The following is a 115,343-nucleotide window of genomic DNA, read 5'->3' as shown; positions in this document are numbered from 1 at the left end:
CTTCTAAAAATGCTTGTTCACTTTCATGGGCTTGCGCTAGCTCGGTGAAATTTGAGTTTAGGCCACTCTGAATCTCAACCAATGTTTTTGCATTCGCCACAATAGAGAACGAGATAAAGGCAAAAAGAAACAGTGCCTTCATCACGTTAGGTAATCTACTCATTTACTCACCTCTGACTTCCATATCTAGTTATTCTCAGGATAGCGTTCCAATTCGGTATGCATCGCGACGTGCTTCCAAAAATTCGCTTTTTCTTCATCAACAAGTTGATATTTAGCTAAAGTGTACAATTCGACGAGCAATAATTGAGCTTCTAATAGGCCATGCTCTGCTGCATTCGTTAGCCAAAATTCCGCTTGAGCAATGTCTGTCACCGACATACTCATTTTTAAATGATGTTTTGCTAGGTCCAGTTGAGAAAGAGGATCTCCTCGCTCAGCTGCCACTCTTATCCAATTGGGCTCATCTTCATCTAACAACGAGTTTACCTGCTGATAATTAGCCAAATGCAAAATCGCTGGCATGTAACCACGATTTGCCGCTCTCTCTAGCCAATACAAGGCGATAGACGCGTCTTGCTGAACACTGACTCCATCAATATAGAACAAAGCAAGATTATATTCGCCTTGAGGGTGATCCTGATTTGCAGCTAAACGAAACCACATTTCGGCTTCATCAAAGCTTTTCTCAACGTGTTCCCCCTGCTCATACATCAGACCGAGCTTGACTTGCGCATGCGCCGATCCCGCTTCCGCAGCATTCATGATGGCATCATAAGTTGTTTCATGTGTTAGCTCAGCCCTACTGCTTGGTTGTTGGTTTGCATTGGTAACAAAAACCGCGAACAAAGAGAAAAATCCAATCAAAAGAGTTCGTTTATTCATATTCACTCCAAATTATTTGCGACTAGAATAGATTTCCTCTTACTGTACGATTTACCATTTCACGCCACCCAAAACACTCTGACCTATTACTTACTTTGTTAGCGTGAAGTTAACTCTCACTCCTTTTACGGATCAATATAGGATTAATGCTCTAACTTAAGTAAAAAGTCCTAATGACTAAATTGCTCAACCTCGCACCTTCTACTATCTTATGAAATAGAACACATAATAAAAATCAACTTCATTGAAATGGAATCCAATAAGGTTGGCGTGATATGAAAAACCCCTTTCGCTCGTTGCTTTCCAGGCGAGCTGATGTAACAGCCGCAGACACTCAGATCAAAAAGAGTGTTCTTGATGTCCTTCCTGAAGGCATCATCATTTGTGATGCACAGGCCGATTCCAACTCCATTTTCTACGCAAATCCCGCTTTTTTGGCCTTTCACAGCTGTGCGCACGGAGAGATTATTGGACAAAAGGTTTTTCGCTTTTTCAGCAATATCATCAACAGCAATGATGCACGAAACCTAAGCGTGGCACTTAAGGAACTTTCGTCGTCAAATCACACCTTTCACTTGAATCAACTCAGTGCCAATCGGTGGGTGAATCTACGTATTGAACCTATGCTACGTGATGACGGTAGCCTAAATTACTATGTCCTGACTCAATCGGACGTCACTGATATTCATAAAGCCAAGCTCGCGCTTAGAGAGAACAATCGTCAACTCAAGAAACTGGTTTCTACTCAGCATCAGAGAATCAATGAACATGAGCTTCAAATTGGTGTGATGTTCGATCAAGCAATGGATGCGATGATCTTACTCAACGAAAACAATCAAGTATTGGACGCAAATGACTCGGCACTCGCTCTATTTGATCAACCTCGTACAGAACTATTAGGGTTGGATATTGAAAATGTTCTTACCGATTTAAAGCCCAACCAGATTCAAAACCAGCTCGACAAAGTTCCTATGTATCAAGAGGTATCCTTAGAGGATGCCCTGTCTATACAGGTCAATGGATATGTCATTTTGTTATCAGGAGCGACTCGCTATATTTCAATTAAGAATCGTAAGTACATTGTGATCACCCTTCATGACCGCAGCTCAGAACATGTGGCAAAGATGGAGCTGCAACGAAACCGCAGTGAACTTGAAGAAGTCCTCAGGAACTTCAACTTAGCCACACAAGCTGGCGGTATTGGTATTTGGAGCTGGGACTTCGAATCCAATGAGTTATCTTGGGACGAACGTATGTACGAGATCTATGGCGTTGACCCCGGGGAGTCCGAAAATAACTACACAATGTGGCAAGAACGCGTTCACCCCCATGACGTGTCACACGCAGAAGAGGCTCTACTGCATGCCAAAGAGACCTTGTCCCAATTTATCGCTGAATTTCGTATCCAGATGCCTGACGGCGAAATACGTTGGATAAAAGCCGCCGCAGACGTCATTTTTGACCAAGATAACACTACCCCAATTGGCATGGGGGGAGTCAATATAGACATCACTAAAGAAAAGAATGCTCAAGCCTCACTTCGAGCAGAAAGCGAAATCGCACAAGCGGCGAACGAAGCAAAGTCAATGTTCTTGGCTAACATGAGCCACGAAATTCGTACCCCAATGAACGGGGTTGTGGGAATGCTAAGCCTACTGAGCGAAACCAGTTTAGAAACCGAGCAGCGAACAATGGTCGGCACCATCAAAGACTCGGCCCTAACACTTCTTCATATTATTAACGACATCCTTGATTTCTCCAAAATTGAAGCGGGTCAAATGTCATTAGAAAGTGTCCCTGTCGAACTGCAGACCTTACTAGAGCGTTCGTTAGATGTGCTGCACCTTCAGGCCAGCAACAAAGGCATAGAAATGTACTTAACCTATGACGCTGATTTGCCGAAAGTCATCATGAGCGACAGCGTAAGATTGAGTCAAATCATGCTCAACTTGATTGGTAATGCCGTCAAATTCACCGATAGCACAGACGAAATACAGGGCAAAATTTGGGTATCAGCCTCTTTAGGTACCAACGGCATCGCACCTTGTATTGACCTTATCGTCGAAGACAACGGCATCGGTATGACCAAAGAGCAGTTGAGCAAACTATTTAAAGCCTTTACTCAAGCTGATACAAGCACAACACGCCTTTACGGGGGAACAGGGCTTGGTCTTTCGATTACACAGTCCTTGCTCGAGCTTATGGGGGGGAGCATCCATGTAGAGAGCGAATTTGGCGTTAGCAGCCGATTTTCTCTTGAAATACCGTTTATAGAAGTAGAATCGACCCCTGAGGATGTTACGAAAGAGCACCTTTCTGGCACACGTATTTTAATGGTAACCAATAACCAAAATGTGAATACCTTTTGTGATATTAATCTGTCCAACTATGACTGTAAGCTCCATACCGTATCTAGCCTGCCTCGCGCGATAAAAGTGCTCAAACACGCTAAAGATTCCGATATACGAATCGACGTCCTTCTTATTGGCCCCGATCTCTATGACACGATGACACAAAACAGATTGTCAGACTCTGAGCATCGCTTTCTATCCAGTTTCAAGTGCATCCTGTTTTCATCTCTTGCTGGTGGAAAAACTGGATTCATCATGCCAAGCCTATATGTCATGAATTGTAGCCCATTCAAACCAAGCGAATTAACTCATGCTATCGCAGCGATTAAAGGGTTGATTAGCCCTGATATTTCACATCAACAAGTCGATACACCCGCTCTAAAAAGTCATGAGGAGAAAGAAGGACTCATACTGGTTGTTGACGACCAAGCTACAAACAGAGATGTACTACAACGGCAGCTCTCGTACTTAGGCTACCAGAGCGAGCTTGCATCTCACGGCCAAGAAGCGCTTCAAATAATTAAGAAACGTCACTTTGATTTGATTCTTACCGACTGCCATATGCCAATAATGGATGGATACGAGCTCACCAAACAAATACGCCAGTTAGAGCAACAAGACAGAAATCGTGGTCATATCCCTATCGTGGCCATAACGGCCAACGCAATGGTGGAAGCTTCGGAGCAATGTATGATCTCAGGGATGGATGATTACCTGACAAAACCTGTCGAACTTAAAACGCTGAACAGCACCATTGAAAAATGGATGACACTCGCCCCTTTGGTGAGTATCAACTCAAGTAAAGTCAGTGACGATTTTCAAGATATCTCGACTAGCGCAAGTAACAGTCCCATCTGCCTAAATAGTTTACGAGATATTTTAGGTACGACTGAACCCGAGGTTATTTCTCCTCTGTTAGAAGGTTATTGGGACTCGGTCACGGAAGATCTTCACCTTGCCGAAGAAGCGTTGATCCAAAAAGACGAGCTATCGCTTCAACAAGTCGCTCACGCAGCAAAAGGGGCGGCTCGTTCCGCAGGCGCGAATGATCTCGCAAAGACTTTTGAGTTCATCCAGAACACTGCGACGACCAAAGATTGGCGCTCTCTTACTGATAAACTTAATCAAAGCCGTAAGGAAGCGGAAAGAATAAAAGTGTATTTAGTTAAAAGCTCAATCATAGAAGACACGGAACTATCACTATGACTATGACTCAATTTTCCCCAAGTAAATATACAATTTTGGTCGTTGAAGACCACCAATTTTCCCGTAAAGCTCTACTGAACATGTTGGTCAGAGCTGGGTTTGAAAATATCCTATGTGCGAAAGATGGGCTTGAAGCCATCGAGAAGCTAAACCATCACTCAATTGATTTGGTCATTACTGACATCAACATGCCTATGGTCAATGGCTTAGAGCTCATAAAACAGATACGAGAAGGTCTAACCCAAACTACGAAATTGACCAGTATCATAGCCGTCACGACCCTGTCTGATACCGCTACGATTGCTGCATGTATGACGTTAGAAGTTGACGCTTTTCTGGTGAAACCCGTCACGGTTCAAAACACTAAGGTTCAGATAAAAAATGCTATTTTAGAACCCAAACAACTCTATCAAGAACATCTTTACCGAAAGGTTGATACGGAGGTTCACTTACCCTCTCAAGAAACACCAGTAGAGAGCAATGCTCCTCGTATCAAAGAAGTGTCATCGCATGTTGAGCAGATCACGAAACTCTCTGAACTCAGGGAGAACATGATCATTATCGACAGTATTCGAGCAAAAACCGGCGGATGCTTGTTGGAAGCGGGAACAAAAATAAATGAGAAGTTGCTTAGAAGACTGTACGAGCTCAGCGGGGTGATTGAGATTTGCCCAATGTCTGTTCGTATCGATGAAACTCAGATAGTGTGCTAATTACCTCTTGTGATTTGGATAGACTTAGCCCGTACACGCAGATAACTAGGCCCCCCCCTCATTTAAACAAACCTGCCGATACCGCTTCCTAGTTATAAAGGCTCCTAGACCTTATTCCTTTTCGACCTTTTCAAGCTCCTCTAACGCAAGTTCAAAGTCATATTTTTCTAAAGCAAGCGCCACATTGTTCAACATACCGATATAGGGTTGATTAGAGTTAAGGTCATTCACCACCTTAATTGCTTCTCCATCAAACGATTCAATCTTAACCTTGATACTCTCCCAGTCTGATTGAAGGATTGAACCTCCGCTAGGTGACGAATTAGTCTCTTCTTCGTTTAAGAGTGGCTTAACATGAGCAATCAGGTCATTCAAATGCACCTGCGCATCTTCAAGCTCTGATCTTTGAACGATCAGCTCTTTTGCTTGTTGTTCCAATTTCTTCATCACGTTTGCTAACTGCTCACCACCGATAGAACCAGAAATACCTTTTAAGGTGTGAAGAGTTCTTTCTAATGATGCAAAGTCATTTTCTTCGTGCTGTTGAAGGGCCTCTGTAAAGAGTGCTGGAGCTTGGTGGGTAAATTTACTCAACAATTTTTGCTGTAAATGAATGTCTCCCTGAGTAAACAGATCTAACGACGTTTGTGAAAAGACTGCCAGCGACTGATTTACCTCAGGAATCTGCTCTGCACCTTCCATTTTATTGCTACCGCTAAGCAAAGCGCTTGGCGGTTCACGTTGCGGCTCAATAAACTCAGATAACTTGATAACAAACTGCTCGAACAGTATCGGTTTTTCAATGAACCCATTCATACCCGCTTCAAATGTCTTTTGTTTGACTTCCGAGAATACATTGGCTGACATCGCAATAATTGGTGTTTCATTGCCGCTCGTCCTGATCTGTTTTGTTGCCTCAAATCCATCCAGATTAGGCATCTGTAGATCCATTAGAATAAGCGCATATTGATGTGCTTTTACTTGCTCCAATGCTTCGAGGCCATCATTAGCGATATCTGCGTTAAGATTAAGCTTGGAAAGTAACGCCAATGCCAAGTCTTGGTTGAGCTCATTATCTTCAACCAGTAGAACCTTCTCGCCTGCAAACATCACCTGCTCTTCTCGCGGTGCACTTTGCGCTTTAAGTGCCTTAACCTCTTGCGCGCTTGATCTGGGCAGCGTTAATTCAAACGAAAAACAGCTTCCGCGCTCTAACTCGCTGGTGACGGTAATGTGACCTCCCATCGCGGATACAAGCTTCTGGCTGATATTCAACCCCAACCCAGTTCCTCCAAACTTGCGCGTCGTGGTGCTATCGGCTTGGCTGAACGCTTCAAACAAAGCGTCAATGTTTTGTTTTGAGATTCCGATCCCTGAATCAGTCACAGCAATTAAAACTGACATTTCAGAGTCAGATTGGGAGATCAATTTAGCCTTTAACTCGACATAACCTTGAGGTGTAAATTTCACCGCATTACCGACCAAATTAAGCACTATTTGAAACAGTCTCAGCGAATCTCCGACAACGGGCGTACTCAGGCCAGAATCTAACACCACTTTGAGTTCCAAAGCCTTCTCATCGGCCTTTACCTGCATCAGTTCAATCACTTCAGCTAATGTCTCAGACATATCAAAAGGAATCGACTCTAATCCAAGCTGGCCCGCTTCAATCTTTGAGAAGTCGAGAATATCGTTGATGATATTGAGTAGAGACTGAGCAGAACGATGCACCTTTTCGACATAGTTCTTAGCTATCGGATTGGCTATCTCGCCAATAGCAAGGTGAGACAAACCAATAATCGCATTCATCGGTGTACGTATCTCGTGACTCATGTTAGCTAGGAATTCTGATTTGGCTTGGCTGGCAGCATCTGCCCTATCTTTTTCAAGCTCAAGTTGATCATTCAAAGACTTCATCTCTGAAATGTCGAACGCCCAAAACAGGGTAGCAGGCTTTCCTTCAACGACGAGCTTGTAGTAACTCACTAGAGCGGTAAAAGGCTCCCCTGTGGACTTCAATAGCTTCAATTCTTTGTTAACAACAAAATTCTGTTTAGTGAGCGTATTAAAGACCTCAGCACGATCGTCCAACGACACATAGATCCGAGTAACATCAAAACTCGACATATCTTCATCTTGAAGCACAAACAGAAGGCGCGCCGTATCATTGACGTACTCAACTCGGTCGTCGATCACAACACTCGCCGCAATCGGGGAAGTATTGAGAATATCGTAAAGCTCATTTCTTGCTTGAACAAGTTGCTCTGTAGCTTGATTAGCAATGGCGACTTGTCGTTTAAGTTGACGGTTCCAGACAAATATCAGCACCATAATTAACAAAGAGAAACCTGAGATCAGGTAAACCAACTTGTAATCGATGGTTTCAATATTCCTAGGCGTGGTCCATTTGGAGGCAATTTGTTGATGCTCTTCAGCTGAAATTGAATAGATTGCTTTGTTGAGGATAGACAGCAATAACGGCTCTGTTTTGATGACATGAAGGCTCGGAGTTACGGATTCAGTCAATCTGCCAACGATGCGAATATCGGAGTAACCAGCAGAGTTAATCAGGTAATTGACGACATGCACCGTATCAATCATGCCATCGAGATCGCCATCCTCGACTTGAATCAGCCCCTCCTTGGTCGAATTGATTTGAACCCAGTCTACATTAGGGTGGCGTCGAGTAATATCAGGGGTATTAGCACCATTTTTTAATATCCCTATTTTCCAACCTGTTGCATTTTCTAATACCAAACTCCGGACATCTCGTTTTGAGGCTACCGCTAACCGACTGGAGAACAATCCCCGAGCAACTCGATAGTTTTCACCCAACGTTTCATTCTCGATTGCGGCAGAAATAAGCTCAACGGTTCCATGATCAGCCAGTTTTATCGTCTCTTCCCAACTCTCTACACTAACCGCGGTAATGCTTAAGCCCGTCTTTTCCCGAATCAGATCCAAGTAATCTTCAACAATCCCGACATACTCACCCTTGTCGTTAATTGCTTCGTAAGGCATTGCATTGGGATCCACACCTACCCTCAGCCTTGGTTGCTGTTTGATCCACTGCCTCTCGGAGTTGCTTAAATTGAGAATTTCACCAGTCAGATTTTTATTCGTGTAAAGCTCTTCAACATACCGCCGAGCGTTCGGACCAAATATTGCGAACTGTTCTACAGACGGAAAGTAAGTATGCTTCTCGACTAAGTCCCTTACGTCGAAGTGGAAGTTGACCTCACCTACATACGTTCGCCCCCCTTTCGTTTCATAATACGCACTCTTAGTGACTGAAGCGTAGCGCGACTTATCCGAAAGCGTTTTTCGCCCTATCGATTTATCTAATAACCAAGTTAGTTGAGTTTCGCCCGCAGTGTCTGAGTCGAAATGGATCTGCTTAAATGAAGTTTGGCTATCAAACAGCTCAAGAACACTCTCAATATCGTCTGTTCGGTCATTGACAATAAAGTAAGCCATCACCTGAGCGACAATCTCCGCTTTGGTCAATGTCTTAGTGAGGTCTTGTTCGATGTAACGTTCAATTAAGCCGTCCATTTCATTGCCATTTGATCTAACACTGTCTAGCGCAGCGTTGAAATCATCTCTTAGCTGCTCAGTTTTAAACTCAGCTCGAATTGGTGACTTAATCGCATGCTCAGTATGGAGTTTGAGTTGAGAGCTCTCTATGTAACCGGTGTTACTTAAAAACCACTCTAAAACCCGATGCTCAATCAAAAGTACATCGATATCTAATGTTCGCAGCTGTGAAAACGCAGTTTCCAGTGTGTTGACATCGACTACCTCAGCAACATCAATCTTGGTGATAAGCTCTTCTAAAGCGCGCTTACTCGGTGACGTTTCATCGTAGAGAAGCGCGCCCAATTTGAGGTCGGTTTGACTATCAATATTTAGATTTCTGCCACTCAATGTAACTGGAACAAATTCGATATCAATAATCGGTTTTGTGAGAAAGCGCCTATTGTCTTCGACATCTGAAATACTTGATACAAAAGAGAATGAGTCATCCGCCTTTAGCGCTTTATTCGCTGCTGTTGGCGGCAGTGTGACAACGTCACCAAGCTGATACCCCATTCTGTTTACCAACAATTGGATGATCCCATGCTCTAGTCCAACTGATGGGCTATCAGGGTACATATAAGGTGGATTACCAAAACCAAACACCCCTTTTAACTTTGGCCTAAAAGGTGATTCACCTAACCAAACCGAACGTACATCATTTCTCCACTCACTTGAGAGGTGATCGAATTGATGGTTGTGCAGCTCAAGCAATTCTGGTTTCGAGCGTTCAATCAGCATCGAAGCTTGTAATTGTTCCCATACGGAAAGGAAATAGAGTGTCGTCAGGTCCTCAATGCCCGACTGTTGAGCAAGCTCTAACGTAGAAACAGGTTCAGACCAAATTGCGTCAACGTAGCCTTTTTCAAGAGCCCTTAACGCATCAATGACCGTTGGATAGGGATAGCCCTCTGCCACTTTCTTCTGAAAACCGTTTTGTGGTAGCTGCATACTTTGTTCAATGTATGCCACTTTTTTTGGTCTATCGCCTCTCACAGCGTGACTCAAGAAATTGTTTTCAGGAATAATCAAAGCGGCTTGATAAGGAAAATAAGGCTGAGTAACAAACCACTCGCTCCCTGAGTTCGGCATGGCATGTTGAAACGGAAACACATCCGCTTGTTTATCTTTCAATGCCTGCTTTGCCTGTGCATACGAAGTGACGATTTTGAATTGCACGTCTATGCCATAGCGCTCTGTGAAGTCATCGGTAAAACTTCGTACCACACCATCCACTTCGCCACTGTCATTGATAAAGGAATAGGGATAGTGATTTCGGAATACGACATAGGTAATGGTTGGATTTTGCTCAGCCCATTGCTGAGTGCGAGTAGACAAATCACTTAAATCAGCCGCACCCACTGCGCCAGGCAACGCTAGCCAAACCCAAACGAATACACCGAAAAACACTCGGATGAAGGCACTACTCATCTTTAAAACGCTCTTTAATCTCAAGGATTTGTTTTAGGTTAGCGAGAAACAGGTCAACTAAGTGAGGATCGAAGTGCTGCCCACTTTCCTCTTTTAACAACCCTAACGTTTTATCGATACTCCATGCTTGTTTATACGGTCGCTCCGAAGTCAGTGCATCAAACACATCTGCAATCGCCGCGATTCGGCCAACAAGCGGAATATCTTCACCTGCAATTCCATTCGGATAACCTGAGCCGTTCCACTTTTCGTGATGGTACTTTGCGACCTCAATGGCAACTTTCATCAACTTGGAGTCACCATAACTGCCTAATATCTCAACGCCATAGTCAACGTGCTTTTGCATCGTCGCCCATTCTTCTTTGTCGAGTTTACCTGGCTTCAAAAGCACACTGTCAGGAATACCTATCTTACCCACATCGTGCATCGGGGCGGCATCTCTTAACGTATCAGCATCTTGCTCAGTCATACCGGCTGCCAACGCCAACACATGACAATAGTGGCTCATGCGCATGACATGCATACCAGTTTCATTGTCCTTGAATTCCGCCGCTCGTCCCAAGCTGTGGATGGTTTCAAGCTTGCCCTGCGCTATCTCTTTGGTCTGCTCTTTTACTTTCTGATAAAGCGTTCTCTGATGATCGTAAAGCGCCAAGTGTGTCTTTACTCGCTGAAGCGCAATAGCAGGCGTAATCGGTTTGGTGATGTAGTCGACGGCGCCAAGCTCTAGGCCTTTGACTTCATCGCTTGGCTCAATCTTGGCTGTCACAAAGATGATAGGAATATGCGCCGTATTCGGTTGGGACTTTAAGATTTCACACACTTCGTAGCCATTTAGCTCTGGCATCATGATATCAAGCAGAATAATGTCGGGCTGAGGCACCATTTGTGCAATCTTGATCGCGAGTTTTCCATTAATCGCTAACTTAATTTGGTAACTATCCCCTAGAATGCCCGTCAGTACATCTAGGTTACTCGGGGTATCATCTACGATTAAAACAACTGGTTTTGAATCCATGCATTCCTCATTCAAACAAATGATATATCAGCTATTTTTAGTTTAGATGTGTTCTGACAAGTCTCCACTTTTCGGGCAATTTAACTCCAAAAGTGATAGCAAAGTCATTGTCTTATCCAATCTAAATACACGCTATTGGCGCTAAATGGTAAGCCCTGTTGATACATCTCCTCTATCTTTGCACGCCAGAACTTACCGATATGACGACGAGACTTACAATGACCTATTCTGAATTCAAACAATCTGATTTACATAAGTGCCTGTTAGTGACAGGGGAACTGCTCTCCGTTGCTGGCAAAATTGCTTTTCGCCTATCAACCACATTGATCAAAGCAGCAGGTTGGCTCGTTGTCCGAGCGTATAAATACGTCATGAAATGATTCTTTATCACCGTTCTCTTTATTGAAAACGCCGACTTATGTCGGCGTTTTTCGTTTGTACAATAATTCACCAGCACATTCTATCACTGGCGTAAAATGGTAAAAGTTAGATTTCGATAACACGCATACTGAACCTGTTCCGAAAAACAGACTTTTAAATAACACAGGTAATATGATGAAAAAGATTGCACTTAAAGTAGTAGGACTAACCGTTTTGGCAACTGCACTGACTGGTTGTATCGGCAGTAACGCCGTAACAGGGAAAGTGATGAAATTTAACGTTGAAGTTGTTGATAACCGTTATGCTCGTGCTGGTGTTAACTTCTTACTTGCCCCTGTGTATGGTATTACGACCGCCGCTGACTACGTGGTCTTCAACTCACTTGAGTTCTGGACAGGTAAAAACCCAATATCAGGTGCACCACACGTCTTCGATACGAAAACTGATACTCACTTCAAAGTGAATGATGAGCTGGATTCAAGCTTGAAAGAAGCTCCGGTTGCCCCTCTTTCAAACAACCGTACGATTGAAACGGGTGAGATGATAAAAATCGATGACAACACCGTTCAAATGGATATTGTGTACACTAATGGCGAGACTGCAACACTAACAGGTATCAAAGACGGCGAGAACGTCAGCTACTACATGGACGGCGAGCTTGTTTCTCAAACGACAATCTCTGAGCTAGAGAAACTAGAAAAAGGCCACGCATAACAGTAAAAAGCCCTGCTATATCGGCAGGGCTTTTTACATCATTCGCCTTGAGCTTGAGACAGTCGAATACTGACTAAACTTGCAACCATGATCGCCAAGTAGAAACTCCCAATTATCGACTCCATAAAGACGAAGAATTGAGCGACCGGTAATTGGGGTGATATGTCGCCATAGCCCACCGTTGTTAGCGTTATAAAACTGAAGTAAAGCGCATTAAATAGGTTGGTTAACCAAGGCTTAGCCTCTAACCCATTAAATGCCTCAGGTAACAGTTCTAAGATCAACAAATACAACGTCGCCCACGCTAAACCCAGTAGCAAATAAATACATATCGAGCCGATGATGTGGTTCTTTGTCACCGTTTTAGCAGACATGACTTGTTTTAGCGCCGAGTAAATATGGGAGAACAGAAACATTAACAGTGCCGCTAAAGTCACAATCGAAAGGTCGTAGTTTTCAAGAAACGAAAACGTCCCTGACACCGTAGCCGTTACCAGAAGCACACCATACCAAGATCGATACAACGAGCGATTTCGATTTATGCCCGCGATAGACACCGCCAAAGTGACAACAATTAAGCCTAAAATGCTTTTTTGTCCTTCAGGATAGAACTGCTGCATCACGGCACAACTAAAGAACAGCCCTAACAGCGCAAAAAACAGAAAGTAAAAATTGTCATCCCTTGAGACTGGCTTCATTTATTCGGCCTCACTTGGCTCTGTGTCTAACCACGCAACCAGCAACTGGTAAGTAAGGCTAAGGACAACAGCACCAACAAACAAGCCCACAATGCCTGACATCGCCATACCACCCAATGCTCCTAATAAAATGACCAACATTGGGATATCGGAACCTCGGCTTAACAAAACCGGTTTCAATATTGCGTCACTGCCGCTCACCAAAATACACCAAACCAAAAAGAGGCTTGCCGCAACCGTCGACTCGACACTGAACATGTAAATGATGGCTGGCAGTAGCGCTAAAATAGGCGGTAGCTGAATGATAGCCACCAGCAGAACCGCTAACGCCCAAAATGCCGCTGCAGGGACGCCTGCTACAACCAAACCAATGGCTGAAAGTACTGATTGAATTAAAGCCACACCAATCACGCCTTGAACGACACTTCGCACGGTAGATTTTGACAACTGAACCAGATCATCCCCTTTGTCATGCGTTAATCTTGCGACCAGTTTCGTCAAACCTTGCTGGCATTTATCGGCGTTACTCATAAACGCACCCGCAATGATCGTCGAGATAATAAACTGCACAAACCCACCACCTACAGATCCAAGCACTGACGCCGCTTTAGACGCAAATTGCTTGATCTCTTCAGCGTATTTTACGAATGCGCCTTCTAGGTTAGTCGATGCGTACATCATTGCTGCATAGACTTTCTCTCCTACAAGAGGAATATCTTGTAGAGATGACTTTGGCTTCGGTACAGAAAGTGAACCATCTTGAAGACCTGTGATCATTTCTGACGCACTGGTGTAGATTCCTGAAGAGAGCGCAATGAACGGGATCAAAAGCAAGAGTACGCCAATAAAACTTAAAAGGCCGCTCGCTTTACCTTTCGACAACCCAGTTCTGTTGGAAATCGCCATCGCAACTGGGTATAAAGCCGTTGCAATGATCGCCCCCCAAATGACGAGGAGAATAAAAGGTTTGAGTATTGAAAAACACCAATAGACGAGTATTGCGACGGCCGCTATTTTGATCGCTGCATCAATCGCTTGATTGGAATAGTGTTGATCTAACTTCATAAGACATCCTTGTTTAGCCCAAATCTAAGGCTGATTTTGTAAAAACTTCCAATTACGCGTCTCTAAGAACAGAGAAGCTAAAATCATGTAAACACCAATTAAAACCAGTTGGAAAATTCGAATGAATGTATTGGCGTCAATATCTCCAGAACTGAGCAGGGTGCTGCCAATAAGAACGAGTAAGGTACTGAATGCACCAGCATAAATCGGCGCCTTCTCTGGAATGGTATAAATCTTCGTTGCCATAAAGATAGCAATCAGACCGATGAATAAACTGTAAAACACAATGTTTGGCACAATGCCTAATATTGAAAATGCTCCAATTGCTAAGGCTCCACCAATACCATTGCTAATGAGCAGAAATGCACTGATCTTGACCGACTTCTCTGACGTGATCATCAAAGAGAGTATCGCAATGAACATCATAGTGAGTAAGGCATCAGAGATCTGAAAAAGAAAGAAGAAGCACACAACAGGAAACGAGATAATCATTGCTCGAAACGCAGAGTACCAACGTTGCTGTTTGTTAATTGGCGGCTCGGCAAACCCGGAAAACTGACTCTCTGGCTCAGGGAAGTAAATGTGAACTAAAGAAAAGATCAATATCGCCACCACACCTGATGAAGCCAAGCCAGTCGCTAGATAGACCGAGATCCCTGGATTGGAGATTGCCATAAAAGGCAACATCAAAACCGAAATCAACAAGATGGTTGCAAACAGGTTCCACTTAGGATCAGAAAACAGGTAGTAGCCCCATAGCATCATTAAGCCAACAAGAACTAGTAATGGGATTGGATACTGGGTAATTCCCCCCGCCAGCAGTAACCCTAATCCCATGGTCGCCACTAAAGCCAGCAATAATTCATAGACGGTTTCACGATACAAGTTAGGCTTATCGACCAAAAATTTAGCCGTAAAGACTGGAGCCACAAATGCCAATGGCCAATTGATCCAAGCCGCTAGAAATACGGCCAGAATCACTCCAACCGTAAAACGTAAAATTCGTCGTTGGACTAAAGGCTCAATAATCACATTATCGGACATAAGAGAGCACACTAACTACACGGATCCACACCTTGCCTATCATATTGAAAATAAAGTTATCTTCACTGTAGACAATCACGTCCGCCTGACCACCGATGCGCAACATACCACTTACTTCTTGACGCTCAAATTCAATCGTAATCGGCAGCATTTGTGTCTGTCTTAACCAGCCCGTTTGTTGACTTGCTTGAGCAAGCTTACCTGCTTGATCGTTCTGTCCCCAATCAACGCCCCAATCGATGCTTGTAACTCGCCCTTTCACCACTTTGCCAGGTACAAAATCGAGAGCGACTTCAACCTCATCGCCAACTTGAACATTACCCAAGCTGTTTTCTCGGTAGTAGGCTTCTACCCAGATATCTTCAGTTGAAACAAATGTCATTAGTGGTTGACCTGTTGATGCGTAGAACCCTTCTGATAGGCTAAAGTTCGACACCCCACCTTGAGTTGGCGCAGTAATAACGGTGCGCTCTAAGTTAAGCTGAGCCTGTTCAAGAGCAAGCAATGCAGCTTTCACTTGGCTGTTCTCTTCACCCTCTTTACCCATCTGCTGCTTGGCTCTTTCTAGATCTGCTTCCGCATTCACCACCGCTGCCCTTGCCGTTGCTAACGCTGCTCTTGCTTCATCGGCATCCGACTTAGACACCACACCTTTTTCTGCCATAGCAAGAATACGCTTAGCCTGTACTTGCGTATTCTGACGCTCGACCATTGCAGAAGTCAGTCTCGCTTGCGCCGAAGCGATGTTGGCCGTTTGAGCTCCAACATTTTGACCTGCGATCTCTAAATTTTGCTCAGCCTGCTGCACGGCAATTTTGTAGTCAGATTGGTCAAGCACTGCAAGCACATCTCCTTGTTCCACCAGTTGATTGGGTTGAACTCGAATGTCGATGACTTTGCCAGGCACTTCAGGTTTGATAGGAACGATGTAGCCTTTTACACGGGCATTATCGGTGATAGGAATGACACGATCGGCAACGATGCTAAACAACAAAGTGACTGCAACGAATGTGAGTAAGTAATTGGTTATCTTTCTCACCTTGTCCTGTTTGTTGGCTTCTTGTGCTTCAGGCTCTGTAGCTTGTTCCACATTTCCTTTGACTTCTGACATGGAAATCCCTTTTCAATAGCTAAAATTAAATAAAATTAATATCTTAAAAATAATCTGGCAGTTGGAAAACTCAAGCAAACAGAGTTAGATTTGTAAAACAAAAGACAACAAATGATATGCATGTCTAATAATTGCAACAACGTACAAGGAATGTAACGCAATGGCTTCAGAATCGTATCAAGTACCTGTGATCCAAACTAACTACGCTAAAATATTGGTGAGTGTCTTTTCAGACTATGGATTAGACGTACACAAACTTCTCGAAGACTCTGGTTTACCCCCTGATTTGTTTGAATCACAAAGCGATTTTGTCCCATCTGAGTCGATTAAACGATTGATCTTTCTGACCTCATCCCAGTTAGGTGTCACCAAGTTTTTCGATTTACTGGCTTTGGCTTTACGTCAACGCATCATTCCACATGTGCTTCACCAATTTTGCCAATACAAAACGATTGGCGATGCGATCACCCACATTAATAAAATCTTCGTTAACGACACACCAAGCAGCAACGTCCACTATGAGATTGAACACAACTTATCTTGGTTTTGCGTGTATGGAAAAGGCAAAGAAGGCCTACACTTTGATTGGTCTGAAGCCTTCGCCCTCTGCTACATCATTGAACTCATTCGATTGCTCTCCAAACAAGAACGTTGGGTTCCAACAAAAGTGAAGCTTCAAGGCACAGATGTCAGCCTAACCAAACAGCTTCTACCTAACTCTTGCCAACTGTACATTGAACAACCAAGGACGGCTGTCTATCTGCCAGAAGAGATACTCAACTGCGAAATCAACATCCCACAGAGCGCACTGAGCCCAAAACCTGCCGTCATCGAATGGCACACCAGTTTTACAGATAGTGTGTTTGAGTTACTCAAGCCTTATGTCAAAGAGCAAGACCTCTCGATTGAGCAAGCCGCTGAATTGCTCAACTTTTCAGTCCGAACTTTCCAGAGAAAGCTAAAAAATGAAAATACGTCGTTCAGGAAGATCAAAGAGAACCTGATGTTCTCCGTTGCCTGTGAGTTAATGGAGGAAGGCCATAGCTTAACGTACATCTCGAGTCAGCTTGGCTACACCAATATCTCGCACTTCTCAAGAGCCTTCAAACGAGTCTCTGGTCTCACTCCAAAGCTCTACCAAAAATCCATGTCTTAACAACAATCGTCGCTCATTAGGCATCGCTTAAAAATAGAGGTTTGTCCCCTCTAACTTAGGCGCACTTGAGACCTGATTACGCCCTGACCTTTTGGCCACATACAGCGCACTGTCCGCCTGACGAAACGCTTCATCGGCATTACCAACTTCCGCCACCCCACAGCTTAATGTAACGTTAAGTTGGGTACCGCGAGTAATCACTCCTTTTAATCGATACATGGCTTCAAATGCATCGTCTATATCGGTTTCTGGCATCAGAATGGCAAATTCTTCGCCGCCAATACGATAAACATGGTCAGTTTCACGCACGTTCATTTTTAGCAAGTGGGCCACCGCTTTTAAGCTCTCATCACCGACAGTATGCCCAAACCGATCATTGATTTGCTTAAAGTGGTCAATATCTAAGATAGCAAGACACGCCTTCGCTTGTTGGTGCCTTTTTGAAAGCTGCGCATAATGCACCAAGTCGCGGTCAAACCGTCGACGATTCCAACATGAGGTTAACGAATCGGTCTCAATCAGTTTTCTCAGCCTATCTTCTAAGCTTTTTCTTCGACTGATATCCGTGAACGTCACAACATACTTACTCGCTTGGCCCAACATATCGACCACTTTTTCTACATGCACAGTCACTGTAAAACGACCACCTAGCCGGTTTAAGCCACTAAACTCCCCTTTCCAGCGTATGTTTTCTGAAAGATGCTGGGTAACTTCATCGACAACTGACGAGCCGAACAAGAAAGGAAGGTCAATAATGGACTTTGATTCAAGATGACGAGCGGTGTAGGCGGTAATGGCAGTAAACTGGCGATTCACACGTTCAATCGTCAGGTCTTTGTTCACCACAACAAGACCAGCAACCCCATCAATGATCGCTTCAGACAGCTGAACCCGTTTTTGAGCAATCTCATGCTTGTAGATACGGACACCCAAAAAGAGCGTAGCCGCCGTTGCTAGGACGAGTAATAACTTAAATACAATATGAGTTGAATCCGTCATTAACCAAAGACTCAGCCCCCCATTCATAATAAACGGGGGGATGATATACAATGCAACGGAATACTCATTTAACGTGGGATTCATAGCATGCTCTCAACAACGAATGAACGGCTATATTGAGCGATTTTATGAAATAAAACTTACCATTTTACGCCACATGCAAAATTGCAATAGATGACTTTGTAAGCCTGAAAAACCAATAGGCACAAGCTCACTGTCTGCTTTGTCTTTGCTGATTATCTGCCAGATTTTCGATACTGACTCGGCGTCATCTTCATGGTTCTCTTAAACGCGCGAGTAAAGTGCGCTGAGTCTGAGTACCCCATCTTACTCGCCACCTCTGTGATAGATAACTCTGAATTAATCAAAAGTTGTTTGATTCTCTCCATGACAAGATCTTCGATGAAGTTTTGGTAAACCACTCCCTCAGCCTCAAGCTTTCTTTGCAATGTTCGGGTATTAATATTTAAGATTTCTGACGCCAATTTAATCGGTAAGCGTCCCATTGAAAGATAAGGCTCTATAGCGAGTTGAAAGCTAGATAAAAAGCTTGTTGGCAAAGGAGAATAAATCGTTTGGTCTTGAATGGAATGTGCGCTTATCGCTTCAACAGGCGTGAACATCAGCGCTTCTGGGATTGAGAACGCCGTCACTGGCCGCTCGGTATAAAATTGCGCGCTGCCTAACTGAGGCAAGTTTAAAAAGTCTTGCAAGTCATGGCTCTGCACGCCGACCTCTTTTGGCTTCCAACTCCCCAGAGTCAACGCTGATAGCAGCTCATTAATAAAGATAACCGAAAAAATCTCAGCATAGAGAAACCAATTATCATCGCTGTATGCCTTTTCTCTGACTAACCACCACTTCCCGCCAGAATACTTGGTGTAGACTTTGGCTCCGCTAGACTTGTGTTGCAGCTGCTCTGAAAACTCATCAAGTGCAGCTTTGAGCGTTGTTCCTTTAGTCAGGCTCTGGACATAAGTCGGAATATAGACCTGCTTGCAAAAACTCCAGACATTCAGCGCATACTCTTCTTTCGTGTTGCTATCTCCCAACATTTGAAGAATATTCTTCAGTGTTGTTTCTGGTAGGTATTGATAGGTTTCGACATCGTTATTGATATCGTTGGGGATATTCGCTGAACGCAGCAAACTATAGATGTTATCGTCGACATCTTTGAATAACTGTAAAAAGAGTGCCACGTCTTCTTTTTTAACAAGCTTGATGAAATTATCGTTGTTTGGCATCAGATCCCTGACAATTGGTGTCTTGTTGATTTTCAGACTCTAATCTTAGCCATTAAGTTAAAACCGTTCTAATCGTCCAAACTTGAATTTAGCGTTAAAACACAATAAATCCGTTACAATAAATCAGTAGTTGAGCACACTGAGCACATTGTCTAAAATGCGCAGCTCAATATCTATTTCAGGTTAGAACTATGAGCGATAACAAACCAGCTTTACCCGATCACCTAGCAGGCAACCCACGTAGCCCACATTACGTGGCTGAGTGTTTCGAGCACCCTATTGGTATTCGCCTAAACGGTAAAGAGCGTACTGATGTTGAAGAGTACTGCATCAGCGAAGGTTGGGTAAAAATCCCTTCACCAAAAGCAAAAGACCGTTGGGGTCAGCCAATGCTGATCAAACTTAAAGGTGAAGTAGAAGCGTTCTACAAGTAATAGCACTCGCTATTGAGTCACTTCAATACATAGAGCTTATTTAGGCTCTATGTATTTCTCTCCTACTCGCCCCTTTTTAAGCCCGATTTCCTGTCACAAGCTAAAAACAGCACACATTTGCCTGAGTGCATGCAACAGACCTACACCATCATCCGTAACACATAGTTTTTAGACACAAAATGGTGTTTTAGAGCCGCTGTAATATGAACGACGACCAAAAGACCTAAAAGCGCACAACTTACACGGTGAAGAATAAAAAAGAAGTCGTTGATTTCCGGGTGCTTCACCAAGTTTTCTATCGTAACCAGCCAAAAAAACGAGTAAGGCTCTTTAAGCATTAAGTAACCGGTACTGAACACCAAAAACATCAACAAATAGATAAGTGAATGCACGAGCTTTGCTACGCCCTTTTGTGTTTTTGGGATACTAGAGGGCATTTCAGGGGAATGACGAAAGTGGCTCCAAACGTACCTGAGTATAAGTAACGGTGTCACTACCGTTGCAAGTGACATGTTAAGTATCGATAGAAATGAAAATATTTCGGGTCGGTCCATAACCAAGTGCATCACATAACCTGCAACGGTGGCGTAGATGATAACCGTAGCCATGATCCAATGAAGTGAGCGGCTAACAAGGTCGTACTTTGGATGTTTCATTTCAACTCCTTTGATATCAAACAAAAACAAATATGCACCAAGTGGCTTAGTATTTATTTCTAGCATCAAAATTAGTCAGGTCAACACACCCAGCCGAAATTCCAGAGTTTTTGTGTGGTGATACGAAAAATGGAAGAAATTTTAGACAAAAAAAGAGCCGCTAAATGCGGCTCTTAATTATTCGTAATTTCCGAAGTATTGGATTACTTCTCTTTACCGAAGATGATGTTCTCTTGCTCTTGTACACGGATGAAAGTAGTACGCTTAGTCAGCTCTTTAAGCTTTGCTGCGCCTACGTATGTACAAGTTGAACGTACACCACCAAGGATGTCAGAGATAGTGCCGTGAACAGAGCCACGGAATGGTAGAAGTACGGTTTTACCTTCAGCAGCGCGGTACTTAGCAACACCACCGGAGTGCTTGTCCATTGCAGACTGAGAAGACATTCCATAAAACTTCATGAATTGCTCGCCGTCTTTCTCGATCACTTCGCCGCCTGACTCTTCGTGACCTGCTAGCATACCGCCTAGCATTACGAAGTCTGCGCCGCCGCCGAATGCTTTAGCAACGTCACCCGCACATGAACAGCCACCGTCACCGATGATCATGCCACCAAGGCCGTGCGCTGCGTCACCACACTCGATGATTGCAGAAAGTTGTGGGTAACCAACACCTGTCTTAACACGAGTCGTACATACTGAACCTGGGCCGATACCCACTTTAACGATGTCCGCACCTGCTAGGATTAGCTCTTCACACATGTCACCTGTTACAACGTTACCCGCAGAGATAACTTTGTTCGGGAACTCTGCGCGCACTTTTTCAACGTACTCTACTAGATGCTCAGAGTAGCCGTTCGCGATATCAATACAGATGAAGATAAGCTCTTCAGATAGCGCCATGATTTGCTTCGTTTTTTCAAACTCAGCGTCAGAAGTACCTGTTGATACGAAAACGTTGTTAAGTGTGTTCTTGTCTGCGTTTTTAACGAAGTCAGCCCACTGCTCTACTGTGTAGTGCTTGTGTACTGCTGTCATTACATTGTGCTCTGCTAGAGCCGCCGCCATTTCAAAGCTTGCAACCGAATCCATGTTCGCTGCAATTACAGGAGTGCCAGACCATTGACGACCGCTGTGCTTGAATGTAAACTCGCGGGTTAATTCAACTTGAGAACGACTTTTAAGAGTAGAACGCTTCGGGCGGAATAGTACATCTTTAAAGCCTAACTTAAGTTCTTGTTCGATACGCATGATAAATTTTCCTGTAATCAAATTTACGTGTCGTGCGTTTTCGGTAAACGTTGGCAGACGCTTTACTGAGTTTCGGACACAAAAAAACCGGAGCGTTGGCAGACGCTCCGGTTTTCAGCATTATAGGTCGCGATTAATTTCCCGCAAGACTGATAATTCAATTTTTTTTGTGATACAGTTTGGTTAAGTTGCATACCTAAGTAACTCTCCCGCATCAGAAAAACACCCAACACCCCTTAAAAACAATCACTTAGAGAACATTACGCAAAACGTTTGCGCAATCCTTTTCATCCTACTGGTAATAATTTCACCAACGATTTATCTCCATTTGTCTACCTTCTGGCCATTCAAACCACATAATCGCTAATTTGTGCTTACCAATTTTGTCTTAAAACAGTCAAAAATAGACAAATAAATCAATATTTTTCCTTCAGATGTGAAAAAGGCAGAAGACGCGAACGTTTTCTGCCTTTTAACTGTATTTAGCTAGATTATTACAGCTTAAAGAATGATAACTGTGCCTTTTGCTTTTCAGCTAATGATGACAGTTCATTACTTGCACTTGCGCTCTGACAGATACCAGATACGTTTTGGTTTACAAGCTCAGACATGTTCACCACGTTGCGATTAATGTCTTGTGTTACCTGAGACTGCTGCTCTGCTGCCGTAGCAACTTGGGTATTCGCGTCATTGATATTGGTCACTGACTCCGTAATGCCCTGAAGCGCACCATTTGCTTGTAGCGTGAGGTCGTTGTTCTTAGTCAGCATCTCTAAGCTCAGCTGCATGCTGTCATTCGCAAGACCAGACTGCTTTTGTAGCTCTTCAATGATGGTTTGAATCTCGCCTGTAGACTCTTGCGTTCGCGCTGCAAGCATACGTACTTCATCGGCAACTACCGCAAAGCCGCGACCTGACTCACCCGCTCGCGCAGCTTCAATCGCTGCATTCAATGCAAGAAGGTTAGTTTGTTCAGAAACACCACGAATCACTTCGATCACATCGTTGATCTGCTCAGACTGCTCTTTCAAGTTTTGAACAACCTGTGCTGCTTCATTCAATGCAGTGCCCATTTGCTCACTCGCTTGATTGCTCTCAGCAAAGATGTTCAAACCAGATTGAGCCAATTGATCCGCTTCACGTGCAGTAGAGTCGGCAAGCTGTGCATTATCACTTACATTGTCTGCTGTGCTTGAAAGCTCATTCACCGCCGACGCAACTTGCTCAATCTCTGCAAGCTCTTGCTGAGCGTTCGCTTGGGCTTGAGTCATTACCGCAGCAAGCTCGGTCGATGCAGATGCGACTTCTTCACTAATGCGAGTTAGCTGTTCAACCGTTGTGTGTAACTGCTCTGCCGTTTGGTTAACGTCTTCACCTAGATGCGAGACTTCGTTATCACCTTCTACTGTTGCGCGCACAGACAAATCACCTCCAGCGAGTTTACGCATCACTTCTTGAAGGTTCTTGATAGGTGTCACGATCATGCCGGACAGTATCCAAGCAACAGTAAGAGAAATCGCTAAAACAGACAGCACTAGCCACATCGCTAAGCTTTGCACCTTGGCATTTTGTTCAGCGCTCTGCTCCATTGCTGCTGAAGCAAACTTGTTCACCTTGGCAGATAACGCGTTAATACTAGCAATCATATCGTTGCCAGAAGTGCGATACTCAGCAATAAAGCGGTTGTATTCACTTTCACTTACTGTGCCTTGATCACGACGAGAGAATAGCTCAACGGCGCGATTCGAGTATTGAATGTAGTTTTCAATCGCTCGGCGAACACCATTCACGTCATCGCGAAATGTATTACGCTGCGCCATTTCGTCGAGGTCGTTTTGGATCTGATTAAGACCCGTTTTTAATTCCCCTAAGAACGCATTGCGGCGCGATGAATCGTAAATCGCATATACCGCACTGATTCGAAGTGGATAAACCTGATCATCAATGTCAGCCAGTTTATCTTTGTAGAATAAGAGGGAATCTGTATTTGAGTCGATGATCTTTTGTTCTGCTTCTAAATTGTTTTTGGTTACCCATAAAGCAATAAACAGCGCAAAAGTGGTAAAAAGAACAGGCAGTAGTACCTGCGTTCGAATAGACAAGTTTTTAAGGGATAATTGCATTATTTTTCTCGATCAAGTCGGTGAATTCATCCTTGATGTTGGGAATATTCCCAAGATATAAAAGGGACGGAGTTTAGCACAGTTATGTCATTGATTGCTAAGCGAACCTTTGCCATTTATAGATTTACAGTTGTTAACCGTTTGCTTTTAAAATTGTGACAACAACTATATGCAACCATTTTATAAATTTATCATTCTGACTTTTTGACTCAAAACAAAAAAAGGCCAAGCAATGCTTGGCCAATTGGGACAGAACTTTCTCAACCTAAGATTAATACCTATTTAAATCAGTATTCAGGCTGAAATCAGGCAGTTCGATTAAAAATCGTAGCGCGCACCTAGACGTAGCGTATCTTCACCCTGAGTCACTAAATCAGCGACTTTCACTTCATCAAGGCCATTCATGTAGTAAGAAACGTAAGTACGGAAGTTGCTGTTGAATTTGTAGTAACCCACAAGCTCAATACCGTCGGCTGCATCAGCTTTTGTGCCAGACAGTTCATTCTCTTGGTATGTGTACAGTGCAGCCGCTGAGAATTGTTTAGTGAACTTGTATTCCGCAACGAGTTCATAAGCCGTAAACTCGCTACCTTTACCTTCATCGATTTCATTGTCACCTTGAGAGTATGTACCTGCAAGGTATAGGCTATCTAGCGAAAAGCCTAGGCCGAATAGAACTTGTGAATCAGAAAGGTCACCGCTGTCTGCGCCAGAGAATGCAAGACCAACATCTAGACCAAATGGCGCTGAGTACATACCCGCTAGGCTGTAGCCATCTGAATCTTTTGCTGATTTCGCTTGATAAGTCGCTTCAAGCTGGATTGAGTCAAAGCCGCCACGGTAAGCAATAACGCTGTCTTCTTTGTCACTTGCAGAGTCAATCGTCTGCTGGATGCCTGAGAACTCTGTAATATCGGTCATGTCAGAGACGATAACTGAAGCCATATCTTGACGGCCCACAGAGATCGCATGGCCATCAAAGTCTAGACCCGCGTACATGTAACGGTTTTCAAAACCAGTGTCGCCGCCTGTGTCTTGCTCACCTTCGTAAACACCGAATGCAGACATGCCATCGGTAATTTCTGATTTACCCTTAAGGTTGAAACGAGCACGAGTGCTGTCATCCATCGTGCCTTCAATTTCAGCACCTTTTGAAGTACCGATGAAGTCACCGCGGAACTCTACGCGACCACCCACTTTCAACTCTGTGCCATCTGATTTGTAAACTGTCGCTGCTAGTGAAGAACCTGATACTAGTGCTGCAAATACTGCAGACGCTACCACTGCTTTTTTCATCTTATTTACCTTGCATTTATAATGAGCTTCTATGCTCGAACTATGTGTTGCGAGATAAATTAGAGGTCTGAGATGAAGGTTTAATTGCTAATCCATTACGATTAAGTGGCGATTATATTTATATAATATTACAGTAAGCTATTGTATTTGTTTGAGTTAGTATTAATACAACTGACACATACTTACTGTAAAGGCGATAGTTATGAAAGCTAGCGTTCATCCTTGGGTGAATCCATCACCACCATGGTTGTAATAGACTGAACATGCTCACACTCACCCAATACATCGGCGTGAAACTTCTTGTAGCTTGGTAGGTCTTTTGTTTCGACCCTCAACAAATACTCATTTGCTCCTGTAATGTTATGACATTCGACTACTTCATCTACAAAGCGAACATGGTCTTCAAACTCTTGTTGTGACTGTTTTCGGTGACTGGCCAATCCAATTGAGACATAAGCGATAAAACCAACCCCTAGTTGAGTATTATCTGTGATCACTCGATAGCCTTTAATCACACCTTGTTTTTCAAGCTCTTGAACCCGTCGTAAGGTCGCAGAGGCCGACAGTCCTATCCTTTCAGACAGCTCTACATTGGAGATTCTTCCGTCTAGTTTAAGCTCCTGCAAGATCCTTTCGTCAAACCTATCCATATAATCCCTTTATTGCGTTGCGTTGTCTTATCTGACGAATAAAAGCACATAATTGCTCAGTAATCCACCTACTATAGTCGTGACCGGTCAAAAATGTATTCTCTACGCAATATTGTTGCGTTCACTCTGATTTATGGACTTGATTATGGAATTTGAACAACTCAGCGCGTTAGTACTTTTTGCCGCAGTCTCTACCTTTACGCCCGGCCCGAACAACCTAATGCTCATGACCTCTGGTGCAAATGTCGGCTTTGCCCGTACTCTTCCTCACATGAGCGGTATTGCATTTGGCTTTGCATTTATGGTGCTGCTGGTTGGTCTTGGGTTGTCATCCGTGTTTCAAACCTACCCCGCCACTCATAGTGTTTTAAAATATCTGAGCTTGGCGTATTTAGCTTATCTGGCGATTAAAATTGCGATGAGTGGCCGAGCAAAAGATGTGGAAGATTTTAAACCGATGACATTCTTAGGAGCCGCCAGCTTTCAATGGGTCAACCCAAAAGGTTGGTCAATGGCATTAAGCTCTGTCACCTTATACAGCAATGGTGGAGGATGGTTTGAATTATTGATTATCTCTGCCATCTTTTTAGTGGTTAACTATCCGTCAGGCAGTTTCTGGATCTTAGCTGGTCGAGAGTTACAACGTTGGCTCACCAATGCCGTACGTGTCCGAGTATTCAATGTCACGATGGCAGTCTTACTTGTTGGTTCTACCCTGCCAATGATCTAACCGCGAATGTAAATAATGTTAAAGATACTATCTTAATAATTGATGTATTGTTAATCTAAATACGAACAAGAATAGTTATCGAGTAGAACATGAAAAAGCCATCGCCTAAGAAAGTTACCGTCCTATCCACTCTTTCAGTCACACCGAACATGCAACGTATTACGTTACAAAGTGAATCCCTGAAAGAGTTCCCAGCAAATTGCGAAGGTGGCTACATCAAGCTTCTGTTCTCGCCTTCAGGTCAGACAGAACTTGGTGAAATCACACCAGAAAACAAACCCGTTATGCGTACTTACACTATTCGTCGCTTTGACGCGGAGCAAGGAACGATTGAAGTCGACTTCGTTAAACACATTACCGAAGATCTACAATGTGGTTTTGCTGCTCGTTGGGCGATGAATGCATCCGCTGGCGATACAATCGCAATTGCAGGGCCCGGTGTGATTCAAGATATGAGTACCGATGCCGATTGGTTCTTTATGACGGCTGATATGACGGCGCTTCCTGCCCTATCGGCCAAGATCAAACGTCTGCCTAGTGATGCAAAAGGTTATGCCGTTATCAAGGTGATTTCTGAGCAAGATATTCAGCCGATCGACGTACCCGAAAACTTCGACGTAAAATGGGTATTTGAAGGGGATGATCTAGCTCAGGCTGCGCGCGACCTACCATGGCTTGAGGGTCGTGCATCAGTGTGGTGTGCGTGCGAGTTTGATTCAATGCGAGCGCTTCGCCAATACTTCCGCAATGAGAAAGAAGTCGAACGTGAAAACATCTACATCAGCAGTTACTGGAAACAGGGCGTCGCGGAAGATGGTCACAAAGTCATTAAGCAGCAAGACGCTCAAGAGCAAGGCGCTTAACCTTCTGACATAAACATCAAGGTTGGCATAGTGATTTGCTATGCCAACCTTATCCACCCGTTAAAATTACTATCAGCCTAACTTTTCTGACAAGAAATCAATCAGCAAGCGAACTTTTGGAGATAAATTTCGATTTTGCGGGTACAGCGCCCAAATCCCTTCTCGTTCATCACGATACTCAGTCAACACTTCAACGAGCTCGCCAGAATCTAGCGCCTCCTGCACATAGTGATCAGGCAATTGGACTAAACCCAAACCACGTTTCGCCGCATCTAACAGCGCATAACCCGAGTTACAATGAATTCGTCCCGACACTCGGACAGACTTCTCCCCTTTCAAGTCCTTAAATCGCCAATAATCCACCGAACCAACCAAACATTGATGATGAGTAAGTTCAGACAGAGTATGCGGCTCGCCAAATCGATCAAGATAGCTAGGGCTCGCGCACACGTAGAGTTGACGTGTCGATAAGCGTTTGGCTATCAAGCTAGAGTCTTGCAATCGGCCTAAACGGATTGCGACGTCTACTCCAAGCTCAATTAGGTCAAGCTTTTGGTTCGTGAGCATTAAATCCAAATCAACTTGAGGGTAGAGTTCTAGGAATTGATGAAGAAGCGGTGCAAGGTTTTGCTCGCCAAACGTAACGGGAGCTGTGACTTTGAGTAAACCTTTTGGCGTAGACTGCATTTGTGTCACGGCGAGCTCAGCAAGTTCTAAACCTTCCACAAGGTGTTTACATTGCTGATAGTAGAGTTGCCCCGCTTCCGTTAAAGAGACTTTACGAGTAGTACGGTTGAACAACTTCACCGCCAAACGCTCTTCAAGGGCAGAGACTCGGCGGCTGATCTGAGCGACTGAAGTATCTAGCTTGTTCGCCGCCGCAGTAAATGATTGAGTTTCTGCAACACCAACAAACTCACTCACTCCTTCCCAATTGGCCATATATCCCCATTGAGCACGCTTAAAGTGCAATAATTAAACTAAAATAATGATTTATTATTACAAATGGGTAATAGATAGGGCAATCTTAATTACGCCTACTTTCTTCACATCGACTTCATCGCTTGGCGAATCAGTTGTTCGATCTTATTCATGACTGGATGTTGGTAATTCACACGGTGGTAGTGGATACCGACGTCGTATTTGAGTTGCTCACCATTCAATAACAGTGGCACTTTAACCACATCAGAAGAGACCTCTGCACCTACATCAAAACAAACGAAGACGTAACCTGCCTTTGCTACACAGTCCATCGCACCGCCCAGTGATGCAACGGTTAGTCCCTGCTTTAACGCAATGCCCGCACTTTTTCGTACTCGTTCATAGTAAGCGCTGCTGTCAAACGCTCCCATCGACACTCGTACGTTTTTCTCTTCAACTAAATTGCTGAGTTCGATATGCTCTGCCTTGGCTAGCGAGCTTTGTTTACTCACGTACACATAGAGCCCTAAAGACCCAACTTTTCGCTCAAGAAGTTGATCGTTAAAGTCATTTGGGTAGCCCGCAATGCCAACCGATAGCGTATCAGGTTTAGGAAACTCAACCCCATCAAGAGACCAGTCCACAAAAGAGATTTTCGAGTTCGAGTTGGCAACCTGTAGGCCTTCTACCAAGGGGATTGTAACCAACCTACTCAGTGGATTCACAACATAAAAGAAAAACTCCAGTGATTTATCTGCGTGATCAAAGCCATAAGACGCTTGCTGCGTGTGCTCTAACACTTCGAGGGGAGATTGAATGTATTCGATCAGCTGCTTGGTAAACAATGTGGGGGTATAAACACCTTTGTTCACTACAAACAATTCATTGCCAAAGCAGTCTCGACATTCTGACAAATGACGATTAAACGTCGCTCGGCTTATCTTAAGTTCATGACAAACCTTAGATTGACTAGAGTGTCTCGATAACGAAGTTAAGAATCGGTAAAGGTTTAAGTCAAAACGGTGCTTCACGATAGCTCCATTATCACAGCAAGGAATCTGTTTAAGATACACGAGAGCTTTGCGGCTTGCCCCTACGTCGTCACTAATATTCCAACTGCACCACAAGAATCCGGTTCCGATTGATCAAGATTACGTTTGTCATTGATGGTTATGCTAAAATTCGATTTTAACTCCTTAGCTACCGCCCATTATGTCCAAATTTAAACTCACCATTGGTGCCGCCGTCATCGCCATTTCTCTCGTTCTTGCTTGGGTATTCATCCCAACTCATGTGCGTCTCAGTAGCGAAGTCCTCAATAAACCGGTTGGTGATGGCTTTAAAGTGTTAGGCTACAAAGCGATGTCTACCGAGCCTAAAGACGGCAAACTACTGCATTTCTTTTTGATTGACGAAGATAGCTCAATCAAAGACGTTGAACCTTTTCTCATCACCTCAGATCCCTTTATCAAGGTTGAAGCAACAGATGAAAACAAGCTTTCTCTGACGATTAATGGCCGTGTAAAGCATCTTGATAACGACTTGTGGGTTGAGCGCCCAGACGGCACTGTGATCCATTGGTTCATCAGCGCAGACGTAAAATACGTTCGTTAACCACTGTAGGCTAATACGTAAGACGCTAGTATTCATCGACCAAACAGGTAAAATCACGCTCAACTGATTTTACCTGTAATGAACACTCTGATGCATCAACCTGAAAACCTGTTTACGCGCTTCGAAAATTCAATCTCAGAATATTCGCTCCCAAGCAAGTTTACATTCCCGTTCTACTACACTCCTCACCCACTTTGTGTTCTTGCCGCAGAGCAGTTGCAGCAGCATTTGAGCACTCAGCAAGAGTGGCAACATGACTTTGGCGACGTAGATACCTTCTCGGGAACCGGAAAGATGTTCGGTGTTCTTCTGGTTAAATCCCCCGCAGGCGAGATAGGTTATCTCTCCGCTTTTTCAGGCAAAATCGCCGACCAAAACTTGCTGCCCGGTTTCGTTCCACCTGTTTTCGATATGTTAGCGGAGCAGAGTTTCTTTCGTAACGAATTGGCTGAAATTACGGCGCTCAATGAACAAGTCACAAGCATTGCAGCAAACTCTCAACATTTACAGCTTAAAGAGTCGTTAAAGATTTTAGAATCTCAGTACAATGAAGCTGAAGCAAAGCAACGCGAAGCCATTATTCAAGGCCGAGCGCAACGCAAAGCTGAGCGAGAAAAAGCTGAACTCACGTTGGCGAAGCCTGAACTTGATACACTACTGGAAGTTCTCGGCAAACAGAGTGTTGCCGACAAAAATAAGCTGAAATATTTGAAACTTGAGTGGGACGCAAAGATTGCCGAAGTCGCACAAGCTTTATCGGTGCATACTGACCAACTAGAGCAGCTTAAAGCGCAACGCAAAGAACTCTCAAATGCGCTGCAAAACAAGCTGTTTGAACAATACCAGTTCCTAAATGCCGATAATCAAGAGTCGTCATTAAGAGCGATCTTTGCACCAACGACTAGCCCGACACCACCAGCGGGCGCCGGTGAATGTGCCGCTCCTAAACTACTCCACTTTGCCTTTAAGCATGGCTTTAAGCCGCTAGCATTGGCAGAGTTCTGGTGGGGCAGCTCTCCGAAATCGGAAATTCGCCAACATGGGAAATTTTATCCATCCTGTAACAGTAAATGCCAACCGATCCTAGGCCACATGCTGCAAGGGCTAGACGTTGATGATAATCCACTGGAAGAGAATTGGGCTGAAGATAAAGAGCTGGAAATCTTGTTTGAAGATGATGCGATGGTCATCGTCAACAAACCATCTGGCTTGTTGTCTGTACCAGGTAAAACAATCAAAGATTCGGCTTATACCCGTTTGCAAGAACGCTACCCAGATGTTGAAGGACCTTTTGTCATCCACCGTTTGGATATGGCGACATCTGGCCTGTTAGTGTTTGCGTTAACAAAGCGAGCAAATAAGAGCTTACAGAAACAATTTATTTCCCGTGGTGTACAAAAACGCTACGTCGCTTTGCTTGATGGAGCGATCAAAGACATGACAGGCGAGATACAGCTTCCTATGCGGGGCGATCCGGTTGATAGGCCGCGTCAGTTAGTTTGCTATGAACATGGAAAACCAGCAGAAACCTATTGGGAAGCGATTTCAACGTTAAACGGAAAAACGAAATTATACCTATACCCTAAAACAGGACGTACGCACCAACTTCGCGTTCATTGTGCCCATCAACTAGGATTAAACACGCCAATGGTCGGTGATACTCTCTACGGCGAAAAAGCGGATAGGTTACATCTTCACGCAGAAAGGCTTGAACTCTCTCATCCATACAGTGGCGAGCGAATGACCTTCCAAGTCGAACCCGACTTTTAACCCAGTTAGAGGTAGAAAAGTGGTAGGCATTTATCGATTATTTCGATAGTAACAATAGATAAGTTTCATTAAGCCTAACTTACATTCCGATACTTCATTCTGTATAATAACTCCTCGACCGAGGAGTTATTATGTCCACAATTGCAGTTCAGAAAATTCAAGCGCTATTCGCACAAATCCAGCTCTACCACGGCATAGATGGTTTGCTGCGCCTTGAAGAATCCGTCAATGCAATCTGCGACAAGTATCAATGCCCTCTTCCTTTAGCGCAAAAACATTTTTTGGCGGGAATGAAGCACGATCGACTCGATCAGCTTGATGAAGCCATCGAGCAGTACAATCTCTGCTTAAGCCAGTGCTCCAACAGTGACATTATCTTGAATCTGCACGTACACATCGTGATGGGCTCAATCTACGCCGACCGCGAAGACTACAACGAAGCGTACCGAATTTATCAAGTTGTCCTCGACAAAGTTCACTTTCTTGATGATAACTATCTCGCATTCGCGTACACCAATATCAGCGACTTCTACCTGTGTTTAAAGGAATATCAGTCTGCCTACGAACTCGCCGCTCTTGGGGAAAAAAGTGGCCGAACCGTCGGTAACTACGTCAATCAATCAATCTGCTTACTAAACATGGGCTTTGCACTTGGTCACCTAAGACAACATGAAAAAGCGGTTAAGTATATTGAACAAGCCAAATCTATCGCTGCAACACTGACGAACACCCGAAATGAAGCCATCGCTTATGGTTACCTAGGGCAAGTTAAGTCATTGGCTAACTGTTACGAAAAGTCCGAAGTTATTGCTAATTTTGAGCAAGCCGAGACCCTTTTTAAGAAAGTCTTCGATGCCCACAATCAGACCGAGAATTTGATTTGCTTCGCCGCATACCTAGAGCAGCAAAATGATGACGCAAGAGCATTTGAGATCTGTCATCAACTTAAAGACAAAGTCGACGCCTCCTCAAACTATGGTTTTTTTGAAACGTTCTATAAAACTCAAATCAAGTTGGCAGAGAAGCGTCAAGATCACCGTAGTTTGCTACAACTGCAGCGCGAGTATATTGCCGCCGGAGAAAACGCTTTAAACCGTGCTCAACACCGTGAGTGCGTGGGAATATTAAACAGCGTTGCGCAAATAAATACCGAGCAAGATCGTTTGCTGCTAGCTAGAATGGAAGAACAAATTGGGTTGATCACAGAAGTGGGTCAGTACATTGCAACCAATGAAAATATCAAAGAAAATCTTCCATTCATCTACAACAAAGTGGGCTCTATCTTCCCAAGCGAAGAGTTTGGTATCGCATTGTACGATGAGGTATCTCAAATTCTTAGCTACGACTACTTCTATGATCAAGACGGCTTTGTAGAAAGTACGTCTATCGACTGTTCCAAAGAGCATTCCGTCGGCAGCTATGTGGTTAAAAACAAAGAGACGGTCCACCTCAACCGCATTGTTGAGGAGTCTTTTGATGTGATGGTGCCAAAGCAGTATCGTGAGACAAGCGATAAGGTGCAATATAAGAGTAAAGAAAAGCCCGTGCAATCGATCATGCTTACGCCAATTATGCTGGGTAACAAAGTCCTAGGTGTACTTTCAGTACAACACGCATTACCTGACCAATATCAGCAAGTTCACCGTAACCTGTTTGAAAAGCTCGCAAGCTTTATCGCGATTGCCTTAGAAAATTATGTCCAAAGACAAGAACTACGCCAAGCGAATATGATGTTGGATGAGCTTTCAAAAACCGATCCTCTCACCAAGCTCTATAATCGCTACCAGCTTGATAAGATTGGGCCCAAATTGGCAAAGGTTGCAGCACAAGAAAAGCATCACTTAGCGGTTATCATGATTGATATTGATTACTATAAAGGGTTCAATGATTTTCACGGTCACCAAATGGGTGATCACGCTTTGACCGAAGTTTCAGCCCAAATGAAGAAAGCATTCAGTTCACAAGGCGACTACCTGTTTCGCTATGGCGGTGATGAGTTTATGGTGCTTTGCTACAATCAATCGACTCATTCAATTGAACAAAAACTCTCTTCCCTACAAGAGTCAGTGAAAGGTCTTGGGCTTAGCAATCCGCTGTCTGAGTGTAGCCAATTTCTAACTCTCTCAATGGGTGCTGCAAATTACACCCAGATGGAAAGTCACTATATGAGTTTCGACCTACTTTGTAACCTAGCAGATAAAGAGCTCTACAAAGCCAAAAAGCTAGGAAAAAACACCTTTAGTATGGTCTCTAGAACGGCTGAGTTTACTTAAAAATTCAGACTCAAGCTGCTGATAATTTAGTAGTTAATGTATTAATCAAATGAAACAAAATGCAAAGATTCTCAAAAATGAGAAATACACTGTTCTGCATATACTTCACGAGTAATGGAACAGGATTCCATTTAAACTTCGTCTCGTTATTTTACTGTTCTTCATTCTATAAATTGAGGCAATATGAAAAGAAGTTTTCTCTCTCTCGTTCTGGCACTTTCTTTCCCTGTTATCGCAAATGCCAATTCAGATCTTCGCGCCAGCCAAGCTTTAGAACGTCTTAATAGTTACTCTGAAAGTGATCTATCTAAGCCTGTTTTTAATGTGACGTATCGAGAGTTCCTAGAGAAAGTTGTTTTCATTAACTCCATCCCGGAAGGCGGAAGGTTAGTAGCCATGTCTGATGGCTCAGAATGTAACGGTATCTACGACTTCGGTTATTGTATCGAGTTTGAAGCATCCGCTGCCGGTATCGAAGCTCTTATCGTCGACACTGTCGTTACATCCGTATTCACAGATCAAGACAACGACCGTCCGACTAGTCCAGTAACGGTACCTTTGCTTCCTTTACCAACACCACCTGTCGCTGATGAACCTGTTTTTGGTGTAAACCCAATCGACCCTGGCTATGGCGTAAACCCCATTGAGCCGGGTTACGGCGTAGACCCATTGCCACCGTATGACGAGAACGCGCCTATCGTAAGCCCTGTACTTTGGGGACATAACTTAGCGATCGTTAAAAGTTGGACAGGTGCTATCAACCCAGTGTCGATGCAAAGCTATAAAGCGATGATTGCTATGGCTAACTCACCAGAAGCCAAATTGGCAACGCTGAAAATGATGCTCGTTAATGAGATTTCTGTAGCAAACATTCTAAACGTACTCGAAAACAACGAGGAGTTTGTTAAGGCTTACCCAGAACTATTTGACGTTGATCGCTTCGGAAACCCTAAAGCGACACCTGCATTAGAAAAGCTAGTCGAGCAAAAAAGAAATTTACAATGGGGTGATCACGTAGATTCGTACTACGAAGGCATTAGTGAAATCTACGAAGGAATTGATAGCCTAGAGAACAAACTAAAGTTTGCCACAATGCTTGATAGTTTTATGATCGGCGGTACCAACAAGTCATTGTTAGAAGTAATGCAAGGCAACGGTTACTTGGTTGATGTTCCTACAGGAGAGCGCGATCGCGATTTAGCAAGCGACATCTTAGAAAAAGCCAAAGAACACTGGTTAGACAACACAGTACCTGGCGGAAGAGTTATCACGGATGCCGAGAAACAAGCCATCGCACTCCATAAAATCTTTGCAAAAGCAGGAATGGAGCACTTGGAAGTATCACTGGTTGATGGTGAAGTACAAGTGTTCAACCCAAACAACGGTAAGATCCTGAACGACAAGCAAGTCATGGCGAAGCTAACTAAAGCGGCGACAAAAAACGCTCAAGCTCGACGCGATAGCAGAGAGTACGGCCCGGGTGAACGTTTTGACGAAGTAAGAGACTACGAGACTTCAGATCAGATTGACGCGCTTAACGCTATGTTTACCAAAGCTGGGTTCAGTGCAGTCGCTATTCACAATGCCAAAGATGGTGACCTTGTAATCACACTTGCAGATGGAACTATCTATACCATTGTACCAAGCGGAGGCAATGGTACTAAGTCTGGAACGCTTGACGAATTTAAAGTTGCGGCCAAAAGCCACATTAAGTCTGACCAAGCGAAACAACGTCGAGAGGCACGCCGTCAAGATCGACACGATCGACATGATGCACGTACGCCTAATAGAAAGAGTTCATTTAACGGCGAGCGAGTAAAAGATATCGTGAAAGAACGTCGCAACAAATAGCCCTCTAAAGCCCTGAGTTCAGCTCGGGGCTTTTCACTGTTGAGACATATCTCTCTTTTTACCCAGACGGCTCTCGTTTTCAAGCACTTATATACGTAGCATATCAAGATAAACAAAAGGAACTTGGTATGACAACGTACACCGCATTAGTAAAGTGGCACCGCCAAAGCCACGAACCCTTTAATGACAACCAATACAGCCGTGGGCACACTTGGTCTTTTGATGGTGGTGTTGTTGTCCCAGCGTCATCCTCGCCTCATGTCGTCCCCTTACCACTCTCTGTCGAAGCGAACGTTGACCCTGAAGAAGCGTTTATTGCCGCAATTTCAAGCTGTCACATGCTGACGTTTTTGGGTATTGCCGCGAAGCGACGCTATGTTATCGATAGCTACACAGACCAAGCCGTTGGCTGTATGGAAGAAGACGAAAATGGCCGAACGTCAGTAACTCAAGTCGTTTTACGCCCGAAGATTGTCTTTATTGGTGACAAACAACCAAGCCTTGAGCAACTCGAAAAGTTACACCATTTAGCCCACCAGCACTGCTTCATCGCCAATTCGGTCAAAACCGATATCACCACTGAAGTTACCTTGTGAGGCCACAATGAAAAAACCAATTTTACTCACTACATTTGTCGGGTTTGGTCTGTTTATCCTCTTTGGCCAACAAAGTGGCCTGTTTGGAACAAGTAATCCTGAATCCTTTCCTAAGCTACCTGACTCAGCCGGGTTCAACGTCTCAACAAAATTCGATGGAAATTGGCTCGGAAGAAGAGTCGATGTAACAGGTAATAACATGTGTGAACGTACGACCATTACGGGCAACATTACCGATGGCTTAGCGACCTTTCATCTCACCTACAACGGGACACCACTCCAAGGTTGGATTAATCAAGACACGAACGAACTGCGCCTTTACGCGCGAAATCGGCAGTGGGACTATCGCTTTACAGGGTTAGCTAGCCCGACAAAAATTCAAGGAAAATGGCATTTAACTAATGGCCCTTGCAAGGGAACTTGGTATCTAGAAAAACAAAGCTGATCAACCTATTCGCCTTCATGCTACACTCTGCACCAAATCAGGCGGTCTGCCTAAACCTTTCGACAGTTAGAGTGTAGCTATGTCATTCTCAAAACTCGGCTTGAGCCAACCTATCACCACTGCAATTTCTGAACTTGGTTACGACAAACCAACCACCATTCAGCAAAAAGCGATCCCTGTAATCTTAAAAGGTGAAGACCTTATTGCAGCTGCGCAAACAGGTACGGGTAAAACAGCGAGCTTTGTTCTTCCTATCCTAGAAAAGCTTTCTCAAGGCGAGACTCAACGTAAAAAGCGCATTCGTGCTTTGATTTTAACTCCTACCCGTGAGCTGGCTGTTCAGGTTGAGCAAAAAATTCAAGACTACAGTAAGCATTTGGGGCTAACCTCGCTTGCAATGTACGGTGGTGTTGATGAGCAATCACAAAAACAAGCGCTCATTGAGGGTGTTGATATTCTTGTTGCCACGCCTGGCCGTCTTTTAGACATGTATGGCAGGCGAGCGGTGTACTTTGAAGAAGTAGAGATGCTCGTTCTCGACGAAGCGGACCGTATGTTGGATATGGGCTTTATCGAAGACATAAACAAGATCCTAGATCGACTGCCTACTGACATTCAAAACTTGCTGTTCTCAGCAACACTTTCAAACAAAGTTCGTGACCTTGCAAAAACAGCCGTTCATGACCCTTACGAGATTTCGATTGCCGCCAATCAAGCATCTAAGAAGAACATCGAACAGTGGTTAATCACCGTTGATAAAGATAAAAAATCAGCGCTCCTTAGCCACTTGATCAAAGAGAACGATTGGGACCAAGCACTGATCTTCATCGAAACGAAACATGGCGCGGCAAAATTGGCTTCTCAGCTAGAAAAGCGTGGCATCATGGCCGAGGCTTTCCATAGTGGCCGAAGCCAAGCGATACGCTCGAAGCTACTCGAAGACTTTAAAGCGGGTAAGATTCAATACATGATTGCTACTGGTGTTGGTGCTCGTGGTATTGATATTGAAGGCCTGTCACGCGTGATCAACTATGACTTACCCTTCCCTGCCGATGAATATGTACACCGTATTGGACGTACGGGTCGAGCGGACGCCGAGGGTGAAGCGATTTCATTTGTTTCGAAAGACAATTTCAAAAACCTATGCATGATTGAAAGCCGCTTAGGTCACCTGATTGAACGCCGCGAAATCGAAGGGTTTGAGCCACGTAAGCCAGTGCCTATCTCTATTTTGAACTATGTGCCTAAACACAAACGTCAACAAGAGGAGCAGTAAATGTCTGCACCAACCAAAATAACCTTTTTTGAGTTTTTAACGCCGTTAGTCGCCTCGGGTAAAAAGACCATCACCATTCGTGACGAGTCTGAATCACACTATGTGCCGGGCACCACAGTAGAAGTGTTTACATTAGAGACAAATGAAAAAGTGTGTGAAGTAAAGATTTTGTCAGTCAAACCTTTGCATTATAACGATATCAATGAGTTTCACGCCGAGCAGGAATACATCGAACTGCCAAAGCTAAAAAAGCTTATTCGAGAGATTTACCCTGATACGAATACCTTATTCGAGATCAGTTACGAACTCGTCTAATCTCCGCTATAGCAGGCTCTTAACGAGGGTCTGCTTTTCTCCATATATTGAGTTTCCTCCCAAATCTTTCATATTGCACTTGTTTCACTCCTCTCCCTATATTTTTATGGTATAACGTTACTATTAAACTAATAAGATCCTTGTGAAGTAGGGGATAAATATGTCTAGGTCATTGAGTCGCTTCCATTATATGCCGGTCATAGCACTCGCTATATCCATGTTGGTTGGGGGCTATTACTATCACAACACCTTAAATACTTGGACGACTAAAATCGTCAGTGGCTATATGACAAGCCTCCTTGACGATGTCGCTCACCAAATCAATGAGCAGAAACTGGATCTCTATGATATGGAGCAACCGGACATTGACTCATTTATCGATAACTTATCGCAATCAAGATTTGGACAACGGTTCACCATCATTCACAGTAGCGGATTGGTATTGGGCGATTCTCAGCTCTCTAACAGAGAAATACAAAATCTAGAAGACCATAGTATTCGCCCCGAAGTCTCCGCTGCTTTAACTGGTGATATTGGTATATACAAGCGTCACAGCGAAAGTCTTAACCAAGACTTGCTTTATGTCGCTCAAAAACTTCAGCTGCCACCCGATGAACATGGACACGACACCAATTACGTCATTCGACTAGCCATGCCCTTAACCGCGTTGTCTGCGATGACAAACGAACTTGAGATCATCTTCTTTGCCTTGATGGCTAGCTCATTTATCGTATTGATTAGCTCATTGTGGTTCAGCAATCGCAAAATCTTTGCCGTGGTTACAGACGAGCGTGAACAACAAGAACTTCGTATTGAGAAAAGCACGAGAGAAATTGAGCTTCTTCATCAACTCGCAAACATGCTTGCTGCGTGTAATAACATCAAGGAAGCGCAAGTTGTCGTCGCTGATATCATCCCTCGAGTGTTGGGTGACATCAACGGATCGGTCTCAATTATGCGCGAGTCCCGTAATCAGTTAGAAATTAAACTCGACTGGGGCGGAGAATGGCCTGCGACAAAAGTCTACGCACCCAATGACTGTTGGGCGCTAAGAAAAGGCAAATATCATCTTTCCCAAGAAAAGCATCACAATCTTTCCTGTAACCATATGGGGTCTTGTCATGATGATGGGCTAACCATGTGCATTCCTTTAACGGCACACGGCAATACTGTTGGTATGTTCCATTTACATTTTACTCGCCAACACCACCCGATCTGCGACGAAACTAAACAGCTCGCATTCACGATCGCTGAACATCTAGGGTTAGCACTGGCCAATCTCAGCCTGCAAGAGAAACTTCGCTCACAAGCAATGCGAGACCCATTAACTGGCCTTTACAACCGCCGATTCTTTGAAGAAGTGTTTGATCGAGAATGGTCGAAGTCAGGCCAAGATCAAGTACCACTATCACTCTTGATGCTCGATTTAGATCACTTCAAACGCTTCAACGATAATTTTGGTCATGACGCGGGAGATTATGTATTAAAAGAAGTGGCAAATACCATTACTCGACTGATTGGCGAAGATGATGTCGCATGCCGATTAGGGGGAGAAGAGCTTGCCGTTATCTCACCGCATAGTGATATCGAGCAGTCCTATGCTCTGGCTGAAGAGATCGTAGAAGCGATCAGAGAATTGCATCTCGATATGAAAGGACTCTCTTTAGGCCAACTTGGCGTATCGATTGGAGTAACAACTTACCCTGACAACAATATGACGACCGTAGAACTGGTTAAAGCCGCAGACACCGCACTTTACAAAGCAAAAGAAAACGGTCGCAGCCAAGCCATCCATACCCAGAATAGAGTCACTCGACTTGACCCTTCTCGGACAAAAGCCGAACACTCAGACATTCTTCCACTCAAGCAGTCCGATTAAAAAGGTCGAGATGAAACTTATAACGCGCACTAGACGACTGGTCTAGTGCGCGTTATAGTGCTCGCCATGAACGCAAAAACACAAGACACAAAGCAACACATTCTGGCTGTCGGTTACGAATTAGTCGTGACCAAGGGCTTTACCGCTGTTGGCTTATCTGAACTTTTAAAAACCGCCGATGTTCCCAAAGGCTCGTTTTATCACTACTTTAAGTCCAAAGAACAGTTTGGTGAAACGCTGATTGAAGAGTACTTCAAAAGCTACATTCAGCGCGTTGATGGACTATTTTCTGAGCCGGACCTCACTAGCTATGACAAGTTGATTGGGTACTTTTCTCGCTGGCTAGAAGTCGAAAATGGTGTGTGTAATGCCAATAAGTGTCTTGTTGTTAAACTCAGTGCCGAAGTCGCTGACTTATCCGAGACTATGCGCATTAAACTGGCTAACGGTGCCGAACGCATCATCGACCAACTTGCAAGCTGCATAGCCGCGGGTATTGAAGATAGCTCAATCCAAACTTCTGACGCTAATGCTTTGGCTCGTCAGCTCTACCAGCAATGGCTAGGCGCGAGTTTGCTCAACAAGTTACTTCAAGACCGTTCTAATTTAGAGCACTGTTTTGAAACCACAAAAAAGCTATTAACCGCATAGAAATACCCCGCCTGATTAATGGCGGGATTTTTTGAAACAAACACTAGACGACTGGTCTAGTAGCAATCAAAACAAATCGATGTGCAGATAATTGCGCAGGAAAAATCGCTTAGAGCAAGGCATAGATTGCAGCTAGCTAGTTGACCTACCTACAAAATCTATAACGAAGCTATCAGCGATTTTAACCAGCAAGAATGAACAGATATTTGTTTTGGTTGATACAAAAATAAAGGAATTACCATGACTGACTCTACAAACCGTCGCATTGTTTTGGCTTCTCGCCCAGTAGGCGCGCCAACTCCAGACAATTTCCGCTTAGAACAAAGTGACATTCCTACTCCGAAGCAAGGTGAAATGTTACTTCGCTCGGTTTATCTTTCCCTTGATCCCTACATGCGCGGACGAATGGGCGACGCAAAATCGTACGCCGATCCTGTTGCTTTGGATGAAGTGATGGTCGGTGGCACAGTGTGTCAGGTTGTACAATCCAACAATGCCGAGTTTGAAGAAGGCGAATGGGTACTTGCTTTCACTGGTTGGCAAGACTTTGGCATTTCTAACGGTGAAGGCCTAATCAAACTTGGTCAAAGCCCCGCTTACCCTTCTTATGCGCTCGGTGTAATGGGTATGCCCGGTTTCACCGCTTACATGGGCCTATTAGATATTGGCCAACCAAAGCAAGGTGATACGCTGGTTGTGGCAGCTGCGACAGGTGCAGTTGGTTCGATGGTAGGTCAAATTGGTAAATTAAAAGGTTGTCGTGTGATTGGCGTCGCGGGGGGCGAAGAAAAGTGTCAGTACGCAAAAGAGCAACTAGGCTTCGACGAGTGTATCGATCATAACGCAGACGACTTTGCGCAGCAGCTTGCAGCCGCGTGTCATGATGGTATCGATATCTACTTCGAAAACGTTGGCGGTAAAGTCTTTGATGCTGTCCTACCCCTGCTAAACACAGGCGCGCGTATCCCGTTGTGCGGTCTTATTTCTCAATACAACGCCACTGCATTGCCAGATGGCCCAGACCGCATGTCGATGTTAATGGCTCAGCTACTTATCAAGCGAATCAAAATGCAAGGCTTCATCATCTTCGACGACTACGGACATCGCTACGGAGAATTTGCCGCCGATATGTCTAAATGGCTAGCGGAAGGAAAAATCCATTACCGCGAGCATCTTGTTGAAGGGCTAGATCAAGCGCCTGAGTCGTTTATTGGTCTGCTAGAAGGAAAGAACTTCGGCAAACTTGTCATCAAAACAAACGAAGCACTGTAGGAGTTAGCTACCATGATTAAGTTGCATCACTTAAATCAGTCGCGTTCAAAACGCATTATTTGGCTTCTGGAAGAACTCGGCGTCGAATACTCAATCGTACCTTACCAGCGTGATAGCGTAACATTTCTTGCGCCACCGGAGCTGAAAACGATTCATCCTCTTGGTAAATCCCCAGTTATCGAAGAAGACGGGATGGTCATTACCGAGTCTGGCGCGATAACCGAATATTTAATTAGCAAATACGCACCGGAAACGTTAGCTCCAGAAGTTGGTAGTGCCGACCACTTAGACTACCTACAATGGCTTCACTTTGCTGAAAGCTCAGCGGCTCTGCCACTATTGCTAAAGGTATTTGTAGCAAAAGATGGAGCTCCAACCAATTTCCTATCCGATTACGCGGAAGTAGAAATCGACAAAGTGATGAGCTATGTGGATCAGCGCCTTGAAGGCAAACGTTATTTGGTCGCAGACAAACTGACGGGCGCAGACATCATGATGTCATTCATCGTCGACATTCTGTCAAACTTCGGAATGCTTGAGCGCTATAGCCACATCGCCGCTTACGCAAAACAACTTGCAAGCCATGAGTTCTACCGCAAGGCGGAACAACTGGAAGTTAAGTACAAATAATTTTAATTTTATAGAGCTGTGGCCTGTTCGCAGCTCTATTCTTACCGCCCCTCTAACACCTCTCAATAACCACAATTTTTAAGAGGATAGAAATCATCTATCGAATAGATAGAAATTACCAAATATCCTAATATCGATTTGCCGACTAAGCTCTAGCGTAACAAAACAATAAACCACGGATTAAATGTGGAGCTTAAGGAGCAAATTATGGATAACAAAAATGCACAATCTGGCGGTACCTGCCCAGTCATGCATGGCGGAGCAACATCTTCTGACAACTCAAACGTCGCTTGGTGGCCAAACGCACTGAATCTGGACATTCTCCATCAACACGACCATAAATCAAACCCAATGGGCGTAGACTTCAATTACCGCAGTGAACTAAAAAAACTTGACGTTGAAGCGCTAAAGCATGATCTGAAAGCATTAATGACTGACAGCCAAGAATGGTGGCCTGCTGACTGGGGTCATTACGGCGGTCTTATGATTCGTATGGCTTGGCACTCAGCGGGAACCTACCGTATTGGTGATGGCCGTGGTGGTGCCGACACTGGTAACCAACGTTTTGCTCCTCTCAACTCTTGGCCTGATAACGGCAACCTAGATAAAGCTCGTCGCTTACTGTGGCCGATTAAACAAAAATACGGCAACAAAATCAGCTGGGCCGATCTTATGATCCTTGCGGGCAACATGGCTTATGAATCGATGGGCCTTAAAACATTTGGTTTCGCATTTGGCCGTGAAGATATCTGGCACCCAGAGAAAGACATCTATTGGGGCGCAGAACAAGAATGGCTAGAGAAAAGCGGTGGCGAGAACAGCCGTTATTCTGAAGAACGCGACCTTGATAACCCACTTGCGGCTGTAATGATGGGCCTAATCTACGTCAACCCAGAAGGTGTAGACGGAGAACCTGACCCAGTTAAAACAGCGAAAGACATGCGTGAAACCTTCGCTCGTATGGGTATGAATGACGAAGAGACCGTTGCGCTAACGGCAGGCGGTCACACCGTGGGTAAAGCACATGGTAATGGAGACGCATCAAAATTGGGCCCAGAACCAGAGCGTGCTGGCATCGAAGAGCAAGGCTTCGGCTGGGTAAACAACGAATCACGTGGTATTGGTCGAGATACCGTAACAAGCGGTATTGAAGGCGCTTGGACAACCAATCCAACTCAATGGGATAACGGTTACTTCTACTTACTGCTGAACTATGACTGGTGGCTTCGTAAGAGTCCAGCAGGTGCATGGCAATGGGAACCAGTCAGCATCAAAGAAGAAGACAAACCCGTCGATGTGGAAGACCCAAGTATTCGCCTAAACCCAATCATGACCGATGCTGACATGGCACTGCGCATTGATCCTGAGTATCGTAAGATTTCTGATCGTTTCTACAATGATCCAGACTACTTCTCAGAGACCTTTGCTCGCGCTTGGTTCAAACTCACTCACAGAGATATGGGACCTAAGAGTCGCTACTTCGGCCCTGATGTTCCACAAGAAGAGCTCGTTTGGCAGGATCCTGTTCCAGCAGGCAACGCAGATTATGACGTTGAGGCAGTTAAAGCAAAAATCGCACAAAGCGGCCTAACAATCAGTGAGATGGTTTCAACCGCATGGGACAGCGCCAGAACTTATCGTGGATCAGATAAACGCGGTGGAGCGAATGGTTCGCGCATTCGACTTGCACCTCTTAACCAGTGGCAAGGAAACGAACCAGAAAGACTCGCGAAAGTGTTAAGTGTACTTGAGCCAATCGCATCAGAATTTGACGTGAGTCTCGCGGATGTGATTGTTCTTGCTGGCAACGTAGGCGTTGAACAAGCAGCAAAAGCAGCAGGATTCGAAACACAGGTACTATTTGCACCTGGTCGCGGTGATGCCTCTTTAGAGCAAACGGATGTAGAGTCTTTCGCAGTGTTAGAGCCTATTGCAGATGCATTCAGAAACTGGCAGAAACAGCACTACTCAGCAACGCCTGAAGAGCTCATGCTAAACCAAGCTCAACTACTTGGATTAACCGCACCAGAGATGACAGTTCTACTGGGTGGTATGCGCGTAATGGGGACTAACCACGGCGGTTCAAAACATGGGGTGTTTACCGACAACGTAGGCGTATTGAGTAACGACTTTTTCGTTAACTTGACCGACATGCGTTATGCATGGAAACCAACTGGCCGTAACTCTTACTCTATCGTAGAGCGCAAGTCAGGCGATGAAAAGTGGACAGCAACCCGTGCAGACCTTGTTTTCGGTTCAAACTCGATTCTTCGTGCCTACGCCGAAGTCTATGCGCAAGACGATAACAAAGAGAAGTTTGTTCGAGATTTTATCGCCACTTGGACAAAAGTCATGAACGCCGATCGTTTTGACCTAAACAAGTAACGCTTATTGAGTACTAGTGAGATTGGCAAACAAACCAAACATACACTAGGGTTAAATAAGTAGCACTGAAATGAGAAAAGAGGTGCATATCTGCACCTCTTATTTTAGAACCTCGGTTCAAGGAGAGTCCGTTATGATTACTTTCAATTTCTTTAAGCTATTCGATACCAAAGAACTGTTTATCTACTACTGATTTTTAGCCACAGCTTTCATCAGTACTGACGTATCCATACGTCCAAAACCGTCTTTTTGAAGCTCTGCGTATTGCTCATCCACTTTTTTGGTTAGCGGTAACTCAACCCCAACACGCTCCGCTTCTTTAAGACAAAAACCTAGATCTTTACGCATCCAGTCGATAGCAAAACCGAAATCAAATTTATCTTGAGCCATTGTCACTGCACGGTTCTCCATTTGCCAAGATCCCGCAGCGCCATGTTTAAGCGTATCAACCACCTGTTCAATGTCTAAGCCAGACTTTTGAGCTAGTAGGAGTGCTTCACTCAGCCCTTGAAGGATGCCACCAATACAAATCTGGTTGACCATCTTACAACGTTGGCCTTGACCATTCTCGCCCAGCAGCGTCATCTGTTTCGCGTATACGTCCATCACAGGCGCAGCCACATCAAACACAGATTGCTCACCGCCGCACATAATCGTCAAAACACCATTTTCAGCGCCAGCTTGACCACCAGACACAGGGGCATCAACAAACGTGTTGCCATTCGCTTTTGCCGCTTCTGCCAGTTCAATTGCAAGCTCAGCAGAAGTCGTAGTGTGGTCAACCAAAATTGCGCCAGGTTTCAGCCCTGCTAGAATGCCCTCTTCACCGTACACAACGCTGCGAACATCATCATCATTACCAACACAGACGAACACAATGTCACTGCCTTCTGCCGCCTGTTTTGGTGTTTCACACGCTATGCCTTGGTAATCACTCGCCCATTTGTCTGCTTTCGCTTTAGTGCGGTTAAACACGCTTGTTTCATAGCCCGCTTTGCTCAGAAAGCCTGCCATTGGGTAACCCATTACACCTAATCCAACGAAGGCTACTTTCTTATCGCTCATGTACTTCCCTTAACTGTTATCTTGTTATTGGCGCAGTGTACTAAACATTTAGAAACAAATTAACTTGTTCGCTACTGCAAAAACAAGAAAGCCCCCTAATGGAGGCTTTAATGATCACGGTTTTAACTTGTTCGGCTATGGCTGAGCTTTCTCTAATATACTTGAGTCTGTATAGGCGACCGGTTTGCCGTAGTTATCTAGGCCAGCGGAGCCATTCGAAACGGCTCACACTTTTACTCGCACTCTATGTGTGACAAAATTACGCCCCCTGTCCTGTTTTAAGTTGTAACCATGAACTATCAAGCGGCCATATTTGATATGGATGGCCTACTCCTCGACACCGAGCGAGTTTGTATGCGTGTATTTAAGCAAGCGTGTAAGACGGTCAATCAACCCTTTCACGAAGAAATTTACTTATCAATCATCGGCCGCAATGCGGCGGGTATCGAAAAAATCTTTCGTGCAGCCTATGGTGAGCACCATGATGACATTCATGCTGAGTGGAGCAAAAACTACAAAGCGATTGTGAACCATCAAGCTATCCCTGTGAAAGAAGGGGTGATTGAGCTTCTTACGTGGCTGAAAGAAAATCAGATTCCAACAGCCGTGGCCACTTCCACTCATAAAGAAGTAGCACAGCGTAAATTAGAACTTGCAGGCCTGAGCCAGTACTTTGATGGCATTACGTGTGGCTGTGAAGTATCTGCGGGTAAACCTGATCCTGAGATCTACCTTTTAGCGGCAAGCCGCCTTGGTGTCGAGCCGACTCAATGTCTCGCGTTCGAGGATTCTAATAATGGCGTATTAAGCGCTGTCGGTGCCCAAATGGTGACGTTCCAAATTCCGGATCTTGTCGAACCAAGTGAGGAAGTGAAAGCACTTAATCACTATATCGTGCCATCCCTCCATGAGGCACTCGCTCAGCTTAAATAGCGAACTCAGTAGCAAGTGCCGTGCTTGCTACTTTCCCCTCTTTTCATTCATTAGCATTTCCTTATATCTATAATCGCTTTTCCATAACCAAGCGTTCTATTAAAAAAATCGTCTACCCGTTTGATTTCTTTGGTCGTATCCCAACTATATTAAAGTGTGTTGAGATTTCGCTTGCTGTTGAATATCTCAATGTTGCTAGATGCCAAAACAAACGTAATAAGGAATAACAATGACAAACCAATACGTACCACCAAAAGTTTGGGAAAACGAACCAAGTAGCGGCAATCAGTGGGCTAACATTAACCGTCCAGATTCAGGCGCTCGATTTGAACGTGAACTGCCAGTCGGCGCACACCCTCTTCAACTCTACTCCCTTGGAACGCCAAACGGTCAAAAAGTGACAATCATGCTGGAAGAGCTGCTTGCTAAAGGCATCCAAGAAGCTGAATACGACGCGCACTTAATCAAAATTGGTGAATCTGACCAGTTCTCTTCGGGCTTTGTTGGTGTAAACCCGAACTCAAAGATTCCTGCATTGGTCGATAACTCAGGAGAAGCACCTGTTAACGTATTTGAATCGGCATCGATCCTCGTCCACTTGGCTGAAAAATTCGGTCAATTTTTACCAGAATCTGGCACTGAACGTACTCAAACATTTAACTGGCTATTTTGGGCGCAAGGCTCTGCACCTTTCTTAGGTGGTGGCTTTGGGCACTTCTACGCTTATGCTGATGAAAAACAAGAGTACCCAATTAACCGCTTTGCGATGGAAGCAAAGCGTCAATTGGATGTGTTAGATAAACAATTGGCGAACAATACCTTTGTTGCTGGTGAGGAATACACCATTGCAGATATGGCTATTTGGCCTTGGTATGGCAATTTGGTGCTAGGTAAGCTTTACGACGCCGCTGAGTTCCTACAGGTTCACACTTATGAAAATGTTGTTCGCTGGGCGAAACAGATTGAGTCACGCGAGGCAGTCCAACGTGGCCGAATTGTAAACCGTCCGTTTGGCGAAGAGTGGGAACAGGTACTAGAGCGCCACAGCGCAGAAGATATCGACAACATCATGAAACTTAAGCCTTAACGCTTCAGTTTACTCTCACGCTTTAATAAATTATCCCGTTCTAGCTACCCGCTGAACGGGATTTTTAGTTTCTGAATAGCGCTATAAAACTTATGGTTGATCGCTGCCTCTTAATTGATAATAATTATCATTACAATATTTAGAGGTATGTATGGATAATCAAAAGCTGCTCTACAATGCATTTTACAAATCTCAAGACCGCTTTCTTGCGCGTTATGTTCAATCTGGTTTTGAACCCGATGTCATTCACGACTATATCCATTGGGCAATGCTACTCGCTTCACAATACGAAGCAGGCGCTGAACATGAAAATCCCCTACTTTGCGAACTCTTTTTGCGTCAGCTGTATTTTAACTTGCTTGATGCTATCCAAGACCCCATTCGAAGCCGAATTTTCCGTCGAGTGTGCCTAGACTCTATCCATACCCCACTTCTGTGTCTCAAGCGCTATTACTACCAATGGGAAAATGGCGACGTGCGATTTTTACACTTACAACAACAACTACAGCGCATCCAAGCGCCACTTGATTGATTTCAAAAGGATCCAAACATGAACCAAAGCTCTACAACACAAGAATTTCGTACTGAAACAGACAGTATGGGCGAAGTCAAAGTCCCAAATAATGCCCTTTATCAAGCCCAAACCCAACGGGCCGTAGACAATTTCAAATTCAGTCGACACACAATGCCTTCAGGCTTTATTCAAGCGCTGGCCTACATTAAACAAACCGCTGCAATCACCAACGCTCAGCTAGGCCTGCTTGAGGGGGATATTGCACAAGCCATTAGCGATGCGGCTCAGACGATTGTTGATGGTGAGCACCTAGAACAGTTCCCTGTCGACGTGTTCCAAACAGGCTCGGGTACCAGTTCTAATATGAATGCGAACGAGGTCATTGCGACACTCGCCTCAGCACTATTGGGCGGAGATGTTAACCCGAATGATCACGTCAATATGGGACAAAGCAGCAATGATGTAGTCCCTACCGCAATTCAAGTTAGCTCTGCCATCGCACTTGAGTCACAGCTTATCCCTGCGTTAAACCATCTAGCCGCGGCACTTGAGAGTAAGCGAGACGAAATTGGGCAGTGCGTAAAAACAGGGCGTACCCACCTCATGGACGCCATGCCGATCACCTTTGATCAAGAGTTAAGTGGATGGCAATACCAGATTGAGCAAGCCAAACTGGCGATAACAAATGCTCTTCCTGCACTTAAGGCTCTGGCGCAAGGGGGAACGGCTGTCGGTACAGGCATCAATGCCGATCCAAAGTTTGCAGCTCGTTTTGCTGACAATTTAAGCCAGGAAACAAAGGTTCAGTTCACTGCAAGTGAGAACTTCTTTTACAACCTGAGCAGTCAAGATGCAGTCGTGGCGCTATCTGGGCAACTAAAAACAGCCGCCGTTGCGATAATGAAAATTGCCAATGATTTACGCTGGATGAATTCAGGACCACTCGCGGGGTTGGGAGAGATTGAACTTCAAGGCTTGCAACCAGGCTCTTCAATCATGCCAGGTAAAGTAAACCCGGTAATCCCTGAAGCGGCAGCAATGGCGTCAGCACAGGTGATCGGAAACGACACTACCATTACTATTGCAGGCCAATCAGGTAACTTCCAGCTTAATGTCATGCTTCCGGTTATTGCTCATAATATATTAGAGAGCATCGAACTGCTGACCAATAGCGCTATTTCCCTTGCCAATCAAGCGATCGCTACCTTTAAAGTCCGTGAAGATAATTTAGAAGTCGCGCTTGCCAAAAACCCGATACTGGTGACGGCGCTTAACCCGGTTATTGGCTACCTTAAAGCTGCGCAAATAGCAAAAGCCGCCTATCAAGAAGGGGCTGCGATTATTGATGTCGCCGAGCGAGAAACCGATTTAGATAGAGAGACGCTTGAACGCTTATTGGATCCAACCAAATTGACCCAAGGTGGTCTTGCAGAGTAAGTGATTGAATCTGAACAGATAGCACACATCCTTGTGCTGTGTGCTCTGGATTAAATCCAAACCAGAGACAGTAGCAAGAATGGCAGAGCAATTGCTGATGCCATTTTTGCTAGCGCTAGTGTCTCACGCAACATCACTTCACGCTTTGGTGAAATAGTTGCAGTCGAGAACGGCGCAGCAGCTTGAACACTGTTCATAAAGCCTCAAAAGATCCGAGGAAAATAAAGAGCGGCAATTCTAACGATGCGGTTATCACATCGCAATCTCTTCTTTCACCTAAAGCGCTTTCACTAATACCCGACCGTGGTCACCACCATTTTGTGATCCGATCCATTTGGGCTAGAGAGACTTCTGCGTTCACATATACGCCGACCACTGGTTGATGATTTAAGCCATAAGTGGTCAATCGCGATCATTGAAAAATCGGGGGTTGGAAAGGCCTCAGCCCAATTGGGCCAACTAGACACAGGCACAGTTTGGTAAGTAGGGAAAATATCACTAAATCTTAGGCTAACAGATGAAAGGTTAAAGTCCCCGACCACCATAATTTCATCACTAGGGTACAACTCATTTATTGATTCAATCGTTCTGATTAAGGCGTTACGACGATACCAAAGTGGCTTGTCTCTTGGGGAAGGTGGGTGCGCTGCGACTAGCGTCATTGCAACCTGTCTGTCTGGATACCAAGTGCCGCGAATGATTGCTTGCTCATCTGGCGTCATATAGACAGACATATGCTTTAATGCGCCTTTACTCAAAATCATTTGGCTGGATGGATAACCAACGCCTTCTTGCCCACCGTATATGTATGGGTAGATATCACTCAAGGATTGGAGTTTATCACCCACTTCAGGGGCAACTTCTTGTAAAACCACCAAATCGCTTTGCTGCTTGATTAAGTAGTTAACAAACGCATTAACGTCCTTATTGCCGTAATAAAGATTAAACTGTGTGACTGTAATAGGCGTCACACAGCGTGTGCTTACTACGTGGTGAGACTGCGGTGCCAATAGCCAAAAAACGCCTGACAAAAGAAAGCAAACACACCCCGCCCCCCACTGTTTTCCGAGCAAAAGCGTGCTACCAAGCAACCAATAGGTAATCAAGAATATCGCCGGATAAGCGACAATGTTTTCAACCCACCACGTCGATTCATAAAAAGACAGACCAACCCAAACTAATGTGGGGCTAAAAACAAATAGCCATGCGACTGCTCTTTTCAAAGACATCTCCTTATTTTTGACGTCTCTGATAAGTATGGGCGATTAACCTTATATGTACCGACTAATTATCTTCTCTAGCATGCCGCTTTCCTCCATCTCGGCGAGACGAAGGTTGATGAATTCTTGTAGCTTTGGATCCAGATCTCTAGAAAAAGCTAAGTGGATGGGATAAGCAGCAATCACATTATCGAAGTTATCAATTCGGAAGTCTTGCTCGTTCAACTCAAGTCGATTCAGATGGTATTTCACTCGAGATTCCATCTCTACAAAGGCCGTATGCCCTGGCAATCTTTGAACGATGCTGAACGCCGCTTGATAGTCTTTTACACGGATCTCTTCTAACTCACCACTTTCAATTCGCGGAGTCAGTTCGGCGTAATCGAAACCAAGTAATAACACCACTCCCTTATCTTTAAGCGAATCAACATTCTGATAGTCAAATGGCGCTTTGGTACTGGTCACTAGAGTATGTTTCACATGGTAGATTGGCTTTTCAGACAGGTTTTCGGATTGCGCCTTACCCCAATTAGGGCTTCCATAGGTAATCCAGTTGCTCTCTTCCCCTGACTCTAGTATCGAGATCATTCGATTAAATGGATAGGTATGGTAGGCCAAATCGTAATCACTCTCGGAGAATATTTCGGCCACAATATCTGACACAATGCCTGTGTGCTGTTCCCCTTTTTGCTCAATTTGAAAAGGTTGCGCTTGATTGGCAATCACGTAGTAATTGATTGTCTGATTTGCTGAAGCCGAAGATAGACCTAGCAATAGTAACGCTGCCCCCAATACTGTCCCTGTATATTTCACCTTACCCTCCCATATTTTATAAAATAAAGTGCATATATAACACCTTAGTACTAGAATTATTTTAAGCAATAGACTGCATAGGAAATGTCAATTTTGAACGCTAAAGCAAACATTGGAATCGCGAAGCAGCTTGTCATCGCTACGGTGTTAGTTAGCTTTGCCCTTGCCCTAATTATGGCTGGGGTAAACTTTTACTATGGTTATAAGACCGAGTTGAGCGCGTTGGAACAAAAGTTTGCACAGTTAGAAGAGAGTTACCTCGCGAGTATCAGTTCGAGTTTATGGGTTGTCGATGAAGTTCAACTCAACACCCAACTGCAAGGAATTTATCAACTGCCTTATGTTGATGCGGTAGAGCTGACTGATGATGCTAGCGTTAATATCACCTTGGGTAGCGTCACTGGCGATCAGATTATCTCCCACCAATGGCCTTTAACCTCTGCGATTGGCTCAAAGAAATTTACCATTGGCTCTTTAGTCGTAACGACCGATCTAGCACCGCTTCACGCCCGACTTTGGCAAGACTTTCTATTTTTACTTGGCATGACCTTAATACAAACCAGCGTTATCGTCGCAAGTCTGCTTTACATTGTTCTGAAACTCATCGTGCGACCAATCACCGAAGTATCGAAAGCGATGTCCGATTTTAGTGGTGGGCATACTCCTCACAAAATTACGCCAGAGAGACGAGTCTTTAATGATGAAATTACCCAGCTAACGAATAAATATAACGCCTGTATTGAAGAGTTAGATATCCACTATAACCAGCTCGTGGCTTCGAAAGAGAAGGCAGAGATTGCGAACGTGAAGAAAAGTGAGTTCCTTGCCAACATGAGCCATGAAATACGGACTCCAATGAACGGGATTGTAGGGGTCGCCACTCTATTGCAAGAGACTCAGCCTAGCGAGGTTCAGAAAAACTACATCGATATTTTGCTCTCATCATCAAAAACGCTGCTCGACATCATCAATGAGATACTCGATTTTTCCAAAATAGAAGCCGGTCATTTTGAACTCGAAAGTGAGCCCTTCTCCCTAAAAGAATTACTTAATGAACAAGCCAACGAATACAACCTAAGAGCGCATCAAAAAGAACTCATGTTTCAATGCAACATTGCTTCTGACATACCGCTGTGTATCGAAGGGGATTCCACTCGCTTCAAACAGGTCCTCAATAACCTTATCGGCAATGCACTCAAGTTCACTCACACTGGATATATCGAACTTAAAGTGATTAATCAGCTTGTTGACGATAGACCTCACCTCTACGTTGAGATTAAAGACACGGGTATTGGTATCGATAAAAGCCACCTTGAGACTATCTTTGAAAAGTTCCAACAAGCCGATGGCAGCACAACAAGAAAGTTTGGAGGTACAGGCTTAGGCTTAGCGATCAGTAAAGAGATTGTCACCATGATGGGGGGAGAGTTGAAAGTCATCAGTGAACTCGGACTTGGGAGTAGCTTTTACTTCTCTATTCCGTTGATCATCCTTGAAAATGGCACAAACGACAAAAGAGCTGAAAGCCCTCAGCAGAACCTAGTGAGTTTCCCTGCAAGCCAAGATTACAAAGATGCCGAATTGCTGCATGCAGAAAACCCTAATGGCGTGTCAATTCTGGTTGTTGAAGACACCCGTGTGAATCAGCAAATTATCAAAGTCATGCTCAATATGCTCGGTGCTAACACCACCATCGTTAATCATGGCCAAGAGGCTCTCGACATCTGTGACGCCCAACAGTTTGACGCAATTCTCATGGATTGCCACATGCCAGTGATGGATGGTTATGAAGCCACAAAAGCACTTCGCCAACATTCAGATTGGCGTAAGGACGTTCCGATTATTGCGGTTACGGCTAATGTGATGAAAGAGCACAAACAGGAGTGCTACCAAGCAGGCATGAATGACTTTCTAACCAAACCCGTTCAACCAAAACTTATCCGCGAAGCGTTGGAGAAACATGTCCCTTGGATGAAGCAAATGCAACAAAAATCCCAAGAGGCAACAGGTGTATCGAAAAAATAGGCGAACTTACCGCATTTTAATCAGTAACTTATACTTGGATCCCACTTTTTAAATTCAAAACCTATCAATAAGTCTTTGGGGTTTTGTGATCAGTATTTGTCGCTATACTTAGTTGACTGATATTGCTGAATTTGGGGCTATATGGCTAAGCTGACCGACAAAAAACTGCTTAATCTCATCACTTATGCTCCAGCTTCTATTGTGGCGGTTTTTACTCTTTTTTGGGTCGTTCTCACCGCCAGAGATTTGATACTAAGTTCCGAAAAGGAGCTCTCTTCACTACGCAATGAATACGAACAACGCCAACTTGTCGATTTAACAAGTCGCGTCGAATACGTTCAACAACAAATCGAATTCGCCCGAGCTCAAACTGAGCAGAGGTTAGAAAGCACCATCAAAGAACATATCTACGAAGCGCATGCAATCGCCTCTCGCCTCTATGAAAGCAATAAACACCTACCAGAAGCGCAAGTGACCAAACTCATTACGGATGCATTAAGAGATATTCGTTTTAACCAAGGCCGTGGATACTTTTTTATCTATAAAACGGAAGGAACGAACATCATGCACCCTCTTCTGCCCCGCGTAGAAGGCACGTCTTTGTGGGATTTTAAAGATGTGCGGGGCAGTTATATCGTCCGCGAGATGGGCGAACAAGTCAAAGAGCAAGGAGAAGCATTTTATCGCTGGTGGTTCGTCAAACCTGACAACAAAAATAAAGAATTTGAGAAAATCGGTTTCGGTAAATACTTCGAGCCTTATGACTGGTTTATTGGTACAGGTGATTACGTCGTCGATGTCGAGAATGATATCAAAACTACGGTTCTTAAATGGTTAATCAATCTTAGATTTGGCGATTATGGTTACATTTTTGTCCTAGATGATGACGGCACCATCCTCTCGCACATTAACCCATCTTTTATCGGACAGAGCTCATATACCTCAGGTGGTATTGAGAACCAAGAGGGAGCAAAAAAGATCATGCTCGCCGACAATGAGTTTGTCCATTATGTCGCTAGAACGGGCCCTGAAGGTATCACCGACCTATCTAAAACCAGTTACGTAGTCAAAGACAAAACTTGGGGGTGGAGAATTGGTGCTGGCGTCTATGACGAAGTCAGTAATCGCTACTTGGGAGAACGGGAAGTTCAAGTTCAGTTAGAACAAGATACCGCGCTCCAGCAAATGTGGATCATTGGGCTTATAACCACACTTGTGGTTGCACTGTTGTCATTCGCGCTAAGCCGTTTAATAGCCAATCGATTCAAACGTTTTGAAAGCCGAATCAACAATGATTTTGACCACCTTCAAAGCACCAAAGATCAACTTGAATATATGGCAAGCCACGATGAACTGACTGGGTTACCAAATCGCTCCATGCTTCATCATCACATTGGTGAAGGCATCGCCAAATCAGCAGAGCAATGCTGTCAACTGGCGGTGATGTTTGTCGATTTGGATGACTTTAAAAAGGTGAATGACCTCTATGGCCACTCCGCTGGGGATCGTTTACTCAATGAGATTGGTAAGAAATTTGAAGCTTTTTTAGGGCCAAACGACTATGTTGCACGTTTCGGTGGTGACGAGTTTATCTTCTGTTTCTCGAACTTAAAGAACCTTGTAGAAACCGAGTCCAAAGTCGAACAGATTAAGGGGATCTTTAAGCAGCAATTCGTGATTGATGGAAAAGTATTATTCGCTAGCTGCTCGATTGGTGTCTCTATGTACCCATCCGACGGCGACCAACCTGAAGAGTTAATCTCAAAAGCGGATATTGTTCTCTACAAATCGAAAGCTCGTCAGAAAGGCGATGTACTGTTCTTTGATAGCTCAATTAACCAGCAAGTTCAGTATGACTTCATGTTAGAACGTGAACTGAGAGAAGCGATAAACCGCAATGAACTGTCGGTCTGTTATCAACCGCAAGTGGAGGCTAAAACAGGCAAACTACACGGCGTTGAGAGCTTGCTGCGTTGGCATAACCCTCAACTTGGGCATGTCTCTCCGCTTGAGTTCATTTCTCTCGCAGAAGAGATTGGATTGATCGGCGATCTGGGTGAATTTGTCCTCAACAAAGCGTGTGAAGAGTTTAGCCAACACTTCCCCTCTCCCGACTACGACTTAACACTCTCCATTAATATTTCACCAATGCAATTAATGGAAGCTCGCTTTATTCCTCAGCTGCAAAGCGCACTACAAAAACACGATTTACCTAGCCATCGCGTCACCTTGGAAATCACCGAAAACGTACTCATTAGTGACCTACCAAAAGTAGAACCTATTATTAGCCAAGTAAAAGAGCTTGGGTTTACGGTTTCCTTGGATGATTTTGGAACGGGTTACTCTTCGCTGAGCTATCTCAGCAACCTACCTCTCGATGAGCTCAAGATTGACCGAGTGTTTGTCGATAAGATGCTAAGTTCTGAGCAGAGTGACTCGTTGGTTAAAGCTATCCTTGCTATTGCTCGTTCTGCCGACATGCAGGTGGTCGCAGAAGGAGTCGAAACAGAAGCTCAGAAAGCGGTATTGATCGAATATGGCTGTGATATTTTGCAGGGCTATCTGATTGAACGCCCTATCTCGATTGAGCTCCTTGCTGAAAAGTATGCCTCAGACTCACAAGAGAAGCTTGCCTAGTTCGCCGTCAAATTCGATACAATGAAAGCCCTGCGCTTTTAGTGATAAGTGTGTTATTATCGCCCGCTTTTTGACGAACCTCACAATTCAAATGAAATGGAGTGGGGGAAATACATTAGCCAGTTAACTGAATTGGCTACAAAATAGCGAACGTTTTAATGTCTAATTTGACACAGTCTATCGATAGTTCAACACAACAAAGTTCTATCTATGCTGGAAACACATCTCAAGATCCACTCGCACACCGTTTGACTCAATACCAATTAAATAACCCCGTCTTTTGGATTAGTGGCAGCTTCCTGATCGCCTTCGTGATTTTTGCCCTAACCGATACCTCCCTGCTCTCTGACTGGGTTAACACTGGCTTCGCTTTTTCAACTCAAGCTTTTGGCGCATTCTGGCAAGTCCTTCTACTGCTTAACTTTCTTATTGGTTTATTCCTAGCATTTGGCCGCACAGGCTACGTTCGCTTAGGAAACCTGAACATGCCAGAGATCGACACATTCAAGTGGCTATCTATCATTCTGTGTACGTTACTCGCTGGTGGCGGTGTCTTCTGGGCAGCAGCAGAACCTATTGCGCATTTTGTCTCTGCGCCTCCACTGTATGGTGAAACAAGCCGACAATCCGCTGCGATTAACGCTCTCTCACAATCCTTTATGCACTGGGGCTTTCTGGCTTGGGCTATATTAGGCTGCCTTTCTTCTGTGGTTTTAATGCACCTTCACTACGATAAGGGACTACCACTTAAGCCTAGAACTCTGCTCTACCCTATCTTCGGTCAAAAAGCGATAGATGGGTGGATTGGACACATCGCTGACGCTTGTAGTGTCATTGCAGTTGCAGCAGGTACTATTGGTCCAATTGGCTTTTTAGGTCTGCAGATTAGCTACGCATTGAATGAACTATTCAACATTCCAGATACGTTCGTGACACAATGCGCGGTGATTCTGTTTGCGATCGCTACCTATACACTTTCTGCATTAAGTGGCGTAGGCCGCGGTATTCAAATCATTAGCCGTTACAACATTCTGCTCTCTGTCGCGCTTATTGGTTACGTACTGGTGTTCGGCCCAACGAACTTCATTATCGATGGCTATGTTCAGGGCGTCGGTCGAATGATCGATAACTTCTTTCCTATGGCTCTATATCGTGGCGATACAGGTTGGCTGAGCTGGTGGACTGTCTTCTTCTGGGGCTGGTTCTTAGGTTACGGTCCGATGATGGCAATCTTTATTGCACGTATCTCTCGTGGGCGTACCATTCGACAACTGATTTTATCAATCAGTATCGCCGCTCCGCTTATCACCTGCTTCTGGTTCAGTATTGTTGGCGGCAGTGGCCTGGCGTTCGAGCTAGAAAACCCAGGTTTAATCTCAAGCGCTTTCGAAGGCTTCAATCTGCCTGCAGTGTTGCTCGCCATTACCTCTGAGTTGCCATTCCCTATCGTTATCTCTTTGCTGTTCTTGGTATTGACGACAACGTTTATTGTCACAACGGGTGACTCAATGACTTACACCATTAGCGTCGTGATCACAGGCTCTACAGAGCCACCAGCAGCAATGCGCGCTTTCTGGGGTATCATGATGGGTGTGGTTGCCATTGCTCTGATTTCAATGGGTTCTGGTGGCATCTCAGCCCTACAATCCTTCATCGTTATCACAGCGGTACCTGTATCCTTTATATTGCTGCCTGCATTGTGGAAAGCGCCTAAAATTGCCAATCAGATGGCACGTGAACAAGGCCTAATCTAAGTGTAATCGGGATACCAGAACATCAAAAGTGGAATGTATTTTTCCACTTTTGATGGTTTAAAATCCATTAACAAAAATGTTAATTTATCTCTCATTGGTTACACGGTGATAATAAGCTTCCAATAAAGTCATACACCTTGTAACAGTCAGAATACGGATGTTAGACCAACAATCTCCAAATACTTTGCCCGTTTAGGTGACTACTAAACGGGCTTTTTCTTGTCTGTTTTAATGCCCCTTCTCACCCTCTACTTCCCATCCTATGTCGCTTCTTCTTATTACCAATTCGGATAAATAGGAAACGAGATATGTATTCTGGCTGGCATAATTAATCAATTGATTAAATATCGATTAATTATTGTCATATCGAAGTTTTTTCGACCACACTATAATTAATCAATTGTTTAATAATGCAGAGTGCTCGCGCTATGAGTCACGTGAGAAAAGCAGGACGCCCCAATCAGGACATTGATGCTCGGCAGCAGCTAATACAAGCCGCCCGAGATCTTTTTACTGTTATGGCGTATGACAAAGTTTCTACCCGTTTAGTTGCTAATAAGGCAGGGGTTAACGTTGCCATGATCCGTTATTACTTCGGTAATAAAGAAGGGTTGTTCGAGACCATGTTGCGTGAAACCATCGAACCACTCAAAAAGCAGATGAAACGCCTTGCTGATGAGAGTTCTCAAAAAAACTTTCTTGATATCATGCGCACCTATTATCAAGAGATGATCAAAGTCCCTCAGTTCCCTAGATTGATCGCTCAGGTCATGCACATGGACAGTGGCGAGACACAAAGAAAATTGCTTGAAAAGGTCATCATGGATGTCAACCAACCCATGCAGCTCGTCATGTTCGACAAGCTTGTTGAAAGTGGCATTCTTCGCCCTGACGCTGATCCTCGTTTATGTAAAGTCTCTTACATCAGTCTTATGGTGTTCCCTTTTATTGCGCCACCTTCACTGCTTGCCGTTCATGGTATTGAGCTCAATGAAGCATTCTTAAATCAACTGTTCGAACATAATATTAAACTCATGACTCACGGATTCCTTCAACCAACAGAGGCTCAGGGACAATAATGAAAATCAATAAAAAGCTACTTTTCTTCCCAGCGCTTGCCGTTGGCGTGTTAACCCTTGTCTTTGCCGTTAAGATGAAACCCGACTTACCCGTCAAACCTGCTGGCGATCGTGCCCGTCTTGTAGAAACCACCCCGCTAGAGCTGCGAGCAATGGCTCCGTTGGCCATCGGTTTTGGTAAAGTAGCGCCTAAGATAGAGTGGAAAGCGATAGCTGAAGTCACAGGCAAAGTGGTTTACCGCCACCCTCAACTCGAAAAAGGCCAAGTGCTCCAAGCTGGAACCGAAGTGCTGCGAATTGACCCTCTCGATTACGAATTAAAACTGGTTCAAGCTCAAGCTGATCTCAAGTCTGCTCAAACCTCTCTTGCTAAGCTAAACCAAGAAGAAGATAACCTTCAACAGACATTAAAAATCGAAAAGAACCGTCTTGTGATCTCTGAAAAAGAGTTGGACCGTAAGCAAAACCTGCGTAAAAAAGGGTTAAACTCTCAATCTGATGTTGATCAACAAGAACAAACAACCCTGTCCCAACGCAAGCTTGTTCTCGACATTGAAAACCAAATTGGCTTGATGCCAGATGAACAACGTGTGGCCGAAGCCTTAGTGAAAGTCAATGCGTCGAAAGTCGACGAAGCTCAGCGCTCACTCGATAAAACCATCATCACACTCCCTTATGATCTGCGTATTTCAGATGTAGAGATAGAGCAAAACCAAGTTGTGAATCTTCAGCAAACCATGGTGACAGCTCATGGTATGGCGGTAATGGAGGTTGAAGCTCAACTCTCTATTCACGATATGCAGACCCTTGCCTCTAGCTTAGGCGAGTTTCAACGCGATGAATCGGGGATCCCTCAACCTAACACTGCCCAGATCGAAGCTAGCATAGAGCTAAGCAGCGGCAATTTAAAAGCAAGTTGGCCTGCTAAGCTCAGCCGTATTAGTGAAACCGTTGATCCAAACCAAGCGACCGCAGGGGTGATTTTGGAAATTCAGCAAGACTACCGCAACCTGAATCCAACTTCCGCTCCGCCTCTTGTCAATGGCATGTTTGTCCGTGCCACTATTGAAGGCCAAGCCAACCCAAGCTGGGTGATTCCAGAGCGTGCTCTTCACGGCGATAAAATCTATCTGATGGATACTGACAATAAACTCGCGATCAAGACCGTTTCAGTTCGCTACCGCCGTGATAATCAAGTGGTCATCGATGGTGACCTAAACCAAGGCGATAAGCTGATTTTGAATGATCTATTGCCAGCCATTAATGGCATGTTACTAAAAGAAGCCGCTAGTGAAGAGGAGCCTCAGCAATGATTCGATTCTTCGCAAAGCACCCTACTGCTGCCAACTTGCTGATGCTCGGCCTGTTGGTGCTAGGGCTTAGCTCGCTTTCGACGATTAAGCGAGAAACCTTTCCAGAATTTGATCCACCCTACATCATGGCAGGTGTGGTTTATCCTGGCGCTTCCCCTCAAGAAGTTGAAGAGAGCATCTGTGTTCGTATGGAAGATGCCGTCGATGGGCTCGCCAATATTGAAGAGACACAGTGTGAGGCGATTGAAGGCTCGGCGCGTTTGATTCTCAAGTTGAATGAACAAGCTGACATTGGCCGCATGCTTGTTGACGTTCAAACGCAAATCAACTCAATTAACGACTTTCCTCAAGAGATTGAATCGCCAATTGTTCAAGAACTCGACTGGAATGAACCGGTTGTTGACGTGGCCATTACCGCCGATACCACATGGCCTGAGTTGAAAGCTTACGCAGAACAGCTTAAACGAACGTTAAAACTCGACTATGACGTTTCTCTGGTCAATATTGCAGGCTTTTCCGACCACCAATTGCGCGTTGAGCTCGACTCACAGGCTATGCGCCAGCTAGGTCTAAGCGTGGGTGATATTGCCGATCAAATCGGCCGTCAAAACATCAAGCTACCCAGCGGTAATGTAGAAACGCCCGATAAGAATTTTCTGATTCGTTTTGATGAGCGACGCACAACTCCAGAAGAGCTTGAAAGCATTGTTGTTGGTTCAGGACCAAATGGCTCACTCATTCGCCTGAGAGATATCGCGACCATTACTGACCGCTTTGAACTTGATGAAGAGAAGGTGCTTTTCGATGGCCACCCCTCCGCCCTGCTTAAAGTCAGTAAAAACAAAGAAGATGACGCACTAAGAATCAAAGAGCGCGTGGCTCAGTTTGTTGAAGAGCAGCAAGCCATTGCACCTGATGGTGTGAAGCTCCAACTCACGAATGATATTTCATCGGTACTTTGGGATCGTTTAACCATGATGGTGAGTAACGGCTGGCAAGGTATTGTGCTCGTATTCGCTACCATGTGGCTATTCTTTAGCTTGCGCTACTCTTTCTGGGTGGCTGCAGGGCTTCCCGTTGCGTTCCTTGGTGGTCTATTTTTAATGGCTCAGCTTGGGCTCTCGATTAACATCATGTCTCTGGTTGGGCTACTGATGGCGATTGGTATCATGATGGATGATGCCATTGTGATTGCTGAATCCATTGCCGCGCATCTAGACAGAGGCGAAGAGGTCGATGACGCTGTCGTAAAAGGTGTGAAAAAGGTTCTGCCTGGTGTGATTTCATCTTTCTTAACGACTGTGTGTATCTTTGGCAGCCTGCTATTTTTGCAAGGTGAAATGGGGGCGGTTCTGAAAGCTGTGCCGCAAGTCCTGATTCTGGTACTGACCCTGAGCTTGGTAGAGGCATTTTTGATCCTGCCAAATCACCTATCCCATTCGCTGCATAAAGAGAAAAAAGAAAAGCCACCGGCTAAATTTAAACAGAAGATTCTTGAGAGCTTTGAGAATTTCCGCAACACCACTTTGGTTAATGCGGTAGAAAAAGTCGTTGAATATCGTTATGCCTTCTTAGGCGGGGTTGGCGCATTGCTACTTATCTCCGTTGCCACTTTGGCTGGCGGCCTACTTAAGTTCCAACCCTTCCCTGAACTTGATGGTGACATCGCCGAAGCGCGTATTATTTTGCCTCCGGGCTCATCACTGTCTCAAACAGAAGCGGTAGTCGACAGAATCGTCTTGTCAGCACGAAAACTTGATCGAGAGTGGAGCGACAAGTACGAAAATGGCGCGCCGTTAGTTGAGCACATTACAAGCCAATTCAATGCAAACCAAGACGCCAATGAATCTGGGCCACACATTGCAACGGTTAGGCTCGATCTATTAGGCGCAGAAACGCGAAATACATTGATTGATGAATTTATCGCCGCGTGGCGTGAGGACGTTGGTGAACTTGCAGACCCGATATCTCTTGTGTTTAAACAACCGACAATGGGGCCAGGGGGTCGAGCGATTGAGATTCGAGCGAAACATGATGATCTCGACGCTCTCAAATCGGCTTCAATCGACATTCAGCAATACTTAAATGAATTCGATGGTGTACATGGTGTGCTAGATGACATGCGCATGGGTAAGGAAGAAGTGCTAGTGAAGCTTCGTCCGGGTGCGGAAACCTATGGCATCAATGGTCAGCTTATCGCCAATCAGCTTCGTGCCGCCTTTTTTGGTCAAACCGCCGACGAAATCCAAGTAGGCGTTGAGAACATCTCCATTGAAGTGCGTCTAGATAAGGTTCAAGCGGGTGATCTGCAACAGTTAGCCAACTTCCCGATTATTCTATCGGATGGCAGCCAGATACCCCTTGCGACCCTAGCAACGCTTGATTTCCAACGTAACTATGTGCGCATCCAACGTATCGATGGCCTAAGAACCATTAGCGTGTTTGGTGATACTGACAACACGAAAGCGAACTCGACTGCAATCATCAATCAGTTCCAAAAAGAAGAAGCGCCTAAACTGATGGCGAAATACCCTGGCCTACGTTTCGACTTCGAAGGTGAAGCGAAAGACACCGCCGAAACAGGGGCTTCAATGGGTAAAGGGTTTCTACTTGGACTATTTGGCGTGTTTGCCATTCTCAGCTACCAGTTCAGAAGCTACTTAGAACCTTTCGTGGTTATGCTTGCGATTCCACTGGCGTTCGTTGGCGTCGTGTGGGGTCACATACTGCTGGGGCATTCGCTCAGCATGCCTAGTATGATGGGTTTTGTCTCGCTTGCAGGGATTGTGGTCAACGATTCGATTTTGCTTGTGCAGTATATCCGCCATCATGTTGATGAAGGTGACACGGTTCATGACTCTGTGGTTAAAGCGAGCCGAGAGCGATTCAGAGCTGTATTTTTAACCTCAATGACAACCGCTGCAGGTTTGTTACCTTTGCTGACAGAAACAAGCCTACAAGCGCAAGTTATTCAGCCTCTGGTGATCTCAATTGTATTTGGCATTTTCGCATCGACACTCTTGGTGTTGTTTATGATCCCTGCCGCCTACGCCGTCCTTGCAGACTTTGGTTTAGTCCATAAACACGAAGAGCTGTAATTCACCCACAGCAAGCTAGAAAGTTCTAGCTTGCTGTTTTTCATAAATTAACTCTTTACCTCAACTTAAGTTGAGGTTTTATAGTCTTTTCATCCCAGCAAATCAGATGAAAAGGTTAACAAATGAAAACACTGATTCTTTTTTCTAGCGCCAATAAGGAAGGCAACACCGCCAAAGCCGTTGCAGATGTAGCTGACAATCAAGACGTTGAAATCGTCGACATCGACACACTGAACATCACCGCTTACAACTACCAAAATAACTACCCAAGCGACGACTTCTACCCTTTAGTCGAAAAGATGCTCAAGGCAGACAGCTTGCTCTTTGCTTCCCCTGTCTATTGGCATTCAGTAACTGCGCCCATGAAATCTTTAGTCGATAGAATGACAGAGCTGTTGGACGTTGCAGAGCTCAAACCGAAAGCTCGCGCTTTAGAAGCCAAAAAGGGATTTGTCGTTGCAAGTTCAGCTAGTCCTGAACTAAGCCCTCATTTTAAAGGCTTTTTTGACGGTCTCTTTTCCTACTTCAACATTGAGCTCGCAGACATGTTGCACGCACCTTGTCGCGATGGCTACTTTGTCGACCCTAATCAGCTTGCTGAATTTCGAGCGAAACTCAGTCAATAGAAAGGGAAAAGGCTTAGCACTCACGCTAAGCCTTTCGTTGGAATCAGTTAGATTAGTACTTTGCTTTAAGCCGTCGTCGCTTGAGGTTGATAACGCCCCGGTTTGTGGTTCATCGCCAAAATTAAGTTCGTCGCCACAGCGCCCAGCACTGAAAGTAAGATCAATGACACATCAACAATAAACAGTGACATGACCACAATCGTACAGTCTAGAGCCATCTGCACTTTGCCTGCGCGAATTCCGTAGCGCTCCTGAAGAAACAGCGCAAGAATATTAAAACCACCCAAACTCATCTTATGACGGAAGATCACCAACATACCCATACCGATCATCCCACCACCGAGCAGCGCTGCGTAGAAAGCGTCAATGCGCGCAATCTCGATCACATGGTGTAGGTGGTCCACCGCAAACGATACGATTGAAACAGCAATAAACGTATTGATGGTAAAACGCCATCCCATACGGGCTACTGACAAGATGTAGAATGGTAAGTTAAGCGCAAAGAAGATCTGGCCGAAGCTAAAGCTGCTTACCTTCGTTAGAAAAATGGCCAATCCTGCGGTACCGCCAGTCAAAAGACCGACTTTGTTGAAAAAGATAACACCCAGTGACACCAAGGCACTACCTAACAGAAGCGCGAGCATGTTCTCTCGCAAGCTATGTTCTTTATCCATTTTAAGGCTTCCTATCCCATACGATTCACAAAAAGGTGAATCAAACTGGGATAAGATGCCGATAATTGATAAAAATGTCGAAAATTGCTCTACATTTTCAAGCTATGAATGTGTTTATTGAAATTTACACCCAGCGGTAATCAAGGCAATAAAGCACAACTATTTGTTACGGCAAATCAAGTTAACCACGTTATCATCACCATCCGCTTCATTCTCTGCCGACTCGTTTTGACCAGCTAAACTTTGCTCGCAATTCGATGGCTTTGAACGCTTAGACAAATACATGGCTTCATCCGCCAGACAGATCAAGGCTTCTTTGTTTTTGGTATGATCAGGGAACTGACTTACCCCCACACTTGCGCCAACTTTTAAGCTTCGTTCATCAAAGACAATTGGCTCATTTATGGCTGACTTAATCTGCTCAACTTTCGCCGGTACAATGTCGAAATCATTGAGAAGATCGAGACATACAACAAACTCATCACCACCTAGTCGGCCAACAAAATCAGACTCTCGCACACACTCGACCAATCGCTCAGCGACTTTGATCAAAACGAAGTCTCCAGCATCATGACCATAGGTATCATTGATCTCTTTAAAGTCGTCCAAATCAATAAATAACAAGGCCAATTTACAGCCCGTCCGGTTGGCTTTGACAATCGCACTCTCTAGCTGTTTATCAAACGCACGTCGATTCACCAAATTCGTTAATGGGTCGTGCTCACTGAGAAACAGCAGCTGCTCTTGTTTGTGCTTTAACTGTTGTGTTTGACGTAGCACCTCTTCTTCGAGCTCTTTCTTTGTCACCGTTGAATGACATAGCGAAACCGTCATTTGATTGAAGAAACTCGCAATAACGCGAAACTCACTGTCCATTTTTACCGCTTCAACTTTAGTGTCGAGCTGCCCTTTTGCCAGATCCAAAATGGCCGCTTTCATCGCCTCTGCCCCTGATTTAAAGCGAAATAAGATCAGCCAAGCCGTCATACTCACTAAGATGGAACAGATGATTAGCCAAGCTGCTGCGGTCGACATAACATCACGTAAGCCTTGCGTATTTCGGTTAAGAACTCTTTGATGCACACGCGCTAACTCTTCCGTCATGTTCTGTACAATCATGTTGTAGCGCGAGTGGAGAAACCCTCGAGCACTTATCTCGGCTGAACGTTGATTCGTTGCCGACGGTTGTGCATCAAAATAGAGATTTTTCTCTTGGATGATCAAAGTTTGAAGACTTCGGTTCATTCTCTGAATGTTGTCTAACTGAATATTGTCGCTTCGGTATGCCGTGAGTTTTGTATCCAGTTCGGCTTGTGCAACTTCAACTTGTTCAAGGCTTGCATCGTCACCAAATTGCTTAAATGCCCACAATTGGCTACGCAGTAAGTCAACGCAAAGTTGCAGATCAATGATTTGGTCCAGCTCTATTTTTGTTACCTCTTGCTGCCGATTGATCTTTGAAAACGAGATAACAATAAACAACGTCAACATCATGGTAATCGTTGAAAGCACGAACATTTTTTTAAATAGTGAATCCAACATGCCTCACTCTCTCAGCGCAACCACTTGCTGGTATGGGTATGAATAAAAGACTTCTCTAAAGTCCGGTGGGGAGTTCTCGACAAGCCCGCTATCAATCGCCCAGCGAGATTGCAGTTGAAGGTTTGAAAGCAAAGAGTTACCTAAAGAGAGCCGAAATAGGTAATCTTCCCATGACCACTCCACTTGATTGAGTGGGATGTCTAGCCGAGCCGCTATCATAGTCAGCGCTTGATTGGGGTTACTGTTTATCCAGTCTATGGCAACTTCCAGTGCTTGTAGTAAGCGAATTGGCTCATCGCCAACAAACTCCAAGTAAGGCGAACGAGACACAAGATTGAAGGAGAGTTGATAGATCCCTTTTGCACCTAAGTTCGTCACTTCAGCGACAGAGAGAAGATCAGCTTGAAAGCCCATTGGCTCCCATGCAGAAATGGCATCAACACGATAGGAAAGCAGCGCAGGCACCAACTCGTTGGGTTGCATGTAAATCTTCTGAATCGACCGTTTTTCCACGTTATTGCTAATCAACACGGAATCAAGGTAAAACTCACTCGCCGTTCCTTTAACGACCCCGACTTTTCGGCCGCCTAAATCACTCACTGTGTCGATTTTGAAAGGCAACAACGTCAAAAGTTTTAAATCGTTGTCCGACTCAACAAAACTGGCCAATAGAGAGAGGTCGTCTCGCTTGAAACTTTGAAACATGACCACGGACTCTGACGCTGTCGCATAGTCTACATTTCGTTCTATCATCAGCTCGGTGCAGGCTGCGCCACTTGAGCAAGGGAAAAGTGTGACATCGAGATTAAACTCTTCAAAAATGCCCAGTTGCTCCGCGATTAGAAATGGCGAAGAGAGAGGCGTCAGCGACACACCAATTTTTATTTGAGATGAGGGTTTCTGCGGCGTTTTCCCCACTCGATCAATCACACTCCAAGCCACCATGAACATCACAATCACAGATACAATGAGCGCCATCCTTTTTCTCGATATTTCTGGCATGCTCTATTTACCCAACCAATAAGAAACCCAGCACATATAAAACTAGACCATATTTCGAAATTATTGAATTAGTGCCGCATAAAGGTGCTAAACACGCGTATTTTCACAACATAAACGTGAACAAAATCACACGGAATGACGATTTAAGTTTGTTTTTTCTCATTCGTAATTCTAAGTAAATGACTTGGTTTGCTTTCTCTAACGTAGAAAAAACCAAATAAGTTCAAAAGGAGAGAGAAATGAATATATTAGTGCTAGGGGCAAGCGGTGGGATCGGTAAGGCTATTATCCATGAGTGCCAGTGTCGATACCCAACGGGTACGCTGCATGGTACTTATTTCAATAGCAAACCCTCATCAACAGACAACAACATTCTTTGGTATCGTGTGGACGTTTCAAATGAAGAACAGATCCAAACACTCGCAGAGAAAATTCAAACAGTAGACTGGATCATTAACTGCGTAGGCTTGCTTCATGACGATAGAAACGGACCAGAAAAGTCACTCAATAGCGTTGATAGCCATTTCTATCTTAAAAATATAACAACCAACAGCCTTCCTACCCTCTTAGTTGCCAAATATTTCAATCAGCACCTAAAAAAAAGCAACACACCAAAACTTGCCACTGTGTCTGCGCGAGTGGGAAGCATAGAAGATAACAAACTTGGCGGATGGTACAGCTATCGAGCATCCAAAGCGGCCCTCAACATGCTGCTCAAGACCATTTCGATAGAGTGGCAACGCACCTTACCTAAGGCGGTGGTTTTGTCGCTGCATCCCGGAACAACCGATACGCCACTCTCACTGCCCTTTCAAGCCAATGTCCCTCAAGGCAAGCTGTTCACTCCCAGCAGAGTCGCCAATGACCTCATCCAGATTATTGAAAACAGTACCCCAGAAGAGAGCGGATCTTTTTTCTCCTATTCGGGGAACGTTATCCCTTGGTAGAAGAGTTCCTTGGTAGAACAGTGAGTCAGTTTCTCTTGTTCTCATTCCTACAGCGGTTAGAGCAGAAACGCACTTCATCCCAACATCTCGACCACTTCTTTCTCCACGTAAAAGGTCGGCAGCACACCAAACAAATTTTGGTTGGTAAGTGCTGCTTCTTGACTTTATTGGGCATGTCTCTGTTTTCTTCGCTTGATGTTGGCTTCTTTGACCATGAAGTCGAACAAAGGGGCGAACAAATTAGCAAACAATATCGCGAGCATAATCCCTTCCGGATAAGCTGGGTTTAGCACCCGTATACCAATCGTCATGACACCGATGAGTACCCCATACGCCCATTTACCTTTATTAGTAAAAGCAGCAGAAACTGGGTCGGTCGCCATAAAGAAGGTACCAAACGCCACACCACCTAGAACAAAGTGCCAATGGAAAGGCATCGAGAACATCGCATTCGTTTCTGAGCCAACTAAGTTCAACAAGGTAGAAGTCGCGGCTAGACCAACGATTACCCCAGCCACGATGCGCCACGATGCAATTTTCATAAAGATTAACGCTAACCCTGAAAGAGCAATCAGCAATGTAGACACCTCACCCATGGAGCCTGGGATATTGCCAAGAAATGCATCACTCCACACCAAAGTGTCTCCAGTCATATTGTTGATTAGTGCGGTGTTACCTCCCTCGTACCATTGACTTAATGGTGTCGCCCCCGAATAGCCGTCGGCGCTGACCCAAACTGCGCCGCCCGACATGTTGGCTGGATAGGCGAAATAGAGAAAAGCACGCCCCGCCAAAGCAGGATTAAGGAAGTTACGCCCTGTACCACCAAAAATCTCTTTCGCTACAACAATCCCGAAAGTGATCCCTAATGCAGCCTGCCAAAGGGGAATTGTCGGCGGCAGTATCAATGAGAAGAGCACCGAGCTAACAAAAAAGCCTTCGTTTACCTCGTGCTTGCGAACTACCGCAAACAGCACTTCCCAAAATCCCCCAACGATAAAGACGGTTGCATACACAGGCAGAAAGTACGTTGCGCCCAATAGCATCTTGCTCATCCAACCGGCTGTTGAAAGGCCTTCAGCCGAGCCAAAAGCCAAAGAGAGCCGCCAGCTTTCATCAATAACCGCAGCTAGATCCTGTAGCGAATAGGTCGATAAAAGTGCCATCGCTGATTGATTACCGATGTTATACATCCCCCAAAACATCGCAGGGAATGTCGCTAGCCAGACCATAATCATGATGCGTTTTAGGTCGATGCTGTCACGAACGTGCGTTATCCCCTTATTAACATGTCCGGGGGTGTAAAATATGGTGGCCGCCGCTTCGTATACTGGATAATACTTTTGATACTTCCCACCTGGCTCAAATAAAGGAGCCACTCTTTCCAATCGGTTTTTGAGACTCATACTCTAATTCCTACTTCTTTTATTCCCTTATTGATACGGGGTAACGCAGCGATATGGACAGATTTTATTTACCGAGTGTGACCAATCTCGATTCACACTCCGTACATAAGTTTGTCTTCGTTATAGGAGAAGCTTATGGACACGCTAGCGGTCGACTTAGCAAGATTTCAGTTTGCTTTTACGGTCTCGTTCCACATCATTTTTCCAGCATTCACGATTGGTTTGGCCAGCTATTTGGCCGTACTTGAAGGTTTATGGCTTAAAACCAACCAAGAGAAGTATCTGCAACTCTACAAATACTGGCTGAAGATATTTGCCATTAGCTTCGGTATGGGCGTGGTCAGCGGCATTGTGCTCAGTTATCAGTTTGGGACTAACTGGAGCGTATTCGCAGACAAAACAGGGCCAGTGCTCGGGCCGCTAATGGGGTACGAGGTGTTCACCGCGTTCTTTTTGGAAGCTGGCTTTCTTGGCGTAATGCTGTTTGGTATGGATAGAGTCGGTAAGAAACTCCATTTTGTATCGACGTGCATCGTTGCTTTTGGCACCTTTTTGTCTGCGTTTTGGATACTCTCCGTCAACAGTTGGATGCAAACGCCGGCAGGCTACAGCATCAACGAGGTAGGTCAATTTGTCCCCGAAAGTTGGTTTGAAGTCGTCTTTAATCCCTCGTTCCCTTACAGGCTTGTACACATGCTGCTGGCAGCCTATCTGACCACCGCGTTCGTCGTTGCAGCAGTTGGGGCTTACCATCTTGTAAAAGCACCGCACAACCCACTCGCACGAACCATGTTTTCGATGGCGATGTGGCTTGCCGTCGTCGTCACGCCAATACAAATTGTCGCGGGTGATATGCATGGCCTAAACACACTAGAACATCAACCTGCCAAAGTGGCGGCGATGGAGGGGCATTTTGAGACTCACCAAGGTGCGCCTCTGATTCTGTTCGGGTTACCCAACGAAGAGACTAAGCAAGTCGACTACGCTGTTGAGATTCCTAACCTGGGCAGCTTGATCTTAACTCATGATTGGAACGGCGAAGTCAAAGGGTTAGATGCGTTCGACGAAGACAAACACCCTCCTGTCGCCATCGTGTTTTGGAGCTTCCGTATCATGGTGGGCATCGGATTTGGCATGCTTCTTCTTGGGCTCACCAGCCTGTGGTTACGCAAGACTCGCGCACTGTACACAACCACATGGTTCTTAAAAGCATGCACCCTGTTTGGACCCGCTGGCTTTATTGCAGTTCTTGCTGGTTGGATAACAACAGAAGTTGGTCGCCAACCCTATACCGTTTATGGCCTGCTCACGACAGCTGACTCCGCATCTCCTATTGATGCCGCAGCAGTAAGCGTCTCCTTAACCGCGTTTATTGTTGTGTATTTTGTCGTCTTTGGAGCAGGTTTTTTCTATCTACTGAGACTGATGCGCAAATCGCCAACTAAATACGAGCAAGCGTTAGAGAGCCGTCTTCCTGATGGTAGTGAGACTCATCCAGCATCGCATTCGAACCATTTACCTTAAAGGAGCAAAACTATGGACTACGCACTTATCTGGTATGGACTCATCGGACTCGCGGTACTCATCTATGTGATTTTGGATGGCTTTGACCTTGGCATTGGCATTCTTTTTCCGAGCGCACACAGTGAATCTGAAAGAGATCTCATGATGAATAGCATCGCCCCCGTGTGGGATGGGAACGAAACTTGGCTTGTACTTGGGGGCGGAGGCCTTTTTGCTGTCTTTCCGCTCGCTTATGCCGTTGTTATGCCAGCGTTGTATGCCCCTTTGATCATTATGTTATTAGGGTTAATTCTACGCGGTGTCTCTTTTGAATATCGATTTAGAACCAAGCGCGGTCAATTCTTGTGGGATGGCGCATTCTTCCTCGGTTCTTTAATGGCAACACTGATGCAAGGGATCATGCTCGGCGCGTTACTCCAAGGAATCAGCGTGGAAGGGCGTTCTTACACGGGAGGATGGTTCGACTGGCTCAGTCCATTTAGCTTGTTCTGTGCGTTCGCTTTGATGTGCGCTTACAGCCTACTCGGGGCCTGTTGGCTGATAATGAAATTGCCCAATGACCTTATCGGGCGCTACTACACGATCGCCAAACGGTGGGGGCTCGCTCTCGTCTTTTGCATCATTGTCGTCAGTCTATGGCTACCACTGAGCAACCCGCTTGTCTTCGCTCGCTGGTTCAGTCTGCCTAACGCATTATTATTCTTGGGTATTCCATGCGTCGCCGCACTGTGCATTTGGCAGCTGTTTGAATCACTGCTCTCGCATAAGGCGCTCAGAGCTTACCTTTGTGGTATTGGGCTGTTTGTGATTTCTGCGATTGGGTTTGGTGTCAGCACCTTCCCTTACCTTGTCCCTTTCGCCCTGACTTATTCAGAAACAGCAGGACCTGACTCAAGCTTGAGCTTTTTACTTGCAGGTGCGGTGATCCTACTCCCTTTAATCATCGCTTACAGTGCTTACTCATACTGGGTATTCCGAGGCAAACTTAATCATGGCGAGGGGTATCACTGATGAAGCGCACTGCATCGAAGATCGTTTGGTTTGTCAGTATCTGGGCGATCAGTGTCGGTATACTCGCCCTGTTCTCCTATGGTCTGCGCTTTATTATCATGCCCGGTTAGACAAACGACGCTGTCTGGTAAGAGCAGAGGAGCCTATTTCTGCACGGCAAAGTCTGCTCTAATACGCTGACTCTATCAGTAGTGGAACAATGAAGTGTTAGAAGAGATCTATTTTGCTGGCGGATGCCTATGGGGTGTTCAAGAATTTATGAAACATCTTCCGGGGGTAAAATCAACCGAAGCGGGAAGAGCCAACGGAACCACTGACACCACTCAAAGCGATTATGATGGCTATGCTGAGTGTGTCAAAACCCAATTCGATCCCAATGTCGTCAGTGTCGAAACGCTAATGGGCTATCTTTTTGAAATCATTGATCCATACAGTGTAAATCAACAAGGGGAAGACGTCGGTCTGAAATACCGCACTGGCGTTTACAGCCAAGATTCATCGCATCTAGAGCAGGCTCAAGCCTTTATCGATAATCGCTCAGACAAACACAAAATTGCGGTAGAGATAAAGCCGTTGTCCAACTACGTTCGCAGTGATGATGAACATCAAGACCGTTTGACTCGCTTCCCCAACGATTACTGCCACATTCCTATCGACCTACTGGGTAAATATCGTCAGTAATTCTCTTACTTACCTACGTTCACGCTCATACAGGGTGGGCGTGAACAATGTCAGATATCTCACTACAACTCAGGGTAACGCTATTTAATCTTTAAAGATTCGGCTAAGTTGGGTAGTTGGGATGGGAAAGAGCATTTTGACAAGGTAGTTATGATTCAACAAGTTGTAGGGATTCTATTTCCTGTATTTGCCCTTGCTTTGGTGGGCTTTGCCGTAGGGCGCTGGATAAAACCTGATTTTCAGCCGATCAATCATATCAACATGAATGCGTTTATCCCGGCTTTGGTCTTTTCTTCGCTGGTCTCTATGCCATTGGATATCGACCAAGTTCCCCTACTAAGCGCATCTTTAGTCGCCGTCTTACTGCCTGGGCTACTTATGTGGCCGATATGTAGACTCTCAAAGCTCAACTACAAGGCTTGGGCACCCGTTCACATGTTCCGCAATAGCGGTAATTTAGCCATACCCCTCTTTACCTACACCTTTGGCGACACAGCTTTAGCGCCTGCAGTGCTTCTGTTTGTGGTTTCAACCTGTTTACATATCAGTATTGGCTTAACCCTACTGAGCGAAGGCAACCCTCTAAAACAGATTATTAAGATGCCGATATTTCTCGCCGCAAGCTGCGCATTAATACTTAATCTATCAGGTGTGGGAGTTTGGTCGCCACTGTATGAAGCCACGGCTCTATTAGGTCAAGCCGCCGTACCTGTTATGCTGCTCTCGTTAGGAGCCCAAATGTGCAACCTTCGGTCAAGTGGTCTAAAAATCGGAATTCTTTGCTCTGTTCAGTCGCTATTCACAGGTGCCATCGCCTTCGCCGTTATTTACTGGTTAATACCACTGCCAACCTTGCAACTGCAAATGATGGTACTGTTCACCATGCTACCACCAGCGGTAATGAATTATCTGTTCGCCGAACGTTTCCAAGTCGAGCCAAGCAGAGTCGCCTCGATGGTATTGTTTGGAAACTTTTTCAGTATCCTGTCGCTACCTTTACTACTCAGTTTCGCTCTGTCGTTGTAACCACTCTTCAGGGTGCGAAAGGAGTGTTTTGCCTTTGAATGTTTCAGCGCGGATGTCTTGAGGGTTATAGATAGCGCATGACTCCATTGAGAGGCAACCACAGCCGATACATCCTCCAAGGTCCTCTTGCAGTGCTTTCATCTGCTGAATTCGATGTTCCAACATCGCTTTCCAACCTGATGCCATGACTTCCCACTCTTTACGACTTGGCGCCTGATGTTTTGGTAGATGAGCTAGCGACTGGACAATCTCATCTAACGTAAGCCCAACCTCTTGAGCCGCCTTGATAACAGCGATTCGTCTGAGCACACCGCGTTCATAACGGCGCTGGTTGCCCTGATTTCGCCAGCTGTGAATTAACCCTTTCTGCTCATAAAAGTGTAAAGCGGATACTTTTATCCCTGCCCTTTTCGCCACCTCTCCAACACTCATTTCCATATTGATCTCCGAAACGCACCTAATTTTGACAATAGCTAAAGTTAACTTGAGGTTTAAAGTAACATTAAGAATGGAAGAGTGTGAACTAAAAGCTTAAAAATAGCTCACACTTCACAGAGCGAGGTGACATTGTCACGTAGAAAGTCGCGGCTCTATAGTAGGGTTTGGGTTTAACCTCTCTTATGACAACTTAAAGCGCCCTACAATAGACGTCAGTTTTTCGTTCATATCGGAAATATTCTGCGCCTCTTCAAGCGCGGTTTGACCGTTACTGTCAAGCTCACCTACGATGTCGTTAATTGCAGTCATATTGCGGCTCAGCTCTTGGGTCACACTACTTTGCTCTTCTGCAGCAGTCGCGATTTGAGTACTAAGATCATTGATATCAGTAACAAATTGCGTCATCACATCCAAACTCTCGGAAACCTCGCCAGTGCCTTCTGCCGTTTGTGCACATTTCTGCTTGGTTGAGTCCATTGAATCAACAACTGACTGGCTACCTTTAAGTAGACTCGCCAATGCAGCTTCAATCTCTTCGGTACTGTCTTTCGTGCGACTCGCAAGGTTACGCACTTCGTCAGCTACAACCGCAAAACCACGGCCTTGATCACCCGCTCGTGCCGCCTCAATCGCTGCATTCAAAGCAAGTAAGTTAGTCTGTTCGGCAATGTCCCCAATCACGCCAAGAATCGTATTAATCCCATCGGTTTCTGATGCCATGCTGTTCACGCTGTCTGAGGCGCGACTGACGTCTTCAACCAAATCTTGAACGTTGTTTTGTGCTTGCGTCACTGTCTGTTTTGACCCTGAGCTGGCCTCATTCGCTTTATGCGTCAACTGAGCTGTATTGGCAGCATCGGTCGCCATCGATTCAGCGGTAGAGTTCATCTCTTCTATGGCTGTGACGACTTGCTCAGTCTCTTGCACATGGCTTTGAAGAATCACACTGTTGCGCTGACTTTGATCTTTCATTCGATCAACGTTCTCATTGAGATGATCAGTAACAGCTCGAATCTCCAACATCATGGCTTGGAGATTGGCAATGAACGCATTTACCCCTTCTGATATTTGGCCTAAATCATCGTTTGTTTTCACTTCAATTCGCTGAGTTAAATCACCGTTGCCTTGGCTCAAACCTGAGATGGTCTCTTTCAGCACTAAAATTGGTCGGTAAAGGATGTTCATAATGATCAAAGCAACAATAATACTCACCACTGTTGCTAGAATCGCCGTCGTAATAGCCGCGTTTCTTGCCGATGAAAGAGCCGCAAAAGCGACAGCTTTCTCTAAACCGACAACGAAATACCAACTCTTGTCTGCCACTTTAATTTGATGAGAGAAGAACAGTTTTTCTTTGTCCCCCAAAAACCCGTCAAACACGACATCTTCTTGTCCAAGAGAGCTCTGCGCTACCTTATTCAACCAGTCGATGCTGTCTGCCTTGACTCCTGCTTTTACATCTCCCATGGATGACGCCAAGACCGTTTTGTCGTGGTTAAGAATAATTGCGACCGCCCCAGGTATCTCATTGGCATTTTTGGCTATTTCATTGAGAAAACCTAACTGCATATCTGCTGAGATCATACCGCTCATTGTCTTGCGCACAATCGAGACCCAATAGACATCCCCTTCACTCCCCAGATAAGGCTCAGAGATGGTTGCTGTCGCGCTTCGTCGCCCCAGTTGATACCAACCTCGCGTGGTTACATCACCATCGAACTTGTGATTTGGCCAAGTTTTCGCGGTCTGATTCCAATAAGCATCACCATTTGTAAATGCCACGACTGAGCTATTGAGGTTCATCGCCTTAGCAAACAAATGCGTGAGTTCAATAAAGTCATCCGCAGACCCAGTAATCGCCTTGTTGTCATAGTGGCTACCAAGCTTATCGAGTCCCTGAACCTTCTCATTTAACTGACTTGCAATCTGCTCAGCTTCACTTTTTACATAGTCTTGATTCGCCTTGGTTATCAATTCAACCAAAGCGTCTTTTTTCTTCACATACGCTACATAACTAGACGTAGAGACTGACAAAACCACTAAACCAATGATTGAGATAAGTAGCAGTTTTCTAAATCCTAAGTTTCGCATCACCCAATCCTTTATCGTGTCGCTGACCGATTCAAACTATTCGAAATCTTACTGTGTATTTTATAAATAATTGTGGCCGCAATATGGCAAAGATCCAGTGACGGTGTAGATTTCGCTGTTTAGAGGGAGTATTTAACAGATACAAAAACGCCTCCTAGAATCAAGGAGGCGTTTTGATGATGCTTTAAGCTATTAAAGGGTTTGTAGTGAGATCTCGCCTAGGCGTAAATCAAATTCGACCAACGAGCTAACCCTGCGGTAACCGAACCAAAGTAGTTACCACTGACGATTTGGGTATCAGGCAATAGCGCTTTTACAGCATTGGTTAAGATAGGAGAACGAGCCGAACCACCTGTCATGTAGACAACGTCAGGTTTAATTCCACTCTGTTTGATCGCTTCTTCCACTAAAGCTTGAATTTTTGCGGTTGGAATCGCGATCGCCTCTTCCATTTGATTTTTCAACACAGGAATTGAAACCGCCTCGTTTTCAAGATGAATAAGTGCTTGATAGCTATCTTGTTCACCTAGAGCGATTTTTGTCTGCTCTGCTTCGCGAATTACAGCGTAGCCCATCGTTCCTTGATGAAGTTCAACTAAACGACGCAGCTTTTCTGGCTGCTTGGCGTCTTTCACCATCCCTTTTAACGTTTTAAGGTTGTCGTGAGCATAGAATTTACGTTGAGCCTGAACGTCGTTAATCGCAATTGGGTTCCAAAATTGAGTCGTTGGAATTTCTAAGCCAGCTAAGGTTTGAGTGCCCATACCAAACTCAGACATAAAACGTTTGAAAGCGGTGAAAATATCTAGGTCGTTACCACCCACCATTTGGCCTGAGTGTGCCAAAAGGGAGTCTCGGCGGTCTTGTTTCCCCGCCCAGCTTGGGCCCATGCGCAGGAATGAACAGTCCGTAGTACCACCGCCAATATCAACCACCAGCACATTTTTGTCTTCAGTTAATGAAGCTTCGTACTCAAGTCCTGCTGCCACAGGTTCAAACTGAAACTCGACATCTTTGAATCCAGCGCGGTTCGCCGCACGACGTAAAATACCTTCAGCCTGAATATTCGACTCTTCACCCCCGCGACCTAAAAAGTTTACGGGTCTGCCGATCACAGTTTGAGTGACCTCTTTTTGCAGCGCCGCTTCTGTCTTTAAGCGAATATTGGCCATCATGGCACATACGAGATCTTCAAAAAATGATAACTGCATATCACGTAATCCCATCGCCCCTAAAAAGGACTTTGGCGATTTAACGTAGTAAACATCTTTTGGGTCTTCGAGATAGAGGTCTAGTGCCTCGCGACCGAACTTTACATCGTCGCTACGGACATCAAGCCCCTCTTCATCATTCAATTTAATAGCACGCCTTAATACGCCTTCACCAACACTGTCATGTGGCTTAATGTTGAGGACGCGGAACAGGTATTCCGAAACCACTTCTGAAGTGGGTGCACATAGCGTCGAGGCAATGTAATAGTCATCACCGACCAGAGGTATTTGTTGTACTTGTCCATTTACAAGTTGAGCGACTGAGCAATTTGCTGTTCCATAATCGAAACCGATAGACATGTGATTTACCTCTTTTCACGATACTGGGCTTGAACAAGCCAAATTTTGCGAGCCGGATAGTAAAGCCTAGACCGATAGATGGGTCAACCTCGATTTGAGTTTTCTTTTGTAATTCACCAATTTGATTTAAAGTGCAAAGCAACACAAAAGGACGATTGGGATCGAGAATGAATTTAAGACAGTTAGAAGTGTTCTACGCCACCATGAAATCAGGTACGGTTTCTGGGGCCGCCAAGCAGCTTCACGTCTCTCAGCCCAACGTTACCCGAATCCTTGCCCATACCGAACAACAATTGGGCTTTTCTCTTTTTGAGCGAATCAAAGGCCGCCTTGTGCCAACCCAAGAGGCGCATTTACTCCTACCCGAAGCCGAAAAGGTTTACCAACAGCTCGGGCAGTTCCGTAATCTGACCAATAAAATTAAAGCGGGTAAAAAACACCTGACCATCGGGACAACACCGATTTTGGCGTCGACAATCTTGGCACCAGTCATTGCTCAAATATGCAAGCAGGGCAATTATACGATTGAAGTCTCTACCGCCAACCAAAATGAACTTTGCGACGCTTTAATTAAAAACGAGCTCGATCTCGCCATCTGCTTTGGTGATGACGCCCCAGCTCCTTTAGTCCACAAAGAACTACTGAAGTCAGAAATGAAGGTACTTGCGCCCAAAGAGAGCGTACACCCTGAATCACTCAGCTTAGAACAATTGCTCAACGATGATAAGACATTGATATCATTAGATACGAGAGATCCTTTAGGCATTCAACTTCTTCAAGCGATTCACGCTTTAGCGCCAGAATACAACCCTCGAGTCACGGTACGTAACTACAGCGCGGCAGCTGAGCTTGTCGCGCAAGATGCGGGCTACGCCATTGTCGATCCTTGGACAGCCAGCCAATATCGCAATCGAGTCCAGACTCTTTCACTTGAGCCAAATATCACCGTTGCTGTCTCTTTACTTCACGCTCCTCACTACCCATTAAGCATTGCTGCCAAATGGTTCATCGAACAGCTAGAAATAAGCCTATAACCTGACGTTATACTTGGTCATCAAATAAGCATTCGTCTCCTTATCGCGATACCCATAGAGTGTTCTGAACGCTATGTCACGATAAGGAATTTTTATGTCTATTGCTCAACCTTACTTGCTCTTTCTAGGCGATGTTACCGACCCAATTGCAGCAAAAACAGCGCGCGGAATTGCGCTATGGCGACCAGACTCTTGTGTCGGTCAACTTAGGCTCACACCAGAGACGGTTTCTCTCGGCTTGTCTGACCTTACGTTGGAACAAGCAAAGCAGCAAGGCGCAAAGACCTTAGTGATTGGCACAGCGAATGCCGGAGGTGTCATTCCGAGTAATTGGCAGCAAACCTTAACCACCGCAGCGGAGATGGGCTTTGAAATCGCGTCAGGTATGCACTCTCGACTAAGCGATATTACAGAACTCGCCATGTTGGAATCACAAGGTACAACAAAACTGCATGATGTTCGCCACTATGATGCAGCACTTGATGTCGGTAACGGAAAGCAGCGTCAAGGCAAGCGAGTATTGACGGTAGGCACTGACTGCTCAGTAGGTAAAATGTTCACGGCCCTAGCCTTAGAAAAGTCGCTCAAACAAGTCGGAGTTGATGCTCAGTTTAAGGCAACAGGACAAACAGGCATTCTGATTGATGGTAGCGGAATTTCTATTGATGCTGTCGTCGCCGATTTTATCTCTGGGGCTGTGGAAGCCATTAGCCCAGATTTCACGGATCATGATTGGGATATTATCGAAGGACAAGGCTCTCTGTTTAACCCATCATTTGCAGGCGTGAGTCTTGGATTACTGCATGGTGCTCAAGCGGACGCTTTGGTACTTTGCCATGAAGTCGACCGACCACATATTCGTCACCTACCCCATTGTCAGCTTCCGAGTATTGAAGCGACGATAGAGGCCAACTTAGCCGCTGCACGTCTTACCAACGCAAATGCTAAACTTGCAGGCATTAGCTTAAATACATCCTCGCTTAACGAAGAGGAGGCAAAAACACTCTGCGCTGATTGGCAAGAGCAATTTAACGTGCCTGTTACTGACCCTGTACGCTTTGGCATTGATTCTATCGCCAAGCAGTTAGTCAACCATTTTTAGCGAGGCTGACGAATGAAGATCACAGTCTCTTCCCACTCCATCGAATTAGCGACGCCATTTGTCATTTCACGTGGCGCTCGCACCCATTGCCATACGGTGAGAGTCACGATTGATTATCTCGGTAGACAGGGGCAAGGAGAATGCACGCCTTATCCAAGGTACGGTGAAAGCGTCGATAGCGTGACTGAGCAGCTCAATCAATGGCTAAAGGAACTCCAACCCCATAGCCCTCAAGCTGCCAAACAAATGCTGCAAACCAAACCCGCTGGCGCAGCACGAAATGCGCTAGATTGCGCGCTTTGGGATATCATCGCTAAAGCGGATTCTATGGATTTTCCTACACCTTACTTTGACGTTAAGCCAAGCATCGAAACTGCTATGACGGTATCTGTGGGTGACGAAAGTACAATGGCCGAGCAAGCACGTCAGTACGCGGAGAAAGGAGCAAGCTTACTCAAAGTGAAGTTGGATGCCGAAAACGTTGTTGCGAGAGTTGCCGCCGTCCGACGCGCCGTACCCAACTGTAAGATTATCCTCGACGCCAATGAGGCTTGGTCTGAACTTGATTTGAATACGCTATTCAACGAACTGGCGCCCTTTGATATCGCAATGATTGAGCAACCTCTGCCTGCAGGTAAAGATGATATACTCAAACAGATCGCTCACCCCATCCCGCTTTGTGCAGACGAAAGTGTTCACACTCGTGCACAGCTATCTCAATTGAGTGGCAGCTATGAGATGGTCAACATCAAATTAGACAAATCTGGGGGATTAACTGAGGCGCTACTACTAGAGCAGCAAGCTAGAGAAATGGGCTTTTCTATCATGGTTGGCTGTATGCTAGGAACATCACTCGCGATGAAAGCGGCGCTTCCAATCGCAACTCATGCTGAAATCGTCGATTTAGATGGGCCGGTGTTACTTGGTTCAGATGTACCAAACGGATTAACTTACCATTCGGGCCAACTTCATCTCACTTAAAACACAAAAGGCAGCGTTTATTCGCTGCCTTACTTTTTTAACAGGTCGGTTGGTTTTAAACGTCCAACGACATTCCAATCTGGCTCAACTTGGTTTTGAAGTCATCAATGCTTGACGCTTCATACGTCGGTGAACCATTAAAGTATCGAGGCTTCTCTGGGAGCATGGCATTTTTCAGCGCCTTCTCTTGATCAATATCGTCATGATACACGGTTACTCGATTAGGAATGTCCTGTTGAAACTTCGCCATTGTGTTCTCCTTTTCATCTGACGTTGTAGCCAATTTAAGCGTAGAAAACTCTCACTGACTGTCAAAATGAACTTTGGAGTTAGAAAGGAGAGAAGGTTGCTTTAAACCTCCCGTTTTTATTAGGCTTAGCTAGTAAAACGAGTGCGAGTAAAGCTCCCCATTTATGTCAGTTCTGTGAAGCTTTACCCACAATTTGATGAACCAATTCCTATTTTTCACAGATGACTGCAGGAATAAATAATTCCTCCAGAGTAATACCTGACTAAAGATCTGATTGGCTTGATGTAATTCTTTCTAGCGCGAGATAACGCTCTCTATCTGGGCCAGCGTGGTTGCCGAAGATTGATAATCTATCGGTAGCTCAACAATCCCTTTTTCAGTTTGGACAAACAGAGACGGAAAGCTGTTTCCTCCGATGCTGCGCGCAAAGTTGAGCTCTTCATGGAACTCTTGATTCAATTGTTCCGACTCAAAGTCTTGTTTGAACTGGTCAACATCTAGTCCGATTGTGCTCGCAAGATCTAACAGTACCTCACTGTCACTCGGGTTCTTTGCTTCTAAGTAATAGGCGGATTGAATCGCTGAGATCATTTCACGTTCTGCGCCCTGCTTTCTTGCTGCTAGCGCGGCGCGGCAGGATGGGTAAGTTGAACGACGAGGGGTGTTTCTCGTCCAGAAGTCATGATTAAATTCTGTACCGAGGAAGTTTTCAATTTTACGCCAGTAAGAGGCAATCTGCTCTCGCATTTCTAATGGCATAGGCGTATCTGAATCAGGCGCCAAACCTCCAACAACATATTGAATCGCCAGTTTGCCCTCAAGTCCTTGAACGATCTCTTGCCATGTCGGGTTGTATCCCCAACACCATGCACACATGGGATCATAGACGTAGTAAAGTCGATTGTGGTTACTGCTCAAGTCCATCATTGAATCCTCCCTAATTAGACTTTATCTAGGATTTGTTGACCTAGAATATGAGCATCAACTAAACGCTGCCACTTCCTATTGTCAAAGGTGAAGCACGATCACCATAAGTTGGTGAATTGGCTCTGCATCGCACGGCTCACAGGCAGTTTTTCATTGCCAACAACAACAACCATTTTACCTGTGATGACTTTTTTCACTTTCTCTATCGCCGAGACATTCACGATCGTCGAACGATGGATTTGCCAAAACTGATCTGGGTCGAGCTGCTGAATCAGATCCTTTAACGACGTTCTGAGCAAATATTCAGTCGCTCCCTTCACGCCTTTTACAAACACTGAAACATACTTATCTTCAGCTTTAAAATAGAGAATATCCGAAACGGAAATAAGGTGGATATCTTCCCCTTGGCTAGCACGAACCCAAGTTAGATAGTTTGGCTTCGCGTTACTGTTAAGTTGTTGGATCTGTTCAATCAATTGTGAAACATCTGGTACCGACGTCTGCTCGCCTTGTTCGATTCGACTTTGTAATTTCGCTATACACTGATCCAAGCGTTTGTCAGTTACAGGCTTTAGCAGATAGTCAGCAGCGTTAGCGTCAAAGGCTTGTATTGCGAATTCATCATAAGCGGTAATAAACACCACATGTGCACGACTCCCGTTCTTGGCTAATGTTCGTGCTGCCGACATACCATCAAGCAAGGGCATTTTGATATCAAGGAAAACAACGCAAGGGTCATGCTGTTCAATCAAATCAAGCGCCTCTTGGCCGTTTTTGGCCATTCCGACGATCTCTAACTCTGGCCACGCATCTGCTAATAATTTGTTAAGGTGATGACGTAATAGTGGTTCATCATCGGCAATGACAGCGCTAACCTGTTGTGCTCTCATGTCTATTTATCCTATGGTCAACATATTGGTCGGGATTTCAATGGCGACTTGAACGCCCCCCAAACTCGATTGCTTGATCGCTAATGTCGCTTCATGACCGTAAAGGGTGCTAAGTCGTTCTTGAACGTTTTTGAGCCCAATCCCATGTCCTTGAATGGTACTTGAACCTGACAAGCCTACCCCAGAGTCATTCACTTCAATCAAAATAAATTGTTCTTTTTGTGAGACTTTAATCAATATTTCGCCCCCGTCCACTTTAGGTTCGATACCATGCTGAATCGCATTCTCGACTAATGGCTGAAGTAGAAGTGGCGCGAGTGGAAAGGCGGTTTCGAGTTGATTATCGATGTGATAGCTCAACCTATCACCAAGACGAATTTGTTGAATAGCCAGATAGGCATCCACTAAGTTCAGTTCGGCTTCCAGCGAAGAGCTCTCTTGCCTACTGTTAACTAAGGTACCTCGTAACAATTCCGTTAGCTTACTCAACATGTGCTGCGCAGCATTGGGATCATGGCTGATAAGGGCGTTTACATTCGCCAATGTATTAAACAGAAAGTGAGGTTCAATCTGACTTTGCAACTGACGAAGCTGACTCATCACTAACGCTTTTTCTTGCTCTGATTGAATACGCTTCGCTTTCTCTAACTCTTTTTGCGCCAGAAGCTTTTGTTCGTGTGTGTAGAAGTAGAAGAAACAGGTCACTGTAAAAATAAAGCCGAGTACCGCAACTGGCTTTAACTGACTTAAATCACTGAACCTTTCATACTGTTGAAGCCAAAAATAGGCGTTGGCCGTTCCAAGTACCATAGCAATGACTAGCGAGAAGAGATTAACCGTTCTGGTCGGCAGTTCTGGTTTCCACCGACTGATCAACACTGAACCAAATACCGAGCTGTATCCGTAACCTAAGCTGATCGCCAAATGCTCTATATATCGGCTTTGCCAAATCGTTTGAGTCACTAACGCTATTACAGCGCAGAAAAGCGAGGTGTAAATCAGACTTTTAACGAGATCAGAACTAAAGTGGTTTCTTTCGGTCATCAAAACTTCCCTTTTAGATTTATAAAAATCATACGCTTATCCGATAAATTTGCATACACCGACTCTTTGTCCCCTGTCATAAAACGAGCAGCGAATTCCGTTGAAAAAGAGATCGTCCCAGAGTCAAACAGTTGGTAATCGAGCCACTGAGTCGCTATGACCCCTTGGTCTTGTGGTGAATAGAGAACATCAAACGTTGGCGTTAAGTCTTCAAGCCAAAGAATGGATTGAGACCACTCCCAATGACTCCAGCTACTTGAATCTAACGACCAGTGAAACATCACGTTATGTTGCACAAGATTGACTTGGTTGAGCCCTTGCGCATACGAGCTCGCCAACTGCGTTTGCCCCACATTAGCCATACCTGACGCTGACGAAAATGCAGATTGCCACTCGCTATGACTCCAGCCTCGATTATCGAACCAATACTCTAGAATAATATTGTTGCCAGTCGAATTTGCCCAATTGAGGCCAACGAGTGCCTGAAAACCGTTATCTTCAGTCGTTAATGAAACTGGTACATTCGCTCTGTGCTGCTGATACGTTAGGTACTCTCGTTGGTAGACCGCCGAACCATGCAGTGACCAAGCTTGGTCAAAAACGGTCACTATCGATCCGCCAACTAGACCTTTTCTAACATCATCGTAGTAAGCAATCGCCTGCCACTCCGTATCTCCGAGCAACGCATAACGACGAACCCCAGCACCTTGTTGCTGCGCCGCTTGTTCTAGATCGCTGCCCTCTTGCTGAGTCCATGAAGAATCGGTATAGACTAGGCTCCACTCTCCGGACATATCAAAATATGAGGCGAGTAATGTACCTGCGCCTTCTTCTACTTGAATGCCAACCGGATTGCGTCGATAAGGCTTAAACAGATCCAGAGGTCGGTAACCATATCCTACACCCCAATCCAGTCGCACTTTGCCAAGAGTCATATCGATAGGAAGATCAAAAAGCCCCCCCTGCCAAAATGCTTCTTGTACGATCAGTTCGCTATCATAAGAAACCGAAGCGTCTGAGTGATAGAGGTCGTTGGCTTTGAATGCAACCAGCCCTGTGAAACCATTCGCTTCGACCTGTACATCTAACACAGCATCGATGTTCTCAGATGACGATACATATGAGTCAGGAAACAACACTGAATGACGATGCTCTGTTTGACTTCCACTTACCTGAAAGTCCCAATCTAAGCTCAAAGGCAGCCCAAAAACAGGCGCTGATAATAAACCGGTGACTAGCAATAGTTTCGCTTTATTCATTACAGCTCCGACAGCGCATTACGAGTCAAATAAGCTGGGTTGTAATATTTGTCATCAAGCTCTTGTTGGGTAATCTCTTGGTACTCAATGACCGTCTTTTTAGCGGGCTGAATCTGATCAAGCAATGTCATAGAGACCACTCGCGCCTGTCCTTTACGATCGCCTTGCTCAAACCACGCTTGCTTAGCCAGTTTTCCAGAACGTAAATAGAGATCCGCTTTAATTGGAAAATCACTCTGTTGATCTAACCAAAGATCAATGCGGTGATAACTCGCACCTTTAGTCGTCGCAGCAAGCTCCAGTCGATTTACCTGCTTTTCAGTGCCGTCAAAGGTAATGGACTCGACACTGACGAAGCTTGGCTCGTAGTCCTCACTCCAAGTTAGCGTTGAGATGTCTCCCACAGAGGCCTCACCCAAGAGCTTTTGCATTGGGGTAATACGAATTGGTCGACGACTTTTCGGCATGACTAGCCAGTAGTTGTCGCCTAGCATCAGCATTTTTTGCCCTGCTTCCACTTGCGATTTAAACAGCACCAGCGACTCTCGATTTGGGCGAGTATAGACGGCGTACTCGCGAGTTTTATCTAGCTGATCGTTCTCATATAAACTGACCAGTGATACCACTTTCGCTGACGACGCTTCTAACCGATAGTTGTCTGCATTTTTGACCATTTGAACTACATCACTCGCGACACTGTTTGAGCTCATCAACACTGCGATAAGCATCAAAGCGCCAACAAGAACACGGCTTAGATTGAAGTTTTTTACATTAGACATAAATCAGCGCCTCCGTAATTGGCTTTTTGACCCCTTTTGATGCAGAGAGCCATGCAGCAACAACGCATATCATCACAACGCCGAGCGCGGTGATAGATAGCAATTCAAAAGAAAAATAGATATTGAGGGGGTAACCTTCTGTTCGCCCCGGTGGTGGTGGCATCTGTACGTCGACAACCATCAACAAGGCACTAACGAATAGACTGAGTAAGCCACCAATCATGGAGCCAATCACCGCTAACAGTGCCGACTCTCTGATAAAGCTAGCGACGATTTCATTAGGGTAAGTACCCAGAGCAGAGAGCGTTCCAATCTCACGCGTGCGTTCTGTCACCGACATTGTCATGGTGTTGAACAGAGCGACAAAAACAACTAATGCCATTACAGCGCCCATGATGCCGAAAATACGGTCATAGAGATCTTTTACTTTTGTGTAGAAAAACGCACGCTCTTGCCAAGGTGTCACTTCAATTGGCTGCGATAACGTCATACCGCTGAGTTGATTTTCAACCCATTGAGCGATCAACTGAGTTTGCTCAGTTTCGAACAAAAATAGAGACAATGTGCTGACTTTATCGGTACTCAACAGCTCTTGAGCCGACTGAATATGAATATAGAGCTGGCGTTTATCTAACTCAGGCACACCAGTCGAGTAGACACCTCTCACCTTGTAGTCATAAGCATTTAATGCACCATCACTGGTGGTAGCAAGTAATGTCACCCAGTCTCCAGGTTTCACTTTCAGGTTCTTAGCCAAATCGACACCTAGCATCACTTCTGGCTCACTCGGGTCATAACGAGAAGAGTTAGGGCTGGAAAGCGTTTTGCCTTCTCTCACATCAAGAAACGGCCCTTTCATATCGAACTCTCGCTCATTGACACCAATACCGACAAAAATCGTCGACTTACTGCCATTTGAAACTAACCCTGTAAACTCTATCCTTGGCTGAACCCCACGGAGTTGCGGGTGTGCAATCAACGCTTGGGTGATTTGTTGAGTTTGCGCCAAGCCGTTAGCAAGCGGCATCTCCTCATCATTTTCAAAATACCCTGGTTGGCTTAGTGTAAGATGCCCCGTGTCACGCGCCGTCGACTCTTTGAGAGAGTCGTAGGTGTAAAGCCCAAACCCACCCGCTGACGTTAAAGCAAAGATGGCAATGGCAACGATAATCACTGACAGCGCACTACGGCGACGGTTACGTTGCAAGTTCAGAAACGCAATACGAATAGAAGTTGGAATTAACTTGCCCATTTGATTGCCTCCGGATTAATCACACCATCCACCAGCTCAATGCTGCGGTCACACTGAACCGACATTCGAGCGTCGTGGGTTGCGACAACAAAGGTGGTGCCCATTTCGTGCCCAAGTTGCTTCATAAGATCAATCACGACGCTCGAGGTGCTGCTATCTAGGCTTGCGGTCGGTTCATCAGCAATAACGAGTTGTGGTTTATGCACTAAGGCGCGCGCAATAGCGACACGCTGCTGCTGTCCACCAGAAAGATTATCTGGACGATGGTCAGCAAAATCACCCAGCCCTACTTTGTCTAAAATCGCTAAAGAACGAGCCTTTTGGTCTTGCAGCGATAAGCCATTTAGCATCAGTGGGTAGGCAACGTTCTCCCAAGCACTCATGACTGGGATCAGGTTAAAACGTTGAAATACAAACCCAAGTTGAGTGCGGCGTAGTAGTGCAGCTTGCTTGGCGTCTTTCGGATAATCTCGGCCATTCAGCTTTACCTCTCCTTGATAAGTCATATCTAACAATCCAAGGATGTTTAGCAACGTGCTTTTCCCAGAACCTGACGGCCCAACCAGCGCAACCATCTCGCCTTGAGCAATGTTTCCGCTTACCTGATTGAGCGCCTGTACCTGTTGCTGTCCTAAAAAGTAGGACTTACTCACGGCTTTGAAGTCAATCATAACGCCCCCTTAAACAGCAGAATCAACAAGTGCTTGCGCTTGAATGGTCATCGGATGATTGGGGTTTCTCGCTTGCATTTGCTCAACCCACTTCTGAGCTTGATTCCCATCTTCAGCGCGCAATGCTGCTTGGATGGCGTAGATATAGATCCAAGATGTCGCGTCGTAGTGTTGCTTGGCAAAAGCGTCCTCGGATAACAAATCGAGAAAGATGTCATAGCCTCTTTCAAAGTGATTAAACATATCAGGCAGTGAAGTAAACGTAGCGCCAGCGATAGCTTTAGCGAGAAGCGACTCAGGTAACCCTTGGCGAATCTCTTGCTGGTCTATAGGCGTTGAGACCGAACTAAGTAAATCAAGGCCTTTACTGATGGTTGCCAATCCTTGCTCTGTGTATTTCATCTTGTTCCAAGGCATAAACGCATCACGACCCATCAGAGTTTGGGTACTCCCTAGGTAAACCAGACTCAGCGCATCCGCACCTTGAGACTGAATTTGCTTATCGAGCTGTTCAAATACCAGTTCAACTTTGTCTTCATCACCTTCAGCAGCGAGGTTGTAGTCTGCAATGAGCGTTTCACTTGGCGTAGAAAAAGCGTGCGCACTCATTAAGATCGCAGCAGCGAAAAGGGTATTCAGTCTGGTTAGTTTCATCGTGTTCTGTCCTTGTCTGATTTGATGGTGAAAGAATACGATGACGAAGAAAAGGCTGCCGATGTATGCGACGAATGGTGGTTAACTGGAGCCAATGGAAGAATATTGGAGTAAATGGTGAACGATTCACGGCTTGGTACTGATGCAGGTGTGGCAATTCGTGACTATGATCGTTAAAGTAACGCTCAATTGAACACAGCCCTCCCTCGTAATTGGGAAAGCAACAAAGATGAGACAACAAAATGATTAAAGACGACAGAATTATTGCTGACCTAGCGGAACTTGAAGCGTTTCTTGTCGCGGTAGACAGCGGTGTACTTGGTCTGAATAACGCTGCTGGTGTCGCTCTAGCAACAAACAACAGCGATGGCCGACGCTTTGTCGCGGTTCTGGATAATAACCACCAGCTAGTACTTGGTCGTTGGGTAACTGAAGAAGTTTTCCAAACAGGTCAAGACCTTGTGAAAAATGGCCCTAAGCGCACTCACTAATCAATACTATCTATAATGCCTGACCTAGCGTTAGGCATTATATAATCCCCTTACACTCTCTAGTCCTCGAACCCTCCTTAACCCATCATTCATTAAACCCTTGCTATTCCTTTGCAATGGCCACTGTGAGGCACGTATAATTCCTCGTGAGTCTATAAGTCACTGCACTCAGACCTTTACAAAGCAGTTTTTGGCGCTATTATGCTCACGCAAACGTTTTCCTTACTTAAAGTAAGCCTATTTTGAGGGTTTTATGCTGTCTGATATCGAAATCTGTCGAAACACTTCACTTCTGCCTATTAAACAAGTTGCCCAAAATGCAGGGCTGCAAGATCAAGAATACCAAAGTCATGGTGCCCATAAGGCGAAAGTGAAACTTGAAACCTTCAATCGGCTGCAAGGGAACTCTACAGGTAAGTTGATTCTCGTAACGGCGATTACTCCAACACCATTAGGTGAAGGCAAAACCGTTACCACAATTGGTTTAGCACAAGGCCTAGCGAAGCTAAATCGTTCAGTGATGGCCTGCATTCGCCAACCTTCAATGGGGCCTGTCTTTGGCGTTAAGGGCGGAGCGGCTGGCGGCGGTTACTCTCAAGTCGCGCCAATGGAAGAGTTAAACTTACATCTAACCGGTGATATCCATGCCGTTACTGCCGCGCACAACCTAGCAGCGGCAGCAATTGATGCTCGTATTTATCATGAACAGCGCAATGGTTATGAAGATTTTGAAAAGCGCAGTGGCCTAACCGCGCTAAGAATCGATCCGAACAACGTCGTTTGGAAGCGCGTCATGGACCACAACGACCGCGCGCTTCGTATGGTCACTGTCGGACACAATGAAGCGGGTAAAACCATTAACGGATATGAACGTGAAGATGGTTTTGATATCTCTGCAGCGTCTGAGCTAATGGCCATCTTAGCGCTCGCTGAAAATCTATCTGACCTGCGCCGCCGCATTGGTAGCATTGTTGTCGCTTACGACTTCGACGGACGACCAGTTACCACTGAAGATTTGCAAGTAGCAGGCGCAATGGCAGTGAGCATGAAAGACGCCATTGAACCAACACTAATGCAAACGCTTGAAGGTGTTCCAACCCTTATCCATGCGGGCCCATTTGCGAATATCGCTCACGGCAACTCATCCATCATTGCTGACAATATCGCAACGAAGCTAAGCGAATTTACAGTGACAGAAGGTGGCTTCGGCTCTGACATGGGGTTTGAAAAGGCGTGTAACATCAAAGCTCAAGTCTCGGGCAAATCTCCAGACTGTGCAGTGATTGTTGCAACGCTCCGCGGTCTCAAAGCCAATTCGGGTCTTTACGACTTAAAGCCGGGACAAGCGATTCCTGAGTCACTCTTTGAAGATGACGAAAAGGCGCTAGACGCTGGATTCGACAACCTAAAATGGCACATTGAGAACGTGAACAAATATGGCGTGCCTGCGGTTGTTGCGATTAACCGCTTCCCACAAGACAGTGAGAAAGAGCTGCATTCCCTAAAAACCATGATTGAATCCTTGCCAAACAACGTTGAGGTCGCCATCAGCGAAGGTTTCATCAATGGCGGTGAAGGCACTGTTGAACTGGCTCAGAAAGTCGTAGCGCAATGCGAAACACCAACAAATTTTAAGCCCTTGTACCGTTTTGACCAGAGTACAGAAGAGAAGCTCATGGCCGTGGCTGAAGCAGGCTATGGCGCTTCAAGCGTGACGTTAAGTGAACAAGCGAAAACACAACTCGCTCAACTAAAGGCGAATGGGTTTGATCAACTTGCTGTCTGCTTGGCAAAGACGCCATTGTCTATCTCAACCGATGGCAGCGTGAAAGGCGCACCAACAGGCTTTGATGTTCCAGTCCGAGAGCTCAAACTGTGTGCTGGCGCTGGTTTCATCTACGCCCTATGCGGAAACGTCATGACAATGCCAGGATTACCAGAAAAGCCTGCGTTTATGAATCTCGATTTAGATGAAGACGGCAACATTACAGGATTGAGCTAAACGCAATACTGCTTAAATCTATATACAGGGCTAGGCAAACTCACCTAGCCTTTTTATTTTTCAGCGCTGACCTTAACATCCAGATCATGTACCATTAAGGCTATACACTCTCAAGAACCGGATGTTTTCATGGAAGCAGAGCTATTGGAAATTAAGAATTTCCTCTCCCAACACCCTCCTTTTGACGAACTAGAAGACGATGTCCTTAATTACGTTACGCGACATGTCGAAATCTCTTACTACCGTGAAGACACACCCGTCATTCACTTCGGTGATGAGATTCGTGATCTTTACATGGTTCGAAGCGGTGTTATCGAAGTTTACCGACGCAAGGGAGAGCTCTATAACCGCCTTGATGAAGGTGCTCTGTTTGGACAAATGGGTCTACTCACCAACAACAAGGTTCGCTTCCCTGCAAAAGCAACCAAGGACAGTTTACTTTACTGCATCCCTGAAGAAGTCTTCCAAGAGCTTTATGAGAACCATGAAGCCTTCGCTGATTTTGTTGAAGTAGAAGATAACGCTCGCCTACGCCAAACTGTCTCTAACAGCAGTGAACAGAACGATTTAACCACCTCTAAGGTGCGCACGCTGTTAACCACAGAAGCCCCATCGATTCCGAAAACAGAGTCAATTCAAAACGCCGCAATCAAAATGGCGGAAGAGAATGTCTCGTCACTGCTTATCATTGATCCAGAAGTTGCCGACGACGATGAAGATGACAATAATCCGCTAGTGGGTATCATTACCGACCGCGACCTGTGTACACGCGTACTTGCGCAAGGCTTAGATCCTAATGATGAAGTCAGCTCTGTGATGACAACAGAAGTTATCTCTCTTGATCACAATGCTTACGTTTATGAAGCGATGCTAACCATGCTTCGTTACAACGTGCACCACCTACCAGTACTTAAAGACAAGCAACCGATCGGGATTATTGAAGCAACAGACATTGTTCGTTATGAATCCCAAAACTCGTTGCTATTGGTAAGCAGCATCTTCCAGCAACAGTCGGTCGATGAACTTGCGGCACTCTCAGAGCAAGTCAAAGACAGTTTTGTCCGTTTGGTCAACGAAGACGCCAACTCTCACATGGTTGGCAGCGCAATGTCCGTGATTGGTCGAAGCTTCAAACAGCGCATTATCGAGCTCGCAGAAGAAGAGCTTGGTGCGCCACCGGTTCCCTACTGCTTCGTTGCCTTAGGCTCTATGGGACGTGATGAGCAGCTACTGGTTACCGATCAAGATAACGCTATTATCCTAGATAACACCTTCGTTAAAGAAGAGCACGATACTTACTTCGCCGAACTATCAAAACGAGTCTGTGATGGCCTCGACCAATGCGGGTACACATACTGTACGGGCGATATCATGGCGACAAACCCAGAGTGGCGCATGACCCGAAGTGAATGGGAAGAGTGCTTCGCCGACTGGATTGATAACCCTAATCCCAAAGCATTGTTGAACGCCTCTATTTTCTTCGACCTTGATGGGGTCTATGGCCGCCTAAAATGGGCAGAACAGCTGAATGGATTTATCGTAAGACGTGCTCGCAAGAATAACCGATTCTTGGCCTGTCTTGCTCGTAACGCAATGAACCGCACACCCCCACTTGGTTTCTTTAAAGACTTCGTGATGGAGAAAGACGGTCAACATAAAAATTCGATCAACCTCAAACGTCGTGGTACAGCTCCGTTAGCCGATTTGATTCGTGTTCATGCTCTGGCCGTTGGTTCGCGCTCTAAGAACTCGTTTGAACGACTCGATGACATTCACGAAGCTGGGATTCTTCCAAAAGGAAAAGCTAGAGATCTGAGTGATGCTCTTGAGTTTATCTCTATGGTTCGTATCCGCCACCAAGCATTAGATGTTGAAAACCAGATTGAACCTGACAACAACATTGAGCCTGAGAACCTATCAGACTTTGAACGTCGTAACTTGAAAGATGCGTTCCAAATACTCAGTAATGCGCAAAACTTCTTGAAGTTCCGCTATCAAGCCAGCAACAACTTTAAGTGAGAACACCATGATAAAAAAGCTCATGTCAGCGCCATCTATCGATTGGACAAACAAGTTCGCACGTAAACTCGACGTTGTTCGTAACGAGGCACTAAAAGAATACTACGGCGCAGGAGTACCCGATCCATCAACGCCACTAGAAGAAGTGACTTTTCTTGCGATGGACTTTGAAACGACAGGTCTCGATTCTGAACAAGACGACATTATCACCATTGGTACAGTACCGTTTAATCTAAACCGTATCTTTATCAATCAGGCTCGCCACTGGACAGTTCGACCACGTAAGCAGTTAGAAGAAGAGTCTGTTGTTATTCACGGCATCACCCACTCTGACGTTTTAGATGCGCCAGACCTATCTGGCATTTATGAAGAAGTGCTCAAACAAATGTCAGGCAAAGTTATGGTGGTGCATTATCAGCGTATAGAACGGGAATTTTTTAATACGGCGCTACTGGCACGGATAGAAGAAGGTATCGAGTTTCCTGTTGTGGATACCATGCACATCGAGACTTTGATGCAGCAAAGAACCAGTGGTGGTCTGTTCAACAGGATCAGAGGCAAAAAGCCAGGCTCTGTACGTTTAGGCGCGAGTCGCACTCGATATGGCCTACCTCAATATACGCCTCACCACGCGTTAACAGATGCTGTCGCGACCGCAGAGCTACTGCAAGCTCAAATCGCCTATAACTACGATCGCAAAATGCCCATAAGCCAACTTTGGGTTTAGTTTTACGTAGTGATAAAAACAGAAAAAGGGACGTCAATAACGTCCCTTTTTATTTGGTGTGAGTTAGGTTAGCGACGTTCTGTTCGCATACCCATTAGTAAGCTTACACACATTAGTAGCAATACAATGGTAAATGGTAATGCCGTTGAAATTGCACCAGCTTGCAGGGCTTGAACCGCTTCAGCGCCACCAATCCATAGAAGTGCAACCGCAATCGCCCCTTCCATAAATGCCCAGAAAACACGCTGAATCACAGGTGCGTCAACTTTACCACCAGCGGTAATGCTATCAATAACCAGTGAACCCGAATCTGATGACGTAATGAAGAATACCAGAACCAGAAGAACCGCGATGATCGATAGTACTGAGCCATATGGCAATACATCAAACATCTGGAACATTGCCAGTGATACATCAGTCAGACCATTTGTACCCAGCTCACCAATGCCGTTGATAACTTGGTCAATCGCCATACCACCAAACGTTGACATCCAAAGCACAGTTACTGCCGTTGGTACTAGAAGTACCGCAGTGATGAACTCACGCACTGTACGACCTTTAGAAACGCGCGCAATGAACATACCTACGAATGGTGACCAAGAGATCCACCAAGCCCAATAGAACACTGTCCAGCCTTGGAACCAAGCTTCATCTTCACGGCCATGCGGGTTACTTAGCGGGATAAGGTTCTCAAGGTAAGCCATCAAGGTTGTACCAATATTGCCAACGACAATCGCGTAACCAAGCAGTGCAACCAAGATAAGCAGTAAGAATGCAACGATCATATTGATGTTACTGATCACCTTAACGCCGCCATCAATGCCTCGCAGCACGGATACCACAGCAAGCAGAGTAACAACCGTAATGACGATCACTTGAAGGCCGAGGCCTGAATCCAAGCCAAATACGTGGTGGATGCCACTTGCAGCTTGTTGAGCGCCCAAACCTAATGAAGTCGCTAGACCAAATAGTGTCGCCAGTACCGCTAGAATATCAACAATGTGCCCTGCCCAGCCCCATGCACGGTCGCCAAGAATTGGGTAGAAGATTGAACGAATCGATAGTGGTAAGCCTTTGTTGTAGGCAAAGAACGCAAGTGATAGCGCAACAACACCGTAAATCGCCCATGGGTGTAGACCCCAGTGGTACATGGTTGCACCAAGCGCTAGTTTCGCCGCTTCTGGTGAGTTCGCCTCTACGCCAAGTGGTGTTTCATACCAACCCGTAAAGTACGCAACAGGTTCTGCAACACTCCAGAACATTAGGCCGATACCCATACCTGCAGCGAATAGCATTGAAAGCCATGAAAGGTAAGAATAGTCTGCAGTCGCATCCGTACCACCTAGGCGAATTTTACCTAGTGGTGAAATAATCAGACCTAAACAGAAAATAACAAACAAGTTACCTGACCAGATAAACAACCAGTCGAAATTACCAATAATCTGCCATTTGATGCCATCCAACGTCGCTTTTGCAGATTCAGCGTCCATAACTAGCACACCAATCAAGAATACTGCAATCAGACCCGCACTCCATCCAAATACTGGATTGTGCACGTCGAAGCCCCATTTTTGTACGTTATCTTGACCAATTGTATAATCGGTACTGTCGATACTGTACTTATCTATGCCTTTAGTCATCATTCCTCTCTAGCATTTTATCCTACGTGTACATCAGCCTGTCGATAAGCAAATCGTTAGAGTTAAAAATGATTATTTAAACACTACGATCTGATGCACCTCTCATTATTGTACGCCGATTGTCGCATTGTTCCAGTAATAAGCTGTTTTTTAGCCACATTTTAAGAAAAGTGACATGTGAGTGATTAGTCATTAACCAACATAGCTTATACTGTAGAAGTCTTATTATTCGTGTACTAAACAAGTACACCGAAGCCTTTATTGAGAAAGGTCGAATGCCAGCAACGATTTGTGATGTTTGAGGCTTTTTTTCGTCTCACATTTGCTGTATTTTCGCCTACTTTAAATTAGCCAACTAAGGAACCGCATTGGATAAGCACGAAGAAGTCCTGATTTCGATTCGCCAAATCATTCGAGCAATCGATCTACACTCTAAGAAGTTAAGTAAAGAGTCTGGGTTAACAGGCCCTCAGCTTATATTGATGCGCTCGATCCGTGAGCTAGGTGAAGTGACCATTCGCCAACTGTCTGATCACACCAATATGAGTCAGGCAACTGCAACCACTATTCTCGACCGTTTGGAACGAAATGGCTTAGTTCAGCGTGTACGTAGCAGCAAAGATAAGCGCAAAGTACACGCCTACCTGACAGAAAAAGGGCAAGAGTTGTTAGACGCAGCACCAACGCCGCTGCAACAAAGTTTCATCACCAAATTTCAACGCCTTGAAGAGTGGGAACAATCTTTATTGCTCTCATCTGTGCAGCGTATTTCTTCAATGATGAACGCCGAAGATATCGATGTTGCACCAGTCCTTGAGTTAGGCAGTATCACTAAGCCTGAGTAGTGATGCTTACAGTATGTATATCATGGGAATGTATACATACTGTGATAATTATTCTATACCTTCGTCTACCCTATCCTCGCGGATAATGTAATTTCTAATATTATTTAGACGCTTATCCGCACGTTCCAACTTAGCAGTCATTTCATTGTTGTTTAGTGCAGGATGGAATGAAAGCAGTGCTTTTACTTCTTTTAATAATTTGGCCGCTTCCTCATAATCCCTCTCAATTGCACCTAGACCGCTATATTCATAGCCAGTGAGGCCGGTATTTGCATTTGGTAAACGTTCTATAAGAATATTGAAGTTCTTGCGCAACTTACTAAGAGCTTTAAGAGCTTTATGTTCATTAGGTATCGCAATTTTCATCAATTTGCCTTTACAACCTGGAGTCAGCTCATCTTTAGTCAAGTCAAAAGTTACTTTCATACTCTGACCTTTTGTACTGTAATCCTCAAGGTGAGTTATTTCTTTCCAATAAACTCTCGTGGGAGCATTTAGATCGACTAAGAAAACGATTACAGGCAAGCTAATCTTTTTCCAATAGTCGATGTTATCTTGTGAGACATAAGTCGAGCATGTACTTCCTTTGATACTCATTTCTGTCTTAACTTGCGCTTTTATCAAATGAGTTGTGCTAACTCCTGTGTCCTCAATAATTTCTATTTCTCCATCGACCCCCAGATCTATGTCTAGCAATCTTGTTGCAAATCCAAACATAGATGTGATTTTGTATGCAAAGTAATACTCCCCAGCATCTCCGCTAATTGATTGTCGTGTATATTTCATTCATTTCCTCCCTCTGAGTTTGTTAGGTAAAGCTATGTAAATATCGGTAGCTCACTCCCCCCTTTAACTTGTCGAATTGCTAAGTGGGTATGTATGTCTTTAACATTATCCAAGCGCTGAAGTTTGCGTGTGAAAGACTCGTAACCAGCAAGATCATGACTGACGACTTCCAACAAATAATCATAAGCCCCAGAAACGACATGACAGCTGATCACTTCATCCATCTCTTGAATTGATAACTCAAACTCATCGATGCTGACTGCTTGGTGATTGTTCAAACTGACTTCCACAAACACTGTCATACCAACGCCAATGCGATCCTTGTTTAGACTGGCTCGATAGTTGGCAATGATGCCAGCTTCTTCTAACCGTTTGATACGTCGAGCACAAGGAGATGCCGATAGCCCTACTTGATCAGCAATATCGGCAGTAGATTGGCGGGCATCCTGCTGTAAGAGTCTCAAAATGTGTTTATCTATTCTGTCCATATCTCGTACCGCCGCTTTATCGCTAATATTTAAACTTTATTGATGGTTTCCACCAAAATAGCTCTTTGGCTTAATGCATCTTGCCAGAAATCACCTTTTATTACGCTCCATAATGTAAATAAGTAAAACTTAACGCACAAATGGATATGATTTCTGGTTACTTAGCAATGATTGCGACCCTATTACTCTGGTCTGGTTTCTTCTTGTCACTTCGTAGTGGCGCACACTCCGACTTAATGACAGCCGATGTTGCTATGACTCGCTTCCTTATCCCTTTAGTTTTACTGCTCCCACTTGTGTTGAAAGCCAAACAGGAGATTCTCGCCATACCTAAGCGTTACTTGATCGGAATGTTTATTGGCAGCGGTTTGCCTTACCTGTTTGTTGCTGGTACAGGCATGCAATTTGCTCCTGTTGCAGATGGAAGTGCGCTTATACCAGGCACCCTTCCTCTGTTTGTATCAGGCATCGCGGTACTGGCGTTTAAACAGCCGTTGAGTTCACATCGAATTGTTGGCCTTACACTCGTGGTAGTTGGCATTGTTCTTTTCCTTTCGCAAAGCTTAGGTGCAAACAATAACCATCTACTTTATGGTCATACGCTTTTCTTGATTGGCAGTGCGATGTGGGCAACGTTTACCATTTGTGCTCGCGTCTCAAACTTAAACCCACTTGTCGCGTCAGGCCTTATCTCACTGTTGTCTATTGTCTCTCTCAGCGTTTTAGTATTAGGAGGATGGGTAGAGAGCTATCTATACTCGACACCCCCTAGCCATTGGCCATGGAAAGAGTTGCTTGGGCATTCACTACTACAAGGGTTAGGAGCAGGCTTAATCGCAGCTTTTACCTACTTACACGCTATCGCTAAGTTAGGCGCTGAACGTACCGCTGCCTTCGGGGCTGCAACCCCTGTCATTGCTACGATACTTGCTATCCCAGTTTTTGCAGAGCAACCCTCTTCAATCGGCTGGATTTCACTACTTGTTGTCACCTTTGGCAGCGTGATTGCAAGCAACCTATTCATGAAGCAAGACAGTTCGTTAAATTACCAGCCACCGAGCTTCAACAAATGAGCAGCTTTGATGTCAGCTGAGATTAACGGTATAGTCCAGCCCAACGTAAATTATTGGGCTGAATTGAGACGTGAAAACACCCTGTATTGCTGCTTGCAAAAACAATGATGGTATCTGTAGCGGTTGTCATCGAACCATGGATGAAATTATCAACTGGCGCCACCTCGATGACCAAGAACGAGAAGAGGTGATGTCGAAACTAAGTGGTAAAACATCGACACATACCTGCCCATCCTGCTCGCAGCCAGCCCAATGTGATATCAGTATGGGCAAGTCAACATGCTGGTGTTTTGATATCGAAAAACGAGATACGTCATCGCTTCCAAACAGTGATGTGTGTTTATGCCGTAAGTGCCTATCTAAACTTCCCGTCGCATAATTACTTCACTCAAGCCGCATATAAATTTGGATTAGTTTTTCTAATCCAAATTCAAAATATTTATCCTGCGTAAGATCACACTTTTTGGTTGCGAGTCCGACTAACTCACTCTAATATCTCGCGCCTAAAACATCCCTTTATAAATTATTGTATTAGCTCTGTTTCGGCAAAGCTGATGGTTTCTTGCGTTTCGAATTTAGGTATTGCTGTAATGTCTGGCTCTTCTCAAGTTGTTAAGTTGACTTTTCTCATTGCGATTTTAACTGCGGTCGGTCAAATGACCCAAACCATGTATGTGCCTTCCATTGGCTACATGGCCAGTGAGTTTTTAGTGACGCCAGCGGCTCTACAAGCTGTCATGGCTTGCTACTTGATCCCTTATGGCATTTCTCAGTTTGTCTATGGTCCGTTATCTGACCGTCTAGGTCGTAAACCGATCATCATTACGGGTTTGTTGATATATATAGTGGGTGCGCTCATTGCCCTTTTCGCACACAGCTATGAGTTATTCTTAGTCGGCAGTTTTATTCAAGGGCTGGGCATTGGTTGCGGCGGCGCTATGTCTCGTACACTGACTCGCGATTTGTTTGACGGTGCTGAGCTGCATAAAGTGAATAGTTTGATCAGCATGTGCGTGATCTTTTCACCGCTCATCGCTCCTGTCCTTGGCGGCTACTTAACAGAAGCATTTGGCTGGCGTTCAAGTTACATGTTCCTAGCGCTATTTGGCATTGCAGTAGTCATTACTATGATGACAAGTTTTGCGGAAACCTTGCCACAAGAGAAACGTCGTTACGAAAAAGTCACTAGCAGTTATCGCTTTGTGCTGTCTGATCGTCGCTTCCAGGGTTATTTGATCTGCTTAGTGGCAACATTCTCTGGTATCGCCATTTTTGAGGCTGCGGCTGGCGTGTTGCTCGGCGGCGTCCTTGACTTACCAGCAACCACAGTAAGCTTGCTGTTTGTCCTTCCTATTCCCGGTTACTTAGTCGGGGCTGGACTTTCAAGCTACATTGCAGCAAAACGCAGTGAGAAGCGTGCCTTAAGCGTGGGGTTAGCTGCAATTATGCTGGGATCTTTGATTGTTTTGATTCCTGGCTTGTTCGGGCTCACTTCAGCTTTAACCTTAATTGGCGGTGCGACAATCTACTTCTTGGGTGCAGGTATCCTCTTCCCTGCAGCAACAACAGGCGCATTGTCACCTCTACCTTATCATGCGGGGACAGGAGGAGCTGTGTTGGGTGGGATGCAGAATTTGGGTGCTGGTTTGGCGACACTCGCAGCTTCGATGATCCCAGCTCCGGATCAAATGCCACTAGGAGCGTTGATGTTGATAATGTCGATATTGGCTCTGTTTGGATTACTGCGAGTGTACCGCAAGCAAGATCCTTCTAATGAGATGCCACTTGCTTACTAAAGCGTCCTTCTGAGTTCACTCAATACAAAAATGGTAGAGCATTGCGCTCTACCATTTTTTCATCAAACGTCCCACTAAATTCGGGTGGTACGCCCAACTATGATCAAACATCGCCATGAGGTCAGGGTTGCCATACTTAGAAAGGCTAATCGCATGGAAACGGTTTTTACTTTTCTTAAGCTCTTCGACCTTCTCTAGCATCTCTTCAGATTGCTTCGGTGCAATAAAGTCCGAAATCACGACCATATCCGCATTACGGTATTTGTCTCCGGACATGAGGTCAATTGACTTCATCAGTACGGGCTCTAAATCAGTACCACCGTGGAAGCTGTAGGTCAGGAAGTCGCTCGCTTCACGCAAGCCGTCTTGTTTCGTTAACTCGTAAGTAATCTGCTCAGAAGAGAAGAGAATGACATAGCAATCACGGTCTTCAGCAAGTGCTATTTGCATCAAGGCATACGCCATCGCTTTTGCACACTGCTCAGGAAAACCACTCATTGAACCAGACGCATCGACACAAACAATAAATGGGCCTTTTTCCACATCTGCTTGGGCGTTATCAGGACGCTGAGCGCTCACTTTACGCAGTGTACGTGACTTGCCTTGCATCTTGTAATTCATCAAACGCTTGTCGACCAAGTGCTTGTAGAACACAACTTCAAGCTCGGGATAGGCTAAGAACATGGTCTCATTTGGCAGCAACTTGTTTAGGTCATCGCCCTCATGAATACCGACAATATCATCTGTCGCTTTATCGGATTTCTCTTCAACGACTTGAGGCTCTTCCAAAGGCGCTTTGTTGAACTCTGGATCATCAACTTTGCTTGCCATTCTGCCCAGTTTTTCCGCAATTTCTTGCAGGCCCTTATTCTTCGCCAAAAACTCGGCATGACGCTTCATCACCGTGAGGTCGGTTTTACTCAAGCGAGCTGATGCCATATCCCACAAGCGACCTACGCTGCCTTCATCACCACTCTCCGTCACCTTGTCCATGTTTTTCATGGTTTCCATGCGCTGATAAAGATCTTTTAATACTTTCTCTTTATTCGCTTCTAGTTCGGTGAGTTGGGCTTGGCGGATCGCGTCGGAAAGACTTTGGTACCACTGATCGCAAAAATAGTGTGGGAACATTGGGTTATTCACCCCTTTGTTCTTCTCCATTAAACGGCGCGCTTGCAAATAGAAAGCTGAGTGCCATTCAAGCTGCTTGATGATCTCTGGAATCTTGTCAAAAAACTCGGACTCATCCCAATGAATCACTTCTTGATAAAGCGCTAACTCCTGTTTAAAGCGGTCTGTCTCACATACTTTTGTGATGCGTTTCTTCACGCTACCACGCCATTTTAGAAGATGATTTTTAACGGATGTTTTAACACCGCGATTCTCTGTCACTGCCATCATTTGAGAACGAGCCATGAGATCGTTCACCGCCGTATCGATCATACCTGAATCGGCAATGGCTAATACAAGATTTAATCCGTCAGCACCTAGCATCCATCTCTCCTAAGCAAAGAACTGGTTTAGAGTTTTAAAGCGGAACACGGTTCTTTCGCTTTCGGTTTTCGTCGACTCTAGTACCTGCTGTAGATTTTGCAGGCTAGACTCCATCGCACGAGGAAGCTCTTGGTCAACAAAGCCATGTGGCAATGCACCGTGGAAATCAGAACGAACTTTCAGTAGGTGATGTTCAGCGTGCTCTAACTGGGCCATTGCCTGCTCAGCTTTGGTTAACCACTCTTGATAAAGGGATTCATCAAGGCCTTTGTTGGTCACAATAGATACGAGTACAGCTCGGTTGGCAATATCCTTAATCACTAGGTTATTGGCCGCATCAACATCAAAGCGAAGACGAACAAGGTTAGTATTGGTATTAACGTAACCGTAAACATCGCCATGCCCTTCCTTGATCACGCGCTCCAGCTCGTTTTTAGGTACATATACCCAACGGCTATCGCCTTTTTCAGATTCGGTCACGGACATGTTGCTTTGCAGCAATACAAGTTTCACCAAGTCAAATGCGCTGCCGACTTTGTAGCTTTTGGCATCAGAAATATCGTAGCTGTGAATCTGTTTCTTAAGCAGACCCGTTGTCGATTCCATTGACAGCATGGTGCCAAATTCCGACTCTAGTTCTTCTTGAATTTCATTAAGCTCTTCACGACACAATGCGATTTGTTGCTCTACTTCTTGCTGATCAAAAGCATTGTTCAAAGCAAACTTTTTGATCACTTGTCGAACAACATCTCTTGATTCTGGGTTGTTCCATAAACAATCTTGCAATAGCAGAATATCAAGCGGGTTGATTGAGTCTCGTCCGTTGAAGTAGGCACTTGCTTTTAGCAGTTTCACTGCCTTTTTCCAGCGGCGATCTGATACGTACATATCAGTATCTGCCACATCCACGCCAGTTTCCGCAGTCGCTGATGACTCCAGCAAGCTCTTCAGTTCATAAAGCTTTTCAAATACATCATCGCTTAATTCAAGCTGATCAAGTTCTGACTGCCACAAATGATATTCTTCATCTGTGATTGCTAGGCCTTCAGGAATGCTCGCTTCTTGTGGCGTTCCGACGGTCAGCATTGACTTAAAGTTCTGTTTGTCTTGGATACGGTTGACAAACACACGCACGAGCATACGGTCATAAAGCGCTTCTAAGCCGCTATCTTCATCTGGTAATTCGTTGGATGCCGAGACCAATAGGCGCATTGGCACACGCTCTATCTCGCTACCATTCTTAAATGTTTTTTCGTTTACGACGGTAAGCAGTGTGTTGAGGATAGCTGGGCCGGCTTTCCAAATCTCATCGAGGAAAACGACTTGTGCGGTTGGCAGATAACCGTCAGTTAAGCGAACGTAACGACCATTATCTTTTAATTCTTGAATACTTAACGGACCGAAAACTTCTTCCGGTGTCGAGAAACGTGTCATGAGATATTCGAAGTAACTCGAGTTATCGAACGCTTGAATTAAACGTTTCGCAATTAAACTCTTCGCAATACCAGGAGGCCCTAGTAAGAAAACACTTTCACCAGCTAATGCGGCAAGCAGGCATAGCTTAATGGTTTCTTCACGCTCATAAACCCCATCAGACAAGGCTTGAGCAAGCTTATTGATTCGTTCAGAGAGCAGTGCTTTTTGTGAGTGAGAGACTCGACTCGGTTTGATCATTGAACTGTTCCCCTAAACTTTTAACTGTACGAGCGTATGTATAAGTTTATACATTTGTTATCACTTTGTTACAAGTGGAATTTTGATTATTTCAAGCCTTTATAGCAGATGGTTATTTTGCGTAAGTCACTGAAAACAATGTTTGCATAATTGAGAGTTAAGTCACCTATTGTACGAATGAAAGTTACTCAGTTGTTATCAGTAAACTTTATCTAGTTCGCCATAGCCTGTAAGGTAATGCCTGTCTTTCGCTAGGGCATATCGAAGTATTAAAATGAACAACACTAAGACTCTCCACACTTGGAAGCGCATCGCTCTTATTGAAGAAGATGTTCAGCTTCCTAGCGGTCAAACTATCGTCCATACCACCATTTCTCACCCAGGTGCGGCTGTTATTCTGCCTATCGACGAGAACGGCAATATCATCCTTATCAATCAATATCGTCCTTCTCTTAAGAAATGGTTATTAGAGCTTCCCGCTGGCACTTTAGAGAATAATGAGCCAATAGAGCATTGTGCTCACCGAGAGTTAGAGGAAGAGACTGGTTACAGTGCGAAAAGCATGATATCTCTAGGTCAGGTAACACCCTTAGCGGGCTTTTGTGATGAGCTTCAGCACCTTTTTGTCGCGAAAGACCTCACACTTACCCAACGTTACCAATGCGATGACGATGAAGTCATTGAAGTGCTTTCACTCTCAGTTGACCAACTCGAACAAAAAATTATTAATGGTGATATCACTGATGCCAAGACCATCGCATGTTTAAGTAAAGCAAAGCTGTGCGGATATATTTAGGAGATAACAATTATGGATTTTCGTTCTGATACGGTAACCAAACCGACGGAAGCAATGAGAAAAGCAATGGCCGAAGCGCCAGTCGGGGACGATGTCTACGGCGACGACCCTACCGTTAATGAACTTGAACAGTGGGCAGCAGAGCGACACGGCTTTGAAGCGGCAATGTTTACCACGTCAGGAACGCAAGCCAACTTATTAGGTTTGATGGCCCATTGCGAACGTGGTGATGAATATCTTTGTGGTCAACAAGCGCACAACTATCGTTATGAAGCTGGCGGGGCTGCAGTGCTTGGCTCCATTCAACCACAGCCAATCGAAAACAACCCAGATGGCACGCTTGATTTCGCTAAGTTAAAAGCGGCTATTAAACCAGATGATAGCCACTTCGCACGTACTAAATTACTTAGCTTAGAAAACACCATTAACGGTAAAGTGCTTCCAATGAGCTACCTTGTTCAAGCTCGACAGTTTGTCGACCAACACGGCCTTTCTCTTCATCTCGATGGTGCTCGCGTCTACAATGCCGCAGTCGCGTTAGACATTGACGTAAAAGAGATCGCTCAGCACTTTGATTCTATGACTATCTGTTTATCGAAAGGCTTAGCTGCACCAATCGGTTCACTATTGCTTGGAGACAAAGCGTTTATCGCAAAGGCGCGACGTCTACGCAAGATGGTCGGCGGTGGTATGCGCCAAGCTGGTATCCTTGCGGCTGCAGGTAAATTAGCGCTCACGCAGCAGGTTGAACAGCTCAAAACAGACCATAGCAATGCGAAACTGTTGGCGAACAAGCTGAGTGAATTACCAGGGTTTAATGTAAATGCAGAATTTGTTCAAACCAACATTGTATTTGCAAAGCTGGATGAATCAGTCGACATCGAACATATTGCAAAGCAACTCTCACAAGAAGGCATCACGGTTTCACCAGGCAACCCAATTCGATTCGTGACACATAAAGATATTACTGAGCAAGATATCCTGACGTTTACTGAAAAACTCTCGGGTCTTCTTTAGGATCTTTTGACCAAGTGGTCGATTAATTGATCTAAACCATTGAGCTTCCCCTTAGGGGAAGCTTTATTCTTTACGTATCTAAGCTAAAAATGAGCTCACCATGATACGCTCCCTACTTCTCCTCTCTCTTGTCAGTCCACTAACTTTTGCCTACACCTCATTTGGGGATCCTGAACTGGGTAAAGTAAAATCCCCTAGCTGCATTTTCTGTCACGGTACTGACGGTATAGCTCCTAACCCTAGCTATCCAAATATCAACGGGCAAAACGAGCAATACCTTTTTCAATCGATGAAAGACTACCAAGAGGGAAAGCGCCAAGGTGCACTCGCGGAGATGATGAAAGCGCAACTATCAAGGTTGAATGACCAAGACTTAAGGGATATTGCTGCGTATTTCGGTTCAAAATAAAAAACCGAAAGCAAATGGGTGTCCATTCACTTCCGGTTCTTAAAGATTCTGACTTTGGGGGAGCTACACTTATGTGCGGTACAACACCTTTACTACGTGCCAACCAAATTTTGTTTTGACTAGGTGGGGAACCAAGGTCTCACCAGAGAAGCATACTTTGTCGAATTGAGGCACCATCTGACCACGGCGGAATTCGCCAAGATCACCACCTTTTTTGCCAGATGGACAAGTCGAATACTTCTTCGCTAGCGTTTGGAATTTTGCGCCTTTTTTAAGCTGCTTGATGATGTCTTCCGCTTGCTCTTTGTGTTTTACCAAGATGTGCAGAGCCGCTGCTGTATTAGCCATGGTGTTGCCTCATTCAAAATGACTGTTCAAATGGCGCGGATTGTACCCGAATAGAATGAGATCTTCACCCAAGCATTGACTTTGTTGGCAAAAAAAGCAGCTATCAGATCATTAAAAGTGGTGAAAATAGGCATCGCGGATTGAACCTTAGTTTAGTTACGCTAACATGGAATCAGAAGTAGTAAGGGAGAATGCGACATGGCAAAGCCCGCCAGTAAAGCGAACCAATCTCAAGGTATGCTAATGTTTACCTTGACCCAAAGTAAGCAGCTATTTGCAATCGGTACACTCAAGGTTAGAGAGATAGTCCCTTTTCAAGTCACGACTCAGATCCCTTACTCACATCACCATGTTATCGGTACAGTCTCACTCCGTGGTAAAACTATTCCGGTTATCAACATGCCTGCAGCAATCGGTTTCCGTCCCATTCAGCCTGAAGAATATGAGTCCTGTTATTTGATCGTCACCGACTGTCTTCGCACCGTAGTGGCTTTCATGGTTCGCTCTATTGAGAAAATCATCGAATGTGATTGGAAAACGATTGAGCAAACTCCCTCTTCCGCTGGTAACAACGTCTTTGTCACGGGGATTACTCGCTTTGAAGAACAGATCGTGCAAATGTTGGATGTAGAGCTGTTACTTTCTAAGATCTACCCGCAATACGAATCGACCAATATACCAATGTTGACTGATATTGAGCGAGAACGATTAAAGGCTCTCAACATCCTACTGGTTGATGATTCATCAATCGCCCGAAAACAGCTCAGTGATGCGTTAGACAGTATTAACATTCCTTATCAGATATGTAATAACGGTAACGATGCACTGGACCTAATGCGCCAGCAATCAGCCAAAGGTTCACCTATCGAACTGTTGGTCAGTGATATTGAGATGCCTGGGCTAGATGGCTATGAGCTCGCATTTGAGACACAAAATGAATCTGACCTCAGTAACAGCTACATCATCTTACATACCTCTCTGTCTAGCGAAATTTGTGTCGATCGTGCAAAGCAGGTTGGCGCACATGAAGCTCTTGAAAAGTTCAATGCAGGAGATTTGATCAAAGCCATGCTCAGAGGAGCACAACAGTTAGAACAAGGTTTGGTTAAGGTAAATAGTTTCTAATTTGGTTACCTTTTCTTACGAAGCAATTTAACCATTGCTCTAAGCCCTTACAGATTCTAAGATTAAGTTATGCTAAGGTTCATAATCCTTATCAATGGATTGATGTGAAATGATATTAGATCAGGCATCTAAGCAGTATTACCACTACCCTTAACTGTAGAGGGTGTCTAGATAAGATTATTCGTAAAAATGACTGACAACTTTAAAAAATCAACAGCTAACCTAAAAAAAGCTGTCCCCCTGATGATGAAAAACCACGTAGCGACTACACCAGCGAATTACGCGCTTTGGTACACCTACGTCGATAATGCCATCCCTCAATTAAACAAAGAGTTAGATGGGGTGTTAGCCAATTACGGTGTTTGTCCTCCTGCCGTTGGTGAACAGCTCTATAACAACCATATTGCTAGCCGATCCGAAACGGATATGCACGACCTGCGCGCCAATATAGAAATCTTGGTCAACGAAGTCGCACACTCCATGTCTGACACGCTCACCGATACTTCTCAGTTCTCTCAGATGATAGACAAGAGCTTTGAGAATCTAGAGCGCGTTGAAGATGAGTCGATGTCGCTAGATGAAGTAATGACGGTCATAAGACAACTGGTTGCAGAATCACGAGAGATCCGACACTCAACACGTTTTTTGAATAACCAACTCGAAAGCGCGACCAAAGAGATCAATCAGCTCAAGAGCCAGTTAGCTGAGGTTCAGCAAGACGCTTTGTTTGACGCGTTGACTAGCTTATATAATCGCCGATCGTTTGATAGTGATATCAATACACTGTGTCGCTCAGAACAAAAGATGTGTTTGATACTGGCCGATATTGATCATTTTAAATCTTACAATGATACGTATGGGCACCTATTCGGTGACACTGTGATTAAGGGTATTGCACGTCGATTGCAGCTAAGCAGCCGTGATGGCATTCACGCATACCGCTTTGGTGGTGAAGAGTTTGCTCTGATTGTGCCAAACAAATCTCTGCGTATTGCAAGGCAGTTTGCTGATAGTCTAAGACGCTCAATTGAAAAGCTGTCCGTCAAAGATCGCCGTACTTCAAAGCAAGTGGGGAATATTACGATTTCATTAGGTGTAGCAGAGCTTGAGCCCGGAGAGACCGCTGAGTCACTTATAGAGCGAGCGGATAAGTTCCTTTATGAAGCGAAAGAGTTAGGCAGAAACCGCGTGATGCCACTTTAACGAAATCTTCGTTCTCAACCTGAACATACAAATAACCCCACGACATTGCGTGGGGTTATGTTTTCTAATCGCTTACTAAGTTCTTACTAACTTGTTGGCTCACCTTTAGATGCGGCTGCTAACTCCAACTCTTTTTGTTTCAGCATCACATCGAGTTCATCTCGGCGTGCTTCAAAAGCTGGCATCTCTTTCTTAGAGACCGAACTTGCCATAGGAATGTTCGCTTTCATCGCATTTACCGGGCGACCACGGTCAATCAACTCATAATGAATGTGAGGGCCTGTCACTCGCCCTGTTGAGCCAGATAATCCTATACGTTGACCTCGTGATACCTTTTGTCCCTTACGCACTAAGATTTTACTGAGATGAAGGTAACGTGTTTTGTAACGGCTTCCGTGTTGAATTACGACGTAATTACCCGCATAAGGGTGTTTACGAGTCATAATAACCGTACCATCACCAGTAGATACGATTGGCGTTCCAGTCGGTGTCGCCCAGTCAGTACCATTGTGTGGTGAGACTCGCCCCGTGACTGGGTGCTTACGGGTTGGGTTAAAGTTAGAGCTTAAGCGGTAGGCTCCATTCACAGGTTTACGCTGAAATGCACGTTGTAAACTGTCACCATCATGGTCGTAATATTGACCATCACTGTGCAGATAAGCACTCAGTACACGGCCACGATTGAAGATCTTGATCGCTTGAATTTCTCGATTCCCTGTTAGTTGGTCACCCACAAACTGCCTTGATTGAACGACTTCAAATCGATCGCCTGCGCGAAGGTCACGAGTAAAACTAACTTTGTCTTTAAGTAACGAGACAATTTGTTCAATGTCACTACTACCAAGGCCAAGGTTATAGACAGATTGCGAAAAACTACCATTAATCTCCCCGACGAGAGGAAATGTTTTCCATTGACCCGGTAACTTCACATCAGAGAATTCATAGCTACCATCATCGACTCGGCTATAGACAGCACGTTCAACTAAACTGAACTCGAGATCCATTTTACTCAATGCACCACTCTCTTCATCTCGCCAAAAACGCAGTGTATTACCTGGTTTCAGAGTATCGAGCGCAAGGAAGTTAAGATCCGTTTCCATAATTTTCATGAGTTCACTATAGCCAAAGCCAAGTTGCTCAAAAATGGAACTGAGATTATCACCCGCTTGGATGGTGTATTCGTAATTAGGGCGGTCTTCGACAACTTCTTGCTCAAGCAGAATATCGTTAACAATCGTAGATTCAGGTAGGGAGAGATCAATCGTGCGTTGGTGAACGCTGTGCTCTGGTGATGACGTAATAACAAAAGCTGCGATGACTGGCAGCGACAGAGCCATCATACGTTTTGGCCTAGATAGCTCTTGGAAACGAGCCTTAATACCTCTAGATTGCACAATATGACCTATAAATAGAATTAAACAACGGCCATAAGAGTACAAATTTGTCTATTACTTGTCACCTTTGGAATGTCAGATTTACACAAAAATGGGCGTATATAACGCCCTTTCTGTTAAATTGGATGACTTTAGCGCAGTCTTATCACTGCTGCTGATAAGTCGAAACTAATCCGTTATCTTCACCGTATCCATTTGGCAAGTACTGATCAGCATTTGGGTCATTCACCCACTTTTGATCATCAACTAAATAACGAAACTCAAACTGGCTGTCCTTTGGCAAACGGGTCTTAAACTTGTATGACTTACTCTTCGCCACTTTTTTCATTTGAGTTGGTTGCCAATCTAAAAAATCAGCAACAATTGCGACAGACTGACCGACTTCTTCAGCGGCAAGCTCGAAGGTGACCTCAACTTCATCTTTCGTTTTAAAAAAACGCTTATTGATCATATTTAACTCCATTAACGACTGTATTTAAATCCATCTCATAACTTATCAGGTCAAATCATAAGCAATCTATCACACATACTCAATACTGAATTGAATACGGCCGCTTATTGCTGTTCTAAGCTATCTTGCTCAGTTACTTGGAAAAGTATAGTGGTTAATTTCGTTGGCTCTTGCGCCATTGCTTGATTTTCATCACGTTCTAGCAGCTCGACTGAGATTAGTTGGCCTTCCATCGTCACTTGATTGACTTTAATGCGGTCGCCTAGCAGTACGGCTTCTTTGGTTACCATTCGTTGTCTAAACTCATCATATTTGGACAAGGCTAGATAGTAGAACACACCTGTTCCCTGGTTACTCACAGTTAGAATGCCTGCGTAAGTCGACGCGTCGATTTTCGTCATACGCTCAAGATCGAACGTCACCGTGCCGCGTTCTTCACCATCTGCATATTGACCTTGTGCGTACTGCTTACTTTCTATTTTCTCTATGAATGTAAACTCGCTGCTACTAGGCACTTTTACCGTCCACGGATTTGGAGTTCGGAGACCAAATACCGAAGCAACGACTGAATTTTGCTGACTAGGCTGCTGAGGGAACTTAGCGAGAATTTCTTCATCCGATAGGCTAAAACGATAGATTCCCGCTATAGTGACTATTATTAGTAGTACGATAGGAATGAGAAGAATTAGGGGAATAGGTAATAAGCGTTTTTTCATCAGTTTACGGATCTTCTTGAAGTCATCTAGGTAAAGAAACATCATGTTAACAGGCTAATGGAAGGAGATAAAATGGAACAACAGCAGAAAGTTAGAATGGCCGACTGCACCTGCGGGCAGGTCAACTTGGTTTGTCGAGGAGAGCCCCTTCGAACCGCTGTGTGTCATTGTTTTGAGTGCCAAAAGCGTACTGGGAGTGTGTTCGGAGTCCAAGCCCGATTCAACAAAGATCAGGTGTCTTATAGTGGTGAGCTCGTCGAGTACACTCGCATTGCAGATTCAGGAAACGAAGTGACCTATTCGTTCTGCCCTCGCTGTAGCACGACAATGCTACTCAAACTTCAAACCGCTCCCGATGCTATCGTGGTGCCAGTCGGGGTCTTTAATGAACAAGATCTGCCTTGCCCGAGCTTTTCCGTTTACGAAGAACGAAAATCCGGTTGGGTGAAATTCGACTCTCAAATGGAGCATTATCTCTAGTTTTCGATGAACAATCGTTTTCTAAGAGTAATCGTTATCTAAGATCAAGTTTTTGCATTAACTAACTCTACCCATAGTAAGTGAGGCTCTCTATAATTCAGCTCTTGCTAATAAGGAGCGTATTTTGATTTCCAAACTTCCACGTTGGGTAGAATATGGAGCCTTTCTACTGTCCCTTCTCGCTGGTATTGTCAATGCCGTCGGTCTACTGGGCTTTCAACACCAAGCCGTGTCACATATTTCTGGAACCGTCACTTTGCTTGGTACATCATTAGAGACCATCAATCAGCAAACAGGTCATCTATTGCTCATTGTGCTGAGTTTTCTGCTCGGGGCGGTTCTCAGCGGTCTATTTATAGAAAGCACCGCACTGAAACTTGGACGACGCTACGGCGCTGCTCTTTGTGTTGAAAGCTTGCTTCTTCTTATCGCTTTCGCATTGTTAACCAAAGACTCCGTTACAGGCCAATATTTCGCTTCCGCAGCCTGTGGATTGCAAAACGCGATGCTCACAACCTTTAGCGGAGCTATCGTCAGAACAACCCACATGACAGGAATCATCACTGACCTTGGCATCATGATAGGTGCAAGGCTACGTGGCGAACATTTTGACTATCGTAAAGCCAAGTTATTTGTGTGTATCTTTTTCGGTTTTCTCTCTGGCGGATTCCTAGGAGCCAAACTCTATAGCATGTATCAAATTGGCGCTTTGCTTGCCCCTGTTATGCTATCTGCCGCTTTGGCTATTACGTATTGGTTATTTATCGCAAACCGAAAATCACTGTGATTAGCTGTGATTAAAACTAAAAGAAACAACCAATAATTTAACACCGTTAACATATCATTCTAAAATAGAGTATTAGCATGGTTTTTCGTCATGAATATTTAGGCCTATTTATTGAATAGTATTGCGTGATAGACCAAAAGAGACTAATCTTGCGCCCAATCGATAAATATGGATGTTTCGTGAATATATATGCCATACGGATAGGCAAGTTATTTGTTTACACGACTCACTTGAGAATCATATGCAAAACAGCGCTCAACAATCAAAACAGACCGATAGAAAAGGTAACTTTTGGGTATTCTTAATCCCTTCATTGATTGGCCTTTTTCTATTCATGGCTCCAATCAGCTACCAAGGTGATATCACTATTCCTGTTGCGGTCCTCGCAAAGTCTATCCAAGCGATCTTTGGTGAACACCTCGTTAGTATCGTAACAAGCATTATCGTTTTCATGGCTGTGGCATCAGCGCTATGCCGTATCAAAACGCCTTCATTCATCGCTAATAGCGAGTTTCTAAACGGGCTATTTAACCCAAGTCCGTTATGGCTTGCTGTACGCCTAATCGGTGGTGCAGCGGTAGCAATGACCTACTTCCAAGTTGGTCCAGAAGCGATTTGGGAAGAGAATACTGGTGGACTGGTACTTGAAGGCCTTCTACCGACGCTATTCTCAGTGTTCATTTTTGCAGGCTTGTTACTGCCATTATTACTTAACTTTGGTCTACTTGAGCTATTTGGTACTTTGCTAAGTAAAATCATGCGCCCAGTGTTTAACCTACCAGGTCGTAGTGCTATTGATTGTATGGCATCTTGGCTTGGTGATGGCTCTGTCGGTATTTTGCTAACAAGTAAGCAGTATGAAAACAAGTTCTACACCCAACGTGAAGCCGCGGTTGTCGGTACAACATTCTCTGCCGTTTCGATTACATTCAGCTTGGTGGTTATTGCTCAAGTTGAGTTGGAACACCTGTTCCTCCCGTTCTATGGAGCGATCTGTTTAGCTGGTTTTGTAGCGGCAATCATCATCCCGCGCCTTCCTCCACTTAGCCGTAAAAAGAACACCTTTATCGATGGTAGCGCACCAGATAAAGACGCAGATGCGATCCCTCAAGGCCACACTACGTTCTCTTGGGGTCTTGAACTCGCTCTGAAAAAGTCGGCACAAGTGACTTCATTTAAGCGCGTATTTGGCGAAGGTGTACGCAACGCTGTCGACATGGTATTCGGCGTACTGCCAGTAGTAATGGGACTTGGTACAATCGCTCTAGTGATTGCTGAATATACCTCTGTATTTAGCTTTTTAGGTCAACCGTTTATCCCATTCTTAGAGCTTTTAGGCGTGCCTGAAGCAGCAGCGGCTTCGGAAACAATTGTGGTTGGTTTTGCGGATATGTTTATCCCAGCTATTTTGGCGGCCTCGATTGATAACGAGATGACACGCTTTGTGATTGCAGCAATGTCGGTGACTCAGCTTATCTACATGTCAGAAGTCGGTGCCCTACTACTTGGCAGCCGTATTCCTGTAAATATCTTTGAGCTGTTCGCTATCTTTATCTTACGTACTCTAATCACGCTACCTGTTATCGCAGGTGTTGCGCATTTGATTTTCTAATTTTTAAGTACGCTAAAACAAGAAGCCCCGCCATATGGCGTAATGCCGATCAGTTAAGGGTTAAATGATCGGTTGAACGATCCTTCCAAGGTGTCAAAATCCGAGTGTATTCCATGCACTCGGATTTTTTATGTTTCTAAG

General features: G+C 44.9%; 103 protein-coding genes (1 of these 103 running past the window's edge). 56 read left to right on the top strand and 47 right to left on the bottom strand.

What is annotated here, in order from left to right:
* Both F0231_RS11785 and F0231_RS11780 read right to left on the bottom strand, forming a co-directional pair.
* Positions 1-163, bottom strand: partial view of a mechanosensitive ion channel family protein gene (locus F0231_RS11785; RefSeq protein WP_253825782.1) — the start only. The gene continues 1,448 nt to the left of window position 1, outside the view; the window shows 163 of its 1,611 coding nt (coding positions 1-163); the start codon lies at positions 161-163; the stop codon falls past the left edge of the window.
* 23 nt (positions 164-186) lie between these two features.
* Positions 187-885, bottom strand: a complete 699-nt coding sequence (locus F0231_RS11780; protein ID WP_171759917.1) for a tetratricopeptide repeat protein — start codon at positions 883-885, stop codon at positions 187-189.
* A 275-nt stretch (positions 886-1,160) separates the two neighbouring features.
* On the opposite strand from F0231_RS11780, the gene F0231_RS11775 reads away from it, so the two are divergent.
* The gene (locus tag F0231_RS11775; protein WP_171759916.1) at positions 1,161-4,442 is read left to right on the top strand and encodes a response regulator; all 3,282 of its coding nucleotides are present in this window, start codon (positions 1,161-1,163) and stop codon (positions 4,440-4,442) included.
* On the top strand, positions 4,439-5,155 hold the full coding sequence (locus F0231_RS11770; RefSeq protein WP_253825781.1) for a response regulator: 717 nt from the start codon (positions 4,439-4,441) through the stop codon (positions 5,153-5,155). Before F0231_RS11775 ends, F0231_RS11770 begins: the two co-directional genes overlap by 4 nt.
* Positions 5,156-5,266: 111 nt before the next feature.
* On the opposite strand, the gene F0231_RS11765 is transcribed toward F0231_RS11770, so the two are convergent.
* Entirely contained in the window at positions 5,267-10,162 is a 4,896-nt protein-coding gene (locus tag F0231_RS11765; protein ID WP_171759915.1) for a transporter substrate-binding domain-containing protein, read from the bottom strand.
* On the bottom strand, positions 10,155-11,180 hold the full coding sequence (locus F0231_RS11760; RefSeq protein WP_171759914.1) for an HD-GYP domain-containing protein: 1,026 nt from the start codon (positions 11,178-11,180) through the stop codon (positions 10,155-10,157). Before F0231_RS11760 ends, F0231_RS11765 begins: the two co-directional genes overlap by 8 nt.
* 218 nt (positions 11,181-11,398) lie before the next feature.
* On the opposite strand from F0231_RS11760, the gene F0231_RS11755 reads away from it, so the two are divergent.
* Positions 11,399-11,560, top strand: a complete 162-nt coding sequence (locus F0231_RS11755) for a hypothetical protein (RefSeq protein ID WP_171759913.1) — start codon at positions 11,399-11,401, stop codon at positions 11,558-11,560.
* 175 nt (positions 11,561-11,735) lie between these two features.
* Positions 11,736-12,275, top strand: coding sequence for a DUF3332 domain-containing protein (locus tag F0231_RS11750; RefSeq protein ID WP_171759953.1), 540 nt, complete (start codon positions 11,736-11,738; stop codon positions 12,273-12,275).
* Between the two features lie 38 nt (positions 12,276-12,313).
* Here the strand turns inward: F0231_RS11750 and F0231_RS11745 are convergent, their stop codons facing one another.
* Genes F0231_RS11745 through F0231_RS11730 form a run of 4 tightly spaced genes read right to left on the bottom strand, consistent with a single transcriptional unit; the run spans position 12,314 to position 16,193 of the window.
* Positions 12,314-12,973 carry a potassium channel family protein gene (locus F0231_RS11745; RefSeq protein ID WP_171759912.1) on the bottom strand — a complete coding sequence of 220 codons (660 nt, stop codon included), beginning with the start codon at positions 12,971-12,973 and terminating at the stop codon, positions 12,314-12,316.
* Positions 12,974-14,038, bottom strand: coding sequence for an AI-2E family transporter (locus tag F0231_RS11740; RefSeq protein WP_171759911.1), 1,065 nt, complete (start codon positions 14,036-14,038; stop codon positions 12,974-12,976).
* Positions 14,039-14,062: 24 nt separating this feature from the next.
* Positions 14,063-15,082 (bottom strand): DUF2955 domain-containing protein, encoded by a 1,020-nt coding sequence (locus F0231_RS11735; RefSeq protein WP_171759910.1) that lies wholly within the window; start codon positions 15,080-15,082, stop codon positions 14,063-14,065.
* Positions 15,072-16,193 carry an HlyD family secretion protein gene (locus F0231_RS11730; RefSeq protein ID WP_171759909.1) on the bottom strand — a complete coding sequence of 374 codons (1,122 nt, stop codon included), beginning with the start codon at positions 16,191-16,193 and terminating at the stop codon, positions 15,072-15,074. Before F0231_RS11730 ends, F0231_RS11735 begins: the two co-directional genes overlap by 11 nt.
* Before the next feature lie 160 nt (positions 16,194-16,353).
* Between F0231_RS11730 and F0231_RS11725 the strand changes: the two genes are divergently transcribed.
* Positions 16,354-17,349, top strand: coding sequence for an AraC family transcriptional regulator (locus F0231_RS11725; protein WP_171759908.1), 996 nt, complete (start codon positions 16,354-16,356; stop codon positions 17,347-17,349).
* A gap of 27 nt (positions 17,350-17,376) precedes the next feature.
* Here the strand turns inward: F0231_RS11725 and F0231_RS11720 are convergent, their stop codons facing one another.
* Complete coding sequence (locus F0231_RS11720) at positions 17,377-18,432, bottom strand: GGDEF domain-containing protein (RefSeq protein WP_171759907.1); 1,056 nt, start codon at positions 18,430-18,432, stop codon at positions 17,377-17,379.
* A 152-nt stretch (positions 18,433-18,584) separates the two neighbouring features.
* Positions 18,585-19,592 carry an AraC family transcriptional regulator gene (locus F0231_RS11715; protein ID WP_171759906.1) on the bottom strand — a complete coding sequence of 336 codons (1,008 nt, stop codon included), beginning with the start codon at positions 19,590-19,592 and terminating at the stop codon, positions 18,585-18,587.
* 191 nt (positions 19,593-19,783) lie between these two features.
* On the opposite strand from F0231_RS11715, the gene F0231_RS11710 reads away from it, so the two are divergent.
* Entirely contained in the window at positions 19,784-20,026 is a 243-nt protein-coding gene (locus tag F0231_RS11710) for a DUF3297 family protein (RefSeq protein WP_171759905.1), read from the top strand.
* 140 nt (positions 20,027-20,166) lie between these two features.
* On the opposite strand, the gene F0231_RS11705 is transcribed toward F0231_RS11710, so the two are convergent.
* The 5 genes from F0231_RS11705 to F0231_RS11685 all read right to left on the bottom strand — a co-directional run bounded on the left by F0231_RS11705 (position 20,167) and on the right by F0231_RS11685 (position 26,001).
* Complete coding sequence (locus tag F0231_RS11705; protein WP_171759904.1) at positions 20,167-20,682, bottom strand: cytochrome b; 516 nt, start codon at positions 20,680-20,682, stop codon at positions 20,167-20,169.
* A 203-nt stretch (positions 20,683-20,885) separates the two neighbouring features.
* A complete protein-coding gene (locus F0231_RS11700) occupies positions 20,886-21,932 on the bottom strand; it encodes a GMP reductase (protein ID WP_171759903.1) in 1,047 nt (348 codons plus the stop codon).
* Positions 21,933-22,426: 494 nt separating this feature from the next.
* A complete protein-coding gene (locus F0231_RS11695) occupies positions 22,427-24,055 on the bottom strand; it encodes a methyl-accepting chemotaxis protein (protein ID WP_171759902.1) in 1,629 nt (542 codons plus the stop codon).
* Between the two features lie 318 nt (positions 24,056-24,373).
* Positions 24,374-25,351: a porin gene (locus F0231_RS11690; protein WP_171759901.1), complete on the bottom strand. Its 978-nt coding sequence runs from the start codon at positions 25,349-25,351 to the stop codon at positions 24,374-24,376.
* 209 nt (positions 25,352-25,560) lie between these two features.
* The gene (locus tag F0231_RS11685; RefSeq protein ID WP_171759900.1) at positions 25,561-26,001 is read right to left on the bottom strand and encodes an Lrp/AsnC family transcriptional regulator; all 441 of its coding nucleotides are present in this window, start codon (positions 25,999-26,001) and stop codon (positions 25,561-25,563) included.
* Positions 26,002-26,146: 145 nt separating this feature from the next.
* Between F0231_RS11685 and F0231_RS11680 the strand changes: the two genes are divergently transcribed.
* Complete coding sequence (locus F0231_RS11680; RefSeq protein ID WP_171759899.1) at positions 26,147-26,731, top strand: LysE family translocator; 585 nt, start codon at positions 26,147-26,149, stop codon at positions 26,729-26,731.
* Positions 26,732-26,820: 89 nt separating this feature from the next.
* Positions 26,821-27,594: a siderophore-interacting protein gene (locus F0231_RS11675; protein WP_171759898.1), complete on the top strand. Its 774-nt coding sequence runs from the start codon at positions 26,821-26,823 to the stop codon at positions 27,592-27,594.
* 72 nt (positions 27,595-27,666) lie between these two features.
* Here F0231_RS11675 and F0231_RS11670 read toward each other — a convergent pair whose 3' ends face one another.
* Positions 27,667-28,536 carry a LysR family transcriptional regulator gene (locus F0231_RS11670; RefSeq protein ID WP_171759897.1) on the bottom strand — a complete coding sequence of 290 codons (870 nt, stop codon included), beginning with the start codon at positions 28,534-28,536 and terminating at the stop codon, positions 27,667-27,669.
* Between the two features lie 104 nt (positions 28,537-28,640).
* Positions 28,641-29,546 carry a LysR family transcriptional regulator gene (locus F0231_RS11665; RefSeq protein ID WP_171759896.1) on the bottom strand — a complete coding sequence of 302 codons (906 nt, stop codon included), beginning with the start codon at positions 29,544-29,546 and terminating at the stop codon, positions 28,641-28,643.
* Positions 29,547-29,727: 181 nt separating this feature from the next.
* Between F0231_RS11665 and F0231_RS11660 the strand changes: the two genes are divergently transcribed.
* From F0231_RS11660 to katG, 13 genes are all read left to right on the top strand, one after another.
* Positions 29,728-30,129: a hypothetical protein gene (locus F0231_RS11660; RefSeq protein WP_171759895.1), complete on the top strand. Its 402-nt coding sequence runs from the start codon at positions 29,728-29,730 to the stop codon at positions 30,127-30,129.
* A gap of 90 nt (positions 30,130-30,219) precedes the next feature.
* The gene (locus tag F0231_RS11655) at positions 30,220-31,899 is read left to right on the top strand and encodes a pseudouridine synthase (protein ID WP_171759894.1); all 1,680 of its coding nucleotides are present in this window, start codon (positions 30,220-30,222) and stop codon (positions 31,897-31,899) included.
* Between the two features lie 131 nt (positions 31,900-32,030).
* A complete protein-coding gene (locus tag F0231_RS11650; protein WP_171759893.1) occupies positions 32,031-34,172 on the top strand; it encodes a diguanylate cyclase in 2,142 nt (713 codons plus the stop codon).
* 183 nt (positions 34,173-34,355) lie between these two features.
* The gene (locus F0231_RS11645) at positions 34,356-36,023 is read left to right on the top strand and encodes a hypothetical protein (protein ID WP_171759892.1); all 1,668 of its coding nucleotides are present in this window, start codon (positions 34,356-34,358) and stop codon (positions 36,021-36,023) included.
* A 128-nt stretch (positions 36,024-36,151) separates the two neighbouring features.
* Complete coding sequence (locus F0231_RS11640) at positions 36,152-36,619, top strand: OsmC family protein (RefSeq protein ID WP_171759891.1); 468 nt, start codon at positions 36,152-36,154, stop codon at positions 36,617-36,619.
* Positions 36,620-36,626: 7 nt separating this feature from the next.
* Complete coding sequence (locus F0231_RS11635) at positions 36,627-37,064, top strand: hypothetical protein (RefSeq protein WP_171759890.1); 438 nt, start codon at positions 36,627-36,629, stop codon at positions 37,062-37,064.
* A gap of 79 nt (positions 37,065-37,143) precedes the next feature.
* Positions 37,144-38,340, top strand: a complete 1,197-nt coding sequence (locus F0231_RS11630) for a DEAD/DEAH box helicase (RefSeq protein ID WP_171759889.1) — start codon at positions 37,144-37,146, stop codon at positions 38,338-38,340.
* A complete protein-coding gene (gene yqfB, locus F0231_RS11625; protein WP_171759888.1) occupies positions 38,341-38,655 on the top strand; it encodes a N(4)-acetylcytidine aminohydrolase in 315 nt (104 codons plus the stop codon). It abuts the gene before it with no gap.
* 160 nt (positions 38,656-38,815) lie between these two features.
* Positions 38,816-40,534 carry a diguanylate cyclase gene (locus F0231_RS11620; RefSeq protein ID WP_171759887.1) on the top strand — a complete coding sequence of 573 codons (1,719 nt, stop codon included), beginning with the start codon at positions 38,816-38,818 and terminating at the stop codon, positions 40,532-40,534.
* 66 nt (positions 40,535-40,600) lie between these two features.
* Positions 40,601-41,185, top strand: a complete 585-nt coding sequence (locus F0231_RS11615) for a TetR/AcrR family transcriptional regulator (protein WP_171759886.1) — start codon at positions 40,601-40,603, stop codon at positions 41,183-41,185.
* A 240-nt stretch (positions 41,186-41,425) separates the two neighbouring features.
* Entirely contained in the window at positions 41,426-42,457 is a 1,032-nt protein-coding gene (locus F0231_RS11610) for an NADP-dependent oxidoreductase (RefSeq protein WP_171759885.1), read from the top strand.
* A gap of 12 nt (positions 42,458-42,469) precedes the next feature.
* Positions 42,470-43,087, top strand: coding sequence for a glutathione S-transferase family protein (locus F0231_RS11605; RefSeq protein ID WP_171759884.1), 618 nt, complete (start codon positions 42,470-42,472; stop codon positions 43,085-43,087).
* Positions 43,088-43,294: 207 nt separating this feature from the next.
* Positions 43,295-45,472: a catalase/peroxidase HPI gene (katG, locus tag F0231_RS11600; RefSeq protein ID WP_171759883.1), complete on the top strand. Its 2,178-nt coding sequence runs from the start codon at positions 43,295-43,297 to the stop codon at positions 45,470-45,472.
* 186 nt (positions 45,473-45,658) lie between these two features.
* On the opposite strand, the gene F0231_RS11595 is transcribed toward katG, so the two are convergent.
* Complete coding sequence (locus tag F0231_RS11595; RefSeq protein ID WP_171759882.1) at positions 45,659-46,537, bottom strand: NAD(P)-dependent oxidoreductase; 879 nt, start codon at positions 46,535-46,537, stop codon at positions 45,659-45,661.
* A gap of 291 nt (positions 46,538-46,828) precedes the next feature.
* Here F0231_RS11595 and F0231_RS11590 point away from each other — a divergent pair, with 291 nt between their 5' ends.
* The 4 genes from F0231_RS11590 (at position 46,829) to F0231_RS11575 (ending at position 50,508) form a co-directional block, all read left to right on the top strand.
* Positions 46,829-47,470: an HAD family phosphatase gene (locus F0231_RS11590; protein ID WP_171759881.1), complete on the top strand. Its 642-nt coding sequence runs from the start codon at positions 46,829-46,831 to the stop codon at positions 47,468-47,470.
* 229 nt (positions 47,471-47,699) lie between these two features.
* A complete protein-coding gene (gene yghU / locus F0231_RS11585; protein WP_171759880.1) occupies positions 47,700-48,557 on the top strand; it encodes a glutathione-dependent disulfide-bond oxidoreductase in 858 nt (285 codons plus the stop codon).
* A 151-nt stretch (positions 48,558-48,708) separates the two neighbouring features.
* Entirely contained in the window at positions 48,709-49,089 is a 381-nt protein-coding gene (locus F0231_RS11580; RefSeq protein WP_171759879.1) for a hypothetical protein, read from the top strand.
* 18 nt (positions 49,090-49,107) lie between these two features.
* Entirely contained in the window at positions 49,108-50,508 is a 1,401-nt protein-coding gene (locus tag F0231_RS11575; RefSeq protein ID WP_171759878.1) for a lyase family protein, read from the top strand.
* Positions 50,509-50,558: 50 nt separating this feature from the next.
* Here the strand turns inward: F0231_RS11575 and F0231_RS11570 are convergent, their stop codons facing one another.
* The 3 genes from F0231_RS11570 to F0231_RS11560 form a co-directional block, all read right to left on the bottom strand.
* Positions 50,559-50,705 (bottom strand): hypothetical protein, encoded by a 147-nt coding sequence (locus F0231_RS11570; RefSeq protein ID WP_171759877.1) that lies wholly within the window; start codon positions 50,703-50,705, stop codon positions 50,559-50,561.
* 93 nt (positions 50,706-50,798) lie between these two features.
* Positions 50,799-51,731 (bottom strand): endonuclease/exonuclease/phosphatase family protein, encoded by a 933-nt coding sequence (locus F0231_RS11565; RefSeq protein ID WP_171759876.1) that lies wholly within the window; start codon positions 51,729-51,731, stop codon positions 50,799-50,801.
* Between the two features lie 48 nt (positions 51,732-51,779).
* The gene (locus tag F0231_RS11560; protein ID WP_253825785.1) at positions 51,780-52,520 is read right to left on the bottom strand and encodes an ABC transporter substrate-binding protein; all 741 of its coding nucleotides are present in this window, start codon (positions 52,518-52,520) and stop codon (positions 51,780-51,782) included.
* 114 nt (positions 52,521-52,634) lie between these two features.
* Between F0231_RS11560 and F0231_RS11555 the strand changes: the two genes are divergently transcribed.
* The 7 genes from F0231_RS11555 to F0231_RS11525 all read left to right on the top strand — a co-directional run bounded on the left by F0231_RS11555 (position 52,635) and on the right by F0231_RS11525 (position 65,073).
* On the top strand, positions 52,635-54,566 hold the full coding sequence (locus tag F0231_RS11555; protein WP_253825780.1) for a response regulator: 1,932 nt from the start codon (positions 52,635-52,637) through the stop codon (positions 54,564-54,566).
* A 141-nt stretch (positions 54,567-54,707) separates the two neighbouring features.
* Complete coding sequence (locus F0231_RS11550; RefSeq protein WP_171759875.1) at positions 54,708-57,203, top strand: cache domain-containing protein; 2,496 nt, start codon at positions 54,708-54,710, stop codon at positions 57,201-57,203.
* A gap of 158 nt (positions 57,204-57,361) precedes the next feature.
* Positions 57,362-58,957, top strand: a complete 1,596-nt coding sequence (locus F0231_RS11545; RefSeq protein WP_171759874.1) for a BCCT family transporter — start codon at positions 57,362-57,364, stop codon at positions 58,955-58,957.
* Positions 58,958-59,385: 428 nt separating this feature from the next.
* Positions 59,386-60,036: a TetR/AcrR family transcriptional regulator gene (locus tag F0231_RS11540; RefSeq protein WP_171759873.1), complete on the top strand. Its 651-nt coding sequence runs from the start codon at positions 59,386-59,388 to the stop codon at positions 60,034-60,036.
* Positions 60,036-61,349 carry an efflux RND transporter periplasmic adaptor subunit gene (locus tag F0231_RS11535; RefSeq protein ID WP_171759872.1) on the top strand — a complete coding sequence of 438 codons (1,314 nt, stop codon included), beginning with the start codon at positions 60,036-60,038 and terminating at the stop codon, positions 61,347-61,349. Before F0231_RS11540 ends, F0231_RS11535 begins: the two co-directional genes overlap by 1 nt.
* Entirely contained in the window at positions 61,346-64,447 is a 3,102-nt protein-coding gene (locus tag F0231_RS11530; RefSeq protein WP_171759871.1) for an efflux RND transporter permease subunit, read from the top strand. Before F0231_RS11535 ends, F0231_RS11530 begins: the two co-directional genes overlap by 4 nt.
* Positions 64,448-64,569: 122 nt before the next feature.
* The gene (locus F0231_RS11525; RefSeq protein ID WP_171759870.1) at positions 64,570-65,073 is read left to right on the top strand and encodes a flavodoxin family protein; all 504 of its coding nucleotides are present in this window, start codon (positions 64,570-64,572) and stop codon (positions 65,071-65,073) included.
* A gap of 65 nt (positions 65,074-65,138) precedes the next feature.
* Here F0231_RS11525 and F0231_RS11520 read toward each other — a convergent pair whose 3' ends face one another.
* From F0231_RS11520 to F0231_RS11510, 3 genes are all read right to left on the bottom strand, one after another.
* Positions 65,139-65,747, bottom strand: coding sequence for a YitT family protein (locus F0231_RS11520; RefSeq protein ID WP_171759869.1), 609 nt, complete (start codon positions 65,745-65,747; stop codon positions 65,139-65,141).
* A gap of 159 nt (positions 65,748-65,906) precedes the next feature.
* On the bottom strand, positions 65,907-67,289 hold the full coding sequence (locus tag F0231_RS11515) for a GGDEF domain-containing protein (protein WP_171759868.1): 1,383 nt from the start codon (positions 67,287-67,289) through the stop codon (positions 65,907-65,909).
* A 3-nt stretch (positions 67,290-67,292) separates the two neighbouring features.
* Complete coding sequence (locus F0231_RS11510) at positions 67,293-68,234, bottom strand: ABC transporter substrate-binding protein (RefSeq protein ID WP_253825784.1); 942 nt, start codon at positions 68,232-68,234, stop codon at positions 67,293-67,295.
* A gap of 296 nt (positions 68,235-68,530) precedes the next feature.
* Here F0231_RS11510 and F0231_RS11505 point away from each other — a divergent pair, with 296 nt between their 5' ends.
* Positions 68,531-69,238, top strand: a complete 708-nt coding sequence (locus F0231_RS11505; RefSeq protein WP_171759866.1) for an SDR family oxidoreductase — start codon at positions 68,531-68,533, stop codon at positions 69,236-69,238.
* A gap of 25 nt (positions 69,239-69,263) precedes the next feature.
* On the opposite strand, the gene F0231_RS11500 is transcribed toward F0231_RS11505, so the two are convergent.
* A complete protein-coding gene (locus tag F0231_RS11500; RefSeq protein ID WP_171759865.1) occupies positions 69,264-69,413 on the bottom strand; it encodes a DUF2256 domain-containing protein in 150 nt (49 codons plus the stop codon).
* Positions 69,403-70,644, bottom strand: a complete 1,242-nt coding sequence (locus F0231_RS11495; protein ID WP_171759864.1) for an NADH:ubiquinone reductase (Na(+)-transporting) subunit B — start codon at positions 70,642-70,644, stop codon at positions 69,403-69,405. Before F0231_RS11495 ends, F0231_RS11500 begins: the two co-directional genes overlap by 11 nt.
* Positions 70,645-70,779: 135 nt before the next feature.
* Between F0231_RS11495 and F0231_RS11490 the strand changes: the two genes are divergently transcribed.
* The 4 genes from F0231_RS11490 (at position 70,780) to F0231_RS11475 (ending at position 74,886) form a co-directional block, all read left to right on the top strand.
* Positions 70,780-72,168 carry a cytochrome ubiquinol oxidase subunit I gene (locus F0231_RS11490; RefSeq protein WP_171759863.1) on the top strand — a complete coding sequence of 463 codons (1,389 nt, stop codon included), beginning with the start codon at positions 70,780-70,782 and terminating at the stop codon, positions 72,166-72,168.
* Positions 72,169-72,180: 12 nt separating this feature from the next.
* Positions 72,181-73,179, top strand: a complete 999-nt coding sequence (gene cydB, locus F0231_RS11485; RefSeq protein ID WP_171759862.1) for a cytochrome d ubiquinol oxidase subunit II — start codon at positions 72,181-72,183, stop codon at positions 73,177-73,179.
* Between the two features lie 204 nt (positions 73,180-73,383).
* Positions 73,384-73,860 carry a peptide-methionine (S)-S-oxide reductase gene (locus F0231_RS11480; RefSeq protein WP_171759861.1) on the top strand — a complete coding sequence of 159 codons (477 nt, stop codon included), beginning with the start codon at positions 73,384-73,386 and terminating at the stop codon, positions 73,858-73,860.
* Positions 73,861-74,010: 150 nt separating this feature from the next.
* Complete coding sequence (locus F0231_RS11475; RefSeq protein WP_171759860.1) at positions 74,011-74,886, top strand: AEC family transporter; 876 nt, start codon at positions 74,011-74,013, stop codon at positions 74,884-74,886.
* Here the strand turns inward: F0231_RS11475 and soxR are convergent.
* The 3 genes from soxR to yegD all read right to left on the bottom strand — a co-directional run bounded on the left by soxR (position 74,860) and on the right by yegD (position 78,986).
* Complete coding sequence (gene soxR / locus F0231_RS11470; protein WP_171759859.1) at positions 74,860-75,324, bottom strand: redox-sensitive transcriptional activator SoxR; 465 nt, start codon at positions 75,322-75,324, stop codon at positions 74,860-74,862. The two genes, F0231_RS11475 and soxR, sit on opposite strands and share 27 nt — an antisense overlap.
* Before the next feature lie 180 nt (positions 75,325-75,504).
* Positions 75,505-77,415 (bottom strand): methyl-accepting chemotaxis protein, encoded by a 1,911-nt coding sequence (locus tag F0231_RS11465; RefSeq protein WP_171759858.1) that lies wholly within the window; start codon positions 77,413-77,415, stop codon positions 75,505-75,507.
* Between the two features lie 218 nt (positions 77,416-77,633).
* On the bottom strand, positions 77,634-78,986 hold the full coding sequence (gene yegD, locus F0231_RS11460; RefSeq protein ID WP_171759857.1) for a molecular chaperone: 1,353 nt from the start codon (positions 78,984-78,986) through the stop codon (positions 77,634-77,636).
* Positions 78,987-79,153: 167 nt separating this feature from the next.
* On the opposite strand from yegD, the gene F0231_RS11455 reads away from it, so the two are divergent.
* From F0231_RS11455 to dgcA, 3 genes are all read left to right on the top strand, one after another.
* Positions 79,154-80,020, top strand: a complete 867-nt coding sequence (locus F0231_RS11455; protein WP_171759856.1) for a LysR family transcriptional regulator — start codon at positions 79,154-79,156, stop codon at positions 80,018-80,020.
* 94 nt (positions 80,021-80,114) lie between these two features.
* Positions 80,115-81,122 (top strand): N-acetyltransferase DgcN, encoded by a 1,008-nt coding sequence (gene dgcN / locus F0231_RS11450; protein WP_171759855.1) that lies wholly within the window; start codon positions 80,115-80,117, stop codon positions 81,120-81,122.
* A 12-nt stretch (positions 81,123-81,134) separates the two neighbouring features.
* Positions 81,135-82,103 (top strand): N-acetyl-D-Glu racemase DgcA, encoded by a 969-nt coding sequence (gene dgcA / locus F0231_RS11445; RefSeq protein WP_171759854.1) that lies wholly within the window; start codon positions 81,135-81,137, stop codon positions 82,101-82,103.
* 55 nt (positions 82,104-82,158) lie between these two features.
* On the opposite strand, the gene F0231_RS11440 is transcribed toward dgcA, so the two are convergent.
* From F0231_RS11440 to F0231_RS11400, 9 genes are all read right to left on the bottom strand, one after another.
* Positions 82,159-82,353 (bottom strand): hypothetical protein, encoded by a 195-nt coding sequence (locus F0231_RS11440; RefSeq protein ID WP_171759853.1) that lies wholly within the window; start codon positions 82,351-82,353, stop codon positions 82,159-82,161.
* Between the two features lie 294 nt (positions 82,354-82,647).
* Positions 82,648-83,280: a DsbA family protein gene (locus F0231_RS11435; protein ID WP_253825778.1), complete on the bottom strand. Its 633-nt coding sequence runs from the start codon at positions 83,278-83,280 to the stop codon at positions 82,648-82,650.
* A gap of 98 nt (positions 83,281-83,378) precedes the next feature.
* The gene (locus F0231_RS11430) at positions 83,379-84,170 is read right to left on the bottom strand and encodes a LytTR family DNA-binding domain-containing protein (protein ID WP_171759852.1); all 792 of its coding nucleotides are present in this window, start codon (positions 84,168-84,170) and stop codon (positions 83,379-83,381) included.
* A gap of 6 nt (positions 84,171-84,176) precedes the next feature.
* Positions 84,177-85,214, bottom strand: a complete 1,038-nt coding sequence (locus tag F0231_RS11425) for a sensor histidine kinase (protein WP_171759851.1) — start codon at positions 85,212-85,214, stop codon at positions 84,177-84,179.
* Entirely contained in the window at positions 85,214-86,473 is a 1,260-nt protein-coding gene (locus tag F0231_RS11420) for a hypothetical protein (RefSeq protein WP_171759850.1), read from the bottom strand. Before F0231_RS11420 ends, F0231_RS11425 begins: the two co-directional genes overlap by 1 nt.
* Entirely contained in the window at positions 86,473-87,201 is a 729-nt protein-coding gene (locus tag F0231_RS11415; protein ID WP_253825783.1) for an outer membrane lipoprotein-sorting protein, read from the bottom strand. The genes F0231_RS11420 and F0231_RS11415 overlap by 1 nt, the downstream gene beginning before the upstream one ends.
* Positions 87,202-87,244: 43 nt before the next feature.
* Complete coding sequence (locus tag F0231_RS11410) at positions 87,245-88,504, bottom strand: ABC transporter permease (RefSeq protein WP_171759848.1); 1,260 nt, start codon at positions 88,502-88,504, stop codon at positions 87,245-87,247.
* Positions 88,492-89,175, bottom strand: a complete 684-nt coding sequence (locus F0231_RS11405; protein ID WP_171759847.1) for an ABC transporter ATP-binding protein — start codon at positions 89,173-89,175, stop codon at positions 88,492-88,494. The genes F0231_RS11410 and F0231_RS11405 overlap by 13 nt, the downstream gene beginning before the upstream one ends.
* Before the next feature lie 9 nt (positions 89,176-89,184).
* Positions 89,185-89,829 carry a hypothetical protein gene (locus F0231_RS11400; protein ID WP_171759846.1) on the bottom strand — a complete coding sequence of 215 codons (645 nt, stop codon included), beginning with the start codon at positions 89,827-89,829 and terminating at the stop codon, positions 89,185-89,187.
* A 242-nt stretch (positions 89,830-90,071) separates the two neighbouring features.
* On the opposite strand from F0231_RS11400, the gene F0231_RS11395 reads away from it, so the two are divergent.
* From F0231_RS11395 to F0231_RS11380, 4 genes are all read left to right on the top strand, one after another.
* A complete protein-coding gene (locus tag F0231_RS11395; protein ID WP_171759845.1) occupies positions 90,072-90,320 on the top strand; it encodes a hypothetical protein in 249 nt (82 codons plus the stop codon).
* A gap of 253 nt (positions 90,321-90,573) precedes the next feature.
* Complete coding sequence (locus tag F0231_RS11390) at positions 90,574-92,322, top strand: formate--tetrahydrofolate ligase (RefSeq protein ID WP_171759844.1); 1,749 nt, start codon at positions 90,574-90,576, stop codon at positions 92,320-92,322.
* Between the two features lie 129 nt (positions 92,323-92,451).
* Entirely contained in the window at positions 92,452-94,341 is a 1,890-nt protein-coding gene (locus F0231_RS11385; RefSeq protein WP_171759843.1) for a DUF294 nucleotidyltransferase-like domain-containing protein, read from the top strand.
* 7 nt (positions 94,342-94,348) lie between these two features.
* Positions 94,349-95,068, top strand: a complete 720-nt coding sequence (locus F0231_RS11380; RefSeq protein WP_171759842.1) for a 3'-5' exonuclease — start codon at positions 94,349-94,351, stop codon at positions 95,066-95,068.
* A gap of 68 nt (positions 95,069-95,136) precedes the next feature.
* Here the strand turns inward: F0231_RS11380 and F0231_RS11375 are convergent, their stop codons facing one another.
* Positions 95,137-96,708, bottom strand: coding sequence for a BCCT family transporter (locus F0231_RS11375; RefSeq protein WP_171759949.1), 1,572 nt, complete (start codon positions 96,706-96,708; stop codon positions 95,137-95,139).
* 368 nt (positions 96,709-97,076) lie between these two features.
* Here F0231_RS11375 and F0231_RS11370 point away from each other — a divergent pair, with 368 nt between their 5' ends.
* Entirely contained in the window at positions 97,077-97,553 is a 477-nt protein-coding gene (locus F0231_RS11370) for a MarR family winged helix-turn-helix transcriptional regulator (protein ID WP_171759841.1), read from the top strand.
* 48 nt (positions 97,554-97,601) lie between these two features.
* Here the strand turns inward: F0231_RS11370 and F0231_RS11365 are convergent, their stop codons facing one another.
* Together F0231_RS11365 and F0231_RS11360 are read right to left on the bottom strand one after the other, a co-directional pair.
* The gene (locus F0231_RS11365; protein WP_171759840.1) at positions 97,602-98,339 is read right to left on the bottom strand and encodes a DUF4365 domain-containing protein; all 738 of its coding nucleotides are present in this window, start codon (positions 98,337-98,339) and stop codon (positions 97,602-97,604) included.
* 32 nt (positions 98,340-98,371) lie between these two features.
* Positions 98,372-98,827: an Lrp/AsnC family transcriptional regulator gene (locus tag F0231_RS11360; protein WP_171759839.1), complete on the bottom strand. Its 456-nt coding sequence runs from the start codon at positions 98,825-98,827 to the stop codon at positions 98,372-98,374.
* Positions 98,828-98,973: 146 nt separating this feature from the next.
* Between F0231_RS11360 and F0231_RS11355 the strand changes: the two genes are divergently transcribed.
* The 3 genes from F0231_RS11355 to emrD all read left to right on the top strand — a co-directional run bounded on the left by F0231_RS11355 (position 98,974) and on the right by emrD (position 101,696).
* Positions 98,974-99,900 carry a DMT family transporter gene (locus F0231_RS11355; protein WP_171759948.1) on the top strand — a complete coding sequence of 309 codons (927 nt, stop codon included), beginning with the start codon at positions 98,974-98,976 and terminating at the stop codon, positions 99,898-99,900.
* Positions 99,901-99,970: 70 nt separating this feature from the next.
* Entirely contained in the window at positions 99,971-100,279 is a 309-nt protein-coding gene (locus tag F0231_RS11350) for a cysteine-rich CWC family protein (protein WP_171759838.1), read from the top strand.
* Positions 100,280-100,490: 211 nt separating this feature from the next.
* The gene (gene emrD / locus F0231_RS11345; protein WP_171759837.1) at positions 100,491-101,696 is read left to right on the top strand and encodes a multidrug efflux MFS transporter EmrD; all 1,206 of its coding nucleotides are present in this window, start codon (positions 100,491-100,493) and stop codon (positions 101,694-101,696) included.
* 48 nt (positions 101,697-101,744) lie between these two features.
* On the opposite strand, the gene viaA is transcribed toward emrD, so the two are convergent.
* Positions 101,745-103,190 (bottom strand): ATPase RavA stimulator ViaA, encoded by a 1,446-nt coding sequence (gene viaA / locus F0231_RS11340; RefSeq protein WP_171759836.1) that lies wholly within the window; start codon positions 103,188-103,190, stop codon positions 101,745-101,747.
* A gap of 9 nt (positions 103,191-103,199) precedes the next feature.
* A complete protein-coding gene (locus tag F0231_RS11335; protein WP_171759835.1) occupies positions 103,200-104,864 on the bottom strand; it encodes an ATPase RavA domain-containing protein in 1,665 nt (554 codons plus the stop codon).
* Between the two features lie 274 nt (positions 104,865-105,138).
* On the opposite strand from F0231_RS11335, the gene F0231_RS11330 reads away from it, so the two are divergent.
* The 3 genes from F0231_RS11330 (at position 105,139) to F0231_RS11320 (ending at position 107,086) form a co-directional block, all read left to right on the top strand.
* Positions 105,139-105,660 (top strand): NUDIX hydrolase, encoded by a 522-nt coding sequence (locus F0231_RS11330; RefSeq protein ID WP_171759834.1) that lies wholly within the window; start codon positions 105,139-105,141, stop codon positions 105,658-105,660.
* Between the two features lie 12 nt (positions 105,661-105,672).
* Positions 105,673-106,677 carry a low-specificity L-threonine aldolase gene (ltaE, locus tag F0231_RS11325; protein WP_171759833.1) on the top strand — a complete coding sequence of 335 codons (1,005 nt, stop codon included), beginning with the start codon at positions 105,673-105,675 and terminating at the stop codon, positions 106,675-106,677.
* 100 nt (positions 106,678-106,777) lie between these two features.
* Positions 106,778-107,086 carry a cytochrome c gene (locus F0231_RS11320; RefSeq protein WP_171759832.1) on the top strand — a complete coding sequence of 103 codons (309 nt, stop codon included), beginning with the start codon at positions 106,778-106,780 and terminating at the stop codon, positions 107,084-107,086.
* A 69-nt stretch (positions 107,087-107,155) separates the two neighbouring features.
* Here the strand turns inward: F0231_RS11320 and ppiC are convergent, their stop codons facing one another.
* Positions 107,156-107,434, bottom strand: coding sequence for a peptidylprolyl isomerase PpiC (gene ppiC / locus F0231_RS11315; RefSeq protein WP_005472248.1), 279 nt, complete (start codon positions 107,432-107,434; stop codon positions 107,156-107,158).
* Positions 107,435-107,632: 198 nt separating this feature from the next.
* Between ppiC and F0231_RS11310 the strand changes: the two genes are divergently transcribed.
* A complete protein-coding gene (locus F0231_RS11310; protein WP_171759831.1) occupies positions 107,633-108,559 on the top strand; it encodes a chemotaxis protein in 927 nt (308 codons plus the stop codon).
* Positions 108,560-108,748: 189 nt separating this feature from the next.
* Complete coding sequence (locus tag F0231_RS11305; RefSeq protein WP_171759830.1) at positions 108,749-109,762, top strand: GGDEF domain-containing protein; 1,014 nt, start codon at positions 108,749-108,751, stop codon at positions 109,760-109,762.
* Positions 109,763-109,848: 86 nt separating this feature from the next.
* Here the strand turns inward: F0231_RS11305 and F0231_RS11300 are convergent, their stop codons facing one another.
* The 3 genes from F0231_RS11300 to F0231_RS11290 all read right to left on the bottom strand — a co-directional run bounded on the left by F0231_RS11300 (position 109,849) and on the right by F0231_RS11290 (position 112,368).
* Positions 109,849-111,102 (bottom strand): peptidoglycan DD-metalloendopeptidase family protein, encoded by a 1,254-nt coding sequence (locus F0231_RS11300; protein WP_171759947.1) that lies wholly within the window; start codon positions 111,100-111,102, stop codon positions 109,849-109,851.
* 199 nt (positions 111,103-111,301) lie between these two features.
* Positions 111,302-111,607, bottom strand: coding sequence for an isoamylase early set domain-containing protein (locus tag F0231_RS11295; protein ID WP_171759829.1), 306 nt, complete (start codon positions 111,605-111,607; stop codon positions 111,302-111,304).
* Positions 111,608-111,711: 104 nt separating this feature from the next.
* On the bottom strand, positions 111,712-112,368 hold the full coding sequence (locus tag F0231_RS11290) for a hypothetical protein (RefSeq protein ID WP_253825777.1): 657 nt from the start codon (positions 112,366-112,368) through the stop codon (positions 111,712-111,714).
* A gap of 27 nt (positions 112,369-112,395) precedes the next feature.
* Between F0231_RS11290 and F0231_RS11285 the strand changes: the two genes are divergently transcribed.
* From F0231_RS11285 to F0231_RS11275, 3 genes are all read left to right on the top strand, one after another.
* Positions 112,396-112,803 (top strand): GFA family protein, encoded by a 408-nt coding sequence (locus F0231_RS11285; protein WP_171759828.1) that lies wholly within the window; start codon positions 112,396-112,398, stop codon positions 112,801-112,803.
* A 124-nt stretch (positions 112,804-112,927) separates the two neighbouring features.
* Complete coding sequence (locus F0231_RS11280; RefSeq protein ID WP_171759827.1) at positions 112,928-113,590, top strand: YoaK family protein; 663 nt, start codon at positions 112,928-112,930, stop codon at positions 113,588-113,590.
* A gap of 241 nt (positions 113,591-113,831) precedes the next feature.
* Positions 113,832-115,202, top strand: coding sequence for a YjiH family protein (locus tag F0231_RS11275; RefSeq protein WP_171759826.1), 1,371 nt, complete (start codon positions 113,832-113,834; stop codon positions 115,200-115,202).
* The last annotated feature ends 141 nt before the right edge of the window (positions 115,203-115,343 follow it).

Source organism: Vibrio sp. RE86, assembly GCF_013114545.1.
Taxonomy (GTDB): domain Bacteria; phylum Pseudomonadota; class Gammaproteobacteria; order Enterobacterales; family Vibrionaceae; genus Vibrio.
Note: the sequence above shows the minus strand (reverse complement) of the source record. Positions and strands in the feature narration are given on the sequence as shown.

What these genes read in the sequence shown, in the direction of transcription:
- F0231_RS11780 (WP_171759917.1), bottom strand. Translation starts at nt 885, where the DNA reads ATGAATAAACGAACTCTTTTGATTGGATTTTTCTCTTTGTTCGCGGTT.
- F0231_RS11775 (WP_171759916.1), top strand. Translation starts at nt 1,161, where the DNA reads ATGAAAAACCCCTTTCGCTCGTTGCTTTCCAGGCGAGCTGATGTAACA.
- F0231_RS11770 (WP_253825781.1), top strand. Translation starts at nt 4,439, where the DNA reads ATGACTATGACTCAATTTTCCCCAAGTAAATATACAATTTTGGTCGTT.
- F0231_RS11765 (WP_171759915.1), bottom strand. Translation starts at nt 10,162, where the DNA reads ATGAGTAGTGCCTTCATCCGAGTGTTTTTCGGTGTATTCGTTTGGGTT.
- F0231_RS11760 (WP_171759914.1), bottom strand. Translation starts at nt 11,180, where the DNA reads ATGGATTCAAAACCAGTTGTTTTAATCGTAGATGATACCCCGAGTAAC.
- F0231_RS11755 (WP_171759913.1), top strand. Translation starts at nt 11,399, where the DNA reads ATGACCTATTCTGAATTCAAACAATCTGATTTACATAAGTGCCTGTTA.
- F0231_RS11750 (WP_171759953.1), top strand. Translation starts at nt 11,736, where the DNA reads ATGAAAAAGATTGCACTTAAAGTAGTAGGACTAACCGTTTTGGCAACT.
- F0231_RS11745 (WP_171759912.1), bottom strand. Translation starts at nt 12,973, where the DNA reads ATGAAGCCAGTCTCAAGGGATGACAATTTTTACTTTCTGTTTTTTGCG.
- F0231_RS11740 (WP_171759911.1), bottom strand. Translation starts at nt 14,038, where the DNA reads ATGAAGTTAGATCAACACTATTCCAATCAAGCGATTGATGCAGCGATC.
- F0231_RS11735 (WP_171759910.1), bottom strand. Translation starts at nt 15,082, where the DNA reads ATGTCCGATAATGTGATTATTGAGCCTTTAGTCCAACGACGAATTTTA.
- F0231_RS11730 (WP_171759909.1), bottom strand. Translation starts at nt 16,193, where the DNA reads ATGTCAGAAGTCAAAGGAAATGTGGAACAAGCTACAGAGCCTGAAGCA.
- F0231_RS11725 (WP_171759908.1), top strand. Translation starts at nt 16,354, where the DNA reads ATGGCTTCAGAATCGTATCAAGTACCTGTGATCCAAACTAACTACGCT.
- F0231_RS11720 (WP_171759907.1), bottom strand. Translation starts at nt 18,432, where the DNA reads ATGAATCCCACGTTAAATGAGTATTCCGTTGCATTGTATATCATCCCC.
- F0231_RS11715 (WP_171759906.1), bottom strand. Translation starts at nt 19,592, where the DNA reads ATGCCAAACAACGATAATTTCATCAAGCTTGTTAAAAAAGAAGACGTG.
- F0231_RS11710 (WP_171759905.1), top strand. Translation starts at nt 19,784, where the DNA reads ATGAGCGATAACAAACCAGCTTTACCCGATCACCTAGCAGGCAACCCA.
- F0231_RS11705 (WP_171759904.1), bottom strand. Translation starts at nt 20,682, where the DNA reads ATGAAACATCCAAAGTACGACCTTGTTAGCCGCTCACTTCATTGGATC.
- F0231_RS11700 (WP_171759903.1), bottom strand. Translation starts at nt 21,932, where the DNA reads ATGCGTATCGAACAAGAACTTAAGTTAGGCTTTAAAGATGTACTATTC.
- F0231_RS11695 (WP_171759902.1), bottom strand. Translation starts at nt 24,055, where the DNA reads ATGCAATTATCCCTTAAAAACTTGTCTATTCGAACGCAGGTACTACTG.
- F0231_RS11690 (WP_171759901.1), bottom strand. Translation starts at nt 25,351, where the DNA reads ATGAAAAAAGCAGTGGTAGCGTCTGCAGTATTTGCAGCACTAGTATCA.
- F0231_RS11685 (WP_171759900.1), bottom strand. Translation starts at nt 26,001, where the DNA reads ATGGATAGGTTTGACGAAAGGATCTTGCAGGAGCTTAAACTAGACGGA.
- F0231_RS11680 (WP_171759899.1), top strand. Translation starts at nt 26,147, where the DNA reads ATGGAATTTGAACAACTCAGCGCGTTAGTACTTTTTGCCGCAGTCTCT.
- F0231_RS11675 (WP_171759898.1), top strand. Translation starts at nt 26,821, where the DNA reads ATGAAAAAGCCATCGCCTAAGAAAGTTACCGTCCTATCCACTCTTTCA.
- F0231_RS11670 (WP_171759897.1), bottom strand. Translation starts at nt 28,536, where the DNA reads ATGGCCAATTGGGAAGGAGTGAGTGAGTTTGTTGGTGTTGCAGAAACT.
- F0231_RS11660 (WP_171759895.1), top strand. Translation starts at nt 29,728, where the DNA reads ATGTCCAAATTTAAACTCACCATTGGTGCCGCCGTCATCGCCATTTCT.
- F0231_RS11655 (WP_171759894.1), top strand. Translation starts at nt 30,220, where the DNA reads ATGCATCAACCTGAAAACCTGTTTACGCGCTTCGAAAATTCAATCTCA.
- F0231_RS11650 (WP_171759893.1), top strand. Translation starts at nt 32,031, where the DNA reads ATGTCCACAATTGCAGTTCAGAAAATTCAAGCGCTATTCGCACAAATC.
- F0231_RS11645 (WP_171759892.1), top strand. Translation starts at nt 34,356, where the DNA reads ATGAAAAGAAGTTTTCTCTCTCTCGTTCTGGCACTTTCTTTCCCTGTT.
- F0231_RS11640 (WP_171759891.1), top strand. Translation starts at nt 36,152, where the DNA reads ATGACAACGTACACCGCATTAGTAAAGTGGCACCGCCAAAGCCACGAA.
- F0231_RS11635 (WP_171759890.1), top strand. Translation starts at nt 36,627, where the DNA reads ATGAAAAAACCAATTTTACTCACTACATTTGTCGGGTTTGGTCTGTTT.
- F0231_RS11630 (WP_171759889.1), top strand. Translation starts at nt 37,144, where the DNA reads ATGTCATTCTCAAAACTCGGCTTGAGCCAACCTATCACCACTGCAATT.
- yqfB (WP_171759888.1), top strand. Translation starts at nt 38,341, where the DNA reads ATGTCTGCACCAACCAAAATAACCTTTTTTGAGTTTTTAACGCCGTTA.
- F0231_RS11620 (WP_171759887.1), top strand. Translation starts at nt 38,816, where the DNA reads ATGTCTAGGTCATTGAGTCGCTTCCATTATATGCCGGTCATAGCACTC.
- F0231_RS11615 (WP_171759886.1), top strand. Translation starts at nt 40,601, where the DNA reads ATGAACGCAAAAACACAAGACACAAAGCAACACATTCTGGCTGTCGGT.
- F0231_RS11610 (WP_171759885.1), top strand. Translation starts at nt 41,426, where the DNA reads ATGACTGACTCTACAAACCGTCGCATTGTTTTGGCTTCTCGCCCAGTA.
- F0231_RS11605 (WP_171759884.1), top strand. Translation starts at nt 42,470, where the DNA reads ATGATTAAGTTGCATCACTTAAATCAGTCGCGTTCAAAACGCATTATT.
- katG (WP_171759883.1), top strand. Translation starts at nt 43,295, where the DNA reads ATGGATAACAAAAATGCACAATCTGGCGGTACCTGCCCAGTCATGCAT.
- F0231_RS11595 (WP_171759882.1), bottom strand. Translation starts at nt 46,537, where the DNA reads ATGAGCGATAAGAAAGTAGCCTTCGTTGGATTAGGTGTAATGGGTTAC.
- F0231_RS11590 (WP_171759881.1), top strand. Translation starts at nt 46,829, where the DNA reads ATGAACTATCAAGCGGCCATATTTGATATGGATGGCCTACTCCTCGAC.
- yghU (WP_171759880.1), top strand. Translation starts at nt 47,700, where the DNA reads ATGACAAACCAATACGTACCACCAAAAGTTTGGGAAAACGAACCAAGT.
- F0231_RS11580 (WP_171759879.1), top strand. Translation starts at nt 48,709, where the DNA reads ATGGATAATCAAAAGCTGCTCTACAATGCATTTTACAAATCTCAAGAC.
- F0231_RS11575 (WP_171759878.1), top strand. Translation starts at nt 49,108, where the DNA reads ATGAACCAAAGCTCTACAACACAAGAATTTCGTACTGAAACAGACAGT.
- F0231_RS11570 (WP_171759877.1), bottom strand. Translation starts at nt 50,705, where the DNA reads ATGAACAGTGTTCAAGCTGCTGCGCCGTTCTCGACTGCAACTATTTCA.
- F0231_RS11550 (WP_171759875.1), top strand. Translation starts at nt 54,708, where the DNA reads ATGGCTAAGCTGACCGACAAAAAACTGCTTAATCTCATCACTTATGCT.
- F0231_RS11545 (WP_171759874.1), top strand. Translation starts at nt 57,362, where the DNA reads ATGTCTAATTTGACACAGTCTATCGATAGTTCAACACAACAAAGTTCT.
- F0231_RS11540 (WP_171759873.1), top strand. Translation starts at nt 59,386, where the DNA reads ATGAGTCACGTGAGAAAAGCAGGACGCCCCAATCAGGACATTGATGCT.
- F0231_RS11535 (WP_171759872.1), top strand. Translation starts at nt 60,036, where the DNA reads ATGAAAATCAATAAAAAGCTACTTTTCTTCCCAGCGCTTGCCGTTGGC.
- F0231_RS11530 (WP_171759871.1), top strand. Translation starts at nt 61,346, where the DNA reads ATGATTCGATTCTTCGCAAAGCACCCTACTGCTGCCAACTTGCTGATG.
- F0231_RS11525 (WP_171759870.1), top strand. Translation starts at nt 64,570, where the DNA reads ATGAAAACACTGATTCTTTTTTCTAGCGCCAATAAGGAAGGCAACACC.
- F0231_RS11520 (WP_171759869.1), bottom strand. Translation starts at nt 65,747, where the DNA reads ATGGATAAAGAACATAGCTTGCGAGAGAACATGCTCGCGCTTCTGTTA.
- F0231_RS11515 (WP_171759868.1), bottom strand. Translation starts at nt 67,289, where the DNA reads ATGTTGGATTCACTATTTAAAAAAATGTTCGTGCTTTCAACGATTACC.
- F0231_RS11510 (WP_253825784.1), bottom strand. Translation starts at nt 68,234, where the DNA reads ATGGTGGCTTGGAGTGTGATTGATCGAGTGGGGAAAACGCCGCAGAAA.
- F0231_RS11505 (WP_171759866.1), top strand. Translation starts at nt 68,531, where the DNA reads ATGAATATATTAGTGCTAGGGGCAAGCGGTGGGATCGGTAAGGCTATT.
- F0231_RS11500 (WP_171759865.1), bottom strand. Translation starts at nt 69,413, where the DNA reads ATGCCCAATAAAGTCAAGAAGCAGCACTTACCAACCAAAATTTGTTTG.
- F0231_RS11495 (WP_171759864.1), bottom strand. Translation starts at nt 70,644, where the DNA reads ATGAGTCTCAAAAACCGATTGGAAAGAGTGGCTCCTTTATTTGAGCCA.
- F0231_RS11490 (WP_171759863.1), top strand. Translation starts at nt 70,780, where the DNA reads ATGGACACGCTAGCGGTCGACTTAGCAAGATTTCAGTTTGCTTTTACG.
- cydB (WP_171759862.1), top strand. Translation starts at nt 72,181, where the DNA reads ATGGACTACGCACTTATCTGGTATGGACTCATCGGACTCGCGGTACTC.
- F0231_RS11475 (WP_171759860.1), top strand. Translation starts at nt 74,011, where the DNA reads ATGATTCAACAAGTTGTAGGGATTCTATTTCCTGTATTTGCCCTTGCT.
- soxR (WP_171759859.1), bottom strand. Translation starts at nt 75,324, where the DNA reads ATGGAAATGAGTGTTGGAGAGGTGGCGAAAAGGGCAGGGATAAAAGTA.
- F0231_RS11465 (WP_171759858.1), bottom strand. Translation starts at nt 77,415, where the DNA reads ATGCGAAACTTAGGATTTAGAAAACTGCTACTTATCTCAATCATTGGT.
- yegD (WP_171759857.1), bottom strand. Translation starts at nt 78,986, where the DNA reads ATGTCTATCGGTTTCGATTATGGAACAGCAAATTGCTCAGTCGCTCAA.
- F0231_RS11455 (WP_171759856.1), top strand. Translation starts at nt 79,154, where the DNA reads ATGAATTTAAGACAGTTAGAAGTGTTCTACGCCACCATGAAATCAGGT.
- dgcN (WP_171759855.1), top strand. Translation starts at nt 80,115, where the DNA reads ATGTCTATTGCTCAACCTTACTTGCTCTTTCTAGGCGATGTTACCGAC.
- dgcA (WP_171759854.1), top strand. Translation starts at nt 81,135, where the DNA reads ATGAAGATCACAGTCTCTTCCCACTCCATCGAATTAGCGACGCCATTT.
- F0231_RS11440 (WP_171759853.1), bottom strand. Translation starts at nt 82,353, where the DNA reads ATGGCGAAGTTTCAACAGGACATTCCTAATCGAGTAACCGTGTATCAT.
- F0231_RS11435 (WP_253825778.1), bottom strand. Translation starts at nt 83,280, where the DNA reads ATGATGGACTTGAGCAGTAACCACAATCGACTTTACTACGTCTATGAT.
- F0231_RS11430 (WP_171759852.1), bottom strand. Translation starts at nt 84,170, where the DNA reads ATGAGAGCACAACAGGTTAGCGCTGTCATTGCCGATGATGAACCACTA.
- F0231_RS11425 (WP_171759851.1), bottom strand. Translation starts at nt 85,214, where the DNA reads ATGACCGAAAGAAACCACTTTAGTTCTGATCTCGTTAAAAGTCTGATT.
- F0231_RS11420 (WP_171759850.1), bottom strand. Translation starts at nt 86,473, where the DNA reads ATGAATAAAGCGAAACTATTGCTAGTCACCGGTTTATTATCAGCGCCT.
- F0231_RS11415 (WP_253825783.1), bottom strand. Translation starts at nt 87,201, where the DNA reads ATGCTTATCGCAGTGTTGATGAGCTCAAACAGTGTCGCGAGTGATGTA.
- F0231_RS11410 (WP_171759848.1), bottom strand. Translation starts at nt 88,504, where the DNA reads ATGGGCAAGTTAATTCCAACTTCTATTCGTATTGCGTTTCTGAACTTG.
- F0231_RS11405 (WP_171759847.1), bottom strand. Translation starts at nt 89,175, where the DNA reads ATGATTGACTTCAAAGCCGTGAGTAAGTCCTACTTTTTAGGACAGCAA.
- F0231_RS11400 (WP_171759846.1), bottom strand. Translation starts at nt 89,829, where the DNA reads ATGAAACTAACCAGACTGAATACCCTTTTCGCTGCTGCGATCTTAATG.
- F0231_RS11395 (WP_171759845.1), top strand. Translation starts at nt 90,072, where the DNA reads ATGATTAAAGACGACAGAATTATTGCTGACCTAGCGGAACTTGAAGCG.
- F0231_RS11390 (WP_171759844.1), top strand. Translation starts at nt 90,574, where the DNA reads ATGCTGTCTGATATCGAAATCTGTCGAAACACTTCACTTCTGCCTATT.
- F0231_RS11385 (WP_171759843.1), top strand. Translation starts at nt 92,452, where the DNA reads ATGGAAGCAGAGCTATTGGAAATTAAGAATTTCCTCTCCCAACACCCT.
- F0231_RS11380 (WP_171759842.1), top strand. Translation starts at nt 94,349, where the DNA reads ATGATAAAAAAGCTCATGTCAGCGCCATCTATCGATTGGACAAACAAG.
- F0231_RS11375 (WP_171759949.1), bottom strand. Translation starts at nt 96,708, where the DNA reads ATGACTAAAGGCATAGATAAGTACAGTATCGACAGTACCGATTATACA.
- F0231_RS11365 (WP_171759840.1), bottom strand. Translation starts at nt 98,339, where the DNA reads ATGAAATATACACGACAATCAATTAGCGGAGATGCTGGGGAGTATTAC.
- F0231_RS11360 (WP_171759839.1), bottom strand. Translation starts at nt 98,827, where the DNA reads ATGGACAGAATAGATAAACACATTTTGAGACTCTTACAGCAGGATGCC.
- F0231_RS11355 (WP_171759948.1), top strand. Translation starts at nt 98,974, where the DNA reads ATGATTTCTGGTTACTTAGCAATGATTGCGACCCTATTACTCTGGTCT.
- emrD (WP_171759837.1), top strand. Translation starts at nt 100,491, where the DNA reads ATGTCTGGCTCTTCTCAAGTTGTTAAGTTGACTTTTCTCATTGCGATT.
- viaA (WP_171759836.1), bottom strand. Translation starts at nt 103,190, where the DNA reads ATGCTAGGTGCTGACGGATTAAATCTTGTATTAGCCATTGCCGATTCA.
- F0231_RS11335 (WP_171759835.1), bottom strand. Translation starts at nt 104,864, where the DNA reads ATGATCAAACCGAGTCGAGTCTCTCACTCACAAAAAGCACTGCTCTCT.
- F0231_RS11330 (WP_171759834.1), top strand. Translation starts at nt 105,139, where the DNA reads ATGAACAACACTAAGACTCTCCACACTTGGAAGCGCATCGCTCTTATT.
- ltaE (WP_171759833.1), top strand. Translation starts at nt 105,673, where the DNA reads ATGGATTTTCGTTCTGATACGGTAACCAAACCGACGGAAGCAATGAGA.
- F0231_RS11320 (WP_171759832.1), top strand. Translation starts at nt 106,778, where the DNA reads ATGATACGCTCCCTACTTCTCCTCTCTCTTGTCAGTCCACTAACTTTT.
- ppiC (WP_005472248.1), bottom strand. Translation starts at nt 107,434, where the DNA reads ATGGCTAATACAGCAGCGGCTCTGCACATCTTGGTAAAACACAAAGAG.
- F0231_RS11310 (WP_171759831.1), top strand. Translation starts at nt 107,633, where the DNA reads ATGGCAAAGCCCGCCAGTAAAGCGAACCAATCTCAAGGTATGCTAATG.
- F0231_RS11305 (WP_171759830.1), top strand. Translation starts at nt 108,749, where the DNA reads ATGACTGACAACTTTAAAAAATCAACAGCTAACCTAAAAAAAGCTGTC.
- F0231_RS11300 (WP_171759947.1), bottom strand. Translation starts at nt 111,102, where the DNA reads ATGATGGCTCTGTCGCTGCCAGTCATCGCAGCTTTTGTTATTACGTCA.
- F0231_RS11295 (WP_171759829.1), bottom strand. Translation starts at nt 111,607, where the DNA reads ATGATCAATAAGCGTTTTTTTAAAACGAAAGATGAAGTTGAGGTCACC.
- F0231_RS11290 (WP_253825777.1), bottom strand. Translation starts at nt 112,368, where the DNA reads ATGATGTTTCTTTACCTAGATGACTTCAAGAAGATCCGTAAACTGATG.
- F0231_RS11285 (WP_171759828.1), top strand. Translation starts at nt 112,396, where the DNA reads ATGGAACAACAGCAGAAAGTTAGAATGGCCGACTGCACCTGCGGGCAG.
- F0231_RS11275 (WP_171759826.1), top strand. Translation starts at nt 113,832, where the DNA reads ATGCAAAACAGCGCTCAACAATCAAAACAGACCGATAGAAAAGGTAAC.